General features: G+C 70.9%; 97 protein-coding genes, 3 pseudogenes and 1 riboswitch (2 of these 101 only partly in view). Of the genes and pseudogenes, 35 read left to right on the forward strand and 65 right to left on the reverse strand.

Going from position 1 to position 115343, the window contains the following annotated elements:
- Together OIE74_RS05415 and OIE74_RS05420 are read left to right on the forward strand one after the other, a co-directional pair.
- Positions 1-1160, forward strand: partial view of an STM4012 family radical SAM protein gene (locus tag OIE74_RS05415; protein ID WP_329378953.1) — the 3' portion only. The gene continues 211 nt to the left of window position 1, outside the view; the window shows 1160 of its 1371 coding nt (coding positions 212-1371); the start codon falls outside the window, past its left edge; its stop codon occupies positions 1158-1160.
- 7 nt (positions 1161-1167) lie between these two features.
- Complete coding sequence (locus OIE74_RS05420) at positions 1168-2022, forward strand: STM4011 family radical SAM protein (RefSeq protein WP_329378955.1); 855 nt, start codon at positions 1168-1170, stop codon at positions 2020-2022.
- A 20-nt stretch (positions 2023-2042) separates the two neighbouring features.
- Here OIE74_RS05420 and OIE74_RS05425 read toward each other — a convergent pair whose 3' ends face one another.
- Together OIE74_RS05425 and OIE74_RS05430 are read right to left on the reverse strand one after the other, a co-directional pair.
- The gene (locus tag OIE74_RS05425; RefSeq protein WP_329378957.1) at positions 2043-2843 is read right to left on the reverse strand and encodes an SGNH/GDSL hydrolase family protein; all 801 of its coding nucleotides are present in this window, start codon (positions 2841-2843) and stop codon (positions 2043-2045) included.
- Between the two features lie 169 nt (positions 2844-3012).
- Positions 3013-3942: a LysM peptidoglycan-binding domain-containing M23 family metallopeptidase gene (locus tag OIE74_RS05430; RefSeq protein ID WP_329378959.1), complete on the reverse strand. Its 930-nt coding sequence runs from the start codon at positions 3940-3942 to the stop codon at positions 3013-3015.
- Between the two features lie 4 nt (positions 3943-3946).
- Positions 3947-4111, reverse strand: a riboswitch (cyclic di-AMP (ydaO/yuaA leader).
- Positions 4112-4518: 407 nt separating this feature from the next.
- Between OIE74_RS05430 and OIE74_RS05435 the strand changes: the two genes are divergently transcribed.
- Positions 4519-5319, forward strand: a complete 801-nt coding sequence (locus OIE74_RS05435; RefSeq protein WP_329392175.1) for a tyrosine-protein phosphatase — start codon at positions 4519-4521, stop codon at positions 5317-5319.
- 22 nt (positions 5320-5341) lie between these two features.
- Here the strand turns inward: OIE74_RS05435 and OIE74_RS05440 are convergent, their stop codons facing one another.
- The 18 genes from OIE74_RS05440 to OIE74_RS05525 all read right to left on the reverse strand — a co-directional run bounded on the left by OIE74_RS05440 (position 5342) and on the right by OIE74_RS05525 (position 26003).
- Complete coding sequence (locus tag OIE74_RS05440; protein WP_329378961.1) at positions 5342-5560, reverse strand: DUF6126 family protein; 219 nt, start codon at positions 5558-5560, stop codon at positions 5342-5344.
- Between the two features lie 44 nt (positions 5561-5604).
- Entirely contained in the window at positions 5605-6246 is a 642-nt protein-coding gene (locus OIE74_RS05445) for a helix-turn-helix domain-containing protein (protein WP_329378963.1), read from the reverse strand.
- Between the two features lie 97 nt (positions 6247-6343).
- Positions 6344-7759: an aspartate aminotransferase family protein gene (locus tag OIE74_RS05450; protein WP_329378965.1), complete on the reverse strand. Its 1416-nt coding sequence runs from the start codon at positions 7757-7759 to the stop codon at positions 6344-6346.
- Positions 7756-9654 carry a 1-deoxy-D-xylulose-5-phosphate synthase gene (gene dxs, locus OIE74_RS05455; RefSeq protein ID WP_329378967.1) on the reverse strand — a complete coding sequence of 633 codons (1899 nt, stop codon included), beginning with the start codon at positions 9652-9654 and terminating at the stop codon, positions 7756-7758. Before dxs ends, OIE74_RS05450 begins: the two co-directional genes overlap by 4 nt.
- A 128-nt stretch (positions 9655-9782) precedes the next feature.
- A complete protein-coding gene (hpnH, locus tag OIE74_RS05460) occupies positions 9783-10802 on the reverse strand; it encodes an adenosyl-hopene transferase HpnH (RefSeq protein ID WP_329378969.1) in 1020 nt (339 codons plus the stop codon).
- Positions 10803-10807: 5 nt separating this feature from the next.
- Positions 10808-11518, reverse strand: a complete 711-nt coding sequence (locus OIE74_RS05465) for a phosphorylase family protein (protein ID WP_443076033.1) — start codon at positions 11516-11518, stop codon at positions 10808-10810.
- On the reverse strand, positions 11518-13590 hold the full coding sequence (shc, locus tag OIE74_RS05470) for a squalene--hopene cyclase (protein WP_329378972.1): 2073 nt from the start codon (positions 13588-13590) through the stop codon (positions 11518-11520). The genes OIE74_RS05465 and shc overlap by 1 nt, the downstream gene beginning before the upstream one ends.
- Positions 13591-13737: 147 nt before the next feature.
- Positions 13738-14805 carry a polyprenyl synthetase family protein gene (locus tag OIE74_RS05475; RefSeq protein WP_329378975.1) on the reverse strand — a complete coding sequence of 356 codons (1068 nt, stop codon included), beginning with the start codon at positions 14803-14805 and terminating at the stop codon, positions 13738-13740.
- Positions 14806-14939: 134 nt separating this feature from the next.
- Positions 14940-16328 carry a hydroxysqualene dehydroxylase HpnE gene (hpnE, locus tag OIE74_RS05480; RefSeq protein ID WP_329378977.1) on the reverse strand — a complete coding sequence of 463 codons (1389 nt, stop codon included), beginning with the start codon at positions 16326-16328 and terminating at the stop codon, positions 14940-14942.
- Positions 16329-16440: 112 nt separating this feature from the next.
- Positions 16441-17391, reverse strand: a complete 951-nt coding sequence (gene hpnD / locus OIE74_RS05485) for a presqualene diphosphate synthase HpnD (RefSeq protein WP_329378979.1) — start codon at positions 17389-17391, stop codon at positions 16441-16443.
- On the reverse strand, positions 17388-18308 hold the full coding sequence (hpnC, locus tag OIE74_RS05490) for a squalene synthase HpnC (protein WP_329378981.1): 921 nt from the start codon (positions 18306-18308) through the stop codon (positions 17388-17390). The genes hpnD and hpnC overlap by 4 nt, the downstream gene beginning before the upstream one ends.
- Positions 18309-18840: 532 nt before the next feature.
- Positions 18841-19626: an ABC transporter ATP-binding protein gene (locus tag OIE74_RS05495; protein ID WP_329378983.1), complete on the reverse strand. Its 786-nt coding sequence runs from the start codon at positions 19624-19626 to the stop codon at positions 18841-18843.
- Positions 19619-20557, reverse strand: coding sequence for an ABC transporter permease (locus OIE74_RS05500; RefSeq protein WP_329378985.1), 939 nt, complete (start codon positions 20555-20557; stop codon positions 19619-19621). The genes OIE74_RS05495 and OIE74_RS05500 overlap by 8 nt, the downstream gene beginning before the upstream one ends.
- Positions 20558-20656: 99 nt before the next feature.
- Positions 20657-21529: a glycosyltransferase family 2 protein gene (locus OIE74_RS05505; RefSeq protein WP_329378986.1), complete on the reverse strand. Its 873-nt coding sequence runs from the start codon at positions 21527-21529 to the stop codon at positions 20657-20659.
- A 5-nt stretch (positions 21530-21534) separates the two neighbouring features.
- On the reverse strand, positions 21535-22314 hold the full coding sequence (locus tag OIE74_RS05510; protein ID WP_329378988.1) for a CDP-alcohol phosphatidyltransferase family protein: 780 nt from the start codon (positions 22312-22314) through the stop codon (positions 21535-21537).
- Positions 22292-23353 carry an iron-containing alcohol dehydrogenase family protein gene (locus OIE74_RS05515; protein WP_329378990.1) on the reverse strand — a complete coding sequence of 354 codons (1062 nt, stop codon included), beginning with the start codon at positions 23351-23353 and terminating at the stop codon, positions 22292-22294. The genes OIE74_RS05510 and OIE74_RS05515 overlap by 23 nt, the downstream gene beginning before the upstream one ends.
- Positions 23341-24078: a phosphocholine cytidylyltransferase family protein gene (locus tag OIE74_RS05520; protein ID WP_329378993.1), complete on the reverse strand. Its 738-nt coding sequence runs from the start codon at positions 24076-24078 to the stop codon at positions 23341-23343. Before OIE74_RS05520 ends, OIE74_RS05515 begins: the two co-directional genes overlap by 13 nt.
- Positions 24075-26003: a DUF5941 domain-containing protein gene (locus OIE74_RS05525; RefSeq protein WP_329392177.1), complete on the reverse strand. Its 1929-nt coding sequence runs from the start codon at positions 26001-26003 to the stop codon at positions 24075-24077. The genes OIE74_RS05520 and OIE74_RS05525 overlap by 4 nt, the downstream gene beginning before the upstream one ends.
- 378 nt (positions 26004-26381) lie before the next feature.
- On the opposite strand from OIE74_RS05525, the gene galE reads away from it, so the two are divergent.
- The 3 genes from galE (at position 26382) to idi (ending at position 29203) form a co-directional block, all read left to right on the forward strand.
- Positions 26382-27365, forward strand: a complete 984-nt coding sequence (galE, locus tag OIE74_RS05530) for a UDP-glucose 4-epimerase GalE (RefSeq protein WP_329378995.1) — start codon at positions 26382-26384, stop codon at positions 27363-27365.
- A gap of 146 nt (positions 27366-27511) precedes the next feature.
- Positions 27512-28453, forward strand: coding sequence for a cation diffusion facilitator family transporter (locus tag OIE74_RS05535; RefSeq protein ID WP_329378996.1), 942 nt, complete (start codon positions 27512-27514; stop codon positions 28451-28453).
- A 153-nt stretch (positions 28454-28606) separates the two neighbouring features.
- A complete protein-coding gene (gene idi / locus OIE74_RS05540; protein WP_329378998.1) occupies positions 28607-29203 on the forward strand; it encodes an isopentenyl-diphosphate Delta-isomerase in 597 nt (198 codons plus the stop codon).
- Between the two features lie 171 nt (positions 29204-29374).
- Here the strand turns inward: idi and OIE74_RS05545 are convergent.
- Positions 29375-29818: pseudogene (locus OIE74_RS05545) on the reverse strand (ATP-binding protein); the annotation flags it as partial.
- Positions 29819-30128: 310 nt separating this feature from the next.
- On the opposite strand from OIE74_RS05545, the gene OIE74_RS05550 reads away from it, so the two are divergent.
- From OIE74_RS05550 to OIE74_RS05565, 4 genes are all read left to right on the forward strand, one after another.
- Positions 30129-30896 carry an enoyl-CoA hydratase/isomerase family protein gene (locus OIE74_RS05550; RefSeq protein ID WP_329379000.1) on the forward strand — a complete coding sequence of 256 codons (768 nt, stop codon included), beginning with the start codon at positions 30129-30131 and terminating at the stop codon, positions 30894-30896.
- A gap of 91 nt (positions 30897-30987) precedes the next feature.
- On the forward strand, positions 30988-31851 hold the full coding sequence (locus OIE74_RS05555) for an SCO6745 family protein (protein WP_329379002.1): 864 nt from the start codon (positions 30988-30990) through the stop codon (positions 31849-31851).
- An 81-nt stretch (positions 31852-31932) separates the two neighbouring features.
- Positions 31933-32073, forward strand: coding sequence for an LPFR motif small protein (locus tag OIE74_RS05560; protein WP_329379004.1), 141 nt, complete (start codon positions 31933-31935; stop codon positions 32071-32073).
- Between the two features lie 116 nt (positions 32074-32189).
- A complete protein-coding gene (locus tag OIE74_RS05565) occupies positions 32190-34565 on the forward strand; it encodes a Tex family protein (protein ID WP_329379006.1) in 2376 nt (791 codons plus the stop codon).
- 340 nt (positions 34566-34905) lie between these two features.
- Here OIE74_RS05565 and OIE74_RS05570 read toward each other — a convergent pair whose 3' ends face one another.
- The gene (locus tag OIE74_RS05570) at positions 34906-36549 is read right to left on the reverse strand and encodes an ABC-F family ATP-binding cassette domain-containing protein (protein ID WP_329379008.1); all 1644 of its coding nucleotides are present in this window, start codon (positions 36547-36549) and stop codon (positions 34906-34908) included.
- Positions 36550-36590: 41 nt separating this feature from the next.
- Positions 36591-37106 (reverse strand): TrmH family RNA methyltransferase, encoded by a 516-nt coding sequence (locus tag OIE74_RS05575; RefSeq protein ID WP_329379010.1) that lies wholly within the window; start codon positions 37104-37106, stop codon positions 36591-36593.
- Between the two features lie 152 nt (positions 37107-37258).
- On the opposite strand from OIE74_RS05575, the pseudogene OIE74_RS05580 reads away from it, so the two are divergent.
- Positions 37259-38201 (forward strand): annotated as a pseudogene (locus OIE74_RS05580) (FAD-dependent oxidoreductase).
- Positions 38202-38235: 34 nt separating this feature from the next.
- On the opposite strand, the gene OIE74_RS05585 reads toward OIE74_RS05580, so the two are convergent.
- Positions 38236-39924, reverse strand: coding sequence for a BCCT family transporter (locus OIE74_RS05585; RefSeq protein ID WP_329392178.1), 1689 nt, complete (start codon positions 39922-39924; stop codon positions 38236-38238).
- Between the two features lie 132 nt (positions 39925-40056).
- Positions 40057-41355: a M14 family metallopeptidase gene (locus tag OIE74_RS05590; RefSeq protein ID WP_329379012.1), complete on the reverse strand. Its 1299-nt coding sequence runs from the start codon at positions 41353-41355 to the stop codon at positions 40057-40059.
- 359 nt (positions 41356-41714) lie between these two features.
- Between OIE74_RS05590 and OIE74_RS05595 the strand changes: the two genes are divergently transcribed.
- Positions 41715-42755 carry a LacI family DNA-binding transcriptional regulator gene (locus OIE74_RS05595; protein WP_329379014.1) on the forward strand — a complete coding sequence of 347 codons (1041 nt, stop codon included), beginning with the start codon at positions 41715-41717 and terminating at the stop codon, positions 42753-42755.
- 76 nt (positions 42756-42831) lie between these two features.
- Here OIE74_RS05595 and OIE74_RS05600 read toward each other — a convergent pair whose 3' ends face one another.
- Positions 42832-45093 carry a glycosyl hydrolase gene (locus tag OIE74_RS05600; RefSeq protein ID WP_329379016.1) on the reverse strand — a complete coding sequence of 754 codons (2262 nt, stop codon included), beginning with the start codon at positions 45091-45093 and terminating at the stop codon, positions 42832-42834.
- A 186-nt stretch (positions 45094-45279) separates the two neighbouring features.
- Positions 45280-46137: a putative protein N(5)-glutamine methyltransferase gene (locus tag OIE74_RS05605; protein WP_329379018.1), complete on the reverse strand. Its 858-nt coding sequence runs from the start codon at positions 46135-46137 to the stop codon at positions 45280-45282.
- Positions 46138-46663: 526 nt separating this feature from the next.
- Here OIE74_RS05605 and OIE74_RS05610 point away from each other — a divergent pair.
- Together OIE74_RS05610 and OIE74_RS05615 are read left to right on the forward strand one after the other, a co-directional pair.
- Positions 46664-47209, forward strand: a complete 546-nt coding sequence (locus tag OIE74_RS05610; protein WP_329379020.1) for a DUF5919 domain-containing protein — start codon at positions 46664-46666, stop codon at positions 47207-47209.
- A gap of 65 nt (positions 47210-47274) precedes the next feature.
- The gene (locus OIE74_RS05615; protein WP_329379023.1) at positions 47275-48018 is read left to right on the forward strand and encodes a MerR family transcriptional regulator; all 744 of its coding nucleotides are present in this window, start codon (positions 47275-47277) and stop codon (positions 48016-48018) included.
- Positions 48019-48039: 21 nt separating this feature from the next.
- Here the strand turns inward: OIE74_RS05615 and OIE74_RS05620 are convergent, their stop codons facing one another.
- The 3 genes from OIE74_RS05620 to OIE74_RS05630 all read right to left on the reverse strand — a co-directional run bounded on the left by OIE74_RS05620 (position 48040) and on the right by OIE74_RS05630 (position 52740).
- A complete protein-coding gene (locus tag OIE74_RS05620; protein ID WP_329379025.1) occupies positions 48040-50214 on the reverse strand; it encodes a 3-hydroxyacyl-CoA dehydrogenase NAD-binding domain-containing protein in 2175 nt (724 codons plus the stop codon).
- Positions 50215-50430: 216 nt separating this feature from the next.
- Entirely contained in the window at positions 50431-51645 is a 1215-nt protein-coding gene (locus tag OIE74_RS05625; protein WP_329379027.1) for an acetyl-CoA C-acetyltransferase, read from the reverse strand.
- 15 nt (positions 51646-51660) lie between these two features.
- Complete coding sequence (locus tag OIE74_RS05630) at positions 51661-52740, reverse strand: CaiB/BaiF CoA transferase family protein (protein ID WP_443076340.1); 1080 nt, start codon at positions 52738-52740, stop codon at positions 51661-51663.
- Between the two features lie 386 nt (positions 52741-53126).
- On the opposite strand from OIE74_RS05630, the gene OIE74_RS05635 reads away from it, so the two are divergent.
- Positions 53127-54317 (forward strand): saccharopine dehydrogenase family protein, encoded by a 1191-nt coding sequence (locus OIE74_RS05635; protein ID WP_329379031.1) that lies wholly within the window; start codon positions 53127-53129, stop codon positions 54315-54317.
- A gap of 129 nt (positions 54318-54446) precedes the next feature.
- Here OIE74_RS05635 and OIE74_RS05640 read toward each other — a convergent pair whose 3' ends face one another.
- Complete coding sequence (locus OIE74_RS05640; protein ID WP_329379033.1) at positions 54447-55142, reverse strand: endonuclease V; 696 nt, start codon at positions 55140-55142, stop codon at positions 54447-54449.
- 198 nt (positions 55143-55340) lie between these two features.
- Here OIE74_RS05640 and OIE74_RS05645 point away from each other — a divergent pair, with 198 nt between their 5' ends.
- Both OIE74_RS05645 and OIE74_RS05650 read left to right on the forward strand, forming a co-directional pair.
- Complete coding sequence (locus OIE74_RS05645) at positions 55341-55757, forward strand: SsgA family sporulation/cell division regulator (RefSeq protein ID WP_329379035.1); 417 nt, start codon at positions 55341-55343, stop codon at positions 55755-55757.
- A gap of 276 nt (positions 55758-56033) precedes the next feature.
- Positions 56034-57677: an ABC-F family ATP-binding cassette domain-containing protein gene (locus OIE74_RS05650; protein WP_329379037.1), complete on the forward strand. Its 1644-nt coding sequence runs from the start codon at positions 56034-56036 to the stop codon at positions 57675-57677.
- A gap of 344 nt (positions 57678-58021) precedes the next feature.
- Here OIE74_RS05650 and OIE74_RS05655 read toward each other — a convergent pair whose 3' ends face one another.
- Genes OIE74_RS05655 through OIE74_RS05675 form a run of 5 tightly spaced genes read right to left on the reverse strand, consistent with a single transcriptional unit; the run spans position 58022 to position 61411 of the window.
- Complete coding sequence (locus tag OIE74_RS05655; RefSeq protein ID WP_329379039.1) at positions 58022-58459, reverse strand: NUDIX hydrolase; 438 nt, start codon at positions 58457-58459, stop codon at positions 58022-58024.
- Positions 58460-58478: 19 nt separating this feature from the next.
- A complete protein-coding gene (locus OIE74_RS05660; protein WP_329379041.1) occupies positions 58479-59273 on the reverse strand; it encodes an STM4013/SEN3800 family hydrolase in 795 nt (264 codons plus the stop codon).
- Positions 59270-59767, reverse strand: coding sequence for a hypothetical protein (locus OIE74_RS05665; RefSeq protein ID WP_329379043.1), 498 nt, complete (start codon positions 59765-59767; stop codon positions 59270-59272). The genes OIE74_RS05660 and OIE74_RS05665 overlap by 4 nt, the downstream gene beginning before the upstream one ends.
- Positions 59760-60338, reverse strand: a complete 579-nt coding sequence (locus tag OIE74_RS05670) for a dTMP kinase (protein ID WP_329379045.1) — start codon at positions 60336-60338, stop codon at positions 59760-59762. Before OIE74_RS05670 ends, OIE74_RS05665 begins: the two co-directional genes overlap by 8 nt.
- A gap of 56 nt (positions 60339-60394) precedes the next feature.
- Entirely contained in the window at positions 60395-61411 is a 1017-nt protein-coding gene (locus OIE74_RS05675; protein WP_329379047.1) for a radical SAM protein, read from the reverse strand.
- A 420-nt stretch (positions 61412-61831) separates the two neighbouring features.
- Here OIE74_RS05675 and OIE74_RS05680 point away from each other — a divergent pair, with 420 nt between their 5' ends.
- The 5 genes and pseudogenes from OIE74_RS05680 (at position 61832) to OIE74_RS05700 (ending at position 67443) form a co-directional block, all read left to right on the forward strand.
- A complete protein-coding gene (locus tag OIE74_RS05680; RefSeq protein ID WP_329379049.1) occupies positions 61832-63076 on the forward strand; it encodes a helix-turn-helix domain-containing protein in 1245 nt (414 codons plus the stop codon).
- 10 nt (positions 63077-63086) lie between these two features.
- On the forward strand, positions 63087-63560 hold the full coding sequence (locus tag OIE74_RS05685; protein WP_329379050.1) for a hypothetical protein: 474 nt from the start codon (positions 63087-63089) through the stop codon (positions 63558-63560).
- Positions 63561-63741: 181 nt separating this feature from the next.
- Positions 63742-63924 (forward strand): annotated as a pseudogene (locus OIE74_RS05690) (ABC transporter ATP-binding protein); the annotation flags it as partial.
- An 88-nt stretch (positions 63925-64012) separates the two neighbouring features.
- Positions 64013-66283 carry an excinuclease ABC subunit UvrA gene (locus OIE74_RS05695; RefSeq protein WP_329379052.1) on the forward strand — a complete coding sequence of 757 codons (2271 nt, stop codon included), beginning with the start codon at positions 64013-64015 and terminating at the stop codon, positions 66281-66283.
- Positions 66284-66468: 185 nt separating this feature from the next.
- On the forward strand, positions 66469-67443 hold the full coding sequence (locus OIE74_RS05700; protein ID WP_329379054.1) for an acyl-ACP desaturase: 975 nt from the start codon (positions 66469-66471) through the stop codon (positions 67441-67443).
- 213 nt (positions 67444-67656) lie between these two features.
- On the opposite strand, the gene OIE74_RS05705 is transcribed toward OIE74_RS05700, so the two are convergent.
- From OIE74_RS05705 to OIE74_RS05715, 3 genes are all read right to left on the reverse strand, one after another.
- Positions 67657-67968 carry a WhiB family transcriptional regulator gene (locus OIE74_RS05705; RefSeq protein ID WP_443076034.1) on the reverse strand — a complete coding sequence of 104 codons (312 nt, stop codon included), beginning with the start codon at positions 67966-67968 and terminating at the stop codon, positions 67657-67659.
- An 85-nt stretch (positions 67969-68053) separates the two neighbouring features.
- Positions 68054-68851 carry a VOC family protein gene (locus OIE74_RS05710; protein ID WP_329379056.1) on the reverse strand — a complete coding sequence of 266 codons (798 nt, stop codon included), beginning with the start codon at positions 68849-68851 and terminating at the stop codon, positions 68054-68056.
- Between the two features lie 137 nt (positions 68852-68988).
- The gene (locus OIE74_RS05715) at positions 68989-70029 is read right to left on the reverse strand and encodes a multicopper oxidase domain-containing protein (RefSeq protein ID WP_329392180.1); all 1041 of its coding nucleotides are present in this window, start codon (positions 70027-70029) and stop codon (positions 68989-68991) included.
- Between the two features lie 272 nt (positions 70030-70301).
- Between OIE74_RS05715 and OIE74_RS05720 the strand changes: the two genes are divergently transcribed.
- Both OIE74_RS05720 and OIE74_RS05725 read left to right on the forward strand, forming a co-directional pair.
- Positions 70302-72710 carry a ThuA domain-containing protein gene (locus OIE74_RS05720; RefSeq protein WP_443076035.1) on the forward strand — a complete coding sequence of 803 codons (2409 nt, stop codon included), beginning with the start codon at positions 70302-70304 and terminating at the stop codon, positions 72708-72710.
- Positions 72711-72754: 44 nt separating this feature from the next.
- The gene (locus tag OIE74_RS05725) at positions 72755-74908 is read left to right on the forward strand and encodes an OmpL47-type beta-barrel domain-containing protein (protein ID WP_329392181.1); all 2154 of its coding nucleotides are present in this window, start codon (positions 72755-72757) and stop codon (positions 74906-74908) included.
- Between the two features lie 97 nt (positions 74909-75005).
- Here OIE74_RS05725 and ligD read toward each other — a convergent pair whose 3' ends face one another.
- Positions 75006-76037: a non-homologous end-joining DNA ligase gene (gene ligD / locus OIE74_RS05730; protein WP_329379060.1), complete on the reverse strand. Its 1032-nt coding sequence runs from the start codon at positions 76035-76037 to the stop codon at positions 75006-75008.
- A gap of 75 nt (positions 76038-76112) precedes the next feature.
- Here ligD and OIE74_RS05735 point away from each other — a divergent pair, with 75 nt between their 5' ends.
- On the forward strand, positions 76113-77177 hold the full coding sequence (locus tag OIE74_RS05735; RefSeq protein WP_329379062.1) for an ATP-dependent DNA ligase: 1065 nt from the start codon (positions 76113-76115) through the stop codon (positions 77175-77177).
- 50 nt (positions 77178-77227) lie between these two features.
- Here OIE74_RS05735 and OIE74_RS05740 read toward each other — a convergent pair whose 3' ends face one another.
- Complete coding sequence (locus tag OIE74_RS05740) at positions 77228-78451, reverse strand: FAD-dependent monooxygenase (protein WP_329379064.1); 1224 nt, start codon at positions 78449-78451, stop codon at positions 77228-77230.
- A 169-nt stretch (positions 78452-78620) separates the two neighbouring features.
- Here OIE74_RS05740 and OIE74_RS05745 point away from each other — a divergent pair, with 169 nt between their 5' ends.
- Positions 78621-79121, forward strand: a complete 501-nt coding sequence (locus OIE74_RS05745; protein ID WP_329379066.1) for a MarR family winged helix-turn-helix transcriptional regulator — start codon at positions 78621-78623, stop codon at positions 79119-79121.
- 23 nt (positions 79122-79144) lie between these two features.
- On the opposite strand, the gene OIE74_RS05750 is transcribed toward OIE74_RS05745, so the two are convergent.
- The 4 genes from OIE74_RS05750 to OIE74_RS05765 form a co-directional block, all read right to left on the reverse strand.
- The gene (locus OIE74_RS05750; protein ID WP_329379068.1) at positions 79145-79567 is read right to left on the reverse strand and encodes a YchJ family protein; all 423 of its coding nucleotides are present in this window, start codon (positions 79565-79567) and stop codon (positions 79145-79147) included.
- Positions 79568-79777: 210 nt separating this feature from the next.
- Positions 79778-80578, reverse strand: a complete 801-nt coding sequence (locus OIE74_RS05755) for an SAM-dependent methyltransferase (RefSeq protein WP_329379069.1) — start codon at positions 80576-80578, stop codon at positions 79778-79780.
- 179 nt (positions 80579-80757) lie between these two features.
- A complete protein-coding gene (locus OIE74_RS05760; protein WP_329379071.1) occupies positions 80758-80994 on the reverse strand; it encodes a DUF397 domain-containing protein in 237 nt (78 codons plus the stop codon).
- A complete protein-coding gene (locus OIE74_RS05765) occupies positions 80995-81855 on the reverse strand; it encodes a helix-turn-helix domain-containing protein (RefSeq protein ID WP_329379073.1) in 861 nt (286 codons plus the stop codon). It abuts the gene before it with no gap.
- Positions 81856-82055: 200 nt separating this feature from the next.
- Here OIE74_RS05765 and OIE74_RS05770 point away from each other — a divergent pair, with 200 nt between their 5' ends.
- Together OIE74_RS05770 and OIE74_RS05775 are read left to right on the forward strand one after the other, a co-directional pair.
- Positions 82056-82517, forward strand: coding sequence for an ATP-binding protein (locus OIE74_RS05770; protein WP_329379075.1), 462 nt, complete (start codon positions 82056-82058; stop codon positions 82515-82517).
- Positions 82517-82939: a hypothetical protein gene (locus tag OIE74_RS05775; protein WP_329392182.1), complete on the forward strand. Its 423-nt coding sequence runs from the start codon at positions 82517-82519 to the stop codon at positions 82937-82939. The genes OIE74_RS05770 and OIE74_RS05775 overlap by 1 nt, the downstream gene beginning before the upstream one ends.
- Before the next feature lie 38 nt (positions 82940-82977).
- Here OIE74_RS05775 and OIE74_RS05780 read toward each other — a convergent pair whose 3' ends face one another.
- The 11 genes from OIE74_RS05780 to OIE74_RS05830 all read right to left on the reverse strand — a co-directional run bounded on the left by OIE74_RS05780 (position 82978) and on the right by OIE74_RS05830 (position 96335).
- On the reverse strand, positions 82978-83973 hold the full coding sequence (locus OIE74_RS05780; RefSeq protein ID WP_329379077.1) for a sugar kinase: 996 nt from the start codon (positions 83971-83973) through the stop codon (positions 82978-82980).
- Positions 83970-84620, reverse strand: a complete 651-nt coding sequence (locus tag OIE74_RS05785; protein ID WP_329379079.1) for a bifunctional 4-hydroxy-2-oxoglutarate aldolase/2-dehydro-3-deoxy-phosphogluconate aldolase — start codon at positions 84618-84620, stop codon at positions 83970-83972. Before OIE74_RS05785 ends, OIE74_RS05780 begins: the two co-directional genes overlap by 4 nt.
- Before the next feature lie 547 nt (positions 84621-85167).
- Complete coding sequence (locus tag OIE74_RS05790) at positions 85168-86058, reverse strand: hypothetical protein (RefSeq protein ID WP_329379081.1); 891 nt, start codon at positions 86056-86058, stop codon at positions 85168-85170.
- On the reverse strand, positions 86052-87197 hold the full coding sequence (gene dgoD / locus OIE74_RS05795) for a galactonate dehydratase (RefSeq protein WP_329379083.1): 1146 nt from the start codon (positions 87195-87197) through the stop codon (positions 86052-86054). The genes OIE74_RS05790 and dgoD overlap by 7 nt, the downstream gene beginning before the upstream one ends.
- A complete protein-coding gene (locus tag OIE74_RS05800; protein WP_329379085.1) occupies positions 87194-87985 on the reverse strand; it encodes a FadR/GntR family transcriptional regulator in 792 nt (263 codons plus the stop codon). The genes dgoD and OIE74_RS05800 overlap by 4 nt, the downstream gene beginning before the upstream one ends.
- Positions 87986-88041: 56 nt before the next feature.
- The gene (locus OIE74_RS05805) at positions 88042-88803 is read right to left on the reverse strand and encodes an SDR family NAD(P)-dependent oxidoreductase (protein WP_329379087.1); all 762 of its coding nucleotides are present in this window, start codon (positions 88801-88803) and stop codon (positions 88042-88044) included.
- A 70-nt stretch (positions 88804-88873) separates the two neighbouring features.
- Complete coding sequence (locus OIE74_RS05810) at positions 88874-90994, reverse strand: alpha-galactosidase (RefSeq protein WP_329392183.1); 2121 nt, start codon at positions 90992-90994, stop codon at positions 88874-88876.
- A 74-nt stretch (positions 90995-91068) separates the two neighbouring features.
- Positions 91069-91923: a carbohydrate ABC transporter permease gene (locus OIE74_RS05815; protein ID WP_329379089.1), complete on the reverse strand. Its 855-nt coding sequence runs from the start codon at positions 91921-91923 to the stop codon at positions 91069-91071.
- Entirely contained in the window at positions 91923-92876 is a 954-nt protein-coding gene (locus OIE74_RS05820; protein ID WP_329379090.1) for a carbohydrate ABC transporter permease, read from the reverse strand. The genes OIE74_RS05815 and OIE74_RS05820 overlap by 1 nt, the downstream gene beginning before the upstream one ends.
- A 1-nt stretch (position 92877) precedes the next feature.
- On the reverse strand, positions 92878-94164 hold the full coding sequence (locus OIE74_RS05825; protein ID WP_329379092.1) for an ABC transporter substrate-binding protein: 1287 nt from the start codon (positions 94162-94164) through the stop codon (positions 92878-92880).
- 113 nt (positions 94165-94277) lie between these two features.
- A complete protein-coding gene (locus tag OIE74_RS05830; protein ID WP_329392184.1) occupies positions 94278-96335 on the reverse strand; it encodes a glycoside hydrolase family 27 protein in 2058 nt (685 codons plus the stop codon).
- A 330-nt stretch (positions 96336-96665) separates the two neighbouring features.
- Here OIE74_RS05830 and OIE74_RS05835 point away from each other — a divergent pair, with 330 nt between their 5' ends.
- The gene (locus tag OIE74_RS05835; RefSeq protein WP_329379094.1) at positions 96666-97904 is read left to right on the forward strand and encodes an ROK family transcriptional regulator; all 1239 of its coding nucleotides are present in this window, start codon (positions 96666-96668) and stop codon (positions 97902-97904) included.
- 334 nt (positions 97905-98238) lie between these two features.
- On the opposite strand, the gene xylA is transcribed toward OIE74_RS05835, so the two are convergent.
- Positions 98239-99408, reverse strand: a complete 1170-nt coding sequence (gene xylA, locus OIE74_RS05840) for a xylose isomerase (protein ID WP_329379096.1) — start codon at positions 99406-99408, stop codon at positions 98239-98241.
- 252 nt (positions 99409-99660) lie between these two features.
- Here xylA and xylB point away from each other — a divergent pair, with 252 nt between their 5' ends.
- Both xylB and OIE74_RS05850 read left to right on the forward strand, forming a co-directional pair.
- The gene (gene xylB / locus OIE74_RS05845; RefSeq protein ID WP_329379098.1) at positions 99661-101136 is read left to right on the forward strand and encodes a xylulokinase; all 1476 of its coding nucleotides are present in this window, start codon (positions 99661-99663) and stop codon (positions 101134-101136) included.
- A gap of 175 nt (positions 101137-101311) precedes the next feature.
- Positions 101312-102433, forward strand: a complete 1122-nt coding sequence (locus OIE74_RS05850; RefSeq protein WP_329379100.1) for a hypothetical protein — start codon at positions 101312-101314, stop codon at positions 102431-102433.
- 18 nt (positions 102434-102451) lie between these two features.
- Here OIE74_RS05850 and OIE74_RS05855 read toward each other — a convergent pair whose 3' ends face one another.
- The 3 genes from OIE74_RS05855 to tdh all read right to left on the reverse strand — a co-directional run bounded on the left by OIE74_RS05855 (position 102452) and on the right by tdh (position 105710).
- Entirely contained in the window at positions 102452-103366 is a 915-nt protein-coding gene (locus tag OIE74_RS05855) for a LysR family transcriptional regulator (RefSeq protein WP_329379102.1), read from the reverse strand.
- 57 nt (positions 103367-103423) lie between these two features.
- Positions 103424-104605, reverse strand: coding sequence for a glycine C-acetyltransferase (locus OIE74_RS05860; protein ID WP_329379105.1), 1182 nt, complete (start codon positions 104603-104605; stop codon positions 103424-103426).
- Positions 104606-104684: 79 nt separating this feature from the next.
- Entirely contained in the window at positions 104685-105710 is a 1026-nt protein-coding gene (tdh, locus tag OIE74_RS05865; RefSeq protein WP_329379107.1) for an L-threonine 3-dehydrogenase, read from the reverse strand.
- A gap of 350 nt (positions 105711-106060) precedes the next feature.
- Here tdh and OIE74_RS05870 point away from each other — a divergent pair, with 350 nt between their 5' ends.
- A complete protein-coding gene (locus OIE74_RS05870) occupies positions 106061-107668 on the forward strand; it encodes a CAP domain-containing protein (protein WP_329379109.1) in 1608 nt (535 codons plus the stop codon).
- Between the two features lie 218 nt (positions 107669-107886).
- On the forward strand, positions 107887-108969 hold the full coding sequence (locus OIE74_RS05875) for a terpene synthase family protein (RefSeq protein ID WP_329379111.1): 1083 nt from the start codon (positions 107887-107889) through the stop codon (positions 108967-108969).
- Positions 108970-109000: 31 nt separating this feature from the next.
- On the opposite strand, the gene OIE74_RS05880 is transcribed toward OIE74_RS05875, so the two are convergent.
- The 5 genes from OIE74_RS05880 to OIE74_RS05900 all read right to left on the reverse strand — a co-directional run bounded on the left by OIE74_RS05880 (position 109001) and on the right by OIE74_RS05900 (position 113790).
- Positions 109001-110569: a cytochrome P450 gene (locus OIE74_RS05880; protein WP_329379113.1), complete on the reverse strand. Its 1569-nt coding sequence runs from the start codon at positions 110567-110569 to the stop codon at positions 109001-109003.
- Positions 110570-110656: 87 nt separating this feature from the next.
- The gene (locus OIE74_RS05885; protein ID WP_329379115.1) at positions 110657-111268 is read right to left on the reverse strand and encodes a GTP-binding protein; all 612 of its coding nucleotides are present in this window, start codon (positions 111266-111268) and stop codon (positions 110657-110659) included.
- A complete protein-coding gene (locus tag OIE74_RS05890; RefSeq protein WP_189109718.1) occupies positions 111249-111620 on the reverse strand; it encodes a DUF742 domain-containing protein in 372 nt (123 codons plus the stop codon). Before OIE74_RS05890 ends, OIE74_RS05885 begins: the two co-directional genes overlap by 20 nt.
- Entirely contained in the window at positions 111617-112024 is a 408-nt protein-coding gene (locus OIE74_RS05895; RefSeq protein ID WP_329379120.1) for a roadblock/LC7 domain-containing protein, read from the reverse strand. The genes OIE74_RS05890 and OIE74_RS05895 overlap by 4 nt, the downstream gene beginning before the upstream one ends.
- Positions 112021-113790 carry a sensor histidine kinase gene (locus OIE74_RS05900; protein WP_329379123.1) on the reverse strand — a complete coding sequence of 590 codons (1770 nt, stop codon included), beginning with the start codon at positions 113788-113790 and terminating at the stop codon, positions 112021-112023. Before OIE74_RS05900 ends, OIE74_RS05895 begins: the two co-directional genes overlap by 4 nt.
- Before the next feature lie 285 nt (positions 113791-114075).
- Between OIE74_RS05900 and OIE74_RS05905 the strand changes: the two genes are divergently transcribed.
- Both OIE74_RS05905 and OIE74_RS05910 read left to right on the forward strand, forming a co-directional pair.
- Positions 114076-114999 carry a hypothetical protein gene (locus OIE74_RS05905; protein ID WP_329379125.1) on the forward strand — a complete coding sequence of 308 codons (924 nt, stop codon included), beginning with the start codon at positions 114076-114078 and terminating at the stop codon, positions 114997-114999.
- Positions 115000-115125: 126 nt separating this feature from the next.
- Positions 115126-115343: the 5' portion of a D-alanyl-D-alanine carboxypeptidase family protein gene (locus OIE74_RS05910; protein WP_329379127.1), read on the forward strand. 1126 nt of this gene lie beyond the right edge of the window; only the first 218 of its 1344 coding nucleotides appear in the window; the start codon lies at positions 115126-115128; the stop codon falls past the right edge of the window.

The raw sequence follows: 115343 nt of genomic DNA on the forward strand, positions 1-115343 counted from the left end.
CCCGGATCGGCGCGCCCGGCGAACTGACGACGCGTTATCTGGACGCGCTGGACCGGCAGGCGACCGCTGTCGCCGACGCGCTCCACGCGGACGGCGCGACGGAGGCGGACGGAGTGCGCTTCGCCGCCGCCGCTTTCGGCGGCGGCACCCCCACCTTCCTCGACGCCGCCGAGCTTGAGCGGCTGTGCGACATCGCCGAGAAGCGGATGGGCGCCGATCTGCGGGCCGTCCCGCTCTCCGTGGAGACATCGCCGTCGACCGCCACCGCCGACCGGCTGTCGGTGCTGGCCGAGCGCGGGGCCACACGGCTGAGTATCGGCGTGCAGAGCTTCGTCGAGGAGGAGGCGAGGGCGGCCGTGCGCCCGCAGCGCCGCTCCGACGTCGAGGCCGCGCTCGGCCGGATCCGGGACGCGCGGATCCCGGTCCTCAACATCGACCTCATCTACGGCATCGACGGGCAGACCCCGCAGTCCTGGCGGTTCTCGCTCGACGCGGCGCTCGCCTGGCGGCCCGAGGAGCTGTATCTCTACCCGCTGTACGCACGGCCGTTGACCCCGCTGGGCAGGCGCGCGCATCCCAGTGAGGCCGACTGGGACACCCAGCGGCTGGACCTCTACCGGCGGGGCCGGGACCATCTGCTCGCCGAGGGGTACGAGCAGGTGTCGATGCGGATGTTCCGCCGCGTCGGCGCGCCGCGCGAGGGGGCCGAGGACTACGCGTGCCAGACCGACGGCATGATCGGCCTCGGCTGCGGCGCGCGTTCGTACACCTCGCGGCTGCACTACTCCTTCGACTACGCGGTCGGGATGCGCGAGATCCGGAACATCATCGACGACTACACGGCCACCGAGGACTTCTCCCGCGCCGAGGTGGGCCGCGCGGTCGACCCGGACGAGGCGCGCCGCCGCCACCTCCTGCAGTCGCTGCTCCAGGCGGAGGGCATGCAACTGGACGAGTACCGCGGGCGGTTCGGCAGCCTTCCGGGCGACGACTTCCCGGCCGAGCTGGAGCGTTTCGCCGGCCTCGGCTGGCTCGACACGGCCGCCGGGCCCGGCCTCCTTCGGCTCTCGCCGGAGGGGCTCGCCCACTCGGACGCGCTGGGCCCGGCCCTGTTCTCCCCCGCCGTCCGGGCCGCGATGGCCGCGTACGAACCGAAGTGAGGCATCCATGGACCTGACGATCCTCTACCGGGGCCCGCTCGCCTCCTGCGACTACGACTGTCCGTACTGCCCGTTCGCCAAGCGACGTGACAGCACCGACCAGTTGCGCGCGGACCGGGCCGCGCTGACACGCTTCACCGCGTGGGTGGCCGAGCAGACCGACGACCGTCTGTCGGTCCTCTTCACACCGTGGGGCGAAGGCCTCACGCGGTCCTGGTACCGGCGGGCGCTCACCGACCTCTCCCACCTGCCGCACGTCGCCCGGGTCGCCATCCAGACGAACCTCAGCTGCCGTACGGACTGGCTGAAGGCCGCCGACCCGGCCAAGCTGGCGCTCTGGTGCACGTATCACCCCGGCCAGACGCCGTACGACCGTTTCCTCACCAAGTGCCGTGAGCTGGGCGACGCGGGCATCCGCTTCAGCGTCGGCGTCGTCGGCTTCCCCGACCATCTCGACCAGGCGCGCCGGCTCCGGGCCGACCTCCCCGACCGGGTGTACCTCTGGGTCAACGCGGCGGAGGGCCGCACCTACTCGGACCCGGAGGCCGCCGACTGGACCTCGATCGACCCCCTGTTCCCGTTCAGCCGGCACCCCCACCGCTCGGCCGGCCTCCCGTGCCGTACGGGCGAATCGGTGATCTCGGTGGACGGCGAAGGCACGGTCCGCCGCTGCCACTTCGTCCCGGCGGAACTGGGCAATCTCTACGACGGCTCCTACCGCCGCGCCCTCGAACCCCGCGCCTGCCCGCTCACCACCTGCGACTGCCACATCGGCTATGTCCACCTGGAGACACTGCCGTTGTACGACGTCTTCGCGGGCGGCGTCCTGGAACGGATACCGCTGAGCGCGTCAACGCGCTGAACTCCGTGGCCCGCACCGGCTCAGTGACGCACCAGCGGCAGCAGGTCCGGGCGTTTGGCGACCGTGTGGTCGCCCGAGGATTCACCGCGCAGGCGGCGGCCGATCCAGGGGACCAGGTATTCGCGCGCCCACTGCATGTCGTCGCGGCGCACTTCCAGCGTGCCGCGCGGCGGCAGGGGCGGCCATGGCTGGTCGGGGTCGGCGGGGGTGTCGAGGCCGAGGACCTGCGCCGCGCGCAGCGCCACCCGGGTGTGGCCCTCGGGTGACAGATGCAGCCGGTCACCGTCCCAAGCGCGCCTGTCCTGCACCGACTTGAGGGACCACAGGTCCAGGACCGGGCAGTCGTAGCGGTCGGCGATGGAGCGGACGTGGGCGGTGAACGTGGCTATCTTGCCGCGCAGATGGCGCAGCACCGGCACGCCCCGGGTGTCGAACCCGGTGGGGACCATGACGGTGCCGACCGCGCTCGTCAGGTCGGCCAGCGCCCGTTCGAAACGTTCCGCGACGTCGTCGGGGTCGCTGCCGGGCCGGATGATGTCGTTGCCACCCGCGCAGAACGTCACGAGATCCGGGGCGAGTTCCTTGGCCCGCGGGATCTGCTCGGCCACGATCTGGTCGAGCAGCCGTCCCCGTACGGCGAGATTGGCGTACCGGAACGATTCGTCCGGTGCCCGGTCGGCGAGCAGTACCGCGAGGCGGTCCGCCCAGCCGACATAGATTCCGCCCGGTCCGGGATCTCCGACGCCCTCGGTGAAACTGTCACCGATGGCCGCGTAAGACCCGAAGGCACCTCTGGTTTCTGTTCTCGAATCGTCAGCCACAGCAGAACATCATTCACCCGGCCATGGGACCTACGCGACCGTAAGAAGTCGCCGTCCCCGGTGAGAAACACCACCGGTCAAAATTCGTTCAACCGGGAATAGGAGAAAGGCCGTCGGCCGGTACCCGGAGGTACCGGCCGACGGCCGATTACGCGTGGGACGGGACGGCTCAGATGGAAACGCCGTGCTCGCGCAGGTACGCCAGCGGGTCGACGTCGGAGCCGTAGCTCGGACCGGTGCGGATCTCGAAGTGCAGGTGCGGACCGGTGGAATTGCCGGTCGAACCGGAGAGACCGATCTGGTCGCCGCCGGCGACCCGCTGACCCGCCGAGACGGACAGCGAGGAGAGGTGGCCGTACTGCGAGTACTGGCCGTCGTCGTGCTTGATGACGACCTCGTTGCCGTACGAACCGGCCCAGCCGGCCGAGACGACGGTGCCGGGGCCGACCGACTTGACGGTGGTGCCCGACGCGGCCGCGAAGTCCACGCCGGTGTGGTAGCCGCTCGCCCAGCTGCCGCCGGCCGCGCGGTACGGGGTCGTGGTGGTCGCGCCGTCGACGGGCGCGGTGTAGCCGGAGTCGGCGCTCTGCGCGGCGGGCTCGTTCGCCGTGGCGTCGGCCTGCGGGGCGGGCTCGGCCGGCGCGGGCTTCGCGGGAGCGGCCTTCTTCTTGGGGGCGGCCTTCTTCGGGGCGGCCTCGGCCTTGCTCTCGGCGGACGCCTTGGCCTTCGCGCCGATGGTGAGCTTCAGGCCCGGGTGGATCAGCGACGGGTTGTCACCGACGGCCTCGCGGTTGTCGGCGTAGAGCTTCTGCCAGCCGCCGCTGACCTTCTGCGTCTCGGCGATCTTGGCGAGGTAGTCCCCCGCGGTGACCGAGTACGTCTTCACGGTCTTGGCGGTCGCGGCCTGCTTGGCCGTCTGCGTGGCGGCGGTGTGCGCGGCGGACACGCCGCGCTCGGGCGCCACCGACGGAGCGGCGGCGTGGGCGCCCGTGGCACCGATGAGCGGAATCGCGATGGCGGCGCCACCCGTTCCGGCCGCGATGAATCCGCGGGTGATCGGGCTGGTCCTCGGACGACGGTGCTTACCCTTTCCGGGCATGGCGAATTCCTCTCCGGCGCCTACGAGGTGAGCTGTCGGGTTCGGGCTGGAGATGCCCGGCCGCGCCGTGACGCGGCTTCACCCCGAGCCGTCCGGATCTCCGGACCGGCGTACTACCTGGGTCCCCCGCTCCTGCCACACGTTGATGAGTGCTGGGTGGATGCGGATTCCGAACGGCGGCAGGATTCGGCGATCCGCTCGGATTGCGGTGACGGTAAGCCGCGCATACCGACCCGTACAAGCCGCTGTTTCTCCCGCGGCAATCCGCTCTCGAATATCGACATACGCGAGCGGTCACCCTGCGTGGATTACGGATCTTCGAATTCCGTGCGGCGTCCCAATTCCCTTCCCGGGCGCGGCCACACACCGTCACGGATATGATCCTGCTCACCAGCCGAGGCCGATCCACCCCCATCTCGGCCGCGACCGGGGCAACTTATGGACAATCACCCAATACGGACAGAAGCCCTATTCCTGCGGCGCTTTCAGGGGGAACCGATGTCGTAAAGTCGGAGCGCGACAGCGTCGGCGACGAGCGCCGACCGCACACGCGGAGGAGCGCACGTGACGCACGAGGTGCCGCAGCAGGTCCCGCAGGGCGAGCCCGATCTCGCCGGCGTACGCAACTTCCGCGACGTGGGAGGCCTGCCGACCGTCGACGGGCGGCGCGTACGGTACGGACGGCTCTTCCGCAGCGGCCACCTCGCGCACGCCACCGCCGATGACGCGGCCTTCCTGTCGTCACTGGGGCTGCACACCATCTTCGACTTCCGCAACGCGGCCGACCAGAAGCTCGACGGTCTGGACGTCGAGCTCGTCGGCGTGCACAACGTCAACATCCCGCTCACCGATCCGGCCGACGGCACCGAGTTCTGGAGGATGGTCCGCGACGGCGACCTCGACCAGCTGCGCTCGATCCTCGCCGACGGCAAGGGCGCGGCCCGGATGTCCGCTTCGTACCGTTCGATCGTTCTGGACCGCACCGCAGAGCACCGGCGTGTGCTGCACGCCCTGGCGGAGGAGAGCCTGCCCGCACTGATGCACTGCGCGGCGGGCAAGGACAGGGCCGGTCTCTCGATCGCGGTGTCGCTGCTCGCGGTGGGCGTGGAGCGGGAGGCGATCGAGGCGGACTATCTGAAGTCGAACGATCCGCACCGGAGGTATCAGGTACGCCGCAGCGACCCGACGCCCGGCGGGACCGCTCCGGAGGTCCTGGAGCTGCTGGCCCCGCTCTTCGACGCGCGTGCGGTGTATCTCGAAACGGCGTTCACGACGATGGAGGAGACGTGGGGCAGCGTCGACCGCTACCTCACGGACGGCCTCGGTCTGACGGACGAGACCCGCGAGCGGCTGCGCTCGCGCCTCGTCGAGGACTAGGCTCTGTCGTTTGGATCAGGCCCTACCGCCCGCCGGCGCCCGCCTCGAAGAGCAGGTAGAGGAAGCCGGCCAGGACATGGCCGGCGACGAGGTAGGCGAAGAGCCGGATGGCGAGGCCGCGCGGGAAGTTGCGCTCCTCGTCCATGACGGACTTGGCGGGCTGAACAGGCTGGACGGGGTGGACAGGCTGGACTTCCTCGGGCGACGGCTCCTGAACGGCGTCCACCGGGTTGTCGGACATGGCGATGGCCTCTCTTGGTCGGATCGCGGGTCAGTTGCGCCGAGTCAGCGGGGGTGAGCCCCGCCGGGCAGGCACAGCTCGCCGACGGGGCTGGTCAGCAGAGTGTGGACGAACAGCAGCTCGGCGCCGGCGGGACCGGCCGCCGCGAGGCGGTGCGGGGTCATCGAGTCGAAATGGGCGCTGTCGCCCGGGTCGAGCACATGGACGGTGTCCCCGAGGCTCAGCCGCAGCCGCCCCCGAAGGACATGGAGCCACTCCTCCCCCGGGTGGACACGGACGAGGTCGCCCTGCGCTCCGTACGGCACGGTCACCCGCAGCGGCTGCATCGCCCGGCCGGTCGGGCTGCCTGCCTGGCGGTAGGTCCAGCCGTCCGCCTCCACGGGCTCCGCCCGCGCGGCGCGGATGACGGGATCGCGCTCGGGCGGCTCCTCGCCGAGCAGCTCGGAGACCGTCGTACCGTAGACACGCGCCAGACCGAGCAGCATCGGCAGCGAGGGCTGGCGCCGGGCGGTCTCCAGCCGGGAGAGGTGGGCCGGGGAGAGCCCGGCCCGTCCGGCGGCGGCCTCCAGGGTGAGGCCCCGGCCGCGTCGCAGCTCGCGCAGCCGGGGCGCGACGTCCGGCAGAGTCTCTGTCGTGGCGTCGGTCTCGTCGGCCGCCTGTTCACGAGCGGTGGCGGGGTCGGTCATGCCCCCATTGAGCCAGGAATTCTCCTCTGAGGCAAACTTCTTACCTCAGAGGTAAACAGCCGGAACAGGACCAACGGGACCCAACGGGACAAGGGCGTCACCGGTTGGCGATCGCCTGCTTCACCAGCGTCCTGCCGAAGTCCCACATCAGCCCGCCGCCCCCGTGCGCGTCGTCCATCACGGCCGTGAAGGCCGTCACGAAGCGGTCGACCTCCCGCTCCCCGATGGTCAGCGGCGGGATCAGCTTGATCACTTCCAGATGGTCCCCTGAGACCTGGGTGAGAATGCGGTGCTTCCGCAGGAGCGGCACCACGACCATCTGCGCGAAGAGCCCCTTCCGTGCCGCCTGGAGCATCGTCCAGCGGCTGCGCAGCCCGATCGACGTCGGCCGGCCGAACTCGATACCGATCATCAGCCCCCGGCCGCGCACCTCGCTCAGCAGCTCGTACCGGTCGACCAGCGCGGCCAGCCGCGAGCGCAGCAGATCGCCGGTCGTCCTGGCGTTGGCGACGATCCGCTCGTCCTCGATCACCGACAGAACGGCCAGGCCCGCCGCCATCGCCTGCGCGTTGGATCCGAAGCTGGCCGAGTGGACCAGCACCCTGTCCATCGAGGAGTAGACCTTCTGGAAGATCCAGTCCTTGCCGAGGGTCGCGCCGACCGGCACGTATCCGCCGGAGAGCGCCTTCGCGACACACACCAGGTCCGGCTCGACGCCTTCCTCGTGCTGGTACGCGTAGAAGTCGCCGGTCCTGCCGAGCCCCGTCTGCACCTCGTCCGCGATGAGCAGCGCCTTGTGCCGGCGCAACAGCTCCTGCGCGGCCCGCAGGAAGCCGGGCGGCGTCGACCGCACGCCCTTGCCCTGGATCGGTTCGACGACGAAGCCCGCGACGTCGCCGCGCTTCAACTCCCGCTCCAGCGCGTCGAGATCACCGATCTCGATCGCCGTGTCGGGGAGCAGCGGCGCGAACCCGGCGCGGAAACCGTCCTCGCCGTTGACCGAGAGCGAGCCGAGGGTCAGCCCGTGGAAGGCGTGGGAGCAGTAGAGGATCCTCGGCTTCCCGGTGGCGTACCTGGCGAACTTCAGCGCCGTCTCGACAGCTTCCGTACCGCTGTTGCCGAAGAAGACCCGGTCCAGGTGGGGGCTGTGCTTGAGCAGTTTCTCGGCGAGCAGGCCCGGCAGCGGCTGGCAGTCGAAGCGGGTGAGGTCGGCGAGCGAGGCGTCGAGGACGTCGTGGAGGGCCTTGCGTACGACGGGGTGGTGCCGGCCGAGCCCCATCACCCCGAAGCCGGCGAGCATGTCGAGGTAGTCGTTGCCATCGGCGTCCCAGAAGTAGGCGCCCTCGGCGCGCTCGTAGACCTTGTCGAAGCCGATGGTCCGCAACATGCGCGGGAGTTGGTGGTTCAGATGGGCGGTGTGCAACTCGTAGCGTTCGCCGCCGCGTTCGGCCAGCAGCTTCGCGAGATCGAAGGCCTTGCCCGGCTTCTCCGCCGGCCCTGTCGACTCGGTCATCGGGTGTTCTCCTCGCGCTTCTCCCGGCGCGCCAGTGCGGCGCTGATCTGTCCCGCGATCTCGACGGGTGTGAGTCCGATGTCGGCGAGCACCTCACCGCGCTTGGCGTGGGCGAGGAACTGTTCAGGGATGCCGAAGGTACGCAGCGGTACGTCCACGTCGGCGTCGCGCAGAGCCTGTCCCACGGCCCAGCCGACGCCGCCGCTGCGGCAGTTGTCCTCCACGACGGCCACGATCCGGTGCCGCGCGGCCAGCGGGGCCAGCTCCGCGTCGACGGGCTTGACCCACCGGGGGTCGACCACGGTGCAGCCGATGCCGCGCGCGGCCAGCAGCTCCGCCGTACCGAGGCAGACCCCGGCGAGCGCCCCTACGGACACCAGCAGCACATCGGTCTCACCGGCCTGCGGCACGTGCAGGACATCGAGCCTGCCCGTACGGCCGACGGCGGGGATCGACTCGCCCACCGCCTCTTTGGGAAAGCGCACGACGGTCGGCGCGTCGTCCACGGCCACGGCCTCCCGCAGCAGCGACCTCAGCTGGTCCGCGTCGCGGGGGGCCGCGATCCGCAGCCCCGGCACGCACTGGAGCAGCGACATGTCCCACATGCCGTTGTGGGAGGGCCCGTCCGTGCCGGTGACACCGGCCCGGTCGAGTACGAACGTGGCTCCGCACCCGTGCAGCGCGACGTCCATGAGCAGTTGGTCGAAGGCGCGGTTGAGGAAGGTGGCGTAGACGGCGACGACGGGGTGCAGTCCGCCGGTGGCGAGCCCGGCGGCGGAGACCGCCGCGTGCTGCTCGGCGATACCGACGTCCCAGACGCGGTCGGGGAAGCGCGCGGCGAATCCCGTCAGCCCGACCGGATGCAGCATCGCGGCCGTGACGGCGACGACGTCGGGGCGCTCCTCGCCGATGGCGGTGATCTCGTCGCCGAAGACCGACGTCCAGGAGGGCTTGCCGGCGGGCGCCAGCGGCTCGCAGGTCAGCGGGTCCATCACACCGACGGTGTGGAAGTGGTCGGCCTCGTCGTCCACGGCGGGCTGGTAGCCGCGGCCCTTCTCGGTCAGGCAGTGCACCAGTACGGGGCCGGTGAAGCGGCTCGCGCGGCGCAGCGCCGACTCGACGGCTCCGACGTCGTGTCCGTCGATGGGTCCCACGTACTTGAGCCCGAGGTCCTCGAACATGCCCTGCGGAGCGACAGCGTCCTTGAAGCCCTTCTTCGCGCCGTGCAGCGACCCGTACAGCGGCCGGCCCACCACGGGGGTCCCCCGCAGGACTTCCTTGCCCCACGCGAGCACCTGCTCGTAGCCGTCGGTGGTACGCAGGATGGCGAGGTGCCTGGCGAGGCCGCCGATGGTGGGGCCGTACGAGCGCTCGTTGTCGTTCACCACGATGATCAGGGGGCGGTCCTTCGCCGCCGCGATGTTGTTGAGCGCCTCCCAGGCCATGCCGCCGGTGAGCGCGCCGTCCCCGACGACCGCCACGACATGGTCACGGCCGCCGAGCACCTGGCGGGCCTTGGCGAGCCCGTCGGCCCAGCCGAGCACGGTGGAGGCGTGGGAGTTCTCGATGACGTCGTGGTCGGATTCCTCGCGGGAGGGGTAGCCGGAGAGACCGCCCTTGGTCCGCAGCTTGGAGAAGTCCTGCCGGCCGGTGAGCAGTTTGTGCACATAGCTCTGGTGTCCGGTGTCCCACAGGATGCGGTCGGCGGGTGAGTCGAAGACGCGGTGCAGGGCGACGGTCAGCTCCACCACTCCGAGGTTGGGCCCCAGATGGCCACCGGTCCTGGCCACCGCCTGGATCAGGAACTCCCTGATGTCCGCGGCCAGTTCGTCGAGTTCGGCCCGGTCGAGCGCCTTCAGGTCGCGCGGCCCCCGGATGTTCTCCAGTATCGACATGCTCGGCCCCCTCTGGATCCTCTCGCGGATCCGTCAGCTCTCTGTGACTGCCGGTCACGGCGCCGGAAGGACAGCGGCGGAGTGCGCCGCTGTCCTTCCGGTGGCCATGACGTCACGGGCCACCGGTCTCAGCTGCTCCCGGCGACCGTCTCCCGCACGGCTCGCAGCGACTCCTTGAGGGAGCCCATGGTGGCGAGCACGGCAGTCGGCTCGTAGCCGCAGTGCGCCATGCAGTTGGCGCAGCGCGGGTCCTTGCCCCGGCCGTACTTGTCCCAGTCGGTCTCCTCGATCAGTTCCCGGTACGTCGGGACGTATCCGTCGCTCATCAGATAGCAGGGGCGCTGCCAGCCGAAGAGCGAGTAGTTGGGGATCGCCCAGGCCGTGCAGGGGAAGTCGGCCTTGCCCTCCAGGAAGTCCAGGAAGAGCGGTGAGTGGTTCAGGCGCCAGCGCCCCCTGTTGCCGCCGGAGAACGCCTTTTTGAACAGCTCCCGCGTCTGCTCCACGCCCAGGAAGTGCTCCTGGTCGGGTGCCTTCTCGTAGGCATAGGCGGGCGAGATCATCATCTCGTCGACCTTCAGGTCGTCGTTGAGGTAGTTGAGGACCTCGATGATGGTCTGCGGGGTGTCGGTGTTGAAGAAGGTGGAGTTGGTGGTGACCCGGAAGCCGCGCTTCTTGGCTTCCTTCATCGCCTCCACGGCCTCGTCGAAGACCCCTTCCTTGGCGACGGACTCGTCGTGCCGCTCGCGCAGGCCGTCGATGTGCACGGCGAACGCGAAGTACGGCGACGGGGTGAACTTCTCCAGTTTCTTGCGCATCAGCATCGCGTTGGTGCAGAGGAAGACGTACTTCTTCTTCGCGACGAGCTGCCGGACGATCTCGTCGATCTGCGGGTGCATCAGCGGCTCGCCGCCGGCGATGGAGACCATCGGCGCCCCGGATTCGAGCACCGCGCCCACCGCTTGCGCCACGGGCATACGCTGCTTCAGGACCCCGGCCGGGTGCTGGATCTTGCCACAGCCCTCACATGCGAGATTGCAGGCGAAGAGGGGTTCCAGCTCGACGATGAGAGGAAACTTCTCACGCCTGCGTAGCTTCTGTTCGACGAGGTACGTCCCGACCCTGATGGTCTGACGGAGCGGCATGGCCATCTAGCTCACCTCCTGGGGAGCAGCAAAGAACGGTGCCATTCAAGAAAAGCCGGAATGACGGCACGAAGGACACGGAAAGCTGATATTCCACCGCTAACCGTGCCAATTCGGACTAGCTCATGCTCTGGAGCGTCCACGACCACCCGTACGGCCGCAACCGGGCGGGGCCCGGTGCTCAGAGCGGTGCGGAGTGTCGCGGCGGACTCCATGTCCACGGCGACGGCTCCCGTGGCACGCAGCCCGGCCCTCTCGGGGCCGCGCACCACATGGTCGGATCCGGCCAGCGGGCCGGTGTGGACCGTGCGTCCGGGCAGCGCCAGGGACAGCGCCTCCACGAGCAGACCTGTTCCCGTACAGCGCGTCAGGTCGTGGGAGTCCCGGGTCTCGTCGGCGACGATCAGGTCCCCCGGGTTCATCCCGGGGACCAGGCCGGCACAGAAGCCGGACGCGATGACGGCCGCGTCCCTGTTCCGGTCGGTTCCGAGCGCGCGCGCCGTCGCACGCTCGGCGTTCTTGGGGCCCATGCCCGTGCGGATGACGGTGACGGGTCCGCTCTCGCGTGTCCGGCCGCCCCGGCCGGCCAGACCGCTGCGCAGGGCCATCCGCTCGATGCCGAGGGCACAGGCGATCAGCAGCGGTGTGGCGGCGGGGGCGGCCCCGCCGCCGGTCGGTGGGGTTTCGTCGGCCTGGCCGGCTCTGTCGGGCGGCGAGTGCATCAGGCCCCCTTGCGGCTGTCCGCCCGGCTGTCGGTCCGTCGCTCCCCGACGTTCCTCGTCCGGCCCTCCGCCAGCAGCTCCGCGCGGGCGGGCCCGCGGTCCGCGAACGGTTCCCCGTTGACGTACCTGCCGAGGGCCGTGAGCGGGAACACCTGCCGGTAGAGGTGGTAGTTGATGGAGAAGTCCCACGGGAACCCGGTGCCGGTGAAGTACGGCTCGTCCCAGGAGCCGTCCTCCCGCTGGGCCGCCGCGAGCCACGCCACGGCGCGCTCGACGGCGGGCGTCTCACGCCGCCCCGCGGCCAGGAGCGCCAGCAGCGCCCACGCGGTCTGCGAGGCGGTCGACGCCCCGTGCCCGATCCACTTCTCCTCGCGGTAGGAGCGCAGGTCCTCGCCCCAGCCGCCGTCGTCGTTCTGTACGGATTCCACCCAGCCGACCGCGCGGCGGATCGCCGGGTGGCCGACGGGCAGCCCGGCGGCGACGAGGGCCGGTACGACGGACCCCGTCCCGTACACGTAGTTGACGCCCCAGCGGCCGAACCAGGAGCCGTCCGCCTCCTGTTCGGTGAGCAGCCACTCGATGCCGCGCCGGGTGTCGGGGTGCCGGGCCTTGCCCTCGTACGCCAGCATCTCCACGACGTGCGCGGTGACATCGGCCGACGGCGGGTCGATGACCTCGCCGAAGTCGCAGAACGGCAGCCGGTTGGGGAACGGGCTGACGTTGTCGGCGTCGAACGCGCCCCACGCGCCGTTCTTCGACTGCATGCCGAGCGTCCAGCGCGCGCCGCGCTCGACGGCCGTGTCCATGCGCGCGGTGTCCGGGTGGGAGACCCGGCGCAGGGCGAGGATGACCTCGGCGGTGTCGTCGATGTCCGGGTAGTTGTCGTTGTGGAACTCGAACGCCCAGCCGCCGGGGGCGAGTCCGGGCCTGCGGACGGACCAGTCGCCGGGGCGCACGATCTGCTCGTCCAGCATCCACTCGGCCGCCTTGACCAGCGCGGGGTGGTCCGGGCTCACCCCCGCGTCGGCCAGCGCGATCGTGGCGAGGCAGGTGTCCCACACCGGGGACTGACAGGCCTCGATCATGCGCGCGCCGTCCTCGCGCCAGACGGCGAACTTGTCGAGCGATTCGAGTCCCGCGCGCATGACCGGGTGCTTCAGGTCGTAGCCGAGCAGATGCAGGGCGATGATCGAGTAGACGGCCGGCGGCTGGATACCGCCCCAGCAGCCGTCGTTTTCCTGGCGTTCGACGATCCAGCGGGCCGCCGCGTTCATCGCCGTGCGGCGCACGGCGCGGGGTGCGACCTTGTGGTACAGACGCAGCGCCTTGTCGACGCGCTGGAAGATCCCGTCCCAACTGGCCGCCGACGCAAGGGGCTTGGCGGGATTCGGGCGCCGCACGTCCGCGTGCAGCTCGTCCAGCGCGAAGGGCGCGGGGCGGACGGGGCGCAGGGCCGAGACGATCGTGAGCGGCACGATGGTCTGCCGGGCCCAGCAGCCGAACGAGTAGATGTTCAGCGGGAACCACTTGGGCAGGAAGATCACCTCGGGCGGGACCTCGGGGAGGTCGTCCCACTTCCACCAGCCGAAGAGCGCGAGCCAGATCCGGGTGAAGACCCGGCTCTCGGCGACACCGCCCTGTTCGCGGATCCAGGCGGCGGCGCGCGCCATGTGCGGGTCGTCGGGCCGGTCCCCGGCGAGACGCAGCGCGACGTATCCCTCGATGGTGGTGGAGAGTTCGCCGGGCCCGCCGTAGAAGGTGGCCCAGGTTCCGTCGGCGCGCTGTTCGCCGCGGATGAAGCGGCCCGCCGCCTCCGTGGTACGCGCGTCCTGGACACCGAGGAACTGGCGGAGCAGCAAGTCCTCGGCGTCCATGGTCACATTGGTCTCCAGGTCGCCCTTCCACCAGCCCTGGGCGTCCTGTTGGCCGAGCAGATGCTCGACGGATCGTGCGGTGGCACGCCGTGCGACGTCTCCGATGTCGTTCGCGTCGGGAGTGGTGTCGGACGGTTCGCTCGCCGCGGCAGCGCGGGGTCCCACGGCCCCGGTGCTTCCGTCGGTCGTCGCTGTCATGGCTTCCCCTTACGTGCAGTTGGTCCTCTGCTGTGCTGGGGTCTCCGTCGTCCGGGGAATCGGATACGAACCGGCGGACGGCGCGACTACGGAGGCTTTCGGTGCGTCAGCCTCCGGTGAGCGTGGATATACACATGGCGATGGTGCTCATCTCTTTCGCACGACGACGAAGTCCGCGAGCGCGGTGAGCTGCGCGCGGACCCGTTCGGGCATGTCGATACCGCTCAGGGCCTCGATGGCGACGGTGTGCTGCCTGCGGGCCTCCTGGGAGGTCCACTCCCGGCCGCCCGCCTCCTCGATGAGTGCTGCCCTGGTCGCGAACTCCTCTTCCGAGAAGCTCGCGAAGTCCGTGCTCTTGGCGTCGGCGGCCAGCAGTTCACCGAGCCGCCGCGACGCGGGACCGCCGGCGGCGAGAGCGGCGACGACGGGCAGCGACTTCTTGCGCTGGCGCAGATCGCTCCACGTCTGCTTGCCGGTGGCCCCGGGGTCGCCCCAGATGCCGAGCAGGTCGTCGACGGCCTGGAAGGCGAGGCCGAGGTGATGGCCGTACGACTCCAGGAGGTCGGCCGTCCGGTCGTCGGCACCGCCGAGGACGGCGCCGATGGAGACGGCGCAGGCGAGCAGCGCGCCCGTCTTGTTGCCCTCCATCTCCAGGCACTCCTCGACGGTCACCCGCTCACGGTGCTCGAAGGAGATGTCCTGCGCCTGGCCGTCGATCAGCTTGCGGGTGGCGACGGTGAGACGGCGGGTGGCGCGGCCGGCCTCGGCGGTGCCGATCTCCAGCAGGATCTCGTTGGCGAGCGCGAACAGCGCGTCACCGACGAGGATCGCCTGGGCGGGGCCGTGCATCTTCCAGACGGTGTCGCGGTGGCGGCGCTGCTCGTCGCCGTCCATCAGGTCGTCGTGCAACAGCGAGAAGTTGTGCACCAGTTCCACGGCGACGGCGCCGGGGACACCGGTCTCGGCCGCCGCTCCCGCCGCCTCGGCCGACAGCAGCGCGAGCGCGGGGCGTACGGCCTTGCCGCCGTCACCGTCGGCGGGCCAGCCATCGGCGTCGATCCAGCCGAAGTGGTAAGCGGCGACGGTGTCCATCGGCGGGGCGAGCCGGCCGATGGCGGCCCGCAGCACGGGGGTGGAAAGGGCACGGCCGCGCTCAAGCAGCGCGAAGACGTCCGCGGTGTCGACAGCCGGATCAGCCGGGGGCACAGTCGGCACGGTTTCTCCTCTTTTTGCAGTCCTGATGGGGCCCGTACGCGTCGTCGCCGTACTTGTCCTTGCCGCGCCGTCACTCGTCGCGGTGTCGCTCACCGAGCTCCCGCCCGCCGCGCCTTTCACCGCGGCGTCCGGCCTCACGCGGCCTCCCGGAGGGGATGCCGATGGGTGCGGCCGAGTTCGGACAGGGCCGCGCCCGCCGCGCTGAATCCGCTGCGGACCGCGCCCTCCATAGTCGCTGGCCAGCCGGTCGCGGTCCACGCCCCCGCCAGAAAGAGGCCGGGTGCGCGCGTCCGCGCGCCGGGTCTCAGCCGCCCGACACCGGGCGTGGGTGCGAACGTCGCCGTGCGCTCACGCGTCACGAAGAAGTCCCGCACCTCGGCGCTCCGCGCGGCCGGCAGAAGACGTTTCAGCTCGGGCAGATAGCGCGCGCGAAGCTCCGCGACGGGCAGGTCGATCTCGTCCGCGACCGCCGACTGCGACAGCGCCACGTACTGCCCCTCCTTCAGCCCCGAGGCGTCCGTCCGGTCGAAGACCCACTGGACGGGGGTGCCGAGTGCGGCGAAGAAGGGGCGGCGCAGCACCTTGCGGTCGTAGACGACGTGGACGTTGAGGATCGGCGACGTGCCGATGTCGAGAAGGCGGCTCGGCTGGTCGAGCGCGCCGTCCGGCAGCAGCGCGTGGGTCTCGCTCTGCGGTACGGCGAGGATCACCGTGTCCGCCTCGATGCGCTCGCCCGGTACGTCGACGCTCCAGCGGCCGTCCCCGGTGCGGGTCACTGCCGAGACGCGGGTGCGTAGTTCGGTCCGTACGCCCGCCGCGTCGAGGGCCTTGCGGGCGAGTGTGTCGTGCAGTTCACCGAGCGGCACCCGGGCCCAGCCGATGTCGGCGGCGCCGCGCTCGGAGAGCAGTCCGGTCTTGAAGACCATCGCGGCCAGGCCCATGGAGGCCTGCTCGGCGCGGACGTTGAGGGTGGCGACGCAGACGAGGTTCCACAACGCCTCGACGGCGCGCGCCGACTGGCCGTGGCGGCCGAGCCAGGTCGCGAAGTCGACGCCGTCGAGGGCGGGGTCGGCCGGGTCGAGCGCCTTGAGCGCCAGCGCGGCGCGTCCTACGGAGGCCTTCTCGGCGAGCGAGAGGTGCGGGTAGGTGGCGAGTCCGCCGGCGAGATGCAGCGGTACGGGCAGGGCGTTGCGGCTCAGCCGTCCGACCCGGGGCCGGCCCGCGCGTCCCACGTCGAGTACGGGAACGTCGAGCCGGTCCTGTACGGGGGCGAGGTCGGCGCCGTCGACCCGGTCGAGGAACCACCGGTACGCCGTGCAGCAGCGCAGGTACACATGCTGGCCGTTGTCGACGGTCAACTCGCCGCGGGTGAAGGAGAAGGCGAGCCCTCCGAGGCGCGGGCGGCCCTCGACGAGCGTCACCCGCACCCCGGCGTCTGCGAGCTGAAGCGCGGCGGTCACACCGGCGATACCGCCGCCGACGACGACCGCGTGGCGCGATGCCGTGCTTCCGGATGTCGTCATGCGCCCTCCCCTGCGACTGTCGCAGTCAGGGACGCGCCAGGTCCCGGGGAGGTTGATCGCCAATCACCGCGGTCGCCCCGATCACCACGGTCGCCGGTGCCGGACAGCGCCGTCACGATCGCCTCCTGACGGCCTGCCGGGAGATGTTCCTGGCGTCAAAACCGGAGAGGCCGCGTACCGCGACGTACGCCTTCTCGCGTCCGGGCAGCGAGACCCGGCCGCGCAGGACGGCCTCGGGGTCGCGTTCGATGCGGTCGAGCAGCCTGCGGTAGATGCCCGCCATGGCGGCGACGCAGGCGCCGCTGCGCCGGTCGAGCATGGGCAGCAGCCGGTAGCCCTCGGCGAACAGCGCGCGGGCCCGTCTGGCCTCGAAGTGCACGAGCCCGGCGAAGTCGGAACCGGCGGGCGGCGTCGCGCTGTCGAACCCGGCCGAGCAGCCGAACTTGGCGAGATCGTCGGCGGGCAGATAGGTGCGCCCGTTGCCCGCGTCCTCGCGCACGTCACGCAGGATGTTGGTCAACTGGAGCGCCAGACCGAGGGTGTCGGCGTACTCGGACGCACGCTCCGCGCCGGGCCCGGTGGAGTCGGTGCCGAACACCCCGAGCGAGAGCCGTCCGATGGCTCCGGCGACGCACCGGCAGTAGATCTTGAGGTCGTCCCATGTCTCGTACGTCTCACCCTTGACGTCCATCAGGACGCCGTCGATCAGTTCGTCGAGCCCGCCGAGCGGGAGCGGGAAGCGGCGGGCCGCGTCGGTGAGCGCGACGGCGACGGGGTCGGTGTCGTCCTCCTCGACGCCGCCGTTCCTGATCCGGCCGAGGAGGTCACGGGTGTCCTCAAGTCTCGACTGCTTGGCCCCGGGCTCCAGCGTGCCGTCGCCGATGTCGTCGACGCGCCGCGAGAACGCGTACAGCGCCGACATGGCCTGCCGTTTGTCGGCGGGCAGCAGCCGGATGCCGTAGGCGAAATTACGGGCCTGCTGCCCGGTGACGGTCTCGCAGTAGCTGTACGCGGCCTGTACCGGCGCCGACACGGGGGACTGTCCCTCCACGATCCGGCTCACCCCTTTCTGTGCGTTTTCCGCAGGACTGCTCCCACTTCACGCAGCAGACGTGGTGTGGTCGCTCTGGGCGGTCCGGGCAGTACATCGTGTCCCACGGCGGCGACCGAGGAGAGAGCGGCACGCCCCCCGCCGACGAATCCGGCCAGCAGAAGTCTGAGCCTGCCCCGGACGCTGTGGACCAACGGCCCTCCCTCGTCGAGGAGTTGACCGGCGCGGTCGGCCTCGAAGGCGATCAGGCTCCGGACGGACGCGTTCGCCGTCGGCGCGGCGAGGTCCTCCTCGGTGACATGGAACCGCTTCATGTCGTCGGCGGGCAGATAGATCCGGTCGCTCGCCAGGTCCTCGGTGACGTCCTGGAGATGTTCGACGATCTGGAGCGCGGTGCAGACGGCGTCGGAGCGGCGGACGCGCTCGGGGGTCGCGGTGCCGGTGATCGCGAGGACGAGACGGCCGACGGGATTGGCCGAGAGTTCGCAGTAGGCGAGGAGGTCGTCGTAGGTGCCGTAGCGGCGTACGGACTGGTCCTGGCGGTTGGCCTCGATCAGGCGGAGGAACGGCTCGGGGGTGAGGTCGTGGCGCCGTACGGTCGGCGTGAGCAGTCCGAGCAGCGGGTGGCCGGGGGCCGGTCCCGCGGGGTCGAACACCCGGCGCAGGTCGGTCTCGAAGGCGTCCAGCATGGCGAGCCTGTCGTCCGTCGCCGCGGGGTCGAGGCCGAGGTGGCGGGCGTCGGCGCCGCCGGGGGCGAGGTCGCCGTCGCCGATGTCGTCGACGAGGCGGGCGAAGCCGTAGACGGCCATCAGATCCTCGCGCCAGGCGCGAGGCACGAAGAAGGGGGCGACGGGGAAGTTCTCACCCGACGCCTTGTCGAGCGTGGCCCGCGCGGAGGTCTCGGTCTGCCTCTGGGAGGCGCCCGTCACCGCGGACCGCCTGCTGCGGGGACGGCGCGACCCTCGCGGAGCTGGAGATCAACCGTCATTGCCGTCACGTCTCCCGTTCTACACTGCCGACCCAAACATCCCATTTCGGACACGCCGCGCGGCCTGGCGACTGGGATACCGCCGATATGGGCGGATCCGCGGCCGGTCAGCCGGGGCTCACGGACGTATCGCCGCTCTTGCCACGAATCAGCACCGGTACAGCTTACGTTGTACAACGCCCAGGCCCGCGCCGGGGCGTCTCGCGCACAACGACAACATCACGGCCCGCTTCAACCTTCCTCAGCGGCACCGGACTTGACGCAACTTTGACGATTGCCGGGGCCGGGCGGGAGCGGACGGGGCCGCCGCACGCTCCGTCGGGGCACTTCGGGGGCAGCGGCGGGCCGGCGGTCACACTCTCGATCGAACGTTCGATCGCCCCACGTACACCGAGGCGGTCCCCGCCGGAATCGATCCGGTGGAGGCCGCCTCGGTGTACGCGCCTGGTGTTCGAACCCCCTTGGGGATACGGCTACTTGCCGGTCTCCCTCTCGTACGCCTTGAGCACCTCGTCCGTCGGGCCGTCCATCAGGAGCTCGCCCCTCTCCAGCCACAGCACCCGGTCACAGGTGTCCCTGATCGACTTGTTGCTGTGACTGACCAGGAAGACCGTGCCCGCCTCCTTGCGCAGCTCGCGGATCCGCGCCTCGGAGCGGATCTGGAACTTGCGGTCGCCGGTGGCCAGCGCCTCGTCGATCATCAGGACGTCATGGTCCTTGGCCGCCGCGATGGAGAAGCGGAGCCGGGCGGCCATGCCGGATGAATATGTGCGCATCGGCAGGGTTATGAAGTCGCCCTTCTCGTTGATGCCGGAGAAGTCGACGATCGACTGGTAGCGCTCCCGCACCTGCTCGCGCGACATTCCCATGGCCAGACCGCCGAGGATGACGTTGCGCTCGCCGGTGAGGTCGTTCATCAGCGCGGCGTTCACACCGAGCAGCGAGGGCTGACCGTCGGTGAACACCTTGCCGTGCTCCGTGGGCAGCAGTCCGGCGATGGCGCGCAGCAGGGTCGACTTGCCGGAGCCGTTGGTGCCGATGAGGCCGATCGCCTCGCCGCGGTACGCGGTGAAGCTGACACCTCGCACGGCGTGGACCTTGCGGACTCCGCGCTCCTGGCTCTTGTCGCGCCTGAGTATGCGGCTCAGCGCCGCGGTCGCGTTGCCCTTGCCGCCACCGCCGCCGTTGACGCGGTACACGATGTGCACGTCGTCGGCGATGACGGTGGGGATACGTCCCTGCTCGATGGGGTCAGCCACGGCCGTACCGTTCCTCAGCCTTCCAGAAGTACACAAAGCCGGCGATGCCGACGAGCAGCGACCAGGCGAGACCCGACGCCCACACATGCTGGGGCAGGTTCTCGGAGCCGTAACCGTCGATCAGCGCGAAGCGGATGAGGTCCATGTAGATGGCGGCGGGGTTGTACTGGAGGACGTCGACGATCCAGCTCGGCCAGTCCGGCTTGTTCGCCAGCATCAGGGGGATCGAGAACATCACGCCGGACGCGTACATCCAGGTGCGCATGATGAACGGCATGAGCTGCGCGAGGTCCGGCGTCTTGCTTCCCAGCCGCGCCATGATCAGCGCCAGGCCGGTGTTGAAGAAGAACTGGAGCACCAGGACAGGCAGCACCAGCAGCCAGGACAGGCCCGGGAGGCTGCCGAAGGCAACCACCACGGCCAGCAGCACGATCATCGAGAACAGCAGCTGCTGGAGCTGCTGGAGCGCGAAGGAGATGGGCAGCGAGGCCCGGGGGAAGTGCAGGGCGCGCACCAGCCCGAGGTTGCCCGAGATCGACTTCACGCCCGCCATCACGGACGTCTGGGTGAAGGCGAACACGAACACGCCCGTCACCAGGAACGGGATGTAGACGCGGATCTCCATCCCCCGGCCGGCGTTCAGGATCAGGCCGAAGATCAAGAAGTAGACGAAGGCATTGAGCAGCGGGGTCGCCACCTGCCAGAGCTGTCCGAGCTTCGCCTGGCTGTACTGGGCCGTCAGCTTCGCCTGCGAGAAGGCGAAGATGAAATGGCGCCGGCCCCACAGCTTGCGGACGTACTCGGCCAGTCCCGGACGGGCACCGCTCACCGACAGGCCGTACTTGGCGGCCAGTTCGGCCGAGGACAGACCGTCGTCGGGAGACGGCGGGGCGCTCATCGCGATCGCGCCGTCATGGGTTGTCTCACTCACAAGTTGAAACTTTCGTGTTCAAGATGCGCAGCCGGTCGGGCACAGGCGTGAACGGCCGTGACCCGGTTGTTATCCCCGATGCTCTCAGAACCGAGCCTGTCAGATGACAGGCGGTCGGCCCAGTCGGGTCAGCCGCCACACCGTACGCCACTTCATGGGCCGGCGGGGACCGCACGGAGTCGTCCAGCCTTCCCGGAAACCGCCGAACCATGCCTTGAGCGCCGGGACGGTGGGGCGCCGGGCCAGGGTGAGCAGGATCCAGACGCCGAGATAGACGGGGACGACCGGCGCGGGCAGGTTGCGGCGGGCGAGCCAGACCCGGTTGCGGGCCACCATGCGGTGGTAGACCGCGTGCCGTGACGGCGGCATCGTGGGGTGGAAAAGGACCATGTCGGCGCGGTAGTCGATCATCCAGCCGGCGTCCAGCGCCCGCCAGGCCAGGTCGGTCTCCTCGTGGGCGTAGAAGAAGTCGCCCGGCAGGGAACCGACCTCGGCGATGACCCGCGTACGGACGGCGTTGGCGCCGCCCAGGAAGGTCGTCACCCGCGACGAGCGCATCGGGTCCGAGGCCCGCAGCCGGGGGACGTGGCGGCGCTGGGTGAGCCCGGTGTCGGGGTCGGCGATCCGGAAGCTGACGATGCCGAGGACCGGGTCGGCGGCGAACGCCTCACGGACCAGCTCGGCGGTGTCGGCGCCGGGCAGCAACCCGTCGTCGTCCAGGAAGAGCAGGACGTCCACGTCGCAGCCGCCCGGCCCGAAGGCCTCGATGCCGACGTTGCGGCCGCCGGGGATGCCGAGATTCTCGGGCAGCTCGACGGTGCGTACGCCGTCGGGCACATCGCCGGTCGGGGCGCCGTTGCCCACGACCACGACGTCGATCGGGTCGCCGTCCTGCTTGGCGACGGAGTCGATCAGGGCGCGGAGGTCGTCGGGGCGGTTGCCCATGGTGATGATCACCGCACCGAGACGCATGTCACTCACCTCAGCCTGCTGGAGGCGAGTACGGACACCAGGTGCAGCAGTGTCTGTACGAGGGCGATGCCGGCCAGCACGGCGACGCCGAGGCGGGAGAAGAACAGGTCGCCCCTGACCGAGTCCAGGATCGCCAGGACCAGGATCAGCAGGGACGCCTCGATGCCGAGGATGAGCCGGTGGAACTTCAGCGCCCCTGCGGCCCTGCGGGCCAGCGCCATGCCGGACGAGCGCGGCTCGGAGGCCGCCTCCTTCACGGGGGCCAGGCCCTGCTGATGGCGGGCGACGCCGACCAGGTCGGTCTCCGCCTTGATCAGGATGGCGCCGAGGGCGGCGAGCGTACCGAGGAAGGCCCACAGCCAGTCGATCCGCCCCGAGCCCCACAGGTCGGCGGCGCGCAGCCCGAAGCCGACCAGGACAGCGGCGTCGCACAGATAGGCGGCGACCCGGTCCAGATACACCCCGGTCATCGAGTACTGCTTCTTCCAGCGGGCGACCTCACCGTCGACGCAGTCCAGCAGCAGATAGAGCTGGACCATCAGCACGCCGAGTACCGCGCCCGCGATCCCCGGCACCAGGAGGGCGGGGGCGGCCAGGGCGCCGGCGACGGTCATCACATAGGTCAGCTGGTTGGGCGTGACCCGTGTGTTCACCAGGTACCGGTCGACGCGCAGGGAGATCTCGCGCATGTAGAGCCGGCCCCCCCAGTGCTCGCCGCTCCGCCGGTCCTTGACGCCCGGGGGGTGAACGACCGGACGGAGTTCAGCTACTGATGGTCTTGGCATAGTCGGCGTACGCGTCCCTGATCTGGTCGGTGGACAGGTCGAGGTGCTCGAGGATCGTGAAGCGGCCCGGTCTGGTCTGGGGCGCGTATTCGACGGCCCGCACGAACTCGTCGGCGGTGAAGCCGATCTGCTCGGGCAGCACCGGCATCTCATGTCTGCGCAGGACCTCGGCGATGAGCCCGGACTGCTCGCGGGCGCCGCGCAGATGCATCGCGAAGGCGGCGCCGATCCCGACCTGCTCGCCGTGGCTGGCCGCCCTCTTGGGGTGGAGCAGGTCGAAGGCGTGGCTGATCTCGTGGCAGGCGCCGGACGACGGGCGGGAGTCGCCGCTGATCGACATGGCGATACCGGTGAGGACGAGCGCCTCAGCCAGGACGGTGAGGAACGCGTCGTTGCCGACGGTGCCGGGGTGGCGCAGGACGGCCTCGCCGGCGGTCCGGCCCATGGCGGCGGCCAGGCCGTCCACGGGCTCGCCGGTGATCTCGTGGGACAGCTCCCAGTCGGCGATGGCGGAGAGGTTGGAGAGCGCGTCGCCGATGCCGGAGCGGATGAAGCGGGCCGGGGCGTCACGGATGACGTCGAGGTCCACGACGATGGCGATGGGCGTCGGGACGCCGTACGAGCCACGGCCGTTGTCGTTGTCCAGGGTGGCGATCGGCGAGCAGATGCCGTCGTGCGAGAGGTTGGTGGCGACGGCCACCATCGGCAGGCCCACGCGGGCCGCCGCGTACTTCGCGACGTCGATGATCTTGCCGCCGCCGAGCCCGACGACCGCGTCGTACCGCTTGCCCTTTATGTCGTCGGCAAGCTTGACCGCGCAGTCGATCGTGCCGTCCGCGACCAGGAACCAGTCGGCGTCGGGCAGCAGGGGCGCCAGCTTCTCGCGCAGCGCCTGGCCGGAGCCGCCGCTGACGGCGAGGGCGAGCCTGCCGGACGCGGAGATCCGCTGGTCGGCGAGGAGGCCGGCGAGGTCGTCCATGGCGCCGCTGGTGATGTCGACGACGACCGGGGACGGGATGAGTCGGGTCAGTACTGGCACGCGATGACACGGCCCTTCGCGAGGTCGTCGTGGTTGTCGATCTCCACCCAGGGGACGTCGCCGATGGGGGCGACGTCGATGGTGAAGCCTCTGTCCACGAGTTCCTGGTAGCCGTCCTCGTAGTAGAGGTCGGGGTCGCGCTCGAAGGTGGCCTTGAGGGCGTCGGCGAGTTCGTCGGCGGCCTCGGGCTCGATGAGCGTGACTCCGATGTACTCGCCGGTGGCGGTGGTGGGGTCCATCAGCTTCGTGATGCGGCGTACGCCGTTGTCCGCCTCGGTGATGACCTTCATCTCCTCGTCGGCGAGCTGCTTCACCGCGTCGAGGGCGAGGATGATCTTCCGGCCGTCGCCGCGGGCCGCGAGCAGCGTGCGCTCGACGGAGACGGGGTGGACGGTGTCGCCGTTGGCGAGGATCACGCCGCGCTTGATGATGTCGCGGGCGCACCACAGGGAGTAGGCGTTGTTCCACTCCTCGGCCTTGTCGTTGTCGACCAGGGTGAGGGTGAGGCCGTACTTCGCCTCCAGGGCCGCCTTGCGCTCGTACACGGCCTTCTTGCGGTAGCCGACGACGATCGCGGCCTCGGTGAGCCCGATCTCCGCGAAGTTGCCGAGCGTCAGGTCGAGGACGGTCGTGTCGCCGTCCACGGGCACGAGGGCCTTGGGGAGCGTGTCGGTGTAGGGGCGCAGACGCCTTCCGGCACCGGCTGCCAGGACAAGGCCGATCATGCGGTTTCTCCTTCGTCGTGTACGGCGGGGGCTCCCGAGGACACCCAGAACCGGATGGACTCCGTGAGCGCGATCACGGCGACGGCGACGGCGAGCAGCGTCAGTCCCGGCGACAGGTCGGATTCGGCCGTGGAGAAGGCGGCGAGCGCGGCCACGAGGAGCGTGCGGCCCTCGTGTCCGCCGAGTGCCCGGACCAGCCCGCGGGGCGGGGCTCCGGCGCCGCCACGGATGCGGTACACGGTGTCGTAGTGGTGGTAGGCGACGGCCGCGACCAGCCCGAAAGCGGCGGGCAGGGCGCCGGGGACGTCGGTGCGGGCGGCGATGACCAGGACGGCGCAGTACTCGGTCGCCCGGAAGACCGGCGGGACGAGCCAGTCGAGCGGGCCGCCCATCCGCTGGGCCACGGCGATCCCCGACGTGATGACGTACACGAGCGCGCCGAGGACGAGTACGGGGCTGCCGAGCGGGCCGAAGGCCGCGGTCGCGACGGCGGCGGCGCCGCCCGCGACGGCGATCAGGAGCGGGAGTATGCCGGGCAGTGCGCGGGCCGGGCGCCGCACCGCGCGGGCGACCAGTTCGGCGAGCGGTCCGGTGTCGGCGAGGTCGTCGAGCGCCTGGGCGGCGCGGTCGGTCCGGACGGCCTCGCGGGTCACCGAGCGCAGGACGCGGCCGGCGGTGGTGTAACAGGCGGCGAACGCGCAGCCGGCGAGGAGCGCGTAGAAGACGATCCGGGGCGTGGTCACGGCGGTGAGGACCGCGATCATCGCCCAGCGCTCGCCGATCGGCAGGACGATCATCCGGCGCACCCAGACTGTCCAGCCGACGCTGTCGAGCCTGCTGGAGAGGGCGGTGGTGGGGGTGCCGACGACGGCCTTGCCGTTGACGGTGGCGGCCGTGCTGTCGGCGTTGGCCTCGTTGAAGGCGAAGTCGACGTAGTGGCGGACGGACTGGAGGACCATCGCGGCGAGCGCGAGGGCCCAGATGTCGTCACCACCGCAGGCCGCGCCGAGTGCGAGACCCGCGTAGTACGCGTACTCCTTGGCCCGGTCGAAGGTCGCGTCCAGCCAGGCGCCCAGCGTGGAGTACTGGAGCGAGTAGCGGGCGAGCTGTCCGTCGGTGCAGTCGAGTACGAAGGAGAGGAGCAGCAGCAGTCCGGCGGCGACGAAGCCGCCCCGGGTGCCGGTGGCCGCGCAGCCCGCCGCGATCAGGGCGGTGAGCAGGGACGCGGTGGTGACCTGGTTGGGGGTCAGACCGCGCCGGGCGCACCAGCGGGCGAGGTAGCGGGAGTAGGGGCTGATGCAGAAGGTGGTGAAGAAGCCGTCGCGGGCCTTCACGGCGGAGCGCAGCCGTACCGCCTCGTCGTCCACGGCCGCGACGGCGGCGAGCGCCTGTTCGCGGGCGGCCGGTGCGTCGGGGACGGCGGCGACGAGCGAGCCGAGTTCGGGGTGCCGTACGTCGGTGCCGTCGGCTTCGAGCGCGGCGGTGACCCGGTCGGCGAGGGGGAGCTCGGTGGTGGCGGGCGCGGTGTGGGTGACGGGCCGGCCGGCCTCGGTGACCAGGCCGGTGCCACCGGTGCGTACGGCGGGGGCGTCGGTCGTCGCGCTCGTACGGCCCGCGGCCGTGCCGTTCGTCACGGTGGTCAGCGCTGCGGAGAGCGCCGCACGTGCCTCGGGGCGCGCGGTCAGCGCGCCGGTGACGGCCGCCGCCGGGAACCGGGGATCGGTCAACGCCAGCCGCAGCGTGTGGAGATGACCGACGAAGCGCTGGTCGACCAGGGCGACGCGGTCAGCGGTGGGGACCGCGGCGAGCAGGCTCAGGGCCGCGGCGGCGTCGGGCGCGGTGCGCACGTCGAATCCCAGCGACCGCAGATCGCCTTCGAGCGGCGATCCGGGTACCGGTGTGCCGGTGAGGATGGCGGTCGACAGACGAATTCACTCCTTGACACTGACAGGGCGGACGTGCGGCGGCTCTGCCCCGGAGTCCGGGCCGGCGGCATGTCGGCAGAGGCTATCGGATGAACGGAAGACCGCGTTCATCGCCTGTTCATGCCCCGGACGCCATGAGCCGGGCCAATTCCGGCCCGCCGGGAGATCATCATTGTCGATCGGTGCCCCGCCTCACAAACCGTGGCCGTCGGATACCCGCACGGGCTCCGTTAGACATATCCGACTCCGCACGGTCTGCACCGTCGAAGCCACGACCGCCGGGTGAACGTCCGGTAACCGTACGACTACCGGGCCGCCCGGGGCGACCGCTCGGGGCGACCCTCCGACCACCCGAACGGCACCGCCTAGGCTGACGGCATGACTTGGCTGATCACAGGTGGAGCGGGGTACATCGGGGCGCATGTGGCGCGGTCCATGACGGAGGCGGGTGAGCGCGTCGTCGTCCTCGACGATGTCTCGTCCGGCGTCGCGGACCGGCTGCCCGCCGAAATCCCCCTGGTGCGGGGCTCGTTGCTCGACCGGGAGGCCGTCGACCGGGCGCTGGCCGAGCACGCGGTGACCGGTGTGGTGCATCTCGCCGCGAAGAAGCAGGTCGGCGAATCGGTCGAGCGGCCGCTCACCTACTACCGGGAGAACGTGCACGGACTCACCGTGCTGCTGGAAGCCGTGGTCGCCGCCGGGGTCGAGCGGTTCCTGTTCTCGTCGTCGGCCGCCGTGTACGGCGTGCCCGACGTGGAGCTGATCACCGAGAAGACCCCGGCCGTGCCGATCAATCCGTACGGCGAGACGAAGCTCACGGGCGAGTGGCTGGTACGCGCCACGGGCCGGGCCCACTCGCTGTCCACCGCGTGTCTGCGCTACTTCAACGTGGCGGGGGCGGCGCGCCCCGAGCTGGCGGACACCGGGGTGTTCAACATCATCCCGATGTTCTTCGACCGGATCACCCGCGGCGAGCCGGTGCGGATCTTCGGCGCGGACTATCCGACGCCCGACGGCACCTGCGTACGGGACTACATCCATGTCGCCGACCTCGCCGACGCCCATCTCGCGGTGGCCCGGCGGCTGGCCGCGCAGGACGTGCCCGGCGACGTGACGTACAACATCGGGCGCGGCGAGGGCGTCTCGGTGCGCGAGCTCGCGGATCTGGTGGGCGAGGTCACCGGCCACCGGGCTCCCCCGGTCGTCGAACCGCGCCGGCCGGGCGACGCGGCGAAGGCCGTCGCTTCGGTCGATTCGATCACCGCGGACCTGGGCTGGACGGCGCGGCGCGGGGTACGCGAAATGGTCGAATCGGCGTGGGAAGGCTGGCGGCTGCGGCACCCCGAGCTGTCGGCGGACTGAGCTGTAAACGATCTTGCCGCTCCTCTGACCTGCGGACATCACCGCAGGTCAGGGGTAATGACAACGGTGTTCAGCCCCGTGTTGCCCGATACCCCCCACCCGTAGTTCACTGGCCGCATCGGCTCGAACACACCGGGAGGAAACCCATGGGGGCTGGGCACGATCACGGGCACACGCACGGCGGCGCGCCACCGCCGGGGACCACGACCGCCGCGTACGCGGGGCGGCTGCGGATCGCGCTGGGGATCACCCTCTCGGTCATGGTCATGGAGATCATCGGCGGCATCGCCTCCGACTCCCTGGCGCTGGTCGCCGACGCCGCCCATATGGCCACGGACGCCGTCGGGCTCGCGCTGGCGCTGCTCGCGATCCACTTCGCCAACCGCCCGACGACGGGCAACCGTACGTTCGGGCTGGCCCGCGCCGAGATCCTGGCCGCGCTCGCCAACTGTCTGCTCCTGCTGGGCGTCGGCGGCTTCCTGCTCTTCGAGGCGATCGAGCGCTTCATCACCCCCGCCGAGACCAAGGGCGGGCTCGCGATCATCTTCGCGGCCGTCGGTATGGTCGCGAACCTCATCTCGCTCTCCCTGCTGATGCGCGGGCAGAAGGAGAGTCTCAATGTGCGCGGGGCGTATCTGGAGGTGCTGGCCGACACCCTTGGTTCGGTCACGGTCCTGGTCTCCGCGACGATCATCCTCACCACCGGCTGGCAGGCGGCCGACCCGATCGCCTCCCTGGTGATCGGCCTGATGATCGTCCCGAGGACGGTGAAGCTCCTGCGCGAGACGCTGAACGTACTGCTGGAGGCGGCGCCCAAGGGCGTGGACATGGCCGAGGTCAGGGAGCACATAGTGGCGCTTCCCGGCGTGGAGGACGTGCACGATCTGCACGCCTGGACGATCACCTCGGGCATGCCGGTGCTCTCGGCGCATGTGGTGGTGAGCCAGTCGGTGCTGGACAGCGTCGGGCACGAGAAGATGCTGCACGATCTCCAGGGGTGCCTCGGCTCCCACTTCGACGTCGAGCACTGCACCTTCCAGCTGGAGCCCGTGGGGCACGCCGAGCACGAGGCGAACCTCTGCCACTGAGCGGGTCCGCCGCCCGCGAAAGCCTGGCCGTAACAGCCATGTCCGCCCCCGCGGAGCACATTCCGGGGCCGGACATGCCCGTTTCGCGGAAGTGCGGACAGGAGACTCTTGTACGGCAGACTTGGGGGCCGAGGACCGATGCGAAGGATGGCTATGCCGACCACACCTGTCACTGCGACGAGCAGCTCGCCGAACGGCGGCGCACAAGAAGCGATCATGCTGGAGCTGGTCGACGAGGGCGGCAACACCATCGGCACCGCGGAGAAGCTCGCGGCCCATCAGCCACCGGGTCAGCTGCACCGGGCGTTCTCCGTCTTCCTCTTCGACGAGCAGGGCAGGCTGCTGATCCAGCGCCGCGCGCTCGGCAAGTACCACTCCCCCGGTGTCTGGTCGAACAGCTGCTGCGGGCACCCGTATCCCGGTGAGGCGCCCTTCGCCGCCGCCGCCCGGCGTACGTACGAAGAACTCGGCATCTCGCCCAAGCTCCTCGCCGAGGCGGGCACGGTCCGCTACAACCACCCGGACCCGGGGTCCGGGCTGGTCGAGCACGAGTACAACCACCTCTTCGTGGGGCTCCCGCAGGCGACGCTGCGGCCGAACCCCGCGGAGATCGGCGACACGGCGTACGTCACGCCGGTGGAGCTGGCGGAGCGGCACCGGACGGCGCCGTTCTCGGCGTGGTTCATGACCGTGCTCGACGCGGCGCGCCCGGCGATCCGGGAACTCACGGGGCCCGCCGGGGGCTGGTAGCGCTCGCTCGGCCCCCTGTGATCAGGGGGCCGCCGGGGGTACGGGATGCCCCTGGGCCTCATGGACGGCCTCTTGGACCGGCAGGGTCTCCCGCGTCGGCAGGCCCTCCTGGACGGGCACGGCCTGTTGGGCGGGCACGACCTCCTGGGCCGGCGCCGCCACGGTGTCGGGCGACAGCGGGAGCAGCGCCCAGACGATCTTCCCGCCGCTCGCCGTGTGCTCGACGTCGCAGGTGCCGCCTGCCTCCCGGGTAATCTCCCGGACGAGCAGCAGACCGCGCCCGCCGGTCTGCGCGTAGTCCCGTTCCAGCGCCTTCGGCCGGTACGGATGGTCGTCCTCCACGGACACCCGGACCCAGTCGGCGGCGATGGCGACCTCCACCGCCAGTTCGGGCGAGAGCAGGGCCGCGTGCCGTACGGCGTTGGTCACCAGCTCCGAGACGATCAGCAGCAGCCCCTGGACCGTCTCGTCGGACGCCGGAGCGCCCTGCCGGACCAGCAGGTCACGTACGGCGTGCCGGGCATGCGGCACGGAGAGCTCGACCGCGGGGGCCGTGAACCGCCAGACCCCCTCGTACGGCATCGGTCTGGCCGGAACACTCCCGAGGCTCTCCATCACCGCGGCACACCCACCCTCGGTTTACCAGCGCTCCGAGCGCGCTGTGCATCGGACTCCGAGTCTTGGGAACGAGGCCGCGCGGACCAGGGAACTGAACAGAAGTCAGCACCTATCGACGGATTGCGGCCGGGTGCGTTCCATCAAGTCGGACGACTGACCGGCCGTGTCGTTTTCCTGTCCGTCTGTGAAAGGCGCGCGCCCGTGCGGGCCATCTGTCCGATCTGCCCGGTCCGTACGCTTCTCCCCCGCCGGACGGTGCCACCCGTCGGTAACAGCGGGTTCGGCGGGCCCGGATAGCATCCGGGCCATGGAGCCCACCGAGCCCGCACCGCCACGGCTGACCACCGCCGTCGCCGACGGGATCGCCACCGTCACGATCACCCATCCCGCCAAACGCAACGCGCTGACCCCGGACATGTGGCGGGCGCTGCCCGAACTGCTGGCCGGGATGGCGACGGACCCCGCCGTACACGCGCTGGTACTCACCGGCGCCGGTGATTCCTTCAGCGCGGGCGCCGACATCGCGGCGCTGCGCGAGCCGGGCGACGCGATACGGGACCTCAGCGTACGGGCGGAGGAGGTGCTGGCCGCGTTCCCGAAGCCGACGCTCGCGGCCGTACGGGGCTACTGCGTGGGCGGCGGCGCCCAGTTGGCGGTCGCGTGCGATCTGCGGTTCGCGGAGGAGGGCGCGCGGTTCGGGATCACGCCCGCGAAGCTCGCTGTCGTCTACCGGTCGTCGTCGACCCGCCGGCTGGTCTCGCTGGTCGGTCCCTCGACCGCCAAGTACCTGCTGTTCTCGGGGGAGTTGATCGAGACCGAGCGCGCACTGCGGGTCGGCCTGGTGGACGAGGTGCTCGCTCCCGGCGAACTGGGCAAGCGGGTGGCCGAGTTCACCCGGGTACTGACCTCGCGCTCCCGGCTGACGCAGGCGGCGGCGAAGGAGTTCGCGGCGGGCCGCGAGGACCGGGACGCGTACTGGGACGAGCAGGCGCGCGTCAGCGGCGACCGGGCGGAGGGCGTGACGGCGTTCCTGGAACGGCGTGAGCCGCGGTTCGGGTGGACGGTACGGGAGTAGAGCCCGGGGCCGGGTTCTGTCCGGCCGGGGGCGCGTGTGGGTCGCGTCCCCGGGGTTCCCGGGCGTACCGACCAGTCGGTAACGTACGGGCATGACCACTCTCGCCCCGCGCGCCGGACGCCGCTGTCACAACGCCGTCAATCCCCTCCACTCGACGGTCTACTTCTCCCCGGACCTCGGCAAAGAGCTCGCCGGTGCCGGTGTCGGCCACCCGCGCGCCGTGTACTTCGCCGGGCGCGGTGCCGCGATGGGCGCGGTCGGGCCCGGTGTGATCGCCGCCGCCTTCTACAACTTCAGCTACGAGCTGGTCGCCCAGCACGTCCCCGCCGTCTGGCGCGTCGTCTCGCCCGAGACCGTCCTCGACGCCAGGCTGCGCGCCGTCGACTCCACCCTGCGGCGCGTCCTTGGTGAGGAGGCCGTCGCGTCCGACGAGATGGCGGAGGCGGCCCGGCTCGCCCTGCGCGCCACCGAGGCGTGCACCCGCACCGCCCGGCCGCTCTACGCCGCACACGCCGACCTGCCGGTCCCCGAGCAGCCGCATCTCGCCTACTGGCACGCGGCGACGCTGCTGCGCGAACACCGCGGTGACGGTCATCTCACCGCGCTGCTGTCCGCCGGGCTCGACCCGGTCGAGGCGCTGGTCAGCCATACCGCTACCGGCAAGGGCATGACCCCGCGCTGGGTGCTCGGCACCCGGGGCTGGCACCGTACGGACTGGGACGCCGCCGCCGGCCGGCTGAGGGAGCGCGGGCTGCTGGACGAGGCGGGCGAGCTGACCGAGGCGGGCACCGCGCTCCGCGCCGGGCTGGAGGACCACACGGACCGGCTCGACAGCGCGCCGTACGAGCACCTGGGCGCCGAGGGGGTGGAGCGTCTGACGGAGCTGGCGCGCGGATTCCTCGTCGCGGCGACCGGCAACGGGGCGTTCCCGGCGGACCTCATCGGCAAAAGCTGACGTTTGCGGGTCGGCTGAGCGGCAACGCGCGGACTGCGGGCCCGTAAGAGAGGCCCGTACGTCTACCAGGAGGCTTATCTCATGCGTGCCATCGCAGATGCACTCCGCGCCGTCGGTGGCGCCCTCGCCACCGTGGTCTCCCTGCCGTTCCGGCTCGTCGCCAAGCTCTTCGGCGGCGCCTCGCGCGGCGCCCGTGGCGGCGGTCGCCCGCGCCGCGTCTGACCCGGCCGCCTCCCGCCACGACTGTCTTACGAGAGAGGGCGCGCGACACGGCCCCCGGCCACCCGGCACAATGCAGGCACAAGCACAGCCAGCACGAGAGCCGGGTCGGGGAGAACGTGACGACGTCCATCGAAGGCAGGATCGCCGAGGAACTCGGCGTACGTGAGCGGCAGGTGAAGGCGGCCGTCGAGCTGCTGGACGGCGGGTCTACCGTCCCGTTCATCGCCCGCTACCGCAAGGAAGCGACCGAGATGCTCGACGACACGCAGTTGCGCACGCTCGAAGAGCGGTTGCGCTACCTGCGCGAACTGGAGGAGCGCCGGACGGCGATCCTGGAGTCCGTACGCGAACAGGGCAAGCTGGACGAGGCCCTGGAGGCGCGGATCCGGGCCGCCGACACCAAGTCGCGCCTTGAGGACATCTATCTGCCGTTCAAGCCCAAGCGGCGCACGAAGGCGCAGATCGCCCGTGAGGCCGGGCTCGAACCGCTCGCCGACGGGTTGCTCGCCAATCCGTCGGTGGACCCCCTGGCCGCCGCGGCGGCGTTCGTCGACGCCGACAAGGGTGTCGCGGACGCCGCCGCCGCGCTGGAAGGCGCCCGCGCCGTCCTCACCGAGCGTTTCTCCGAGGACGCCGACCTCATCGGTGAGCTGCGCGAGCGCATGTGGACGCGCGGGCGGCTCACGGCGAAGGTACGTGAGGGCAAGGGCAACGCCACGGAGGGTCCGGCCGCGAAGTTCGCCGACTACTTCGACTTCGCCGAGGCCTTCACCGCGCTTCCCTCGCACCGGATGCTCGCGCTCCTCCGGGGCGAGAAGGAGGAGATCCTCGACCTCAGCCTGGAGCCCGAGGCGGACGACGACGCCGCCGCGCAGCCGGGGCCCAGCGCGTACGAGTCCATGGTCGCCCGCCGCTTCGGCATCGCGGACCGCGGCCGGCCGGGCGACAAGTGGCTTGCCGACACGGTCCGTTGGGCCTGGCGCACCCGGATCCTCGTGCACCTCGGCATCGACCTGCGGCTTCGGCTGCGTACGGCCGCCGAGGACGAGGCGGTACGCGTCTTCGCGTCGAACCTGCGCGATCTGCTGCTGGCCGCGCCCGCGGGGACCCGTGCGACGCTCGGGCTCGACCCGGGCTTCCGTACGGGGGTCAAGGTCGCCGTCGTCGACGCGACGGGCAAGGTCGTCGGTATCGACACGATCTATCCGCATGTCCCGGCGAACAAGTGGGACGAGTCCCTGGCGAAGCTCGCCCGGCTCTGCGCCGAGCACTCCGTCGACCTGATCGCCATCGGCAACGGGACGGCGTCCCGTGAGACGGACAAGCTGGCGGGCGAACTGATCGCGAAGCACCCGGAGTTGAAGCTCACGAAGGTGATGGTCTCGGAGGCGGGCGCCTCCGTGTACTCCGCCTCCGCGTTCGCCTCCCAGGAGCTGCCCGACCTCGATGTCTCGATCCGGGGCGCCGTGTCGATCGCGCGGCGGCTCCAGGACCCGCTCGCCGAGCTGGTCAAGATCGACCCCAAGTCGATCGGCGTGGGCCAGTACCAGCACGACCTGTCCGAGGTGAAGCTCTCCCGCTCGCTCGACGCGGTCGTGGAGGACTGTGTGAACGGTGTCGGCGTCGACGTCAACACCGCGTCCGCGCCGCTGCTTTCGCGGGTCTCCGGCATCGGCACGGGTCTCGCCGCGGGCATCGTCGCCCACCGGGACTCCAACGGGCCGTTCCGCTCGCGGCGCGCGCTGAAGGATGTGGCGCGGCTGGGGCCGAAGGCGTACGAGCAGTGCGCGGGCTTCCTGCGGATCCGGGACGGGGACGATCCGCTGGACGCGTCGTCCGTCCACCCGGAGGCGTATCCGGTGGTCCGCGCGATGGTGAAGACGACGGGCAGCGAGGTCGCGACGCTGATGGGCAACGCGGGGGCGCTGCGCTCGCTGCGGCCCGCCGACTTCGTGAGCGACGCGTTCGGGCTGCCGACGGTCACGGACATCCTGCGCGAGCTGGAGAAGCCGGGGCGGGACCCGCGACCGGCGTTCAAGACGGCGACGTTCATGGACGGTGTCGAGAAGATCGGCGACCTGACCGCCGGGATGGTGCTGGAGGGCGTGGTCACGAACGTGGCGGCGTTCGGGGCGTTCGTGGACGTCGGGGTGCATCAGGACGGGCTGGTGCATGTGTCGGCGATGTCGAGGACGTTCGTGAAGGACCCGCGCGACGTGGTGAAGCCGGGTGATGTGGTGCGGGTGAAGGTCCGCGAGGTCGACATCCCGCGCAAGCGGATCTCGCTGACGCTGCGCCTGGACGACGAGCCGGAACCGGGCGGCGGGGAGCGGGCGCCGCAGCAGCGTGGCGGCAAGCGCGCCTCCGGCGGGGGCGAGCGGGGCGGTGACCGGGGTGGTGACCGCGGCAGGAAGCGACAACCGTCGGCGAAGCCGGCCCCGACGAACAGCGCGATGGCGGACGCGCTGCGGAGGGCGGGGCTTGGCGGTTGAAGGGGCGCGCCCCGGGGGCCGAGGTCCATCTCGGCCGGCCGGCACTGTGCGCAACTGTGGCGTCGGGGACGCGCCGCAGGGTGGGCCCGGGGGACGGCCCTCCCTGTGGTCCCGCCCGGGGCGTAACCACAACGCCCGGCGCGGTGCGCCAGGCCCCGACGAACAGCACGATGGCAGAGTTCCGCGCGGCCCCGGATCGCATCAGGCCGACCGGTCGTCGGTGCCCTGCGGCGGCGCAGGCATCTGGCGCGGCGCCGCCGTATCGCCGGCGCGCACGCTCCCGGGGTTGTCGTTGGCCGAGTACGGGCGGGCCGCCCCGCCTTGCGATCGCGGGCGCGGTCTAGGCCTCCGTCACCTTGCCCGCTGCGACCTCGATTCGGCGGTCCGTCCTTACCGAACCCAGCATCCGGCGGTCGTGGGTCACCAGGAGCAGGGTTCCCTCGTACGAGTCGAGTGCCGACTCCAGTTGTTCGATCGCCGCGAGGTCCAGGTGGTTCGTCGGTTCGTCCAGGACCAGGAGGTTCACTCCGCGGCCCTGGAGCAACGCCAGGGCCGCGCGGGTGCGTTCGCCCGGGGAGAGCGTCGTCGCCGGGCGCAGTACGTGGGCCGCCTTGAGGCCGAACTTGGCCAGCAGCGTGCGGACTTCGGCCGGTTCCGTGTCCGGGACCGCCGCGCAGAACGCGTCGAGCAGCGTCTCCGGGCCGTGGAACAGCGCGCGGGCCTGGTCGACCTCGCCGACCACGACGCCCGAGCCGAGCGAGGCCGCGCCCTCGTCGGGTGAGAGCCGTCCGAGGAGGAGCGCCAGCAGGGTGGACTTGCCCGCGCCGTTCGCGCCGGTGATGGCGATCCGGTCCGCCCAGTCGATCTGGAGCGAGGCGGGTCCGAAGTGGAAGTCGCCGCGCCGGACTTCGGCGCCGTTCAGGGTCGCGACCACGGAACCGGAGCGCGGCGCCGAGGCGATCTCCATCCGGAGTTCCCACTCCTTGCGGGGCTCATCGACGGCCTCGGCGTCCAGGCGTTCGATCTGGCGCTGGGTCTGGCGGGCCTTCGCCGCCTGCTTCTCCGTGGACTCGGAGCGGAACTTGCGGCCGATCTTGTCGTTGTCCGTGGCCTTGCGGCGCGCGTTCTTGACGCCCTTGTCCATCCAGGAGCGCTGCATCTGGGCCCGGCCCTGGAGCGCCGAGCGCTTGTCTGCGTACTCGTCGTACTCCTCGCGGGCGTGCAGCCTGGCCCGCTCGCGCTCTTCGAGATACGCCGCGTAGCCGCCGCCGAAGAGGTTCACCTGCTGCTGGGCCAGGTCGAGTTCGAGGACCTTGGTGACGGTGCGGGTCAGGAACTCGCGGTCGTGGCTGACGACGACCGTTCCCGCGCGGAGGCCGGTGACGAAGGATTCGAGGCGTTCGAGTCCGTCGAGGTCGAGGTCGTTGGTCGGCTCGTCCAGGAGGAAGACGTCGTAGCGGGACAGCAGCAGGGACGCCAGGCCGGCACGGGCGGCCTCGCCGCCGGAGAGGGCGGTCATCGGCTGGTCGAGGCCGACGGTCAGGCCGAGGGACGCGACCACTTCCTCCGCGCGCTCGTCGAGGTCGGCGCCGCCGAGTCCGAGCCAGCGCTCCAGGCCGGCGGCGTACGCGTCGTCCGAGCCGGGCGCGCCGTCGACCAGGGCCTCGGTGGCCGCGTCGAGGGCGACCTGGGCGTCGGCGACGCCCGTACGCCGCGCGAGGAAGCCCCGCACGGATTCGCCGGGGTGCCGCTCGGGCTCCTGCGGGAGGTGGCCGACGGTGGCGGTGGGCGGGGACAGGCTCAGCGCCCCGTCCTCGGGGGTGTCGAGCCCGGCGAGCAGCCGGAGCAGGGTCGACTTCCCGGCTCCGTTGACCCCGACGAGACCGATCACGTCACCGGGCGCGACGACGAGGTCGAGTCCCGCGAAGAGTGAGCGGTCGCCGTGGCCTGCGGCGAGATTCTTGGCGACGAGAGTGGCAGTCATCAGACCGTCGATTCTAGGCTGCGGAGGAAGTGGGTCCGTGGTCAGAGGAGGCCCGCCAGTTTGTAGAGGGCCAGGCTGCCGGCGACGGCGACGTTGAGGCTGGCGCCCGTGCCGAGCATGGGGATTTCCACGCAGGTGTCCAGCAGGTCAAGGGCTTCGGGCGGGATGCCGTGCTGTTCGTGGCCGAGGACCATCACGGTGGGCTGCCGGGCGGCGGGCAGGTCCGCCAGGCGTACCGCCTCGTCGGCCAGCTCGACCCCCACGACGCGCGCCCCGCGCTCCCGCTGCCTGCCCAGCCAGCCGAGCGGGTCGCCCGTCCAGTGGACGCACAGGGGTCTGCGCAGGGTGTTGCCGCGCGCGAGCGCCTCCGGGACCCATGGGAAGCGCGGCAGGGCGAGGCAGGCGCCGACCGCGTCGCAGGTGCGGGCGAGGGTGCCGAGGTTGGCGCCGTGCAGCGGCCACAGCGGAGCCGCGTAGAGGTGGTCCCAGCAGGAGTGGGCCCGCGGCCGGCGGCTGCGGCGCAGTTCGCCCGGGGTGCGCGGGCGGATCGCGGTCATCGGCGCGAGGCCGTCGGCCTCCGGGGCTCTGTGTTCTTGTCCGTCATGTCGTACGGCGATTCGCGGCTCGCCGGGGCCATCGTCGGCTGGACCGAGCATCGCCGCCCGCCGGCGGTCTGTCCACCCGATTTCGTCGCGGCTACCTTTCCGGCATGGATGACACGGTGATCGTGGTCGGTGGCGGGGTTGTCGGGCTGGCGAGCGCCGTCGTGCTCGCCGAGCGGGGGCGGCGTGTTCGTGTGTGGTCGCGGGACCCCGCCGAGCGCACCACGTCGGCGGTGGCGGGCGCGCTGTTCTGGCCGTACCGGATAGAGCCCGCCGCGCGGGTCGACCCGTGGTCCCTGCGGTCGTTGCGCGAGTACGTGGCGCCGGCGCGCGATCCCTCGGCGACGGGCGTACGCGTGCGGCGGGGCTGATGACCGGCACCGCGCTGAGCGGGCTGGGGAGTTGGGCGGGCGAACTTCCCGAGCTGCGGGAGGCCCTAGTTTGCCGGACGGGTGCGCCCAGGCGTTGCGCGGCCGGCTGCCGCTGATCGACATGCCCGCGCATCTGCGGTACTTGGAGGAGCGGCTGCGCGCCGCCGGCGGGAGCGTGGAGCGGCGTACGGCCGGCTCTCTGGAGGAGCCGGCCGCACAGGCCCCCGTCGTGGTCAACTGCTCGGGGCTCGGCGCCCGTGAACTGGTGCCGGACGCGTGGGTGTTCCCCGTGCGCGGACAGCTCGTGGTGGTCGAGAACCCGGGGATCGAGGAGTGGCTGGTGTCGGCCTCCGGGGACGCGGCCGGTACGTCGTACCTCTTCCCGCAGCCGTTCGGGCTGATTCTCGGCGGCACCGCCGAGGACCACGCGTGGGACACGCGGCCCGACCCGGCGACCGCCGCCGCCATCGTGGAGCGCTGCGCCGCGTTCCGGCCTGAGGTGGCGGGCGCGCGAGTGCTCGCGCACCGGGTGGGGCTGCGCCCCGCGCGGGCGCGGGTACGGGTCGAGGCGGTCCAACTGCCGGACGGTACAAGGCTGGTGCACAACTACGGTCATGGCGGCGCGGGCGTCACCGTGGCGTGGGGCTGTGCGGAGGAGGCCGCCCGGCTGGCGGGGTGAACCCGCCGGACGGCCCCCGTACGCACCGGTCGGATCAGCGTGGCGCCGACGTCTCCGGCGTGCTTCCGCTCGGCTCGTCGTCCGGCGTCGGGCCGATCTGGATCTCGAAGTCGCCGTCGTACTGCTCGTGACCGGCGATGACGGCCGACTCCACGACCTCGACTCCCCGCTCGCCGCGGACGATCTGCGCGTCGCGGCGCAGGTCGCGCATCAGTGCCACACACATCCCGATCATGACGAGCGCGAACGGCGCGGCCACCAGGATGGTCAGATTCTGGAGCCCTTGCAGCGCGTCGCCCTGGCCATTGCCGACGAGCAGCATCACCGCGGCGACGGCGCCGGTCAGCACACCCCAGAAGACGATCACGTACTTGCTGGCTTCGAAGTGGCCCTTCTGGGAGAGGGTGCCCATCACGATGGACGCGGCGTCGGCGCCGGAGACGAAGAAGATGCCGACGAGGATCATCACCAGCAGGCTGGTGACGGTGGCGATCGGGAAGTCCTGGAGCAGCGCGAAGAGCTGGCCCTCGGGCGTCGCCTCCTTCGTGAGCCGGCCCTTGTCCTCCTGGAGCCTGATGGCCGATCCGCCGAAGATGGCGAACCAGATCAGGCTGACGGTGCTCGGTACGAGGATGACGCCGCCCACGAACTGACGGATCGTCCGGCCACGGCTGATGCGCGCGATGAACATGCCGACGAAGGGCGTCCAGGAGATCCACCAGGCCCAGTAGAAGACCGTCCAGCTGCCGAGCCACTCGGCGACTCCCCGGCCGCTGCTGGCCTCGGTGCGGCCCGCCAGCTGGGCGAGGTCGCCGAAGTAGGACGCGATCGACGTCGGCAGCAGGTCGAGCACGAAGACGGTCGGACCGAGGATGAACACGAACAGGGCCAGGATCAGCGCCAGCACCATGTTGGTGTTGGAGAGCCACTGGATGCCCTTCTCGACGCCGGAGACCGCCGAGGCGACGAACGCCAGGGTCAGGACGGCGATGATGGTGACGAGGAGTCCTGTGCTGACGGAGTCGAGCCAGTTCAGCTCGGTGAAGCCGCTGCCGATCTGGAGCGCGCCGAGGCCCAGCGAGGCGGCCGAGCCGAAGAGCGTCGCGAAGATGGCGAGGATGTCGATGACGCGCCCCGTGGTGCCGTACGCGTGCTTCTCTCCGATGAGCGGCACGAAGACCGCGCTGATCGTCTGGCGGCGTTTGCGCCGGAAGGTGCTGTACGCGATGGCGAGACCGACCACGGCGTAGATGGCCCAGGGGTGCAGGGTCCAGTGGAACAGCGTGGTGGCCATGGCCGTTTCGGTGGCCGCCGCCGCGTCCGGGGGGTTGGTGCCGGGGGGCGGGTCGGTGAAGAAGGTGAGCGGTTCGTTCACGCCGAAGAACATCAGGCCGATGCCCATGCCGGCGCTGAACATCATCGCGACCCAGGAGACGGTCCTGAACTCGGGCTTCTCCCCCTCGTCACCGAGGGTGATCTTGCCGTACCGGCTGATCGCCAGCCAGAGGGCGAAGACGACGAAGCCCGAGGCCACCAGGACAAAGGCCCAACCACCGTTGTGGATGAGGCCGGAGAGCATGGAGCTGGACGCGTCCTCCAAGGAGTCGGTGCCGACGGAGCCCCAGATGACGAAGGCGAGCGTGAGGACGGCGGTGACACCGAACACGACCCTGTCGGTCTGGGGGTGTTGGGATTCCTGGGGGTGGCCCGGCTCGCCGGTCATGACCGGCGGCGGACCTCCTTCGGCTCCCGACTTCTCTGCGTCCTTCGGCACGGGCAACACCTTTCGGGGTTTCGCGGAGCATGCGCCGGGGCTCCGTTCCGCCTCAGCGCATGTGACCTGGGTCTCTTTCTATCAACAAGTCGTCACGGGTTGTCCGACGGTGAGGTGGTAGGTGGCACGGCCGTCGAGGAGAAGCGGGATGAGTTTGCGCTGGGACTGACGCAGCGGCACGAAGGCGCCGTCACCGCGCGAGGGCAGGGCCTTGACGCCGTGCAACGCCAGTTCGTCCTTCACATCCGCGTACTGGGTGGCGTCGAGCCGGTACCCGCAGGGCGGGTTCTTCAGGGTGTCCTCGGGGGTCGCGGGCTCGTTGTCGCCGCCGCCGAGGTAGACGGTGCCGTGGTCGAGCAGTCCGGCGGCGCGGGAGAGCGCGGTGGCGGCGGCGATCTGTACGCGGCGCTCGTCGGCATAGCCGAACAGACCCTTGAGGGAGTCGAGTTGGCTGTCGACGCGGCGCCGGTGGTTCAGCGACGGGTCGTTCTCCTCGGCCTCGGACCGGGGGTCGACGCGGCTCTCGATGAGCAGGCCGACGGAGTGCTTGACGCCGGAGGCGTTGCGCAGGATGCGCTCCTGGCCGTCGCCCGCCGTCTGTCTGATCGGGTCGCCGGTGACGGGGTCGGTCCAGATGCCGTAGGTGCCGATGGAGTGGTCGCCGTCGCGGGCGGCCGGGCGTACGTACGCCTCCGACAGGGTCTGGGCCTCCTTGTGCACCCGCGACGAGGTGTTGAGGTTGCGCGGCCAGAGGTCGAAGAGGTCCTTGTCGTAGTACGGCGGCGTGGCCCCGTACTCGTGCAGGTCGTAGATGACGTCGGGCTCGCGGTCGCGCGTGAGGGCGGCCATGGTGCGGCCCTCGGCCGTCTTGAGCGCGATGTGGTCGCGGTTGATGTCGACGCCGTCGGAGTTGCCGCGGGTGTCGGCGGCGCGGCCGTCGGGGTTGGCGGTGGGAACGACGAGGACGCTCGTACGGTCCAGGAAGCGCTTCGTCGCGCGGTCCTTGGGATAGGCCAGGTCGCGGACGGTGGTGAGGCACGCCTCCCGGCCCGACGGCTCGTCACCGTGCTGGCTGCAGATGAGCAGCAGGCTGGTCACCGAGCGCTTGTTGCCCAGCTCGACGAGGTTGAGCGGGCGGCCCTGCTTGGTGGTGCCTATGGTGCTGACGGTGACTCCGTCGCCGCCTCGGTCGACGGCGGCGAGGAACTCCTGCTCCTGCGCCAGGGTCGTCCAGTCGGCGCCGCCGTTCTCTTCGAAGCCCGTACGGGGCGGTGTGTCGGCCGGCACTGCGGTGACGGCCGACGAGGGAAGTGCGGTGAGGGGGACGACGAGGGCGGCTGCCGCCACCGACAGGACGAGCGTGCGAATCCGGGACGTCATCAGGTGCGGTCTCCGAGGCTCGGCGGGGCGGCCCGAAGAACGAATGCCCCGTGAACGGAATTCCCTTGGTGCGGAAACGTACTCCGGTGAACAACGGTGCGACAGAGGGCTGTCCGCGATCAGCCGGATGTCGGGGAATGCGCGCCGTCCCTGCTGAGGCGGGTATACGGGCTCCAGGGAGCGCTCTCTGCGTGGCGGGGGCAGCGGATACCCTGTACCGGTCCCGGCTGCCCGTACGGTCATCCGTCCCCCGCCGCCGGGTCCGTCCAGAGCGTGGACGCCGCCCGTTCGACCGGAATGTCCACCGGCCGGAACAGGGCCGTGCCCAGCCGCGCGGCCACCGAGGAGGAGTACCCGCCTTGCCCGAGCAGTCACCTGGGTCCCGGCCCACACTGGAAGCCGTCGCGGCACGTGCCGGCGTCTCCCGGGCCACCGCGTCCCGGGTCGTCAACGGCGGTGCCGGGGTGCGGCAGCCGCTCGTCGACAAGGTGCTGCGGGCCGTGGAGGAACTGGGGTACGTGCCGAACCACGCGGCCCGCACACTGGTCACCCGGCGGACCGGCGCGGTCGCGGTGATCATCGCCGAGCCGGAGATCCGGATCTTCTCCGACCCGTTCTTCTCGCAGCAGATACGCGGCATCAGCAAGGAACTGACCGCCCACGACACCCAGTTGGTGCTGCTCCTGCTCGAAGGCCCCCGCGACTTCGAACGGATCGCCCGCTATCTGGCGGGCGGCCATGTCGACGGCGCCCTCGCCTTCTCGCTGCACATCGACGACCCGCTGCCGGCGATCATCCGCCGGTCGGGGACGCCGACGGTGTACGGCGGCCGGCCGAGCTGGACGTCGGCCCCCAGCGATCAGGGCGTGCCGTACGTGGACGCCGACAATCGCGGCGGCGCGCGGGCGGCCGTGCAGTATCTGCGCGATCTCGGGCGCGAGCGCATCGCGCACATCGCGGGACCGCGCGACCAGACCTCGTCCACCGACCGGCTCGACGGCTACCGCGACGTACTCCTGGACGCCGACCCCGCCCTGATCACCGAGGGCGAGTTCACGGTGGAGAGCGGCGCGCGGGCGATGAAGGACCTGCTGGACCGGCGCCCGGACCTGGACGCGGTGTTCGCGGCCAACGACCTGATGGCGTCCGGCGCGCTGCGGGTGCTGCGCGAGCGCGGAATCGCGGTGCCCGATGAGGTGGCGCTGGTCGGTTTCGACGACATGGTGTCCATCGCCGAGGACACGGATCCGCCGCTGACCACGATCCGGCAGGACGTGGAGGGGCAGGGCCGGCTGATGGCCAGGCTGCTGCTGCGCGGGCTCGACAAGGACAGCGAGGAGACGCGGGCGCCCGCGTCCGTGATCACGCCGACGACGCTGGTGCGGCGGGCCTCGGCCTGAGAGTCGTCTCGGGCCGGGACCCGCCGCTGGTGGGGGGGGTGGGCGAGGTCGCCGGTCGTGGTGACCTCGGGTGCGCTCAGCCGGTGGTGCTCGCCGCGGAGCGGGCGGGCACCGTGAGCGTCGTGCCGTCGGAGAAGGTGACCGTCTGCTCCGTCGACGCGAAGTTGTGCGCGGCGTACGTGCTCACCCCGCCCTTGGTGAAGACGGCCGAGGTCGGGATCGACCCGGTCACGGTCGGGTCGGGGGCGCCGACCGCGTCGAGGGTGCCGATCCAGTGGTGGACATGGGCCTTGGACTCGCCGGCCTCCGGGGACAGGGCAGCCTGGCCCGCGTCCCACTTGGCCTTGGCCCCCGCCGGGTCGGAGATCGCCTCGAACTCCCAGAGGATGTCGCGCCATTCGACGGCGGGCCCGCCGTTCTGCTCCTCCATCTCGGCGATGTTGCGGCCGATGGCCTCCTTCTCACGGCCAAGGTGGAGTGAACCCCCGGTCACGGGAAGGACGTTGATGCCGTGGATCTCCTCGGGGTTCGCGGTCCACCAGGTGGAGTACGCGCCGCCGCTCCCCCACACCATGCCGACCGTGCCGCGCGCGAACTCGGCCGGGAAGACCTCCTGGTCGGCGTCGAACCAGTACTGGCCGATCGCCTCGGACTCGGTGGCCAGCAGATACGAACCCAGGTCACGGAGCTCGTCGTTGCCCGTCGCCGAGCCCCAGAGGACCAGTCCCGCACTGAGGTTGATGGACTCCGACGACGACTCCTGGTTGTTGCCAGCGGCGAAGCCCTGGTGTCCGGAGGCCCAGCTGTGGCCCGCGTACACGTCGAACCCGCGCAGGAACGGGAAGTCACTGTCCGTACGGCTCGGGTTGGCCGCGTCGCGTACCAGCGTCTCGACCATGCCGCCCCAGGCGGACTCGGCGGCCCACGCCTGGTCGTACTGGGCGACGATCGCCGCGGCGTAGACGTAGTAGCTGTAGTGGAAGTGGTGGTCGTTGAGTTCGGTGTCGCTGCCGTACGAGGCGGGGTAACCGGTCAGCGTCTTCCAGTCGTTGTCGTAGCTGAACTCACTGGCGCCGCCCGCCGTGAACCATTCCTCCAAGCGGCCCTTGAGCAGATCCACGATCTTGTCGCGCGTCGCGGTCTCGCCGATCTGGTCGGCGATCGGGGCCAGTTGGGCGAGCCGGCCGAGCGCCTTGCCCGTCCAGTAGGTGTCCGTGGCGCCCGAGAACGGGTCGCCGGCGTTCACCACCTCGTCCAACTGCGCCTTGAGCGCGGCCGTGTCGACACCGCTGGACTCCGGCAGCGCGGGCAGCACACCGGACGCCTGCTGGCGGGTGGTGAAGGTGGTGGACTCGCGCACCTTCATCGTGCCGCGCGGTGACACATAGGTGTACGGGGTGAGTTCGTCGGTCGTGTTGAGCCACTGGTGCCGGTAGAGGGCCTGGAGCGTGCCTTTCTCGGTGCCCTCCTGGGGCTCGGTGGTGAGGGTGTACGTCGCCTGGACGTCGCCGCCCTCGCTGTTCCAACTCGTCGTGGAGCCGGTGACGAAGCTGAAGGCGTACTTGGCGTAGGTCGCGAGCGCGTCCTCGGAGGGCAGGAGCGCGAGCGAGAAGTAGTCCTTGTCGCCGAGTCCGGCCGTGACGGTGGAGCCCGAGACCGACCAGTCGCTGCCGGTCGGCGCGAAGAGCGCGTAGTGGTGTCCGGCGACGGTGATGCCGAGGACGTTGCCGTCGTCGGAGAAGACGGTGGGGGCCGACGCGGTGGTGATGCTCGCGTCGCCGCCCGAGCCCTTGGCGTACACGTAGGGCATGCCGTGGCCGATGGTGGTCCGCAGGGTGCGGGTGCCGTCGGACCAGTAGGGCGTGACGGTCCAGTCGGACCAGTCGTCGGCCTTGGTGTCGGCGGAGTTGAGGCCGGTGAGGCCCAGGGTGAGATCGGCCTTGTGCGCGTACTCGTACTGCCGTCCGTCACCCACGATGGCGGGGGTCGTCGGGTAGCCGACCTCCAGCCCGCCCGCGGTCGCCTGGTAGGTGAGGGGGTGGCCGTACATCGGGGTGGAGTACGGGTTGTCGCCGTACCGCTGATAGGCGAGCGACGTCCACCAGTCGTTGGTGGGCACCGGCCTGTCCTTGGCCTGCTCGGTCAGCTTGGGCGTGACGGGGGCGCCCACGTTGTTGGTGGGGCCCGACGTGCCGGCGGGGCGGGTGTCGGAGTAACTGCCGGAGCCGACGGGGATGTTCGCGGCGGACGCGGGACCGGCGGCGGGCCCCAGTCCTACGGCGGCCACGGCGGTGACCAGAACCAGCACCGAGGCGGGTCTGGAGCGGGAGGTGGGCATGGACGGCACCTCGAAGTCATGGGGGGAAGGAAGTCCGAGAGCGCTCTCAGACGTAAAGGAACGTAAAACTCCTGAAACCTGAGTGTCAATAGTGTTGACGCAGAAGGCAGTTGTGGGTCGGTGGACGCTGTTGTGCGTTCGAGTCTTGATGGAAAGACGGAATGACGGAACGACGAGATCTCAGGATCACGGAGTGACGGGCGCGGGACCCCGGGGGTCCGGGCTGAGCGACACCGGTCCGAGCCGGGAGCCCCGGAGTTGGGCGACGACGACGGTGGCGTCCCACTCCTCGGAGGTCACGACACGCGGGGCGAGGCCGTCGGCCCTGACCGTGGCGACCGCGCCCGGGGCCTGGCGCTCGCTCGTCTCGAAGAGCAGATGGCCGCCGGGCGCCAGCCAGTCCGGCGCCCGCGCGGTCACGCGCCGCAGGACGTCCAGCCCGTCGGCGCCGCCGTCGAGGGCCACCAGCGGCTCGTACTCGCGCGCCTCGGACGGCAGCAGGGGGACCTCTTCCGTCGGTACGTAGGGCACGTTGGCGAGGAGGATGTCGATACGGCTCCGAAGGTCGTCCGGCAGGGCGTCGAAGAGGTCCCCTTCGAGAACCGTGCCGCCGTACGCGAGATTGCGGCGGGCGCAGGCGACGGCCGACGGGTCGATGTCGGAGGCGTACAGCTCGACGGGCTGGTGCGCGGTCGCGAGCAGCGCGGCGCCGAGCGCGCCGGAGCCGCAGCAGAGGTCGACGACGACGGCGGGCCGCCCGGCGGGGGCCTGATGGATCAGGGCGGTCGCCTGTCGCACGAGGAATTCCGTACGGCGCCGGGGGACGAAGACCCCACTGTCGACGGCGATCCGCAGACCGTGGAACTCGGCCCAGCCGACGACATGTTCCAGGGGCTGCCCGGCCGCGCGGCGGCTCACCATGTCGGCGAGCCCGGCGGGGCTGTCGGCGGCGGAGACCAGGAGCCGCGCCTCGTCCTCGGCGAAGACGCAGCCGGCGGCGCGGAGGGTGGTGACGACGGAAGAGAGGGAGGGTGTTGCCGACATGGAAACCTTTCGGGGCGCTTCACGGGCGCTCCCGCGGTCTCAGCCTCTCGGACGGACCACGCGGCCGTGAGTGGGGAGCACCCGGCCTGACACTGCGGTAATGGGTCCCACCTCCTCGGTCGAGCTCTGCGTAGGTCGCGTCACAGTACCCCACCGGTGCCGGCGGGGCGCGGGGACGGTGGTCATGGCGATGTTCGGTCCCCCCGCAACAGTTCCGTGTGCGGATGCCGGCGGATCTCCACGGAGTGGTCGACCGCCTGTGAGAGGTCGAACGACGAGCAGACGGGATCCGTCGCGTCGCGCCACCGCTCGTGGTACGCGGCGCAGCTTTCACATCCGGGCACCGGGGACAAGGTCCGGTGCGACGCGTAGCGCCCTCGCCCGTAGAGTCGGAGTGACCAGGAAGACGGTTGAACGATGGCTCTCCGACCCATCCAGGGTGCCGCACCAGCAGACCCGGGACGACGTGGCGGAGTTGTTGGGAGTGAGTGCCGACGTGCTGTGGCCCAGGGCGATTCGGAGTGCCGTGAAAACCGGGCCCGACCGGGAGATCGTCGCGGCCTACCCGTACCGCAATGCCTGCCCGACATCGGTGTGGGCGCGTCTTATTGACGGTGCGTCGGCGAACATCACCTTCGCCGGATACACCAACTACTTTGTGTGGCAGGAGCATCGGCGGCTGCCCGAACGGCTGGCTGCGAAAGCCGCTTCCGGGTGCGGCGTACGTTTCCTCGTGGGCGATCCGGATTCCGAGATCACCCGGCGCCGGGAAGCGGTCGAAGGAGTCCCCCTCACCGTCGGAACACGCATCCGCATCACCCTGGACGCCCTGAGCAAGATCGAGGGCCACGGCGGAATCGACGCCCGGTTCTCCGACGACCACGTCGCGTTGAGCGTCTTCATCTTCGATGACGAGATGCTGGTGACGCCACACCTTTCGAGCCTCCTCGGACACGAGTCACCGATGCTGCATCTCCGGCGTCTCGGGGACGACGGTCTGTACGACCGGTTCGCCGGGCACGTGGCGGCGCTCTGGGAGGCCGGACGGCCCATCCCGGCCCCGACAGGCTGAGTGGGCGGGTACTCGCGGCCCTCGTCCGCCTTTCGCACCAGTGGTGAGACAGCAATACTGTCGGTATGGACACAGAGGCCGGAGCGGACAGCGACGCGTCCCAGGAGCCGACTCTCACCGTCGACCAGCTGGCCGCCCGCGCCGGGGTCACCGTGCGTACCGTCCGGTTCTACAGCACCCGTGGTCTGCTGCCGCCCCCGGTGATCGGCCCCCGCCGTGTCGGCCGCTACGGCCGGGAGCATCTCTCGCGGCTCGCGCTCATCGAGGAGCTTCAGCACCAGGGCATGACCCTCGCGGCCATCGAGCGGTATCTGGAGCAGCTGCCGGCGGATCTGAGCGCGCACGACCTGGCGATCCACCGGGCACTGGTGGCGACCTGGGCGCCGGACTCGGCCGAGGACGCGACGCGGGCCGAGCTGGAGCGGCGCGCCGGGCGGGTCCTCTCCGGCGAGGACGTGGACCGGCTCGCGGCGATGGGCGTGCTGGCGCATGCCGACTCCCCCGGGCACTACCGGCTCGATCCGGGCCTGCTGCGCCTCGGCGTCGAGCTGCTCGACGTGCCCATCGCGCACGAGACGATCCTCGCCGCCCGTACGGTCCTGCTGGAGCACACCCGCTCGGCCGCGCACGAGCTGTCGCGCCTCTTCCGGGACGAGAATCCGTACAAGGAGAGCGAGCCCGATCCGCAGCGGGTGGCGGCCATGAAGTCGCTGTCCGCCCATATGCAGCCGATGGTCGTGCAGGCGCTGGTCACCGCGTTCCAGCGGTCGCTGAAGGAGGAGCTGCGGGCCGCGTTCACCGACGGGTGAGGCGGCCCGCGGCACTGGCCTCTACGCGTCGTGGTACGTCTCGCCCCGCTCCGCCTTCGCCACCAGCGACGCGGGCGGCGTGAACCGCTCCCCGTACGTCCCCGCCAGCTCGCGCGCCCGCGCGACGAAGCCGGGCAGGCCGCCCTCGTACCCGTTGATGTACTGGAGGACGCCGCCGGTCCAGGCCGGGAAGCCGATGCCCATGATGGAGCCGATGTTCGCGTCGGCGACCGTCGTCAGGACGTTCTCCTCCAGGCACCGCACGGAGTCCAGCGCCTCCGAGAAGAGCATCCGCTCCTTCAGATCGGTGAACGGCACCTCCACCTCCGGCTTGGTGAAGTGCTCGCGCAGACCCGGCCAGAGGCCGACGCGGCTGCCGTCATCGGCGTAGTCGTAGAAGCCGGCGCCGCCGCCTCGTCCCGGACGGCCGAAGTCGTCCACCATGCGGTCGATGATCACGTCCGCCGGGTGCGGGGTCCAGGTGCCGCCCGCCTCCTCGGTCGCGCGCCGCGTCTCGTTACGGATCTTGCGCGGCAGGGTGAGCGTCAGCTCGTCCATCAGGGAGAGGACCTTGGCCGGGTAGCCCGCCTGGGCCGCCGCCTGCTCGACGGACGCGGGCTCGATGCCCTCGGCGACCATCGCGACGCCCTCGTTGATGAACCGCCCGATGACGCGTGAGGTGAAGAAGCCACGGGAGTCGTTGACGACGATCGGCGTCTTCTTGATCTGCCGCACCAGGTCGAAGGCGCGCGCGAGCGCTTCGTCGCCGGTCTTCTCGCCCTTGATGATCTCCACGAGCGGCATCTTGTCGACGGGTGAGAAGAAGTGCAGGCCGATGAAGTCCAGCGGCCGGGTGACGCCGTCGGCGAGGGCAGTGATGGGCAGCGTCGAGGTGTTGGAGCACAGCAGCGCGTCGGGCTCGACCACGTCCTGGATCTCCTGGAAGACCTGGTGCTTGAGCGCCGTGTCCTCGAAGACCGCCTCGATGACTGCGTCGCAGCCCGCGAGATCGGCCACGTCGCCGGTGGGCGTGATCCGCGCGAGCAGCGCGTCGCGGCCGGCCTCGGTCGTACGGCCCCGGGAGACCGCCTTGGCCAGCTGCTTCTCCGAGTACGCCTTGCCCTTGGCCGCCGCTTCGGCCGTGACGTCCTTGAGGACGACGTCGATCCCGGCGCGGGCGCAGGAGTAGGCGATGCCCGCGCCCATCATCCCGGCGCCGAGGACGGCGACCTTGCGCACCGGGCGCTTGTCGATGCCCTGGGGGCGGCTGGCGCCCGAGTTGACCGCCTGGAGGTCGAAGAAGAACGCCTGGATCATGTTCTTGGCGGTCTGCCCGGTGACCAGCTCGGTGAAGTACCTGGCCTCGATGGTCTGCGCGGTCTCGAAGTCGACCTGTGAGCCCTCGACGGCGGCCGCCAGGATGTTACGGGGGGCGGGGTAGGGCGCGCCGCCGGTCTGCTTCCTGAGATTGGCCGGGAAGGCGGGGAGGTTCGCGGCGAAGCGGGGGCTGGAGGGCGTACCGCCGGGGATCTTGTAGCCCTTGACGTCCCAGGGCTGCGCCGACTCGGGGTGGGCATCGATGAAGGCGCGCGCCCGGTCGAGCATCTCCTCGGTGGTGGCGGCGACTTCATGGACGAGGCCGTTCTCCAGCGCGCGGCGCGGCGAGTACTGGGTGCCCTGGAGCAGCACCTTGAGCAGCGCGTCGGAGATGCCGAGGAGCCGTACGGTACGGGTGACGCCGCCGCCCGCGGGCAGCAGGCCGAGCGTGACCTCGGGCAGGCCGATCTTCGAGCCGGGCGCGTCGAGCGCGATCCGGTGGTGGCAGGCGAGGGCGATCTCGTAACCGCCGCCCAGGGCCGCGCCGTTGATGGCCGCGACGACGGGCTTCCCGAGCGTCTCGATGGTGCGCAGGGCGCGCTTGACCGCGAGACTCACGTCGAACGCCTGCTGGGCGTCGCCAGGACCGATCTTGATCATGTCCTTGAGGTCTCCGCCGGCGAAGAAGGTCTTCTTGGCGGAGGTGACGATGATGCCGCGGATGCTGTCCTTCTCTGCCTCCGCGCGTTCCGCGACGGCGGCGACGGAGGTCCGGAAGGCCTGGTTCATGGTGTTGGCCGACTGGGCGGGGTCGTCGAGGACGAGGGTGACGACGCCTGTCCCGTCCTGCTCCCAGCGGATGGTGGTGGACTCGCTCATGCGGCTGCTCCGTAGAGATGCGTGGGGTGTTGGCCCGTGCGGAGGGGGACGTTAGGTCCTGTCCGACGGATCTTCGCGGGCCCGGAACGCCCGGCACGGCACCTCGCCGCGTTGTCGGACTCGTCCACGTACACCCAGTACGAGGACGATCCTCCGCCTTGCGATGCACCGCACCGGACGCCCCGGGCTGATCCACGAAGACCCGCCGGACAGGACCTAGACGCGTTCGACGACGGTGGCGACTCCCATGCCGCCGCCGACGCAGAGCGTGGCGAGGCCGTACCGCTTCTCCTGGCGCTCCAGTTCGTCCACGAGGGTGCCGAGGATCATCGCGCCGGTGGCGCCGAGCGGGTGACCGAGCGCGATGGCGCCGCCGTTGACGTTGACCTTGTCCAGGGAGAGCCCCATCTCCGCGACGTAGCGCAGGACGACGGCGGCGAACGCCTCGTTGATCTCCACGAGATCGATGTCGCCGATGGTCAGTCCGGCCTTGGAGAGTGCCTTGCGGCTCGCGGGCGCGGGGCCGGTGAGCATGATCGTGGGCTCGGAGCCGGACACGGCGGCCGAGACGATCCGGGCGCGGGGCCGCATGCCGTACCGCTCGCCGGTCTCCTTCGAGCCGATCGCGACGAGGGACGCGCCGTCCACGATGCCGGAGGAGTTGCCCGCGTGGTGGACGTGGTCGATCTTCTCGACCCAGTGGTACTTCTGGAGCGCCACCGCGTCGAATCCGCCGAGCTCGCCGATCTGCGCGAAGGAGGGCTTGAGGGCGGCCAGCGAGTCGGCCGTGGTGCCGGGGCGCAGGTGTTCGTCGTGGTCGAGGACAGTGAGTCCGTTGACGTCGAGTACGGGTACGACGGAGCGGGCGAACCGGCCGTCCTTCCAGGCCGCCGCCGCGCGCTCCTGCGACAGCGCGGCGAACTCGTCCACGTCGCGCCGGGTGAAGCCGCCGATGGTGGCGATCAGGTCGGCGCCGATGCCCTGGGGGGCGAAGCCCGTACGGATGTTGGTCATCGGGTCCATCGCCCAGGCGCCGCCGTCGGAGCCCATCGGGACGCGTGACATCGACTCGACGCCGCCGGCCAGGACCAGGTCCTCCCAGCCCGAACGGACCTTGGCGGCGGCCAGGTTGACGGCTTCGAGACCGGAGGCGCAGAAGCGGTTCTCCTGGACGCCGGCGACGGTGTCGGGCAGTCCGGCGGCGACGGCGGCGGTCCGCGCGATGTCGGAGCCCTGGTCGCCGAGGGGGCTGACGACGCCGAGGACGACGTCGTCGACCGCCGCCGGGTCGAGACCGGGGAACCGGTCGCGGATCTCGTGGATCAGACCGACGACGAGATCGATCGGCTTGGTGCCGTGGAGCGCACCGTTGGCCTTGCCGCGACCGCGCGGGGTGCGGATCGCGTCGTACAGATACGCCTCGGTGCTCACGTCAGCGGCCTTTCGTCAGTCGTTGGAGGTGCTGGTCCCGGCGGTGCCCTGGATGGCGCTTCGGATGCTCGGTACGTCCCAGTCGTCGGCGATCGACTCGGTGTCCGCCCCCGGCAGCGCGGGCGCGCTCCGTACGGAGGTGGGCGTGGCCGAGAAGCGCGGCGCGGGGGCCGGCTGGGTGATGCCCGCGTGGTCGGTGAAGGTGCCGCGGGCCACGAGATGCGGGTGGGCGGGGGCCTCGTGCAGCGACAGTACGGGCGCCACACAGGCGTCGGACTCATCGAAGACGGCCGTCCACTCGGCGCGGGTCTTCTCCTTGAAGCGGGCGGTGATCGCCGCCTTCAGTCCGTCCCAGCGGGCGAAGTCCTTGCGGGCGGGGACATCGTCCTTGATGCCGAGCAGCTCGATGAACTCGTTGTAGAACCGCTGCTCCAGCGCGCCGACGGCCATGTATTCGCCGTCCGCCGTCTCGTAGTTGCCGTAGAAGGGAGCGCCGCCGTCCAGCAGGTTCGCGCCGCGCCGGTCCTGCCAGCCGCCGGCCGCCGTCATCGCGTGGATCATCGTGGTCAGATGCGCGGCGCCGTCGACGATCGCCGCGTCCACGACCTGGCCGGCGCCGCCGGGGGTGCGCGCGTGCTGGAGGGCGGCGAGGACACCGATGACGAGGTAGAGCGAGCCGCCCGCGTAGTCGCCGACGAGGTTGGCGGGGACGGTGGGCGGCCGGCCGGCCTCGCCGAACATCGACAGCGTGCCCGTGACGGCGATGTAGTCGATGTCGTGTCCGGCGCGCTGAGCGAGCGGGCCTTCCTGGCCCCAGCCGGTCATCCGGCCGTACACCAGCCGGGGGTTCCGGGCGAGGCAGTCGTCGGGGCCGATGCCGAGGCGTTCGGCGACTCCCGGCCGGTAGCCCTCGATGAGGACGTCGGCGCGTTCGACGAGGTCGAGGAGCTGGGCGGGTCCGCCGTCGGCCTTGAGGTCGAGGAGTACGGAGCGTTTGTTGCGGTTCATGAGGTCGTACCGCGGGTCGATCCCGAGCCCCGCGCCGCCCGGCCGGTCGACCCGTACGACGTCGGCGCCGAGGTCGGCCAGGTGCATGGCGGCGAACGGGCCGGGCCCGATACCGGCCAGCTCGACCACCCGTACGCCCGCCAGCGGGCCGTTCGCGGCCGGTCCTTCGGAGCGGCGGCCGTTCGCTGTCGCTGTCATGGTGAGCCCCCAGCAGTGTGACACCAACGATGTAACAGCAATGATGTTAGAAACGCCCACCGCTCCGCACAAGCCCCGCCGGGGCCGCTCGGCAAGCAAGCGCTTGTTCTCCTTCGATGGTCGCAGACTTCCACGAAATGACGTCCCGCGCGGACACCCGTGGCGGACACCCGCACCCGTGTGGCGCCCCGCGCGGGTCACCCCCTCCCCCGGCCGGTGGTGCCAGGCGCTAGCCTTCGGCCCCGACAGCGGCCCGGCTCGACTGCGAGGACTGGATGAACAGGCAGAACGGCGCAGAACGCCCGTACCACATAGTGCTCTTCGGGGCGACAGGCTTCGTCGGAACGCTCACGGCCGAATATCTCGCCCTGACCGCGCCTGCGAGCTGCCGATGGGCGATAGCGGGCCGCGACCGGGCCAGGCTGGAGAAGCTGCGGGCCCGGCTGGCCGGCATCGCCCCGCGCTGCGCGGACCTCTCCCTGCTGGTGGCCGACTCCACCGATCCGGCGTCCCTGCGGTCGCTCGCCGAGTCCACGCAGGTGCTCGCCACGACCGTCGGCCCGTACGTCTGGCACGGGGAGGGCCTTGTCGCCGCCTGCGCGGAGGCCGGGACGGACTACGCGGACATCTCCGGGGAGACGGAGTTCGTCGACCGGATGTATGTGGCGTACGAGGACCGGGCCCGGCAGACCGGGGCGCGGCTGGTGCATGCCTGCGGGTTCGACTGCGTACCGCACGATCTGGGCGCGTACTTCACGGTCAACCAGCTGCCCGCGGATGTGCCGCTGCGGATCGACGGGTTCGTCCGCACCAACGCGTTCTTCTCCGGCGGGACCCTGGCCACGGCCCTGAACGCGCTCAGCCGCGGCCGGCAGAGCATGGAGGCGGCGAAGCTGCGGCGGCTGCACGAGCCCCGGCTGGTCGGGCGGCGGGCCGTCGGGCCGCTGGGCACGCCGCACTTCAGCAAGGAGACGGGCCTCTGGGCGCTGCCGCTGCCCACGCTGGACGCGCGGGTGGTGGCACGCTCGGCTGCGGCGCTGCCCCGGTACGGCCCCGACTTCCGCTACCGGCACTTCGTCGGCGTCAAGACGCTGCCGGTCGCGCTGGGCGGCACGGTGGCGGCGGGTACCGGCGCGGCGCTGGCGCGGATACCGGCGGTGCGGCGGGCCCTGATGAACCGCTTCGAGCCGGGCACCGGGCCTGACGAGGCACGCAGGAGCGGCAGTTGGTTCACGGCGCGGTTCGTGGGCGAGGGCGGCGGACGCAGGGTGTTCACCGAGGTCTCGGGCGGCGACCCGGGCTACGACGAGACGGCGAAGATGCTGGCGGAGGTGGCGTTGAGCCTGGCCTTCGACGACCTTCCCAAGACGTCGGGGCAGGTCACGACGGCCGCCGCGATGGGTGACGCGCTGCTGGAACGGCTGCGGTCGGCCGGGATGGTCTTCCGGGTCGCGCACTCACGCTAGAAGACGGCGAGGGTCGGACGGCGAGGGTCATGGGAACGCGGCGGCCCGCCCCCAGCACGGGCCGCCGCGCTCGTATCCCTTCGAGGGACAGACCGGGGCCCCGCCCGAAACTCATCGCTCCGCGCCGGATCAATCTCCGCGCGTCGCCTCCACCGCCTCGCGCAGCGCCCGGCGGCACAGCGCGTCCGCCCGGCGGGTCGTCTCCGGGACGCGGAAGTCCGGGGCCAGCCGCAGGGTGTGCGCGCAGGCGGTGTCGAGGCCGGTGCGGTGGCCGACGGAGACGAAGACGGGCTTCACACCGTCCTGGGTACGCAGCGCCCGGCCCACCTCCTCGCCGTCGTCGGCCACCAGCGGTGCGAACTCGCCGCGCCGGGGGCCGGGTTGCTCGTACGAGAAGGTGAAGGGGTTCTTGGCGACACCGATCACCGGCAGCCCGGTCAGCACCCCGAGATGGGCGGCGAGTCCGAACCGGCGGGGGTGGGCGCGGCCGTAACCGTCGCAGACGACCAGTCCCGGGTCCGACGTCAGGCCCTCGAGGGCGGCGAGGACCGTCGGGATCTCGCGGAAGGCGAGCAGGCCCGGCACATAGGGGAAGGTGACACGGCCGACGGCGGTCGCCTCGTCCACGACGGCGAGAGTGGCCGCGTCGAGAACGACGGCAGCCGCGGCGACGATGTCGCGGTCGTCGTCGTACGCGACGTCGACCCCGGTCACCGACCCGGTCCCGGGCTCCGGCCCCTTTTCGTCGAGCACGACCAGTTCGCGCAACTCGTCCTGGATCGCCCTGGCTTCGGCCTCGTCGGCGGGTGTCCTGATCGTCGTCATGGTGCGTCAAGGGTAGTGCCGCGCAGGGGCCGCGACCGTTTCGTCCGGAGTCGGGCGGTGCCATGGGCACCGACCCGTGAGTAGGAAAAACGGTGACGTAGCTCACGCCGTTCACCGAGCACTCTTCAGCGCGTTGCGTCGTCTTTCCCTGTAGCGGAAGACACTCATCCGCCCGAGCCGCGCAAAGGGGAGCTGGCCTTGTCCACCGTCATCGAGCAGGACCTGCAAGCCCGGCTGGTCGCCTCGGCGCCACAGCTGGAGACCGTTCCCGCGATCCTGCGCTACGACGGCGGGGATCCCTTCGCCGTACAGATGGCGTTCCCGCCCACGGCGACGCTGGAGGGTACCGAAGTGTCCTGGGCGTTCTCCCGGGAGCTGCTGACGGTCGGCATGGACGAGCCGGCCGGGCTCGGTGACGTACGGGTGCGGCCGTTCGGCTACGACCGTACGGTGCTGGAGTTCCACGCCCCCGAAGGCGTCGCGATGGTCCATGTCCGCACCTCGGAGGTACGGCGCTTCCTCGACCGCTCCCTGGGTGTCGTCCCCGTCGGCCGCGAGCATCTGTATCTCGATCTGGACCACGACGTCGCCGAGCTGCTGCGCGACGCCTGCTGAACCCCGCCGCCGAGGCGTGAAGCCGCGTAAGGCCGCCCGGCCGTAAAAACGCGTTGCTTCCCGCGGCCGTCCCCTCGTACGGTGCACAGCAGTCCTGTTGTCGCCGAACGGAGTAGGACGTTGCTCTTCTGAGGTCCCCTGAGACACCGTGCCGCGCGGCTCCCTGACCGCGCGCACCGCGTGCGACCTCGGCTGTCGAGCCGTCCCTCCCCGGTGCCCCACGCCGGTGTCTCCCACCGTTGCCTCGCATCCCTTCGCAACAGCCAGGAGACCCGTATGCCAACTTCCCCCGCCTCCCCGCAGATCACGTGCTCCGCGCTCTCCTTCGCCTGGCCGGACGGGTCCGTCGTGTTCGACGATCTCCATCTGGCGGTCGGCCCCGGCCGGACCGGTCTGGTCGGCGTCAACGGGTCAGGGAAATCAACCCTGTTGAAGCTGATCGCGGGTGAACTCACGCCCACCGAAGGCAGGACCGGCGCGGTGGGCGAGATCGGCCATCTCCCGCAGAACGCCGTACTGGACACCGCTCTCCGCGTCGACCAGGCGCTCGGCATCGCCGACACCCGCGCCGCGCTGCTCGCCGTCGAGGCGGGCGACGCGAGCGCGGAGAACTTCGCCCTGATCGGCGACGACTGGGACGTCGAGGAACGGGCGCGCGCCACCCTCGACCAGCTCGGACTCGGCCATGTCGGCCTCGACCGGACCATCGGCGAGGTGTCGGGCGGCGAGTGCGTCCTGCTGCGGCTGGCGGCGCTGCTGCTGGCCCGTCCCGCGGTGCTGCTGCTGGACGAGCCGACGAACAATCTCGACCTGTACGCGCGCAGGCGGCTCCACGAGGCCGTCGCCGGCTGGTCCGGCTTGCTGGTCATGGTCAGCCACGACCGTGAACTCCTCGATCTGGCCGACCGGATCGGCGATCTCCGGGACGGCGAGGTGACCTGGTACGGCGGGAACTTCTCCGCGTACGAGGAGGCCCTGGCCGTCGAACAGGAGGCGGCGGAACGGATGGTGCGCGTCGCAGAGGGTGATGTGCAGCGGCAGAAGCGTGAACTGGCCGACGCCCAGGTCAAGTTGGCCCGGCGCAAGCGCTACGGGCAGAAGATGTGGGACACCAAGCGCGAGCCGAAGACCATCATGCAGGAGCGCAAACGCCAGGCGCAGGTCTCGGCGGGCAAGCACCGGATCATGCACACCTCGAAGCTCGCGGAGGCCAGGGAACGGCTCGACGAGGCGGTGGAGGCGGTGCGTGACGACGACGAGATCCGGATCGAACTGCCGGCCACCGAGGTCCACCCCGGCGTGGGCGTGCTGCGCCTGCGCGAGCTGGAGCTGCGGTACGGGGCGCGGGCCAAGGGCGAATTCGCGATCCACGGCCCGGAGCGGATCGCGCTGGTGGGCCGGAACGGGGCGGGCAAGACGACGCTGCTGCGGACGGTCGCCGGGGAGCTGGCGCCGGTCGCGGGCGAGGCCGATTCGCTGGTGCCGACGCGCTTCCTGCCGCAACGGCTCGACGTCCTGGACGACGCGCTGAGCGTGGCGGAGAACGTCGCACGGTTCGCGCCCGCCGCCACGGACAACATGATCCGGGCGCGGCTCGCCCGCTTCCTGTTCCGGGGCGCGCGGGCGAACCAGCCGGCCGGGACGCTGTCGGGCGGTGAGCGGTTCCGCGCCTCGCTCGCCGCTCTGCTGCTCGCCGAGCCGGCGCCGCGCCTGCTGATGCTGGACGAGCCGACGAACAATCTCGACCTGGCGAGCGTGCGCGCCCTCACGGCGGCGCTGGGGGCGTACAGGGGCGCCCTGGTCGTGGCGAGCCACGACCTGCCGTTCCTGGAGTCGATCGGCATCACGCGGTGGCTGGTTCTCGACGGCGAGCTGCGTGACACGACGGTGGAGGAGGTACGGGCGGGGACGGCCTCGTAGGGGCCTCCCAGATCGACGACCTGTCCGTGACGATCGTCATCGACCAGAAACCGGTGGGCGGCAACGTCCGCTCAGCATTGCGAGCCCCCGCAACCGCGGCGGTTTGGGGCGCGTCATTACGCCGCGGCCTCGCCGAACCAGGCCACAGGGCCGCAGTGAAGCAGCCACCGGCTTGCTTGCGCAGCAAACCGCACTCGACCAGGCGGGCTGTATCGTCACGGGTGCACTGGACTCGGCCTATGTCTGCCCCTCAAGACGGCGCACCTCCTGCTCGACCAAGGCTGGTTTGTCCCCCTCGGCGTGAGCTTCCTCCACTGCTCCGTCAGACTCTCGACCAGTAGGGCTCAGAGGACGGACTGGGCCAGCAGTAGCGCCAGCGGGCCGCCCTGAAGCAGGAAGCGTCCGTCGGCGACGGCCTGGATCGCGTCGGCCATGGGCCACCACATCAGCTTGAAGTCCGCTTCGCTGGGCGTGAGCCGCTGAGGGCCGCAGGTGAGTTCTTCGGCGAGGAAGAGATGGATGCGGGCGGTGGAGTCGAGGGTGATGGCGTACGAGCCGAGGGGGCGCCAGGTTTCTGCGGTGACGCCGGCTTCCTCGCACAGCTCGCGCCGTGCGCACTCTTCCGGTGTCTCGCCGGGCTCCCGGCGCCCCCCGGGCAGGAATACGAATTCGCCGCCGTGCTGGGGGAATTCGGAGGTCAGCACGGCAATCTCACCGTCCGCGTCATGGGCCACGATGACGGAGGCGTCGCACCGCGCCCCCCGGTGGGTTGCTGTAGTCATGGCCCGTGATCGTAGCCGCCTACTCCGACAACAGGGCTGCGTACGGCACGTTGAGCACGCTCGGGTGAGCGATGCCGCGGCCGTGGTAGCCGTCCTCGCCGAAGGCGTCGCCGTGGTCGGCGCACATGATGATCAGCCATCTCTTCGTTCGGGTCAGCCCGTCGACCAGATGGCCGAGGTGTTCGTCCGCGTACGCGAGCGCGGCGGCCTGTGACTGCCAGGAGTCCTTGCTGTCACCGGTGTAGTGCCCGTGGGGCACGTGGGTGGCGGAGACGTTGACGAACAGGAACAGCGGCCGGCTGGGGTACTGCTCGGCGATGACGAGGGCCTGAGCGACCTGATGCCGTGTGGAGTCCGGCTCCGGGGAGCAGAACTCGGGCCGCCAGTGGTCCTCGTGGAACATGCCGGGCAATACCGACCCGAGCGGGGTCTCCCGCGAGAAGTACGTCACGCCGCCGATGCACACGGTGCGGTATCCGTGCTGCGCGAGCCCGGTGAGGAGGTTCGGCGCGTCGAAGACGAAGGTGCCCTGGTCGACGGTCTTGAACGCGGGCGGGCGGCACTCCCACAGCCGGGGCGGCTGTACGGGTTGTGGGAGCTTGGGCAGGAAGCCGGAGAAGAAGGCCATGTGCGCGGGGAGGGTGAAGGTGCCGGGAGTGCGGCGTTCTTCCCATGCCCCGCCCGGCAGGAGCTTGGCCAGGCGCGGTGTCTGACCGGCGCGCATGACCGCGCGGGCGACGTCGTAGCGCAGGGAATCGAGGGTGACGAACAGGATGCTGGTCTCGTTTCGGATGACTTCGGCCGCGTCGATCACGGCGACTCCACCAGATCGCGACGCTCGATGATGCGGCCCTTGGCCTGATCATTCACCGGCCTCGGAGCACGGTCCGAGGCGATCATCTCCCGCACCTTGGCCAGGCCTTTTTCCTCGTCGACCGGCTGCCCGTCCGCGTCGTAGAGGCGGATGGTGACGATCTTCCGTCCGCCCTCCACGCCGGTGGACAGCCTGGCGCCGGGGATCGCCCCGAGGCTCGTCATCGCGCGCAGAAGCTGGGATTCGCCGGCCGTGCCGAGGTCTGCCACCTGGCATCCCCAGTGCTCTGCGTTGATGGCCCCGCGGCAGAACCTGCGGTGGAACTCTGCCGTCGTGGGGTGCCCGTCGTGGGCTACGGCCAGCTGCCCGGTGCGGCTCACCACGACGAAGCACGAGGCGACCCACCAGGCCACCCCTTCATGGATCTCACCTGGGAACACGCCGGCGACACGGCCGTCACGGATGACGGCATCGGTATCGATCGGGTTAAGCACGCCGCTCCTCCAGGTGCTTGACGATGATGTCGGACAGGTCGTCCGGACTCCGGCCGTCCGTGGGGAGCAGGACCGCGCTCGGGTCTTCTTCGGCGACAGCCGCGAAGTTCGCCCGCAGGGCATGGAGGCGGCCGGGAACGCCGAACAGGTCGGTGTCGTCCTGCTTCACGTCCTTCTTGGCGCCCATCCGCTCCTTCAGCGCACGATCGGAGCTGACCAGGTAGAACGTGGCCTCGGGCAGGACCAGATACGGCCGGAACGGCGCGATCAGGTCTTTCACCTGGTCCAAGCCGACGCCGTTGACGGCCGCGTGGCAGGCCGCGACAGAGGAGGCGTACCGGTCTGCGACCACAGGCCCTGTGCTGAGGAACTGCCGTACGGCGTCGGAGACGTGCAGGAGACCGGACAGGTAGAAGGCGAACTGCGGCAGCGGCCGAAGTCCCCGGTTGATCACGTCGGACCAGCCGGTGTGCGGGTCGGTGAGGGTGTGGATCGCCGCGGCCTCCAGCCGCCTGGCCAGGAGGCGGGTGAGCGTCGACTTGCCTACGCCTGAGACGCCCTCCAGGACCACGAACGGCCCTCGGCGTCCACCGTCTGCCCCAGGGATGTACGGGGCGCGCAAGGGGCTCACAGGGTGCCTTCGGTGAAGGCGGAGACGTGATGGGCGACAGCCGCCGGGATCGCCTCCGGTTCGGCCAGCAAGGGACGCACGTCCATGCGGAGGTCGTCCCGCAGCAGGCAAGGCTGAACACCGCCGGCGTGGTCAACGCGCAGCGACCAGAAGCCTTCCACGCACGTCGGCTTGACGGGGCAGGTACCGCACTGGCCGACGTGGTGACGGCCGAGTTCACGATGGATGACGTCGACCTCGATGCCGTCGATCCGGAAGACCCGCCGCCCTTGCCCGACTCCGGAGACTTCGATCTCCTCGTCGCTGGTAAGGGTGCGCAGGTGGTCGATGATGCCCTGGGCGCCGATCGCGGAGCCCTTCCGGTCCGCGTTGAAGTTGGTGTCTACCAGTTCGATGAACTGCACGGACATGCGCCGGTCGAGCGCGAAGGCCAGGATGTCGTGCAGCTCGTGTGCGTTCTCCCGCTGTACCAGCGTGTTCAGCTCTACCCGCTGAAATATCTCGCGGGCGGCCTCGATTCCGTCGAGGATGGTCGCGATGCCGATGCGGGTGTTCGCGATGGCCTTCAGCGACTCGTCCGAGAAGTAGTGAAGGGAGACCTTCACCTTGTCCAGGGCGGTCGTGGAAAGCCACTCCTGATGCGTGCGGACCAAGGTTCCGTTCGTGATCAGGGTGTAGTTCGCGTCCGGTCCGTGTCCGGGAAGCTGGGTCAGAACCGGCCGTGCCAGAGGCGACATGAGGGGTTCTCCGCCGGTGAAGTACACCCGCTTGAGCCCGGCACTCATCAGCCCGCGCAGGATGTTCAGGAAGTCCTCGGCGGTCATCTCGCGCTCGCGAGGACGCGCCTGGCGGTTCAGATGCGTGAAGGGCGGTGGTACGTCTCCCTCGTTGTGGCAGAACCAGCACTTTTCATTGCACTTCGGGGTCAGGGAGACCCTGAGCTGCCCACGCAGGGCTGCGAAGTTTCGCAGCGCGGTCCAGTCCACGGCGGCCGTGGGGGCCGGAAGGATCATGACCTGTTCCTTTCGTCACGTTCGCGTATGCCTAGGAATCGGCGAAGTGGTGCGCTCCGGGCGAGGCCGAGGGCTGCGCCTGGGGGCAGGCCGGCCAGGCCTACGGCGCAGCCGGCATGGCCTGTACTGCGGGGACGCGTCCGGGGTGTGGTGGATGCCGCGGGGCGTCTTGCGGTCATGGTCATCATCGCGGCCTCACGCTCGCGTTGGCTGGACTCGACGCCGTCCCTCCCGGAGGGAAGGACGGGCACCTGGTCCAGAACTTGCCGGTGGTGTTGGGCTGTTGCTGTCCTGACAGCCAGTCAACAATCACGGAGAGCTGTGGGACCATCACGCATGCGGCAGCCGCATACAGATATGCACCAAGCGGGTACGGGCAGGCGCTCGGTCCCGTATGGGCTCGTAGCGTGGGGGTGTGCCGTGAACTGGCAGGCGGCGACGGTCCGGGGTGCGTCCCGGACCGGGGACTACGGCAAGGTCATCGAACTTGTCCGGCAGGACCGGCGCATGACTCAGACCCAGTTGGGCGAGGTGATCGGTCTTTCGCAATCGGCCGTCTCCCGGCTGGAGAAGCGCGGCACTCTTACATACAGCACGGACATCCTGGCAGCAGCTTCCGCGCATCTGGGCATTCCGCCGGCGCTGGTGGGACTCGCGGATGGCCGCCCACAGGGTCAGTCGAACGGTGACGACGACTTGGACCGACGAAAGTTCCTCGGCGGCTTCGCTGCGACAGCGGCGAAGCCGGTACTGACTGCACTACCGGACAAGGCCGACGCGGGAGGCGGTCAGGCTGCCGCGCTGCGGCTGTCTACGTCGGCGTACAGACGGCTCGACGGCTCCACGCCGTCCCGCGATCTCGCCGAGGCCGTACGGTCGCACATGCGGCTGATCCAGAACATCACCGGCGCCGCCTCGGGTGACGGCGACCGCAGTCGCCTCGCCGCTGTCGGTAGCGAGGCGGCGAGCCTCGCCGGATGGCTGGCATGGGACATGGGTGACAACGGGTCAGCGCGCACCTGGTACGGCTCGGCGGTCAAGGCTGCCCGGTCGGCCGCTGACCCGCTCCTGACCGCTTACCAGACCGGAAGTCTGGCTCAGTTCGAGGCCCACGCGGGCAATGCGGCCGAGGCCCTGAACCTGACCCGCAGGGCGCGGCGGGTGCTCGGAGACCGTCGTCCGCCAGTCGCGGATGCGTGGCTGACGTCTGTGGAGGCACTCGCCCACGCGGCAGCCGGTAACCGGCGCGCGGCGGACAAGGCATTGACTGCGAGCCGCGCGGCGGCCGAGGCCCTGCCCGAGGAGCCGCCACCGTGGCCGTGGGTGTTCACCTTCGACCCAGCGAAGGTAGCCGCGTGCCGGGTCACCTGTGGAGCGCGACTCGGGCTTCCGGAATGGGTCCTCTCGGACGATGTCGACGCACTGCCCATTGGGCACGCGAAGCAACACGCGCTCCTCGTGCTCGATATCGCCGCCGGGCATCTAGCCGGTGGACGGGTCGAGGCCGCGTTCGCGCTCGCCGGTCGTGCTCTGGACACCGGCCTTCAGTACCGGTCCGGGCGGATCGTGGAGCGGGCCCGCGCAGTGCGCCGTAACCTCACGACCACCGCGCCGCCCAAAGTGGTGCGGGAATTCGATGAGCGCCTACACGGCGTCTACCTGTAGGAGGACAGGCATGCGGGTGGGGATCACTGGTCACCGCGGGCTCAGCGAGGACGTGGAGCAGCGCGTGCGGGTCATGCTGGACGAGGCTGTGAGCGGCTTCGGCGCCGCCGAGTTGGTCGGCGTCTCCTGCATCGCGGACGGCCCGGATGCCTGGTTCGCCGAGGCCGTGTTGAAGCACGGAGGGTGCCTTGAGGTCGTCGTTCCCGCCGCCGCGTACCGCGATGGGCTGCCAGAGTGGCACCGCGCCACGTACGACGAGCTGATCGGCAGCGCCGCGGATGTTCACGAGACCGGCATGGACGACTCGACCTCTGAGGCCCACCAGGCGGGATCAGAGATCCTCGTCGGCCTGTCTGACGAACTCCTCGCGGTGTGGGACGGAAAACCGGCATGGGGGTACGGGGGGACGGCGGACGTGGTCGCCTATGCCGAGCGGATCGGCACCCCGGTCCGGGTTCTGTGGCCGGAGGGCGCCAGCCGCTGACTCCCACTCATGGAGACAACTGTCCGAGCGTGTGTGACCAGGCATCGCGGGCGCGGGCTGCGTGCCTGCGGAGGCACCGGCCAGCGTGTCCTTACGCCCGTGCTGGAGGGGGAGCCCGACCGACGATCGCCAACTGGCCGTCTCGGCAGGACCGGTCTGGTCGGCGTCAACGGGTCAGGGAAATCTCGACCTGGCGAGCGTGCGCGCCCTCACGGCGGCGCTGGGGGCGTACAGGGGCGCCCTGGTCGTGGCGAGCCACGACCTGCCGTTCCTGGAGTCGATCGGCATCACGCGGTGGCTGGTTCTCGACGGCGAGCTGCGTGACACGACGGTGGAGGAGGTACGGGCGGGGACGGCCTCGTAACGGCCGTCCCCGGGGGTCGAAACACGAACCAGAGGCCGGGCGGAAATCCGGACAGTAGTTGTCTGGATTCCCGGTTAGCTTCGGGCCCATGCCTCGAAACATCACCATCGTGGGCGCCCGTGAGAACAACCTCAGGGACGTCTCGCTGACCATTCCCAAGGACCGGATCACCGTCTTCACCGGGGTCTCCGGGTCCGGCAAGTCCTCGATCGTCTTCGACACCATCGCCGTGGAGTCGCAGCGCCAGCTCAACGAGACCTTCACGACGTTCATCAGGAACCGGCTGCCCAAGTACGAGCGGCCGCACGTCGAGGCGATCGACGACCTGTCCGTGGCGATCGTCATCGACCAGAAGCCGGTGGGCGGCAACGTCCGTTCCACCGTCGGCACGATGACCGACATCTACTCGGTGATCAGGGTGCTGTTCTCGCGGTACGGCACGCCGAGCGCGGGGGCGGCCACCGCGTACTCCTTCAACGACCCGTCCGGCATGTGCCCGGAGTGCGACGGCGTGGGGCGGGTCGTACGGCTCGACCTCGATCGCGCGGTCGACTGGTCGAAGTCCCTCAACGGCGGCGCGCTGCTGCTGCCGGGGCTCTCGGTGGGCACCTGGGAGTGGAGCCTGTACGCCGGTTCGGGGCACTTCGACCCGGACAAGCCGATCGACCAGTACACCGCCGAGGAGCGCCGACTGCTGCTGTACGGCGGCGACTTCACCGTCAGGCTGGAGCTGCGGACGGGCGCGGCGGACGTACGGTTCGAGGGTGTCGTGGGCCGCTTCACCCGGCTCTTCCTCAAGCGGGACACGGCGAGCCTGTCCGAGAAGCGCAGGGAGGCCGCGAGCCGGTTCACCGCGCAGCGGGTGTGCGACGCGTGCGGCGGGGCGCGGCTCAACGAGGCGGCGCTCGCGACCCGTATCGACGGCCTGAACATCGCCGACTACACCCGGATGGAGGTCGGGGACCTGGTGGGCGTACTGGCGGCGATCGACGACCCGGTGGCGACGCCGATCGCGGCCGCCGCGCGTGAGCGGCTCGACCGGCTGGTGGGGATCGGGCTCGGCTATCTGAGCCTGGACCGGGAGACGACCACGCTCTCCGGCGGTGAGGGGCAGCGGCTCAAGATGGTGCGCCATCTGGGGAGTTCGCTGACGGGGCTGACCTTCATCTTCGACGAGCCGAGCGTGGGTCTGCACCCGCGCGACGTGGGACGGCTGAACGATCTGCTGCGGCGGCTGCGCGACCGGGGCAACACGGTGCTGGTGGTGGAGCACGACCCGGATGTGGTGGCCATCGCGGACCATGTCGTCGACATGGGGCCACGGGCGGGCGCGGACGGCGGACAGGTGGTGTTCGAGGGCACGGTGGAACGGCTGCGGGACTCGGACACCCTCACCGGCCGGCATCTCGTGAGCCGTACCCCCGTCAAGGACACCTTCCGCGCCCCCACCGGCCAACTGCCGGTGCGGGGAGCCGCGTTGCACAATCTGAAGGGCATCGACGTACGGTTCCCCGCCGGGGTGCTGACGGCCGTGACCGGTGTCGCGGGGTCGGGCAAGTCGACGCTGGTCTCGCGGGTCTTCACCGCCGCCCACCCGGACGCGATCGTCATCGACCAGGGCGCGATCACGGCCTCGTCGCGCTCCACGCCGGTGTCGTACCTCGGCGCCATGGACACCGTCCGCAAGGTGTACGCGAAGGAGAACGGCGTCGGGCCGGGCCTCTTCAGCTTCAACTCCTCCGGCGCCTGCGCCGCGTGCGCGGGGCGCGGGATCATCTACACCGACCTCGCGTTCATGGACCCGGTGACGACGGTCTGCCAAGTGTGCGAGGGGCGGCGGTTCAACGACCGCGTACTGGCGCTCCGGGTGGGCGGCAGGTCCATCGTGGACGTGCTGGACATGACGGCGGCTCAGGCGATCCCGTTCTTCGAGGAGTTCGGCGGCGACCGGGGACTGCTGCGCAAGCTGCGGACCCTGAACGACGTGGGGCTCACATATCTGACGCTCGGTCAGCCACTGAGCTCCCTGTCGGGCGGGGAGCGCCAGCGCATCAAACTGGCGACCCAACTGCACCGTACGGGCAGCGTGTACGTCCTGGACGAGCCGACCACCGGGCTGCACATGGCGGACGTGGGCACGCTGCTGGCGCTGCTCGACCGGCTGGTGGACGCGGGGAACACGGTGATCTGCGTCGAGCACAACATGGATGTGGTCAAACGCGCGGACTGGGTGATCGACCTCGGCCCGGACGGCGGAAAACACGGCGGCGAGATCGTCTTCGAGGGAACACCGGCCGAACTGCTGCGCCACCCCAAGTCGTTCACCGCGGAGTACCTCCGGCGGGATCTGGGGGCGTGACCTGTCTCTCGGTACGGCTCCCTACAGCCCCGCGAACCGCTCACATAACCACACGTAAAAGGGCATCCAACCGCGGATAAGTGAGTATCGCGACTCCGGTCTTGGCTCGTGGCTTACCGCGCCCTTAACCTACGGTCACGTAACCTACGAACCCGTAGGTACCACTCCCGTCCCCAGGAGCATCCGTGACACTCACCTCTCCCCATCTCGGCAGTTCGGAGGCGTGGACAGACGCCCGACTGCTGTACGCACTGGAAGAGGTGGTGGAGAAAGAACTCAACCGCCATCTCAAGGTCGCCAAGGACTGGATGCCGCACGAGTACGTGCCCTGGTCCGACGCGCGCAACTTCCCCGGTTTCTTCGAGGACGGCACGGCCTGGGAGGCGGAGCAGTCCAAGGTGACCGACCTCGGCAAGGTCGCCCTCGTGGTGAACCTGCTGACCGAGGACAACCTCCCCAGCTACCACCACGAGATCGCCAGCCTCTTCGGCCGCGACGGCGCGTGGGGCACCTGGGTGCACCGCTGGACCGCCGAGGAGGGCCGGCACGGCATCGTGTTGCGCGACTATCTGCTCGCGTCGCGCGCCGTCGACCCGGACAGGCTGGAGCAGTTCCGGATGGCGCACATGTCGGACGGCTTCACGTCGGACAACCGGCACTCGATGCTGCACTCCGTCGCGTACGTAGCCTTCCAGGAGCTGGCGACCCGTGTCTCGCACCGCAACACCGGCCACCACTCGGGTGACCCGGTCTGCGACCGGATGCTGGCCCGTATCGCCACCGACGAGAACCTGCACATGGTCTTCTACCGCAATCTGCTCGGCGCGGCCTTCCAGATCGCCCCGGACCTCACCATGCGGTCGGTGCGCGACGTGGTCGTGGACTTCCGGATGCCGGGGCACGGTATGCCGGGCTTCGAGCGCGCCGCCGCGCAGATGGCGATCGGCGAGATCTACAACATGCGCATCCACCACGACGACGTGCTCCAGCCGGTGCTGCGCTATCTGAAGGTGCTCGACATCGACGGGCTGGGCCCCGAGGGGCTCAAGGCGCAGGAAGAGCTCGGCATGTACATGGGCGGGCTCGACACCGAAGCGAGCAAGTTCGACGAGAAGCTCGCCGCCCGCAAGGCCCGGATGGCCGCGCGCGCCGCCGGCTGACCCCGCCGGGCCGGTCCGGCGACGGGCGGCACGGATTCATCACGTGCCCCACGAGGCAGAGCTCCCCGCGGGTGACAGGCCGCGGGCCGTACACCCCGCACGGCGTACGGCCCGAAGTCCGGCACCCGTCTCTTCCTCACCGGCGCACCCTCATCGTCGTCGTCTCCGTCCCGTTCGGCGGAGGCGACGACGACGCGTTTCCAGCCGCCCGGCTCAGGCGGTCTCGGACGTGGCCGAAGCCGCTCCGGTACGGGCCGGACCGGAGCGGCGCAGCCGCTCGCGCTCCTTCTCCGACATCCCGCCCCACACGCCGAAGCGCTCGTCGTTGTCCAGGGCGTATTCCAGACACTCGCGCCGCCCCTCACAGGCACCGCAGAGCTGCTTGGCCTCGCGGGTGGACGAGCCGGGGGCCGGGAAGAAGAACTCGGGCCCCGTCTGGGCGCACAGGGCGTTCTCCTGCCAGGCCAGTTCCTGTCCCGTGCGCCCGGTGATGCCGGTGAGGGTTTTCATTGCATCGATCTGCATGGCGCACACGGTGCCTGGTGGCCATAAACATTCGATCAACGACCTGATGAGGGCCGTCCGAGGGGCGATTTCCGGCCCGACTCGCTCACGCGTCCTGCGCGAAGCCCTGCATGAACGCGAGGCGTGCGCCGTACGGGTCGTGCACCACGGCGAAACGGCCGACGCCCTCGATGTCCGTGGGCTCCTGGACGGTCGTACCGCCCAGCCGGTCCGAACTCGCCACCGCAGCATCGCAGTCGGCCGTACCGAAGTACAGGAGCCAGTTCGGCCCCGTCGTGTCGGAGGTCGGATCGGCCTCGCTCGGGACGATCCCGGCGAACATGCCTTCCGGGCCCTTGCCCGCCGGATGGACCATCGTGTACTCGCCGCCGCCTCCCGGCATCGGCATGGTGCTCGACTCCCAGCCGAAGACGGAGCCGTAGAAGCCGGTGGCCGCATCCTTGTCCGGGGTGGTGAGCTCGGCCCAGCAGAGGCTGCCGGGACCGTCGACGGCCTCCAGGCCGCTGTTCGTCCCCGGCTGCCAGGTGGCGAAGTCGGCTCCGGCCGGGTCGGAGCACATCGTCATCCGCCCCAGGTCCCGGACGTCCATCGGCTCGTTGACGACCCGGCCGCCGTTGTCCTGCACGGCCGTGGCGGTGGCGTCGGCATCGGCTGTCTGGAGGTAGAGGGTCCAGGACGGGGGCGCCTGCTCGACGGGGAGCTGCATGGCCCCCGCGACCGTCTTCCCGTTCAGCTGGAACATGCCGTAGCCGCCGAATTCGGGGCCGGCCGACACATGGTCCCAGCCGAGAACACCTCCGTAGAAGGACTTCGCACCCTCGATGTCGGGTGTGGCGAGATCTGCCCAGTTCGGTGAACCCTGCACATAACGGGTGGTGAGCATCACGGCTCCTCAGAGAGACCCCCCGTACGATTCCTCTCCGAGTCTGCTACCGATCCGGGACCCTCGCATGTGTACGACGCGAGAGCGCCGGACGGGTGTGTACCGGCCCGTCCGGCGCCCGATGAAGCCCCCGCGCGTCAGTGACCCGCGTGTGCGCCCTGCGCGGCGGCACCCTGCGCGCTCGCGCCCTTCGCGCTCTTCTTCGCCGCCGGGTGATGCGGCTCGTACCCGGGAATCGTGCCGTCGGGCTTGGCGATCAGGAACAGCCCCGCCATGCCCTGGTCCGAGTGGCTCTGTACGTGGCAGTGGTACATCCACGCGCCCGCGCCGACGCCCTCGCCCGCGATGATCTGGAGCCCGAAGGAGTCAGCCGGTCCAGTGATCTTGTTGTCGACGATCCGGCTGGTGTCACCGGCCCCGCTGAGCAGGCCGGTCCTGTTGTCGGCCCAGCGGTGACCGTGGATATGGAACGTGTGGTAGAATTCGCCGTGCGTGATCATGATGACTTCGAGTCGCTCACCCACCGTGGCCTCGAAGTTGGGGCTCTGAGCACCCGGCAGATTGTTGATCTGCATGTCATTGAAGACGATCGTGAACTGCTTGTCGGGGAGGATGTCACCCTCTCGGCGGACCACCAGACCACCGTAAAGGCCCTGCCTGATGCCGCCCGTGCCGTGGTCGGTGCCGACGACGTGGTCGTGGTAGTGCCAGTAGCCGGCGCTGCCCTCGCGGTACGTGCCGTCGGCCCGCTTGCCAGGCTTGTGCGTACGCCAGGTGTAGGTGCGCTTCCCGCCCGGCGGAACGTGACTCTTGTTCAGACGGGTGCCGTCGTTGGCGATGTCGTAGTCGACACCGTGCACATGCAGGCTCGCGTCGACGTCCGTGAGATTGGTGAACTCGATGTGGACCGTGTCGCCCTCGACGATGTCGATCACCGGGCCCGGGACGGTCGCCTTGCCCTTCTCGAAGCCGTAGCCGATCTTCCCCGTGCCCAACCGCTCGGCCACCATGGTGAGGTGGTGCACCTTGCCGCCGGCCGGCGCTCGTTCCGGGCCCGCCGTGACGGCGTTCGGCGCAGGCGCCGCCGAAGAGGCAGAGGCAACGGACAACGATGTCACCCCAGTTGCCGCGACCGCGCCGCCGGCCATGAGGCGCCGGTTGAAACTCCGTCTGTCCATCGCCATGCCGAACTCCCCACATGCGGTGCTGAGATTTTCGGGACACAGTGAAGCCCCGGGACGGCCACACGGTAGCTCGGAGATCTTCGTTTATCCACACTCAGGACAAAGTTAGTTCCATTGTGGTGATACCTCTTGGCTCACCGCCCAAAGAGGTCTAGCTTCACGCCTGTTGCTGTGACCAAAGATGGGTGGGTGAACACATGCAGCGCGTACCACATCGCCGGTCAAGATCCCGGCGCGCAATGGCCGCGGCCGTGGTGGCCGGCACCATGGCCGCTACTCTGCTAGGCGGAAACGCCATGGCGGGTCCGTACCCCGAGCCGCCGTCGACAACGTTGTCCCTTCCTTCGCCGCCCGGCGGCAAGAACGTGAAGGTACTCGTCTTCTACGGTTCGACGTCGGAAGAGTCCCCGATCGTCAACGCCGGAATCGAGGCCATCGAGAAGATCGGCCTGACCGGCCCGGCCGCCCAGCGCTTCAAGACCGAGACCAACGGTGACGGTTCGGTCTTCACCAACGCCACCAAGCTGGGCAAGTACAACGCGGTTGTCTTCCTGACGGGCGGCGGCGATGTGCTGGATCCCGAGCAGGAGGCCGGACTCGAAGCCTTCGTCGAAGCCGGCGGAGGCTTCCTCGGCATCCGGGACGCGGCGCGCACCGAGCCGTACTCGGAGTGGTTCACCGGACTGATCGGCGCCCGTCCCGACGACGCGAGCCCGGACACGGTCCAGCGCGCGACCGTCGAGGTCGGCGACCGCCAGCACCCCGCGACCAAGAACCTGCCGAAGGAGTGGAAGCGCTCCGACAAATGGTTCAACTGGGACCAGAACCCGACCGGCGACGTGCACACCGTCGCCCGCCTCCGGGAGAGCACCTACAAGCCGGGTGAGGGCGCCAACGGCGCGGACCACCCGATCTCCTGGTGCCGTGACTACGACGGCGGCCGTTCCTTCTACACAGGCATGGGCGCCACCGTCGACTCGTACGCCGAGACCGACTTCCGCGACCACCTGCGCGGCGCCCTCGCGTGGACCACGCGCACCTCGCGGGCCGACTGCAAGGCGAGCATCACCTCCAACTACACGGCGGAGCGTGTCACCCAGCCCAACAAGCCCGGCGAGTCGGACCAGATCGGCGAGCCGCACGGCACCGTCGTCGCGCCCGACGGCCGCGTCTTCTACATCGGCCGCGGCGGCGGCGACAACACCCAGCCCGTCGTCACCGACTGGGCCAACCCGGACATCGGCAAGGGCGAGGGCCAGATCCACGTCTACGACCCGAAGACCAAGAAGGTCACCAAGGCCGGCGGCCTGACCATCTTCGGCAACAAGGGCGGCGGCGACGAGCTGGTCAAGAACGAGGAGGGCCTGCTCGGTATCGAGCTGGACCCCGACTTCATGACCAACGGCTGGGTGTATCTGCACTACACACCCCACTCGGAGATCAACCGTGACACCCGGATGGCCGAGCGCCGTGTCTCCCGGTTCACGCTGGACCTCGCGACCAACAAGCTCGACCTCGCCAGCGAGAAGAAGCTGCTGGGCTGGCCGGTGCAGATCAACAGCTGCTGCCACGCGGGCGGCGGCATGGCGTGGGACTCCAAGGGCAACCTCTACATCGCGACCGGGGACAACAACTCCTCCGGGTTCAGCGACGGTTACTCGGGCAACAACCCGCAGCCGAACTACAAGGGCGTCTCCTTCGCCGACGCGCGCCGTACTGCCGGTAACACCAACAACCTCAACGGGAAGATCCTGCGGATCCACCCCGAGGACAACGGCACGTACACCCTGCCCGACGGCAACCTCTTCACCGGTGAGGAGACCGCCGAGGGCGGCGGCAAGACCCGCGGCGAGATCTATGTGATGGGTGTGCGCAACCCGGCGCGTATCTCCGTCGACAAGAAGACCGACACCCTGTACGCGGGCTGGGTCGGCCCCGACGCGGGCGCCCCGAGCACCACCTGGGGCCCGGCCAAGTACGACACCTTCGCCGCCATCACCAAGGCGGGCAACCAGGGCTGGCCGTACTGCATGGGCAACAAGCAGCCCTACCGCGACCGCAACCTGCCCGACCCGTCGAAGCCGCTGGGCTGGTACAACTGCGACGCGCCGAAGAACGAGTCCCCGAACAACGACGGTCTCGTCAGCATCCCGCCGATCACCGGGAACACCATCTGGTACTCGCCCCAGGGCGGCGCGCCGGACTACCCGCGGGACGCGAACGGCATCCCGAGCTACAAGGCGGCGGAAGCCACCTACCTCCTCCCGTGGCTCAAGGGCGGTGGCCAGGCGACCATGAACGGTCCGCTCTACCGGTTCGACGCCGAGAACGCGACGGCTGAGAGCTGGCCCTCGTACTGGGACGGCAAGTGGTTCGTGGGCGACTTCTACGACCAGACCCAGCCGCGGCACGCGGTGGAACTCGACCCCAAGACCGCGGGCAAGGGCGGACTGCCCGTGCACGCGGAGTCGTTGAAGGAGATCATCCCGGTCGGTGAGAGCGGCATCCGCAACCTCATGGACTGGAAGTTCGCCCCCGACGGCTCGCTCTACGTGCTCGACTACGGACGTGGTTTCTTCACCTCCGACGCGAAGTCCGCGCTGTGGCGCGTGACGTACAAGGGCGGCGAGGCCACCCCCGCCGCCGCGGATCTGGCCAGAAAGGCGGCGCAGTGAGACAGCGACCTCTACGCCTGTGGACGGCCCTGCTGGGCTCGTTGATGCTGGTGCTGGGGCTGACCTCGACACAGGCATACGGACGCGACGACGACCGGCAGGCGGCGGCCCAGGTACTCAACTGGACCGCGGGCAACTCCACCACGGAGTACCTGACGTTCCCGACGACGGCCGTCGCGGGTCCCGCGACGATCGTGTTCGAGAACAGCAAGGCCACCGGCAACACCACGTCGATGCCGCACACGGTCACCTTCGACACGTCGAACCCCGACTACAACAACGACGTGACGCTCAACCTGATGGCCAGTCCGGACGACGCGCAGGGCGGTAAGCAGACGGCCGAGGTCAATCTGACCCCGGGCACCTACCGCTTCTTCTGCACGATCCCCGGTCACGGCATGATGACCGGCATCCTCACCGTCACCGACGGTGGCGGCGGTGACGACACCACGGCGCCCGAGGCGGCCGCCAAGATAGACGGCGACCAGAACGCCGACGGCGCCTACATCGGCCAGGCCACGGTGACGCTCTCCGCCACCGACGCCGGATCGGGTGTCGACAAGATCGAGTACGCGGTCGGGCCCGACGGCGAATGGCAGCCGTACACCACCGCGGTGGTGGTCAACACGGTTGGCGACCACGCCATCAGATACCGGGCCACGGACAAGTCCGGGAACGTCGCCGCCGAGAAGACGGCGGAGTTCAAGGTCGTGGCGCCGGACTCGGACGACACGACCGCGCCGGAGACCTCGGCGACGGTGTCGGGTGAACAGGACCCGGACGGCGCGTACTTGAGCATGGCGACGGTCACCGTGACCGCCTCCGACGCCGGTTCGGGCGTCAACAAGATCGAGTACGCGATCGGTGCCGACGGGGCCTGGCAGGCCTACGAGGCGCCGGTGATGGTCCACGAGGTCGGTACGCACAAGGTGCGTTACCGCGCCACCGACAAGGCGGGCAACGCCGCCGCCGAGAAGGCCGTCGACTTCAAGGTCGTGGAGCCTCCGGCGAAGGACACAACGGCGCCGGTGTCGACGGTGGCCGTGAGCGGTGACAAGAACTCTGACGGCGCGTACATAACCAGCGCCACGGCCACGCTCAAGGCGACGGACGACCTCTCGGGTGTCGAGAAGATCGAGTACTCGCTCGACGGCGGTCCGTACCTCGCCTACACCAAGCCCGTGATCGTCGACGCGGTGGGCTACCACAAGCTCGCGCACCGGGCGACGGACAAGGCGGGCAACACCTCGGTGGCCAAGGAGGTGACGTTCACCATCGCCAAGGGCGGTGGCGTTCCGGCCCCCAACTGCCCTGAGTACGACGTACGGCTGACGGTCATCGTCGGTGCGGTGGACACGGGTGTGCCGAACCGGCTCACCACGAGTCGCTGCACGATCAACGAGCTGATCGAGGACGAGAAGGACTGGTCCTCGCAGGCGCTGTTCCTCAAGCACGTCGCCACGGTGCTCGACAAGCTCAAGTCGGACGGCGTGATCGACAAGCGCGAGCACACGAAGATCACGAAGGCCGCCAAGCAGTCGAAGATCGGCAAGCCGGGCCAGACGACCGGCTACCGCACGCTCTTCGACGGCACCGAGAACACCTTCGCCGACTGGGCCCAGGTCGGCGGCGGCAAGTTCGCGCTCTCCGACGACGGTGCGATGACGAGCAGCACCACCGTCGAGGGCATGGGCATGCTGTGGTTCCCGGAGCGCAAGTACGACGACTTCTCGCTGAAGCTCCAGTTCCGTGACGACGCGCCGGGCACGGGCAACGCCAACGGCGGTGTCTTCGTGCGCTTCCCGAACGTCAACGGTCACCCGCTGGAGACCCGGCCCGAGTGGGTCGCCATCAACTACGGGCACGAGGTCCAGATCCTGGACCGCCCGGACGGCGACATGTACAAGACGGGATCGATCTACGGCTTCGACCGTGTCGGCCTGGCCGGCGCGGGCGTCACGCCGAAGGGCAGCTGGAACGACTACGAGGTCAAGGTCGTCGACCAGCACTACACGATCCTGCGCAACGGTGTCGTGATCAACGAGTTCGACAACACCGGCGGCCAGGAGTTCACTCCGCCGCGCGCCGGTGACCTCGGTACCGACGGCCGGCGCTACTCCTCCGGCTATGTCGGTCTCCAGGTGCACGGCACGACGGACGTCATCTCGTACCGCGACATCCGGATCAAGGAGCTGTGACCGGACGCGTCATGGGAAGGACACCTCCGTAGGAGGCTGACCCGCCAGAAGTGCCCCTTCCCGCACGGGAGGGGGCACTTCGCCGTTCCCGGGGCGGCTACGGCACGTCCGGCTGGTCCTCGCGGGCGCGGCTCGGCTGGACGCGTTTCGGTTCGCCCGGCATCTTCGGGTAGTCCGGCGGGTACGGCAGGTCGCCGTGGCCATGGTCGCGTTCGTCGCGGGCGGCCAGTTCCAGCAGGCCCTCAAGGCTGTGCGCCTCGGAGTCCATGTCCGCGTGCAGGTCGCCCAGTTCGGCGAAGCGGGCCGGCATCGTCGCCACGTCGAAGTCGCGCGGCGAGACGTCGTCCAGTTCCTCCCAGCGCAGCGGCGCGGAGACCGTGGCGTACGGATTGGGGCGTACGGAGTAGGCCGACGCGATGGTGCGGTCGCGCGCCGTCTGGTTGTAGTCCACGAAGATCTTCTCGCCGCGCTCCTCCTTCCACCACGCCGTGGTGATCCGGCCCGGCATGCGCCGTTCCAGCTCCCTGCCGACGGCGATGGCGCAGCGCCGCACCTGGGTGAACGTCCAGCGTGGTTCGATCGCCACGAACACGTGCAGCCCGCGTCCGCCGGAGGTCTTGGGTCTGCCGTTGAGTCCCTGCTCGCCGAGGAGGGCGTGCAGTTCGTGGGCGGCCCTGACGGCGTCCTGGAAGTCGGTGCCCGGCTGCGGGTCCAGGTCGATGCGCAGTTCGTCCGGGTGCTCGGTGTTCCCCCGCCGTACGGGCCAGGGGTGGAAGGTCAGCGTGCCGAGATTGGCGGCCCAGAGCACCGCGGCGGGTTCGGTGGGGCAGATCTCGTCGGCGGTGCGTCCGCTGGGGAAGGCGATACGGGCGGTGGGGATCCAGTCGGGCAGGTTCTTGGGCGCCCGCTTCTGGTAGAAGGACTCGCCGGTGATGCCCTCGATGTACCGCTGGAGGGTGGTCGGCCGGTTCCGCAGGGCGCGGGTGATCCCCTCCCCCACCGCGATGTAGTACTGGGCCACGTCCAGCTTGGTGAAGCCCCGGTCGGGAAAGTAGATCTTGTCCGGGCTGGACAGCCGTACGGCCCGACCGCCGACCTCCAGCTCCACCGCCGCGCCCTTGCTCGCCATACGCGCCACCGTAGGCCCGGCTCCCCCGCCGCGCATATTGGGCGGACCCGCCTTGTTCCGCGCACAATCGGGGGCATGGATCTGCCGGTGATGCCTCCGATGAAACCCATGCTGGCCAAGTCCGTGGCCAGGATCCCGCCCGGCATGCAGTACGAGGCCAAGTGGGACGGCTTCCGTGCGCTGATCCACCGGGACGGCGACGAGGTGGTGATCGGCAGCCGCAACGGCAAGCCGCTGACCCGCTACTTCCCCGAGCTGGTCACCGCCTTCCTGCGCGAGCTGCCCGAGCGCTGCGTGATCGACGGCGAGATCGTCGTCGCCTACGAGGGCAGGCTGGACTTCGACCGGCTCAGCGAGCGCATCCACCCGGCGGACTCCCGGGTGCGCACGCTCGCCGAACGGACCCCGGCGAGCTTCGTCGCCTTCGATCTGCTGGCGCTGGACAGCCGTTCGCTGCTGGACACCGCGCAGTCCGAGCGCCGCACCGCTCTGGTCGGCGCACTCGGCGGTGTCTCGGCCCCGGTCCATGTCGCGCCGGCCACCACGGACCTGGAGCTGGCCCAGGAGTGGTTCCGCCGCTACGAGGGCGCCGGGCTCGACGGGGTGGTCGCCAAACCGCTGGATCTGCCGTACCGGTCGGACGTACGCGTCATGTACAAGATCAAGCACGAGCGCACGGCGGACGTGGTCGTGGCCGGATACCGCCTCCACAAGAGCGGTCCGGTCGTCGGGTCCCTGTTGCTCGGGCTGTACGACACGGGCGGGACGCTCCAGCACGTGGGGGTGTGCGCCGCGTTCTCGATGAAGCGCAGGGCCGAGTTGGTGGACGAGCTGGCGCCGCTGCTGATGGAGTCGGCCGAGGGCCATCCGTGGGCGGCCTGGGCGCGGGAGTCGGCCCACGAGAGCGCCAGGCTGCCGGGCGCGCCGAGCCGCTGGACGGGCAAGAAGGACCTGTCGTGGGTCGCGGTACGGCCGGAGCTGGTCTGCGAGGTGGCGTACGACCACATGGAGGGCGACCGCTTCCGGCACACGGCGCAGTTCCGGCGCTGGCGTCCGGACCGTACTCCCGGGTCGTGCACGTACGCGCAGTTGGAGGAGCCGGTCCGGTACGACCTGGCGGAGGTGCTCGCGTCCGGCTGAGGCCGGCCGCGGGCGGCCGCGGCCCGCCCGCGGCCGGCCGGCGCGCCGTCTCAGATCGCCGCCGCGTAGTCGGTCAGCGCCAGCCCCGAGTGCGCCGCGCGCCCTTCGGCCGCGCCCGCCGTCGCCATCGCTTCCGTCGCCGCCCGCGGGTCGCGCAGCATCGCGTTGCGGGCGTCGAGTTCCTCCCGTGTCGTCGGTGTCACCACCGTGCCGCCGCCGGTGGCGAGCGCCTGGTTGCGCTCCGCGAAGGGCCGCATCGTGCGCTCGTACGCCGCGAAGGCGTCCCCGTGGTCCGCGTGCGTGGCGAGTTCACCGGCCAGGACGTACGCGCCGACCAGGGAGACGCTCGATCCCTGCCCGGAGAGGAACGAGGTCGCGTGCGCGGCGTCGCCCGCCAGCGCGACACGGCCGCGGGACCACGTGGGCATGTGGATCTGGCTCACGATGTCGAAGAAGAGGTCGTCCGCCTCCCGCATCGCCTCCACCAGGCGCGGCAGGTGCCACACCTCCTCCGGGAAGCGCGCCGTGACCAGCTCGCGCTGGGCCTTCGGGTCGCGGAACGCCGCGAAGGGCGGGGTCTCTTGGATGAAGGTGAGGAAGCCGTGCATGCGCTCGGACGGTTCGTGGGCGTAGAGGACCGCGCTGCGTCCCGGCTCGTTCCAGACGACACCTTCGTGCGCGAGCCCGGACTCGTTCGGCATGGTGAAGCCCGCGAAGACGTGCCCGAGGTAGCGGTGGAAGGGCTCCTCGGGGCCGAAGACCAGCCGTCGCGTGTGGGAGTGCAGTCCGTCCGCGCCGACCACCAGGTCGAAGGTGCGGCGCGTGCCGCTGTCGAAGACGACGTGTACGGCGTCCCCGTCGTCGTCCAGCGTCGCGATCGAGTCGTCGAAGAGGAACTCGACCCGGTCCCGCAACGGCGTGTAGAGCGCGTCGGCCAGATCGCCGCGCCGGACTTCGAGGTCGAGACCGGCCTCGCCCCCGGTCATCTGCTCGGGCTCCAGCGAGCCGACGCGCTCACCCGCCGCGTCCACGAAGGTGATCCGCTGGGTGTCGACGTGCGCCTCCCGCAGGCGCGGGAGCAGGCCCATCCGGCCGACGACCTCGCGGGCCGTGCCCCGTATGTCGACCGCGTATCCGCCGCCGCGTACGGCGGAGGCCTTCTCGACGACGGTCACCTCGAAGCCGTAGCGGTCGAGCCAGTGCGCGAGAGCGGGGCCCGCGATGCTCGCTCCGGAGATCAGTACACGGCGGGCGGGGCGGGACGCGTGGTTCATGCTTCTCACCTTTCGGCCGGGGGTGCCCCGGCATGAGGGCGGTACGCGCCGCATGAGCTGCAAAGATGCGTACCTTAGGTATCCTTATGGTGGCCATACGGCACCCTTTGTCGGCACCGGCCGGTCCCACGATATAGATACCTAACTCAGGTATGCAAATGGAGGTGCCATGACCCCCGAGTCACCCGGCTCGCCCGTACCGGCGAATCCGCCCGCCGACCTGCTCGCCGTGCTGCCCCGGATCACGCAGCTCAGCGGCGCCTTCAACAGGGGCCGGCTCGTCGAACGCGCCACCGAGGCGGCCGGTCTCACCCTCGACCGCCCCGCCATGGGTGTGCTGCTGACGGTCCGCACGGCCGACGGACCGCTGCGGATCGGCGAGATCGCCGACCGTATGCAGGTCGTGGGCCCGCATGTGACCCGTCAGGTCCAGGCCCTGGAGAAACGCGGTCTCGTGCGACGTGTCGGCGACCCGCACGACCGCCGCGCGAGCCTCATCGAACCGACCGAGGCGGGTACGGACGCGGCCAACCGGTACGTGACCTCTCTGCTGGGCTGGTTCGCCGAAGCACTCACCGACTGGCCGGCGCAGGACCGCGCCGACCTCGCCCGTCTCCTCACCCGTCTCGCCGACGACGTGACCGCCCGGCTGGCGCAGTTCGAGGAGTAGGGCGACCCCGTACGCCCGTACGGTCAGTCCACGAAGGTGCCCTCGACGTAGACCCAGGCGCCCTCGTACCGCTCGAAGCGGCTCCGCTCGTGCAGCGCCCCCTCCTCGCCCCGGCGGGTGTAGCGGGCGCGGAAGGTGACGGTGCCCGTGGTGTGGAAAGCGCTGCCTTCGGTGGTGGCCAGGATCTCCAGACCCGCCCAGCGCATCGCCGGGTCGAGGCCGACCCGCGATGGGCGGGTGGCGGGGTGCCAACTGCTCAGCAGATACGGCTCGTTACCCACGGCGAAAGCGCTGTAGCGGGAGCGCATCAGACGCTCGGCGGTGGGGGCGGCGGCACCGGAGTGGAAGCGGCCGCAGCACTCTCCGTAGGAGGCGGGCAGCCCGCAGAGACACGGGGAGTCGTCTCGGGAGGCGGTGCGAGTGGTGCGCGTGGAGCGTCGGGACATCCGCATATTGTGCCTGGCCGCCGACGGACCGAGGGCCGGAGAGGGTCGAGAAGGGGTTCACAGGGCCGCTGGACGGCCGCCGGGCTCTCGTCGCTCTCCGTGGGGCCTTGCCCCTTCCAGGCGCCACCAGGCGGCGCGCAAGCGCTTTCTACGCGGCGGGCGGGGACGCGGCGCCGGGGGCGAAAACGCCTCGGCGCCGCCGCGCCGCTGTCAGGGCTTGCGGGCCACGCCCACGTACCCGGCGATGAGCCCGTCGTCCGGGACGCGGACGACCTCGCCCAGCTCCGGCCGCCACTCGGTCACCAGGGAGACACCGGGCTCGACCATCTCAAGACCCTCGAAGAACTGGCCGACCTCGTCACGGGAGCGCAGCGCGAGCGGCACGCCCTTGGCCTTGTAGAGCTCCTGTGCCTTCTTCGAGTTCTCCGGGTCGAAGTCGCCCGTGGTGTGGGAGATCACGAGATAGCTGCCGGAGGCCAGCGGTTCGAGCAGCTTGTGAACCAGCTCGTGCGCGCCGTCCTCGTCCGGGACGAAATGGAGCAGCGCGATGAGTGACAGGGCGACCGGCTTCTTGAAGTCCAGGATCCGCCCGGCCTGTTCGACGATCTCGTCAGGTTCACGCGCGTCGGCCTGGATGTACTCGGTCAGGCCCTCGGGGCTGCTGCGCAGCAGCGCCTCGGCGTGACGCAGAACGATGGGGTCGTTGTCGGTGTAGACGACGCGGGAGTCGGCGGCGACCTCCTGCGCGATCTGGTGCAGGTTGGGCTCGGTCGGGATGCCCGTACCGATGTCCAGGTACTGGCGTACGCCCGCTTCGGCACCGAGCCAGCGGGTGGCCCGGTGCATGAACGCGCGGTTGCACTTGGCCATCTCCCGGCCGAGCGGGTTCAGTTCGAGGAGCTGGCGGGCCATCTCCTCGTCGACGGGATAGTTGTCCTTGCCGCCGAGGAACCAGTCGTACATCCGGGCAGGGTGCGGCCTGCTGGTGTCAATGGCGTCAAGCCCGGTCATGTGCACTCCATGGAGTCTCGGCGTCGGCGGCGGATGCCGGCCCAACTTGCGGCAAGGAACAGATGAGTTCAGATCCGATCAGGCCTGATCGGCTCGTACCAGGCGGGATCCGGCCGATCAGGACGTACGGTTCCCGTCACATCACGTCGAATCACGGCACGTCGGCCACGTCGGTCATGTCAGGTCAGCAGGAAGTCGGCCTGGCCGGACTTGGCGCCTTCGATGAACGCGGCGATCTCGCCGTTGGTGTAGATCAGCGCGGGGCCGTCAGGGTCGTTGGACTGGCGCATGGCGACTCTGCCGTCGGCCAGCTTCATGGCCTCGACGCAGTTGCCGCCGTTGCCGCCGCTCCATGGCTTGCGCCAGCCTTCGGCGCCGAGCTCGGTGGCGGGCATGCCGTTGTATATCGGATCCATTCACAGCTCCTTGCGGACATCCTTGAGGATCTCCTTCGTGCGTTGTGCAGTTGCAGCCTGAGCCGCCATGCGGTCCATGACCTCAAGGTGGGTCGCCACCTCTGGACGCGCGTCGAGATAGACGGCGCCGGTCAGGTACTCGCTGTAGATCATGTCGGGCAGTTCGGGCATGGCGAAACGGAAGAGCACGAACGGCCCGTACGTCCCGGGGTGGTGTCCGGAGGAGAACTCCGCGATCTGAAGGGTCACATTGGCCATCTCGGACGCGTCGATCAGCCGGTCGATCTGCTCGCGCATGATCTCGGGCGTACCGACGGGACGGCGAAGCACCGTCTCATCCATGATCACCCACAATCTGGGTGCGTCCGACCTCGTGAGCAGTGACTGACGCTGCATACGCAGTGCCACATGGCGGTCGATGGCCTCCGGCTGGACCTGCCCCACAGCGCCGGCGTGCATGACCGACAGGGCGTAGCCCTCCGTCTGGAGCAGCCCGGGGACGAAGTGCGGCTCGTACGCCCTGATCAGGGAGGCGGCGCCTTCCAGGCTGACGTACATGCTGAACCAGTCCGGCAGGATGTCGTGGTACCGCTGCCACCAGCCGGGCTTGTTCGCGTCCTCGGTCAGCTCGACGAAGACCGCGGCTTCGTCGTCGCCGACTCCGTAGGCACGCAGGAGTACCTGCACATAGGGGACTTTGAGCGTGACCTCGGCGGTCTCCATCCTGCGGACAGTGGCCGCCGCCACCCGGAGAAGCTTCGCGGCTTCCTCGCGTTTCAGGCCGGCTCTCTCGCGCAGATCCAGCAGACGCCTGCCGAGTACGACCTGTCCCACGGTCGGGGCAGACCGCGGTTCACTCACTTTGGAACCTCCCCATGCACGGTTGCCAGCAGTGTGCCATGCCCTCGCCAGTAAGAACACGGCACTCTGAAAAATTCACAGTGCTACTTGCCAAGTGTCGCGCACGGGTGGAGAGTAGTTCGGTGAACCAGCTCCTGCAGCTGTCGTGCTCCGCCCGGAGGTTTCGCACGGTGCTGCTTCCCCACCGTTAGGAATCGGTCGTGGCACCTGGTAACGCGCTCACCCCCCCGCTGATGACCTTGTGCCCTGGCAACGTTGTCCGACGCTACGGATTCGCACTACCGGCCCACGCTGAGTCGGTCTGCCGAGCCAGACAGCTCACCCGCGAGCGGCTCGGCCGCTGGGGCACCACGGACGACACGCTGGACACGGCGATCCTGATCATTTCGGAGCTCGTCACGAACGCCGTCGTCCACGCCCCCGGGGACCACGTCATATGTGAACTGCGCGAAGGGAACGGCCGGCTGCGCATAGCGGTCGAGGACCAGGGGTTCGGCCCCGTGGGTCCGCAGTTGCACCGCGCGTCCGACGACGAGGGCGGCCGGGGGCTCCTTCTTGTGGACGCGATGAGCAGTTGCTGGGGAACACACGACACGTCCGCCTACGGCGCCGGGCGTGTTGTCTGGGCCGAGCTGCCACATGAGGCGGGGCAGCCATGTTGATGGACGCGGTACGCCGGCTGGCCCGTGGGCTGCGTGACGAGGGGAGCGCCTTCACGCAGCTGCCGCTGCCGCCGACCCTGCCCGCCTCGCTCGGATGTGACGCGGTGGGCGTCCCCGCGAGGCACGGATTCCGGCTGATGGGCAGGCTGCCGAGCACCGGCTGCGTCTTCGCCGACACCGACTGGTGGTGGTGGATCGTCCCCGCCGGCTCGGACCTCGAACTCGACTGGCCCCGGCCCGCCCTCTACGTCTCCGGGACCCGGGTCCCGGCCGCGCGGCCCCGGCTGATCCACTGGCCGGACGCCCCCACGCCGTACACGCCGCCGATCCCCTTCTATCTGATGGTCTGCCAGCTCGCCGGGGCGACGCCTACGTGGGAGGCACGGCCACAGGCGGAGATCCCGGTGCGGCAGCACGGCTGAGAACCGCCCTTCTTACTGAAGGGCGGTCCGGGGCGGATTCATACGCGGCCTTGTACGGAGAGCGCGTTCCAGGTCGCCTCGTCGGCCGCCAGGAGCTCGCGCGTCCGGTCGGGTGGCGGCAGCGGGCCGTGGTCGGCCAGGACGCGCAGGGCGGAGGCCGCCGTCAGATGGCCGAGCCGCAGGGCCTGTACGGGATCGTCGTACCGCAGCAGGCCCGCGAGGAATCCGCCGGCGAACGCGTCGCCCGCGCCCACCGGTTCGACCACCCGCACCTTCGGTGCGCGCACGGTGTACGTGTCGGGGCCGATGTAGGCGGTGGCCGCCCGCGCCCCGTCCTTGACCACCAGGACGCGCGGCTGCGGCAGGAGGGCGCGGACCGCGCCTGGGCCCGCGCCGTCGCCCAGCGTCTTGCCCCAGAGCGCCTGTGCCTCGTCGAGTCCGACCAGGACGAGGTCCGCGCGGGCCGCGAGCGCCAGCAGGATGCCGGCGGCCGGCTCGTCGCCCCAGAGCGCGGGGCGGTGGTTCACGTCGAAGCTGACGGCGTACGGCCGCCCTGGACGCAGTGCCCGCTCGACGAGCGCCCGGCAGGACGGCGAGAGCGCCGGGGTGATGCCCGTGAGATGGACGAGCGCGGCGTCGCGCAGGGCCGGTTCGTCCAGGACGGACGGTCCGAGGGCGGAGGCCGCGGATCCGGTGCGGTAGTAGTGGACACTCGTCGCCTCCGTGCCCGGGTTCTTGACCAGCAGTCCGGTGGGGCGCGCCGGATCGGTCCGTACGCCGGAGACGTCGACGCCCGACGCGGCGATGCGCTCCCTGACACGCCGTCCGAAGGGGTCGTCGCCGAGCGCGGACACCCAGCGGGCCGGGACCCCGTGGTCCGCCAGATACATCGCCACGTTCGACTCGGCGCCCGCGACGTCGAGCCGCAGCAGCTCGGCGGTGTCGAGCGGGGCGGCCGGGTCGGGCGCCAGCGCGGCCATCGTCTCGCCGACGCAGACGACCGGTCCGGGGCGTAGCAGCGGGGCCGTACTCACGCGGGGTCCTGGCCCTCGGCACGTACGACGCCGAGGAAGGCGCGGGCGCGGGTGCGCAGTTCTTCGTGGCCGGATCCGGCCGGTGAGTCGGCGGCGGTGCCCACGAGCGGCGATCCGACGCCGACCGCGAGCGCTCCTGCGGCCAGATACTCCGCGGCGGCCGTGGCGTCGATGCCCCCGACGGGCACGAACGGGACGTCGGGGAAGGGGCCTTGGAGCGCGCGCAGATACGCGGGGCCGCCGGCCTGGGCGGCGGGAAATATCTTCAGCGCGCAGGCTCCGGCGCGCAGCGCCGCCACGATCTCGGTGGGTGTCATCACACCGGCGAGCACCGGCAGTTGGAGCTCCCGCGCGGTGTGGACGCCTTCGCAGACGGCGGGAGTGACGACGAAGTCCGCACCGGCGCGGCGCACGGCGTGCGCGTCGTCGGCGGTCAGGACGGTGCCCGCGCCGAGGGGCGCGTCGGGTCCGAGCGCAGCGCGGGCCTGCGCGATGACATCGAGCGCGTCCCGCCCGCTGAGCGACACCTCGACGAGCGCGACGCCCTCCTCGATCAGCGTGAGTACGGTCCCGAGCGCCGCGTCGGGGTCGTCGCCGCGCACGATGGCGACGAGTCGGTGGGCGCGCAGGGCGGCCGTCAGATCCACGGGTGGGTTCCTTCTCGTGAGTGGGGTGGGTGGTCGAACGCCGAGGCTATGTGCGCCGCCGGGGCGGGGTGGGGCTCGCGCCCTGCCGGGGAGCGGCTGACGACTCGTTGGTGCGTGCGGTCGCACGGTGGAGGGCCGCCCCGGGGGGGCTTCCCGATCTTGACGGGCCGTCGTAGCGGTAACGGGCCGTCTGGCCCGCCGGGTCCGTCACGCCGACCGGACGCGACGCCGCGTCGTAGGCGTACACGGCGCTCTTCGTGGTGGGTTCGGCTGTAGCCGGGGCCACGGAGCCCGCGGGAGCCGCCGGAGGCACCGGCGGAGGAGCCTGAGACGTTACGGGTGGCGACACCGACTGCGGTGGCACGGCCTCGCCCGACACCAGGCTCGCGGAGAAGATCGCGCCCGACCGTTTCCGTGGTCAGGCGCTCCCTGATCCGGTCTGATCGGGAAGACACCCCTGGTACGGGACGTACTCGGTCGGCTGAAGACAACTCCGTGGCAGGGGACGGGCCCCGCCGTCGCGGCGGGCCGCAGGCGCGTGGCTCGTTCATGGGGCCGGCTCGGCGGTGGTCGTCGTGACCGTGAGGCGCCAGCGGACCTCGCCCGACGCGGGGACCCGCGCGGCGTCGCCTTCGCCCGCCGCCGACAGGTCGAAGACCCGGCCCAGCATGGGTTCGACCCCGATGGATCGGTACGGGGCGCCGGCCGGGAAGCCGCCGAGGTTGCGCCAGAGCGCTACGGAGACGGGCTGTCCCGCCGCCTCGACCGCCAGGTGCAGCGTGTTCCGCCCGTCGTGCACCGACACCTCCGATGTGGCGACGACGGCGCCCACGGCCGTGCCGTCGTCGGGGCCGAGCCGGTCGAGTGACAGACCGCCGGCCTGCGGCCAGGCGCCCGCGTGCCAGTCGGCGCCGTCGTCCGGGTAGAGCCGGACGGGCGTGCCGTGCCGGATGGCCGGGGTGGCGCGGGGCGACACGTCCAGGAGCGCGTGGGCGGCCCAGAGGAAGCGGTAGCCGGATGCGGCAGTCAGCCGGTAGTCGGCGACGAGGGCGTGTTGTGGATGTCGCGTCGTCCGACCACCGGGAGCGCACGGCGTCTGGTTCAGAACACGCCCTGGGGTGTCGCCCTCCGTACGGATGTCCGTACGGATGCGGCGCGTGAGCCGGAAGTCCGGGCAGTCGACATACTCCTCGTCGCCGTCGCGGCGCCAGGGCCGGGACCACGCGTCGCCGTGGTCGGGGGTGCCGCGCACCGTGGGGACGCACTCCTCCAGTCCCCCCGCGTCGGCGAAGGCGTCGCCCGGCGCGACGAGGGGGCGCCTCGGCTCGTCGCGCCGCCACAGCCACTCCCGGCCGCCCGCGCACAGCGACGTCCAGCGTCCGCCGTGCGCCGGGTCGGTGGTGACGGACAACGGTTCGCTCACCGGTCCGCTCACCATTCGGCGAACGATCCGTCGTCGTGGCGCCAGATTGGGTTGCGCCAGGCGTGCCCGGTGCGGTCGGCGGCCCGTACGGCGTTCTCGTCGACCGTGACGCCGAGCCCGGGAAGATCGGTCCGGCGCGCGTGGCCGTCCACGAAGCGGAACGGCTCCGTGTCCACGACGTACGACAGCAGATCGGCGTCCTTGTTGTAGTGCAGGCCCCTGCTCTGCTCCTGGATGAGGAAGTTCGGGGTGCAGAAGGCGACTTGGAGGCTGGCGGCCAGGGCGATCGGACCGAGCGGGCAGTGCGGTGCGAGTTGCGCGCCGTAGGTGTCGGCGAGCGAGGCGATGCGGTGCACCTCCGATATGCCGCCGGCGTGCGAGAGGTCGGGCTGCGCGACCGCGATGCCCGCGGCGAGCGCGGGCAGGAACTCGGCCCGCCCGTACAGCCGTTCACCGGTCGCGATGGGCACGGGGCTGGATTCGACCAGTCCGGCCAGCAGATGTCCGTGCTCCGGCAGCAGCGGTTCCTCCACGAACAGCGGGTGCAGCGGGGCGAGTTCGGACAGGACGCGGCGGGCGCCGGCCGGGCTGAAGCGGCCGTGGAAGTCGACGGCGACGTCCCGGTGCGGGCCGAGGACCGCGCGCGCCGCCGCCACGCGGTCGACCACGGAGGCGGTCTCGGCGGGGCTGGTGATCGGGGACGTACGCCCGGCGGCGTTCATCTTCACCGCGGTGAAGCCCGCCTCGACCTGTGCGGTGACCTCGTCGGTGAGCCGGGCGGGTTCGTCGCCGCCGACCCACGCGTACACCCGCACCCTGTCACGGACAGGTCCGCCGAGCAGGGCGTGCACGGGGGCCCCGTACGTCTTGCCGGCGATGTCCCACAGTGCCTGGTCGATCCCGGCGACGGCGCTGGAGAGGACCGGGCCGCCCCGGTAGAAGCCGCCCTTGGTCATGACCTGCCAGTGGTCCTGGATCCGCAGCGGGTCCTGGCCGACGAGATACTCGGCGAGTACGTCGACGGCCGCCCGTACGACCTCCGCCCGGCCCTCGACCACGGGTTCGCCCCAGCCGACGGTGCCGTCGTCCGTCTCGATACGGCAGAACAGCCAGCGGGGCGGGACGAGGAACGTCTCCACGCGAACTATCTTCACTTCGCCTCGGAGCCTTTCGTCTCGGGAGCGGCGGCCGGTCCGGCCGGGTCGGCCGTCCCGGTGGTGCCGGAAGTGCCGGAAGTGCCGTGGACCTTGTCCAGGTCGCGGACGGCCTGGTCGAGCAGGGCGCGCATGGCCTGCTGGGCGGCGTCCGGGTCCTGGGCGCGTACGGCGTCCAGGACGGCGCGGTGGCTCGGCACGGGATCCTCGCCGTGCGGCGACGAGTGCACGATCCGGTCGCGGTGGGCGAGGCCGGACTCGATGACCATCTCCATGCGTTCGAGCAGTTCGTTGTGGGTCGCGGCGAGCAGCGCGCGGTGGAAGGCGAGGTCGGCGTCGACCGCGTGCGCGGCTCCGCCGTCCCCCTCCCCCATCTCCGTCAACGCGGCTTCCAGCGCGGCGAGATCGGCGTCGGTGCGCCGCTCGGCCGCGAGCCGGACGGCGGCCGGTTCGATGATGCCGCGCACCTCGCCGAGGTTGCGCAGCAGTGCCAGGTCCGCGCCGGCGCTGGTCCCTTCGGCGAACTGCCAGCGCAGGACGTCGGCGTCGAGGAGGTTCCAGTCCGCGCGGGCCCTGACGAACGTCCCCCGGCGCTGTCGCGCGTCGACCATTCCCTTCGCCGCGAGCACCTTCAGCGACTCGCGCAGGGCGGTCAGGCTGACGTCCAACTCGCGCTGGAGTGCCACGAGATCGAGGGTGGCCCCCTCGGGGATCTCGCCGCTGAGCACCCGGCGCGCGAGAGTCTCCACGGTCTGGCCGTGCACTCCGCGGCGCGCGTATGGCGTCATGTGTCGTTCTGCCTTTCTGCTGGTCGTTCGTGAGCGGCGGTGGTCGTGCGGAGTGGCTAGGCCGAGGCCTTCACGACACTCCATCCGCCGTCCACGAGCAGACTCGTTCCGGTGATGTAGGACGCCTCGTCGGCCGCCAGGAAGGCGATCGCCGCGGCGACCTCCTCGGGGGTGCCGAAGCGGCGTGCCGCCGTGCCCTCGACGCTGAGCGCACGGTCCTCCTCCGGCACCCGGTCCCACGCGGCGGTGAGGATCGGGCCCGGCAGTACGGCGTTGACCCGCACGTCCGGCCCGTACTCGACGGCGAGCTGTCCGCAGAGCGAGAGCAGCGCGCCCTTACTCGCCGCGTAGGCGGGGTGGCCGGGGATGCCCATGTGCGCGTGGACGGACGATGTCAGCACCACGGCGCCGTGGTGGGCGCGCAGATCGGGCAGGACGGCACGGAATCCGAGGAAGCCGCCGGTGAGGTTGACGGCGAGCTGGCGCTCCCAGGAGGCGACGGTCATCTCGTGCGCGGGGGCGACATCCACGGTGTAGGCGTTGCTGACGAGGACGCCCACGGGTCCGTGACGGTGGGCGGCGGCCACGACGCGGTCCCAGTCGGCCTGCTCGGCGACGTCCGCCCGTACGAAGTCGGCGCGGCCCCCCTTGTCGCGGATGCCGGCGGCGACGGCCTCGCCGTGCGCCGTGTCGATGTCGGCGAGGATCACGGCGGCGCCCTCGGCGGCGAGCCGGGAGGCCCCGGCGGCCCCGATGCCCGACGCGGCTCCGGTGACCACGGCGACGCGGTCGTGGAAGCGGGCTGGTGCGTGGTTCATGGGGCGGTTCGACTCCTCAGGGTGCGGGGCCGCCTTCCGGCGTCCTGGGCGACTGTAGTGAGCGTGCGGATCATGAGGCCGGGGCCGGCGGTCCGCCGGGGTCCACCCGGGTGAGCACGACCAGTTCGGCGTCGTGCCCGGCCGTCCAGTGGAACGGCAGCCCGGAATGCAGGAGATACCCGCCGCCGTACACCGTGCCGGAGGCCCCGTCCCGGTAGCGGGCCGCCGGGTCGAGTCCCCGCAGCCGCAGCCGGGCCGGGCGTCCCGGTACGAGTGGCGCGCCGTCGAGGGGACCGGTGTTCCAGGCCGTGACGACGGTGCGCGCGCCGGCGCCTCGGGCGTCCTCGTCGTACTGAACTCCGCAGGTCGGCTCGGCGGGTGAGTTCAGCAGCCGGATCTCGCCGTGGTGGACGACGTCGCGGATCTCCTTGTAGCGGGCGACCCAGCGCGCGGCCTCGGCACGCTGTTTCTCCGTCCACTTGACGATGTCGGCCCCGATGCCGAGGACGCCGGACATGGAGCTGACGAAGCGGAAGGCGAGCGAGCGGGGCCGGGGGTCGAAGACGCCGGGCGCGTCCGTCACCCACGCGCTCATGGTGTGCGGGGCGTGCGCGTGCAGATAGCCGTACTGGATCGTGAGGCGGTCGAGCGGGGCGGTGTTGTCGCTGGGCCAGAGCACGTCGGTGCGCGCGAGCGTGGCGTGGTCGATCCTGGCGCCGCCGCCCGCGCAGCCCTCGACGGTGACGTGCGGGTGCGTGCTTCGCAGATGGTCGAGTACGCGGAGGTAGCCGGCGACGTGCGCGGCGTCGAGGTCCTGGCTCTCGACGGGGCCGCCGCCGGGTCTGCCGCGTTCGGTGGGCGGGCGGTTCATGTCCCACTTGAGATAGCTGATCGCGTACGTGCCGAGCAGCCGGTCGAGGGTGGCGATGACGAAGTCCTGGACGTCGGTGCGGCCGAGGTCGAGCAGGAGCTGGTTGCGTACGAGGGTGACCGGGCGGCCGTCGACGCGGTAGACCCACTCGGGGTGTTCGGCGTGCAGGGCGGACCCGGGGCTGACCGCCTCGGGCTCCACCCAGAGCCCGAAGTCCAGCCCCAGTTCGCGTACTTGGGAGATGAACCGGTCGAATCCGCCGGGGAACTTGGCCGGGTCGGGATACCAGTCGCCGAGGCCGCCGGTGTCGTCGTTCCGGCCGGTGAACCAGCCGTCGTCGACGACGAACAGTTCGGCCCCGATGCCGGCGGCGGCGCGCGCCAGCGCCAGTTGGCCGGCGGCCTCGACGTCGAAGCCGGTGGCCTCCCAGGAGTTGTAGAGCACCGGGCGGGGCCGGTGCAGCCGCTCACCGGAGAGACGGCGTTCGTAGCGGTGCCAGACGCGGGCGAGCCCTTCGAGTCCGTCCGGGCTGAACGCACAGGCCAGTCGCGGTGTGGTGAGCGTGGCGCCGGGCGCGAGACGTACCGCGCTCTCGTGGGGCAGCCGCCCGGCCCGTACGCGCAGGGCGCCGCCGGGCTCGGCGTCGGCGCTGATGCGCCAACCGCCGGACCATTCAAGGGCGATGCCGTAGGTGGGGGTGGCGCCCTCGGCCGGTTCGGCGGCGTCCTGGACGGCGAGCCAGGGCGCGTACGCGTGGCCGGGAACGGCCTGGGTGCTGGCCAACTCGAAGCGGCCCCGGGTGAGTTCGAGCTGGGTGCGCTGGAACTCGTGGGACCACTGGCCGGCCAGGTAGGTGAGCCGCGCGGTGTCGGTGACGGGGATGTTCACGGCAGCCGAGTCGAAGCGTTCCAGGCGCAGTTCGGCATCTCCCGTGCAGGTCAGCTCGGTCCACCGGAGGATCACGTCGGTGCCGGGCACGGTCTCGTAGCAGAGGGCCGTGGTCAGTCCCAGGGTCTCGTCGCTGAAGACGAGGCGCAGCGCGCGCTCGCCGTCGGCGGTCGCGCCGGTGAAGCGCCAGAACACGCCGCGCTCCTCGCCGGGGCGCTGGGCGACCAGGTCGGCGCCGGTGAACGGCCGTACCCCGTAAGGGATGTACTCGGCGGGGGATGCGTCGGCGGGGGTGATGAAGTGCGTACGGCGCGACCAGTCGAGCGGGGAGGGCCCCTGCTCGGCGCCGTGCGGGCCCCAGGCGGCGAGTTCGGCCCACCCCTCGTCGGGGGCGAGAGTGACGGCGTAGACGGTGTTCGCGGTGCGCAGCATCCACGGCGGGCGGGGCGCCCCGGCGGCGGCGCGCGGCGCGGCGTCCGGGGTGTCGTGCGGGGCGTCGTGCGGGGTCATTTGACCGCTCCCAGGTTGAGCCCGGCCACGAAGTGGCGCTGGAACCGCAGGAATACGGCGACGGTCGGGGCCGCCGCGATGACGGAGCCCGCCGCGATCACATTCCACATGGACACATACTGACCCTGGAGCCCGATCAGTGACGCGGTGATCGGCATCTGGCTGTCGGTCCTCAGCACCGTGATGGCCCACAGCAGATCGTTGAAGATCCAGGTGAAGGACAGGGCGCTCAGCGCCGCGAGCGCGGGTTTCGTCAGCGGCAGGACGATGCGCCAGTAGATCTGCCAGGGGCTCGCCCCGTCGATCACCGCCGCCTGCTGGATCTCCACGGGGATGGACCGCATGAATCCGTAGAGGACGAAGACGTAGAAGCCGACGCCGAAGCCGATCTGTACGCCGATGAGCGCGTACAGCGTGTCGTACAGGCCGAGCGTCTCGCTGATACGGGAGACGGGGATGAGCAGGATCTGCGGCGGCAGCAGATTCCCGCCGAGCATGACCAGCAACAGCGTGCGGCGCAGGGGCAGTTCGTACCGGCTCAGGGCGAAGGCGGCCATCGAGGCGAGCGCCAGGGTGGCGAGCACGGTCGGCACGGTGACCAGCATGCTGTTGATCAGGGCCCGCTGCTGGCCGCCGTCGACCCAGGCCTGGCGGAAGCCGTCGAGGGTGAAGGAGTGCGGCAGCCCGCCGAGCCCGTTGGCGGCGATGTCGTCGAACGAGCGGACGCTGGTGACGAGTACGAGCGCGATGGGCAGCAGCCACAGCACGGACAGGGCGCCGGCGCCGAGATGGAAGCCGGCGGTCGCCAGCTTGCGGCGGGTGGCCGTGGCGGAGCCGGAGGTGGCGGACATCAGTCGGCCTCCCGGAAGGCGCGGACGAGGTACGAGGCGATGACACCGAAGGCCAGCACGAAGATCACGACCGCGAGGGCGGAGCCGTATCCCAGTCGCAGCGACTGGAAGGCGGTGGAGTACATGTACGTGGAGAGCAGCTCGGACGAGTGGTACGGGCCGCCGCGGGTGAGGGCCCATACGACGTCGAACGAGCGCAGCGAGTCGATGACGATGACCGACAGGACGACGGCGTTGACGCTGCGCAGCTGCGGCAGGGTGATGTGCCGGAACCGCTGCCAGCGGCTCGCGCCGTCGACCTTCGACGCCTCGTAGAGCACCGGGTCGATACCCTTGAGGCCGGCGATGTAGAGGATCATCACGTAGCCGATCTGGCGCCAGAGCGCGGGCACGATCACGGCGTACAGGGCGGTGTCCTGGTCGGCGAGCCAGGCGTGGGTGAGACTGCCGAGCCCGACGCTCTCCAGGGCCTGGTTGATGAGCCCGTCGGGCTGGTACATCGCCTGCCACACCAGTGCGGTGGCGACGAGGGAGAACACGACGGGCAGGAACAGCGCGGCCCGGTAGAAGCCGACGCCGCGCCGCTCCTGCTGAAGGAGCAGGGCGGCGCCGAGGCCGAGGAGCGCGGAGAGTCCGCCGAAGAGCAGCAGCCACAGGACGGTGTCGAGCACGGCGGTACGGAAGATGTCGTCGTGGAGCATCTCGCGGAAGTTGCCGAGGCCGATGAAACGCGGCGCGGAGACACCGTCCCATTCGGTCAGGGAGAGGTAGAAGCCCTGCACCGCCGGCCAGAACACCCAGAACGCCTCGGCGAGCAGGGGGACGAGGACGAAGGCGAGCACCACGGGCGGGACGCGGGTCGACCTCTTGCGCCGGGGCCCGTTGTCCTCCTTCGCCGTCCGCCGTTCCCGCTCCTCCCCCGCCACTGGGTTGCCGGTGACGACCGCCGCCATCTCAGCGGCCCCAGATTTTCTGCGACTCGCGCTGCCAGGTGGTGAGGATGGAGCCGATCTCCTTGGGCTTGGCGAGGAAGCGGGTGAGCGCGGCGTCGGCGGGCGGCTGGAGGGCGTCGCTGGAATCGCGGTTGAAGTACTGGGTGAGTTCGGCGGCGCCCTCGATCAGCGCACGGCCCTTCTTCACCAGGGCGGTTCCGCTGTCCTTGGCGTCGGGGTGGGTCGGCAGCGCGGTGCCGGACGAGTGCTTGAGGTAGATCTCCTGCGACTCGGCGGTGGCCAGATAGCGCATCAGCTCCTTGACCTCGGTCTCGCGGCTGGTGCGGGCGCTGGCGAAGTAGCCGTCGGTGGGGGCCTCTTCGGCGACGGGGACCTTCGGGTCGATGACGGGGAAGCGGAAGAAGTCGAGGTCCTCCACCTGCTCCTTGGGGACGGAGTCGGCGAAGAAGGTGCCTATCAGCATCATTCCGGTACGGCCCTGGAGCAGGGCAGTGGTGGCGTCCTGGAAGGGCAGCGCGGTGCTGTTCGGGTCGAAGTAGGGCAGTGCCTCGCCCCAGCGGTCGAAGACCTTGCGGACCTCGGGATCGTCGAACCGGTGCTTGCCCGCGAGGAGTTCACGGTGGTAGGCGGCGCCGTTGATCCGGATGTTCAGGTAGTCGAACCAGGAGGACGCCACCCAGGGGGTGTTGCCGCCGGCACCGAGACCGATCGGCGCGACGCCCTTGCCCTTGAGGGTGTCGCAGAGGTCCAGGAACTCGTCCCAGGTCTTGGGCTCATCGACGCCCCACTTGGCGAAGTTCGACTTCCGGTAGAAGACGCCCCACCAGTAGTAGGTGGTGGGGACGAAGACCTTCTTGCCCGCCGCGGAGGTGCAGAGCTTGCTCAACGCGTCGGAGTAGCCGGTGAGTTCGGGCTTGGTCCAGAGGTCGCTGACATCGAGGAGCAGGTCTTTCGACGCGTACGACTCGGCGACCGAGCCGGGGTACCAGGTGTAGAGGTCCGGCGGGTTGGCGGAGGTGAGGTAGGTCGGCAGCTGGGTGCGGAAGGTCTCGGCGGCGACGGTGTTGAGCTTCGCCTTCGCACCGCCCTGCTTGCCGAAGTCCTCGACGACCTTTTGCATGGCGGTCTTCGCCTGCGGCGCCGAGAGGTTGGACTGGAGGGTGACGTCACCGCCCGACTCGCTCTTGCCGGTGGATCCCGAGGTAACACAGCCGCTCAGCAGCGCGGCGGCGCCGACGGCTCCGGTGCCCGCGAGGAACTGACGGCGGCCGGGTGGTGGGGTGGTCATGGGTGAACTCCCTGTCGGACGGTGCGGGTTGAGTGGTGCCACGAGTGGGGGGTGGGGTGGTACGGGGGCCGGCCGGAGTCGTGTCGCGGCCGGCCCCCGTCATGGGCCCGGGGTTACGAGCCGGCCGGGACGCCCGTCTGGTGGACGCGGCCGTCGACTCCCCGGAAGGCGGTCAGCACGGTGTCGCCGGGCCCGGCGGTCGCGCCGAGCGCGCCGTCGAAGACGCCGCTCACGAACTCCGTGCGCGCCGACCAGTCGCCCCAACCACCGCCGTCGGAACCGGATCCGGTGCCGTAGGCCCGCTGCCAGAGCGTGTAGTCGCCGGCCCGTGCGTACAGCCGCACCCCGCCGTCCACCGCGACCAGGGTCGGGCTGCCGCTGACGGTCCCGCCCAGCGACGTCCACGGCGACCAGGTGCCCGCCGTGTCCCGCACCCGCCACCACACCGCGTCCTCGGCGGTGCGTACGGCGACATGGGTCCGGCCCGCGTCGTCCACGACGGCCGACGGCCGTCCGTACACGGTCCGGTTCTCGGGCGCGTCCAGCGAGGTCCACCCGGAACGCGGCCCGCGTGCCCGGATCTGCCCGTCCTCGTCATGGGCGAAGAGCGTCCAGCGGTCGGCGCTCTCGTACGCGACCGTGGGCGCGTCGGCGAGACTCCCGCCGAGCTTGACCCAGCGTCCCCACCGTCCGCCGTCGAAGGCGCGGTGGTAGGCGGCGCCGTCGGTGCCGCGTACGAAGACGTCGATCCGGCCGGGCTCGCCGTCGGAGGCGTAGGCCGCGGGCTGACCGAGGATCCGGCCGTTCGTCGGGCCGCCGAGGTCGGTCGTCCGGGACGACCAGTGGCCGTCACGTCCGCTCTGCTGCCGCAGCGAACCGTCCGCGCCCCTGGTGAAAGCCGTCAGCCGGTCGCCGTCGCGTACGAGGGCGGGGCTCGCGGTGGAACGCGTACCGAGCGAGGCGCCGGGCGCGTCGTCCTGGCCGCGGAGCGTGAGGAACGCGGTGCCGTGCGCGGGGACGGTGACGGTGTACGAGCCGTTGTGCGTGCCCCGGTCGGCGCGGGCGCGCACGTCCCGTACGGCCACGTCGCCCGTCAGCCCGGCGTCCTCGAAGGTCACGGTCCGCTCCGCCGCCTTGTCCGAGCGGTTGAGGAGGACGACCGCGCGCTTGCCGGCGCCCTTGAGGGTCTTGCTGTAGACGTCGCCGGTGGAGTCGGTGGCGACGCGTACGCCCTGGATGGCGAGGGGGTCCTGGTCGACGGCGATGATCTCCGGGTTGCGCAGGGTGTCGATCATCGACTGCGGCAGGGTGCGCGGGTCGGAGCCCATGACCAGCGGCGAGCCCATCACGGCCCACATGACGAGCTGGGTGGTGGACTCCTCCTCGGTCAGCTCGTACGAGCCGTCCGCGAGCTTCCGCATCGGGATGAGGTAGTCGGGGTCGTTGTAGCGCCCCGGTCCCTGGGCCTCGGGGTGCCAGGCGTTGGCGTCCATGTTCCGCAGGACGTTGGCCCACTGGCCGGCGGAGGGGGTGCCGAAGGCGACGTCGGTGCCGGTACGCCAGGAGTCGCCGGTCCTCGGGCCGTAGACGTACGTGTTGTGCGCGTCCTGCTCGGGGGTGTGCGGCACGCCCCAGTCGTCGGTCAGCGGGTTGCAGAGGTTGAGCAGCATCGGGCGGCCGGACTTGGCGACCGCGTCGCTGAACTCCTTGAAGGCGGGGCCCGGGTCGAGCTTCGCGGAGATCCCGCAGAGGAAGTCGACCTTGATGGCGTCGATCTTCCAGCCGGCGAACTGCCGTGCGTCCTCGGTGTAGTGGCCCCGGCTGCCGAGCCCGCAGCTCTTGCCGCCGTCGTAGGTGCCGGCGTCGGTGTAGATGCCGGCCTTGAGTCCCCGCTTGTGCAGATACGTCACGAGGGCGGGGATGCCGGAGGGGAAGCGGCCGGGGTGCGCGGCGAGGCGGCCCTCGCTGTCGCGGGGGTCGTCGGCCTGCCAGCCGCCGTCCAGCCAGACGATGTCGTAGCCGGAGTCCCGGAGCCCGCTGCTGACGAGGTGGTCGGCGACCGACCTGACGGCCTCCTCGGTGGGGGCGCCGAGTCCGTAGTAGGTGTTCCAGCCCATGTACGGGGTGGGGGCGAGCCCGCTGTCGTAGTACTCGGGCGCGCCCTGGTCCACGGTCCCGCTATCGGTCCCGTTACCGGTCCCTGTCCTTGCGTCCTGCTGGTCGGCGGCCCGGACGGCGTCCCGGCCGTCGGCCGCCTGCGCGGAGGGCACGGCCACCGCGACAAGCGCGGCGACGACGGCGGCCACCGTGGCCCGGTGCGAAGTCACTGATGTCTCCCGAAGGTTGGGGTCACGACGAAGACTGTCGCCGCGCGGTCCGACCCTGTCAACGATTATTACTAATTTATTTTAAAAAGTGGTCGGGCAAGTGACTGGTAGGGCCAACGATCTCGTGCGACCGGCCGTCCGTCCGGATACCGATCACATAGGCTCGACGGCACTATGCAGAGCAACCACACATCGCTCGGTCCCAAGGCCGACAAAGAGACGGTGCGCCGGCACAATCTGAGCCTCGTACTGCGCGCCGTACGGGACGAGGGCGAAGCGACCAGGGCCGGTGTGGCGGCGCGGGTCGGACTGACCCGGGCCGCGGTGTCGTCGCTGGTCGAGCAGTTGCTGGACAGCGGATTCCTCTCCGAGTCCGGCAAGACGTTCAGCGGACAGGCCGGGCGGCCGGGCACCGTGCTGAAGGTGACGCGGGCCGGTCCGGCCGGCATCGGCGTCGAGATCAACATCGATTACGTGTCGGTGTGCGTGGTCGACCTGTCGGGCACCGACCGCGTACGTCTCACCGAACACCTCGACAATCGCGGCACCGCACCCGCCGAAGTCCTCGCCCGTGGCGCCCGGATCGCCGCGCGCACCCTCGACTCGGCCGCCGAGCAAGGTCTTTCACCGGTCGGGGTACAGCTCGCGCTGCCCGGTCTCGTCGCCGGGGGTGCGGTCCGCCAGGCGCCCAACCTGGGCTGGAACCAGGTGCCCGCCGAGGAGTTGTTCGCGGGGGCGCTGGCCGAGGCGCAGCCCGCCGTGCCGCCGCTGCCGGTGCGTTCGGAGAACGAGGCCAATCTGGCGGCGCTCGCCGAGCTCTGGTTCGGGGGCCTGGGCGGGATCCGCAGCTTCCTCTATCTGTCGGGGGAGATCGGTGTCGGCGGCGCGCTGGTGCTCGACGGTGAACTGCTGCGCGGCGCCAACGGGTTCGCCGGTGAGATCGGCCATGTGGTCGTCGACGCCGGCGGGCCGCTGTGCCGGTGCGGCGCGCGTGGCTGCCTTGAGCAGTACGCGGGCCAGTCGGCGCTCCTGCGCGGCGCCGGGCTCGACGAGAACGCCGGGGTGCCGGGCGTCGCGGAGCTGGAGGCCCTGGCCAGGAGCGGCGACAAACGGGCGATAGCCGCCATCGGCGAGGCCGGCCGGATGCTCGGGCGGGTCCTGTCGGGCGCGGTGAACCTCTTCGACCCCGACGCGGTGGTGCTCGGCGGGATCTACCGGAGCCTGATGCCATGGCTTTCGCCGCCCGCCGACGGGGAGTTGACCGACCGGGTGGTCTCCGGACTGTGGCCGCACGACAGCGGCAGGCTACGCGCGTCATCCTCGGCGGGCGACGCGGCCCGGGGCGCGGCGGCACTGGTGGTCCGCGCGGTGCTGGCGGACCCGGTGGCATACGCGCACCGCACGAGCGCGTAGCGCGAGGGTCGCGGGGCGCGGGGGTCGGGCATCGACGGAGCGCCGTCCCGGCGCGCGGGGGTCTCGTCGGCGGCCGTCGGCCCCGCTCAGGGACCGCGGACGCCGAAGCGTCGAGGAGTTCCGGCCGGAGATCGACGAACGCCGAATCCGCGCGGTCGCCCAGGGCCGCCGGGGCGGGTCCGATTTCGCCGGGCGGCGGGAGGCGTCGAGGGAACGCCCGGCCCGGGGGCGGGGTGTTCGCGGCAGGCATGACGGCGCGAAGCCCGCGGGGCGGGCCGGTGGTTGGCTCGCTCCGCGGGCTTCGTCATGTCAGGACACGGTCGTCGGTGCCGGGTCAGCGGGCTCCCAGCAGGTGGTCCATCGCCAGCTGGTCGAGGTGCTCGAAGGCCATGCCGCGGCTGGCCGCGGCCGCCACGTCGAAGTCCTCGTACGCGCTGCGGTCGGCCAGCAGACCGGCCACGCCGTCGGCGGCGGTCGGCTGCGCGAGCTCGTCCAGGCGTGCGGCGCGCAGGGCCTCCTGGACCTCGGGGTCCGCACGGAAGGTGGCGGCGCGCTCCTTGAGGATCAGGTAGTTGCGCATGCAGCCCGCGGCGGACGCCCACACACCGTCGAAGTCCTCGGTGCGCGGCGGCTTGAAGTCGAAGTGCCGCGATCCTTCCCAGCCCGCCGACTCCAGCAGGTCCACCAGCCAGAACGCGGCGCGCAGGTCGCCGGCGCCGAAGCGCAGGTCCTGGTCGTACCGGGTGCCGTGCTGGCCGTTGAGGTCGATGTGGAAGAGCTTGCCCGCCCACAGGGCCTGCGCGATGGCGTGCGGGAAGTTGAGCCCGGCCATCTGCTCGTGGCCGGTCTCGGGGTTGACGCCGTACAGCTCGGGGCGCTCCAGGCGCTCGATGAAGGCGAGCGCGTGACCGACGGTCGGCAGGAGGATGTCGCCGCGCGGCTCGTTCGGCTTGGGCTCGATGGCGAACTTGATGTCGTACCCCTGCGAGACGACGTACTCGCCGAGCAGGTCGAAGCCTTCCTTCATCCGGTCGAGCGCGAGGCGCACGTCCTTCGCCCCGCCGGACTCCGCGCCCTCACGGCCGCCCCAGGCGACGAACCTCTTCGCGCCCAGCTCGGCGGCCAGGTCGAGGTTGCGCAGGGTCTTGCGCAGCGCGAAGCGGCGGACGTCGCGGTCGTTCGCCGTGAAGCCGCCGTCCTTGAAGACGGGGTGGGTGAAGAGGTTGGTGGTCACCATCGGCACGACGAGCCCGGTGGTGTCCAGCGCCTGCCGGAAGCGCTTGATGTGCCCCTCGCGCTCGGCGTCCGTCGAACCGAACGGGATCAGGTCGTCGTCGTGGAAGGTCACTCCGTACGCGCCCAGTTCGGCGAGGTGCTGTACGGACTCGGTGGGATCGAGCGCCGGACGCGTCGCGTCTCCGAACGGGTCCCTGCCTTGCCAGCCGACCGTCCACAGACCGAAGCTGAACTTGTCCGCGGGGGTGGGAGTGAAACGATCCGTCATTTCTCTGGCCGCCTTCGATACCTCAGGTCCGGCAGGTGCAGACCTTTTTGTTTCCTGACATGACTAATAATGCACGTCCGGGTGGGTACGGAAAAGACCCCGTGTCCGCCCAACCCCGCCCCGAGCGACGAATGCCCCCTCGGGCAAGGAAGTAACGCCCATCCCTGCCGGATGAACGACAACATCACGTAATTTGTTGGCCTGCGGCCAAAATACCGTCGCAAGGCCCGGAAATCAGGAAGAGGTACGAGCGTGCCGCACAGCCAGGTGGTCATCGGCGTCGACAGCTCCACCCAGTCGACCAAGGCGGCGTTCACCGACGCGGCGACCGGACGGCTGCTCGCCGTCGGGCGCGCCCCGCACCGGGTGACGGGCGAGGCCGGGGCGCGGGAGACCGACCCCGAGGTGTGGTGGCAGGCGCTGCGCGAGGCCGTCGCCATGGGCCTCAAGGAGTCCGGCGTACCGGCCTCCGCCGTCACGGGCCTGGCGGTCGCCGGGCAGCAGCACGGCCTGGTGGTGCTCGACGCCGCAGGGCAGCCCCTGCGGCCCGCCCTGCTGTGGAACGACACCCGCTCCGCCCCGCAGGCCGCCGCGCTCACCGAGGCGCTGGGCGGGCCCGACGCGTGGATCGCCACGACCGGATCGGTGCCCGTCGCCTCGATGACGGCGGCGAAGTGGCAGTGGCTGCGGGAGAACGACCCCGCCTCCGCCCAGGCGGCGACGGCCGTCCGGCTGCCCCACGACTTCCTCACCGAACGCCTCTCGGGCACGGCGGCCACCGACCCCGGCGACGCGTCGGGCACCTGCTGGTACTCCACCGGGACCGGGGCGTACGACCCCCAGCTCCTCGCCCTCGTGGGCCTCGACGAGTCGATGCTGCCGGCCGTCGCACCTACCGGGGGCACCCGGGTCGGCTCGCTCACCGCGTCGGCCGCCGAGCAGCTGGGGCTGCCGGCCGGGATCGCGGTGGCCGCCGGGACGGGCGACAACATGAGCGCGGCGGTCGGCCTCGGGCTCGGCGGCGCTGGGCTGCTGGACCACCCCGTGCTGAGCCTCGGCACGTCGGGCACGGTCTTCGCCGCCACGCGGACCAGGCCGGCGTCGGCGGCACTGTCCGGGTTCGCGGCGGCCGACGGTACGTTCCTGCCGCTCGGCTGCACCCTGAACTGCACGCTCGCCGTCGACAAGGTCGCCGAGCTGCTGCGCCTCGACCGCGAGGACGTGGCGCCGGGCGGGGAGGCGGTGCTGCTGCCGTACCTCGACGGCGAACGCACCCCCGACCTGCCGACCGCCTCGGGCCTGCTGACGGGCCTGCGGCACGACACCACACCACAGCAGTTGCTGGGGGCGGCGTACGAGGGCGCGGCGGTGACGGTGCTGCGCGCGCTCGACGAGGTCCTGCGCGCCTGCGGCCTCGACCCGGCGGACCCGGCGGTGGCGGGCAGGCCGCTGCGTCTGGTGGGCGGCGGCGCCCAGGGCCGTACGTGGGTGGAGACCGTACGGCGCCTCTCCGGGCGCCCGGTGATCGTCCCGGAGAGCGGCGAGCTGGTCGCCCTGGGCGCTGCGGCGCTGGCGGCGTCGGCCGCGACGGACGAGGACCCGGTGGCGATCGCCGCCTCGTGGAAGACCGGCGACGGCCCCGAACTCCCGCCCGTGGCAAGGGACATGGAGACATGGGAGCGCGTCGGCTCGGTGCTGGACCGGGCGGCTCCGAGCCTTCTCTCGTAGGGCTGCTGGGGTCCCAGGGGCAGGTGGGGCAGCGGCGTGCGCGAGCGCGTCGGCGCGCTCTCCCCGCCCTGCCGGCGCACGCCTCCGGGGCCCTCTTGATGGCGGGTCGGGAACAGCCCTACCCTGCCGGTCTGCGCGGCGTCGCCGCGCGCCGGAGGAGGGACGAGACCCGCCCATGTCCGACGCAACGAAAGACGACGCGCTCTCCGACGATCTGCCCGACGCGGACATACTCAAGGCGCTCGCGCCCTACCTGGCCAAGGACGGCGGCGCGGGTGCCGGCCCCCTCCGGATCCGGGACGTCGAGCGACGGCAGCTGGTGCGCTGCGATGTCGTCCGCTTCACGGAGCGACGCACCGAGACCCAGCGGACCGCCTTCGGTACGGAGGACCTGTCGGCACTGCCTCTTTACGAGGGCGCCATCAAGGACCACCCCCTGCCTGCCCCCGAAGGGCCCGCCAGACTCACCCTGATCCGCTCCGGCTCCTACCGGCTGGTGCCCTGTCCGTGCGACAACGGGACGCAGCGGTGCGCCAGTTGCTCCGGCGGCGGCCGGCATCCGTGTTCCTGCCGCAACGAGCCGCCCACGTGCGACGTGTGCCTGGACGTCGCCCCCTGCACCCAGTGCGAGACGACGGGCCGGCGCCGTACCCGTACGACGAAGGCCCGGCCCGCCGCGACCGGTGCGCGCGCCACGGCGCCGGGCGCCCAGCGGATCACCTGCGCGGTGTGCGGCACCGCCGATGCCGCCTGCCCGCGCTGCTCTGGCCGGGGCAGGATCCGGTGCCCGCTGTGCGACGGCCGGGGGCACGAGACGTGCGCGCGCTGCTCGGGGCGGGGTGTCGGCACGCACGAGGTGTGCGGCGGCCGGGGCAGCATCTCCCACTGGGTGGAGGGAACGGTCGATTACGCGAACGAGAAGGCGTCCCTGTGGCTCCCCAGGCCGGACTGGCCCGACAAGGTCCGGGACCGGCTGGCCGGCGCCGCGCGATGGCGGCAGCGCGACCTCCCGCCGGGCGGCGGGGTGCCCGCCGGCGTCGACGACGAACACCGCGCGGCCGTGTCGGCGCACCTCGCGCGCGGGACGGTGGAGCTGTCCCGGCGGGTGACCCTCGAAACCTGCCCGCTGGCCCGGGTGGAGCTGATGGACGATCCGAACCGGGTCTTCTACGTCTTCCCCGGCACCCGGCGGCTCGAAGTCGTCCCGACCCTGTCGAACCAGTTGAAGCGGCGGCTGATCGCGGCCGGGGCGGTCATCGTGATCATCGTGGTCCTGATCCTGTGGGTGGCCGCCTGAGCCGAGCCGCTCAGGCCGTCAGCCCGTCGTCAGGCCCGACGCCGATTCCGTCAGCGCGTCCAGGACCGGGCGGATCAGCGGGTGGTGCTCCGCGCCCCTGCGGACCGCTGCGAAGACCCGGCGCGTGGCGGGCGGGCCGGACACCGGGCGTACCACCGTGCCCTTCAGCTCCATCCCGCGCAGCGCCGAGCGCGGGACGAGCGCCACCCCCGCGCCGGCGCCCGCGAGGGCGACCACCGCGCGGAAGTCGTCCGACGAGTGCACCAGGCGCGGTTCGAAGCCCGCCAACTCGCAGGCCAGGCGCATCACTTCGTGGCACGGGTTGCCCGGGTACGGGCTGATCCAGTCGCTGTCCGACAGTTCAGCGAGCGGGACCTCGATCTCGCGGCAGAGCGGGTGCCCCTCGGGCAGGACGGCGTCGAACGGTTCGGCGTAGAGCGGTACGCGCGACAGGCGTGGGTCGTCCTCCGTGGGCGCGCCCCGGTATTCGACGGCCAGCGCCACGTCCGCCTGCCCGTCGAGCAGCAGGGGCAGGCTCTCGTCGCCCTCGGAGTCCCGTACCCGTACGCGGATGCCCGGGTGTGAGCCGGCGAGCTGTGCGATCGCGGGGGCCAGCACCTCGGCGATCCCGGTGGCGAACGCTGCGACCGTGATCTCCCCGGCCGCCCCGCCCGCGTACGCCGCCAGCTCGGCCTCGGCCCGCTCCAGCTGTGAGAGGACCGCGTGGGCGTGTGTGAGCAGGATCTCCCCGGCCGCCGTCAGCCGTACGCCCCTGCCGCTGCGGGTCAGCAGCGCGTGGCCGGTCTCCTGCTCCAGCGCGGCGAGCTGCTGGGAGACGGCCGACGGGGTCAGATACAGCGCGGCGGCCGCGGCGGTCACCGTACGGTGGTCCGCCACGGCTCGCAGGATGCGCAGTCGCCGGGGGTCGATCACTCAGCCATGGTGCCAGGCCACGGCGACTTCGGGCCGGGCCCCATCGGGCCGTGCCCGTCAGGCGCCGAGCGCCGCGCGCGCGTCGGCGAACGCCGCCACCGCCCGCTTCACGTCCGCCGTCGAGTGCGCCGCCGACAGCTGCACCCGGATCCGCGCCTGTCCCATCGGGACGACGGGGTACGAGAACCCGATCACGTACACCCCCCGCTCCAGCAGCAGCTCCGCCATCCGCCCCGCCTCGGCGGCGTCGCCGATCATGACGGGGGCGATGGGGTGGTCGCCGGGCAGGATCTCGAACCCGGCCGCCGTCATCTCCGTACGGAAGAGCGCCGTGTTCGCCTTCAGCCGCTCGCGCAGCTCGCCCGCGCTCTCCAGCAGGTCGAGGACCTTGATCGAGGCGGCGGCGATGACCGGGGCGAGGGAGTTGGAGAAGAGGTACGGGCGCGAGCGCTGGCGCAGCAGCTCGACGATCTCGGCGCGGGCGGCGACGTAGCCGCCGGACGCGCCGCCGAGCGCCTTGCCGAGTGTGCCGGTGATGATGTCGACGCGGTCCATCACGCCGTGCAGCTCGGGGGTGCCCCGGCCGCCGGGGCCGACGAAGCCGACGGCGTGCGAGTCGTCGACCATCACCATGGCGTCGTAGCGGTCGGCGAGGTCGCAGATCTCGGCCAGCGGCGCGACGTAGCCGTCCATGGAGAAGACACCGTCCGTCACGACGAGGCGGCGGCGCGCGTCCTGGGACTCCTTGAGCCTGGCTTCGAGTTCGGCGAGGTCGCGGTTGGCGTACCGCAGCCGCCGGGCCTTGGAGAGCCGGATGCCGTCGATGATGCTGGCGTGGTTGAGCGCGTCGGAGATGACCGCGTCCTCGGGGCCGAGCAGGGTTTCGAACACGCCGCCGTTGGCGTCGAAGCAGGAGGAGTAGAGGATCGTGTCCTCCTGGCCGAGGAACGAGGAGAGGCGCCGCTCCAGCTCCTTGTGGATCTCCTGGGTGCCGCAGATGAAGCGTACGGAGGCCATGCCGTAGCCCCAGCGGTCCAGCGCGTCCTTGGCCGCGGCGACGACGTCCGGGTGGTCGGCGAGACCGAGGTAGTTGTTGGCGCAGAAGTTGAGTACGTCACCGGCGCCGACGGAGACGGAAGCGCTCTGCGGGGTGGAGATGACGCGCTCGGGCTTGAAGAGTCCGGCGTCCCGGATCTCGTCGAGGGTGGCGCGGAGGTCGTCGCGGACGGACGCGTACATAACAGGACTCCCGGGAGAGGGGCGGGCGAGGTGCGGGCGGGCGAGGTGAGGTTGGTGTGCGGGAGGAGCGGGCCGGCTGTCAGGCCCAGTTGAGGATGATCTTGCCGCCGGTGGCTCTCGCCGCCTCGTCGAAGGCCGCGTCGAAGTCCTCGTAGCCGTAAGTGCCGGTGATGACGGGCCCGAGGTCGAGTCCGCCTTCGAGCAGCACGGTCATCGCGTACCACGTCTCGAACATCTCACGGCCGTAGATGCCCTTCACCGTGATCATCGAGGTCACGATCTTCGCCCAGTCGACGGCGAACTCCTTCGCTGGCAGCCCCAGCATGGCGATCCGGCCGCCGTGCGTCATGTTGTCGACCATGTCGCGCATCGCCTCCGGGCGGCCGGACATCTCCAGTCCGACGTCGAACCCCTCTTTGAGGCCGAGCCGCCGCTGCGCCTCGGCGATGCCGGTGTGCGACACGTCGAGCGCGAGCGTGGCGCCGACCTTGCGGGCGATCTCCAGACGCTCGGGGCTGACGTCGGTGATGACGATGTTGCGGGCGCCCGCGTGCCGGGCGACGGCCGCCGCCATGATGCCGATCGGGCCCGCGCCGGTGATCAGCACGTCCTCACCGACGAGGGGGAAGGTGAGCGCGGTGTGCACGGCGTTGCCGAACGGGTCGAAGATCGCCGCGATGTCGAGGTCGACGGGGGCGCGGTGGACCCAGACGTTCGACGCGGGCAGCGCGACGTACTCGGCGAACGCTCCGTCGCGGCCGACCCCGAGTCCGACGGTGCTGCGGCACAGATGTCTGCGGCCGGCCAGACAGTTACGGCATTTGCCGCAGACCAGATGTCCTTCGCCGCTCACGAGGTCACCGACGGCGATGTCGTGGACGTCGGAGCCGACGGAAGCGACCTCGCCGACGAATTCGTGACCAAGAACACGTGGCACGTCGACCGCCTGCCGGGCCCAGCCGTCCCAGGCACGGATGTGCAGATCGGTACCGCAGATGCCCGTACGGAGCACCTTGATGAGTACGTCGCCGGGCCCGGTCTCCGGCTCGGGCACATCGGTGAGCCGGAGCCCCGGCTCGGCCGTCAGCTTCACAAGTGCCTTCATCGGTGCGGCTCCAGGCGGTGCGGTCCAGGTGCGGACGGAGTGCGGAGGGGGTGCGGACAGACGCGGACCGGGGCGCGGGCGCGGGTGCGCCGCGCGTGCGGACGCGATCAATGCTGGTCGATCCCGGCACCAATCTCCCGTCGGCAGGACCATTCAGTCCATCGAGGATTTCTTAAGCGGGCCGACAGACAAGCTTCACGCGACTCGGAAGCCGGGCGGTGGACCGAACCGGAAACCAGGTAAGAAATCGACCACTTGTGCGTACCCAAGTACGGCAACCGCGAGATGGCGCGCCGCCACTCCCCTTACGATCGGTGGCCACCGCGAGTCATGAGTGGGAGTGAGACAGCGTGAGCAGTCCGTTCAAGGCCTCAGAGGTCAAGGCGGCGCGGGCCGGGGACCGGGCGGCCAGGGACCGGCTCGGCCAGGAGTCGCTGCCGCTCGTCCACCAGCTCGTCGGCCACGCCCTGCACGGGCACCCCGAGGTGGGGGCCGTGGCGCGGGAGACGGTGCGCCATGCCATCGACGGCCTCGACGGGCTGCGCCGCCCGGCCGACTTCCGTCCGTATCTGGTCACGACCACGGTCGCCAGGATCCGTGAGCACGCGGACTATCTGTACGACCCGGCCCTCCACCGCCCCGACTTCGACTTCGTGGATCTGATGATCAGCCGTCTCGGTCTGACCGGTCAGCACCGGGAGGTCGCCGAGGCCACGCGGTGGGTCGACCGGGAGCACCACACGCTGGTGGCGCTGTGGTGGCTGGAGTGCGCCGGTGAACTCACCCGGCCCGAGGTCGCCGCCGCCCTCACCGCCGACACCCAGCACGTGGCGGCCCGGGTCGAGCGGATGGAACACGAGCTGGAGACCGCCCGCGTGGTGGTCCGCGCGCTGTCGGCCGAGCCGCCGTGCGTGCTGCTGGAGCAGTTGACCGGCGGCTGGGGCGGCATACCGTCCCCGCTCTGGCGTGAGCGAATAGCCGGGCACATCTACGAGTGCACCGTCTGCTCCGGGTACGCGGCCGGTCTGGTGCCCGCCGACATCCTCGTGGCCGACCTCCCGCCGGTGCCGCTCGACTCCCGTCCGGGCCCGTCCGGGTCCCCGTCGTCCGCGCACGGCCACGTCGGTGCGGGCCACGGCAGCGTCTCCGCCGGCGGCGACGACGCCGGGGCCCGGGGCCGTACGCGGGCCAGGGACGCCCAGCGCCGCGACCGGCGGGCGAAACGGCGCCGCGTCGTCACCGTGACCGCCGCCGTCGCCGCGCTGGTCGCCGCCGCGGGCGCGGCCCAGTTCGTCTCGGGCGAGCGGAACAACGACGAGTCGCGCGCCTCCACCGCCGTCGAGCCGGAAACACTGGAGCCCAAGTCGGCGGTGAGCCCGACGAAGTCGGCCGGCCCCTCGCCCTCCCCCTCGCGCACCAGCGCGAGCCCTTCGCCCTCGCCGACCCGCTCGCCCTCCAAGAAGGCGGCGAAGCCGAGCAAGCCCGCGCCGGACCCGCGCCCCACCACCGCCGAACCGGGCCCGAAGCCCGATCCGAAGCCCACGACGAACGAACCCGAGCCGGGCGGCGGCGGTGGCGGCTTCGCCGAGCAGGTCACCACGCTCGTCAACTCCGAGCGTTCCAAGGCCGGTTGTGGTCCGGTGACCGCCAACTCCCAGTTGGAGACGGCCGCGCTGCGCCACTCCCAGGACATGGCGGCCAAGGACTACTTCGACCACACCAGCCCGGACGGCAGGGACCCGGGCGACCGCATCACGGCGGCGGGCTACCGGTGGACCACCTACGGCGAGAACATCGCGAGGGGCCAGCAGACGCCCGCCTCGGTGATGGAAGGCTGGATGAACAGTCCCGGCCACCGGGCCAACATCCTCAACTGCGCCTTCAAGGAGATCGGTGTCGGCGTCCACGACGCGTCCGGCGGACCGTGGTGGACCCAGGCGTTCGGCGCGCGCGGCTGAGGCCGCACCGGGAACCCGGCGGATCGATTACGGCCTGTGATCCCGGACACGCCACATACGGTCATTTCCGGCCAGGCATAGGTCAGCCGCACAGTTATTGACGAACCGTCATGGGCATATACGCTCCACTCGAACAGTCCCCGCCCCACAACACCCCGCCCCGCGCTCGCAGTTCACTGAACCAGCCCTGCGCTCACACATCTCCCAGGAGGCCGGTCATGACGTGCGTCGAGGAACAGGCCCTGGCCCGGCAGCTGCCTGCCGTGCCGTTCTACTGCCCGGTGGAACCGGCCGCGCATCCCGGCGCCGACGTCCTCAACGACCTCACGGTTGAGTGGATGCTGCGCCAGAATCTCGATACCGACGAGCAGCAGCGCAAGCGCCTCTCCGTCTGCGACTTCGGCGGGCTCACGGCATCGACGATGCCGTACGGGAAGCTCGAACCGCTCACGCTGATGGCCAAGCTGCACGCCGTGCTCTTCTCCCTCGACGACGGTGTCTGCGACGAGACCGACGCCACCGCCGATCTGATGGCACAGGAGTCCTCCCGCATCATGCGCGCGGTCGAGGCCCCGGCCACCGGCTCCCGCGCGGACTCACCGCACACCGCCGCGCTGCGCGCGCTGCGGACGGAGCTGGAGCGGTACGCGTCCCCGCCGCAACTGCGCCGCTGGACCGATGCCATGCGGGTGTACACCTCGGGTCTGGTGTGGGAGGCGTCCTGGCGCAGAAGCGCCGATCTGCCGTCGCTCAACGACTACATCACCCTGTGGATGCGGGCCATAGGCATGGCACCGTCCACCGCGATGATCGAGATAGTGGGCGGATTCGCCTTACGGGACGAGGAGTTGGCGGACCCGCGTGTCCAGGCGCTCACCGAGATCGTCTGGACGCTGGTCAGCTGGGACAACGACCTCTACTCCCGGAACAAGGAACTGCTGCGCGCGGGCGACGACCTCAATCTGATCGACGTGCTCTGCCAGGAGCTCGGCTGCGAGCCGCGTGAAGCGCTGATTCACGCCGTGGCCATGCGGGACCGGGTGATGGTGCTGCACGCCCGGCTGAGCGAGCAGGTCCTTCTCGACGCGAGCAACGAACTGCGCGGCTACGTCGAGGGGTTGGGGCAGTTCGTCCGGGGCCATCTGGACTGGGCGTCGGTCTGCCCCCGCTACTCGGTGCCGTCGGGACCGGCGGCGGAGCCGGGGGGCTGGTGGAAGCGGTACCCCTCCGACTCGGGCACCGAGCCGCTGCCGTTCCCCACCATCTCGTGGTGGTGGGAGCAGCTGGACACCGAGCGCTGAGCGTCCGGCCCGCCCCCACCCATCACCGCTGTCAGTACCCCCGCCACCACCGCGCCACTGCCTGCAACGCGCGGGCCGGCGCGCCGGGGCGGCGTTGTGCCGGAATCCCCGCGGCCGGCGCCGGCGGTACGGGCGCCGGTGCTACGGCGGGCGCTACGGGCGCCGGCGACGCGGACGGCGGTACGGCGGGCCCGCCCGGTGCGGCCTGCGCGGCCCCCGGGCGGGGCGACTCCACCCGCCACTCGCCGCGCGGCGCGCGCTCGGGCGTCGCCGACGGCGGCCCGACGACATCCTGCGGCGGGCGCGCCACGAAGGTCACCGGCAGCTCTTGGAGGTGCCGCGACATGAGCGTCGACGACCAGCGCAAGTCCTCCTCGGGCACGGCCAGTTGGATGTCGGGCAGGCGCAGCAGCAGCGCGTCGATGCCGGTGTCGGCGATCGCGCGCCCGATGTCCTGGCCGGGGCACTCGTGCGGGCCGCCGCTGAAGGCGAGATGGGCGCGGTTGCCCTGCATGGACGCGTTGACGTCGGGCCGTACCGTCGGGTCGACGTTGGCCGCGGCGATCCCGACGACGAGCGCGTCGCCCGCCTTGATCCGCTGCCCGCCGAGTTCGGTGTCGCCGACGGCCCAGCGGCCGAAGATGGTGGTGAACGGCGGCTCGTCCCAGAGGGTCTGCTCGACCGCCTCGGGCAGCGTCATATGGCCGCCGCTGAGCTGGGCCCGGAAGCGCGGATCGGTGAGGACCATCCGGAGCACGTTGGCGATGAGGTTGGCCGTGGTCTCGTACGCGGCGATGAGCACCAGCCGCAGATGCTGGGCGACCTCCGTGTCGGTGAGTCCGGCCGGGTGCTCGATCAGCCAGCTCGCGAAGTCCTCCTCGGGCGCCGCGCGCCGGCGGGCGACCAGCCGGTCCAGGACGCCCATCACGTAGGCGTTGCTCTCGACGGCCGTCTCCGTGCCCTTGATCATGTCGCGGGCGGACTCGACCAGCCGTTCGTTGTACTCCTCGGGCATACCGAGGATCTGTGCCATCACCATCATCGGCAGATGCTCGGCGAAGCGGCTGACGAGATCGGCCTTGCCCGCCTGGCAGAACTCGTTGACGAGCCGGTTGCTGTAGCGGTTGATGAAGCGCCGTACGCCCCGGTGGTCGATCCGGCCGATCGAGTCGGTGACGGCGCCGCGCAGCCGCTCGTGGTCGGCGCCGTCCGCGAAGACGCAGATGGGCTGCCAGCTGAAGATGGGCGCGAGGGGGTGGTCGGGGGCCACGCTGCCGTCGTTGACGGCGCGCCAGCGGCGCGAGTCCCGCGAGAACTGCGAGGGGGTACGCGTCATGTGCAGGTTCTCGCTGTGGCCGAGAACCAGCCAGGCGGGTACGTCGCCGTGCAGCAGGACCGGCGCCACCGAACCGTGCTCGGCGCGCAGCTTCTCGTACAGGCCCGCGGCGTCGTTCTCGGCCTCGGGGCCGTAGAGCCGCCGCAGCCCGGTGGGCGCCAGGTCGCCGACGAGGGCGTCGCCGACGAGCCCGTGGGCCGGGCAGCCCGGCGGCGGGCCGGCGGGTCCGTCCGTTCCCGGCCGGTGCGAAGAGGGCGTTGTCACGGTCGCTCCAGAGATGGGAGGAGTCCAGGGATGGGCAAGTGGGGGGGGGAAGAGCCCGGGGACGGGCAGGGTGGGGAAAAGAGGGGATCAGGCCGGCAGCGCCAGCGAGTGCAGATAGCGCATGAGGGTCATCAGGACGTCGCGGCTCGACTCCTTCAGCCGCGCGTCGCAGTTGACCATCGGCACCGCGTCGGGCAGGTCGAGCGCCGCACGCAGCGCCTCGACGGGGTGGCTCGGCGCGTCGGGGAAGGTGTTGACGGCGACGACGAACGGCACGCCGCGCTCCTCCAGGCGCCCGATGACGTCGAAGCTGACTTCGAGACGCCGGGTGTCGACGAGGACGACGGCGCCGAGGGCGCCCTCGAAGAGGCCGTTCCAGAGGAACCAGAACCGTTCCTGGCCGGGGGTGCCGAAGAGATAGAGCACCAGTTGCTCACTGATGCTGATCCGGCCGAAGTCCATGGCGACGGTGGTGGCGGTCTTGGTCTCCACCCCGGAGTTGTCGTCCACGCCGACTCCGGCCTGGGTCATGGTCTCTTCGGTGGTGAGCGGTCGGATCTCGCTCACCGACCCGACCATGGTCGTCTTGCCGACCCCGAATCCGCCCACTATCACGACCTTCACCGCGGATGTGGCCGTGGTGGGAAGTACGTCCTCGCTCCTGGGGCCTGTGATCGTGTCAGAGCTTCTGGAGTCCATGCATCACCGCTTCGAGAAGGGACCTGTCGGGGAGTGAGGCGCGGGCGACGGGCGCGCGGGACTCGACCAGATCCAGTGTGAGGAGGTCGGTCAGCAGGGCCGTCACCACGCTGAACGGCAGGCTGAGGTAGGCCGAGAGCTCGGCCACGGACAGTGGCGCACCGCACAGCCGCAGGATGGCGGCCTGTTCGGGCGGCACCGTCGGGGAGGGGGCCTCGCGCGCCACGATCATGGTGACGAGGTCGAGCGAGGCCCGCTTGGCGCCGTCCGGGCCGCCGGTGATCACGTACAGCCGTTCCGGGTCTCCTACATCGGCCCCCGGTAACCTGCGTTCTCGTCGGGGAGGAGTCATCCGGCCTGCCCGTCGTGTCGCGGCGGGCTCGTCAGGTGGGCGCCGATCCGCACGACCATGTCTCTCATCCGGGCGCCGACGAGTCCGGCGTCCACCGTCTCGTCGGCGAGTACGGCGAGATAGGCGCCGGTGCCCGCTTCCATCAAGTAGAAGAATCCGCCGGTCACTTCGATGACGACGAGCCTCATCCGGCCGTCGCTCTGCGGGATTTCGGCGGCGACGGCGGCGGCGAGACTCTGAAGTCCCGCGCAGGCGGCGGCGAGCCGGTCGGCGACGTCGGGGTCACCGCCGTGCCTGGCTATCCGCAGACCGTCGGCGGAGAGGACCACGATCTGCTGGACCTGCGGAACGCCGTCCGCCAGCTCCTTGAGCATCCAGTCCAGGTTTGCGCGCTGCTGGATCACTTCAGGTCCCCTTTGCCCCACACATCGTCTGATTCGCCACGCTCGCCGGGCCGGTCCGGCGGCGCTTCCCCTGTGTCTGTCGCGGCGCCCGTGCCCGTACCGCTCGTGCCGGTGCCCGCGCCCGTGTCTGTCCCGGTGGAACCGGTCGGCGGTGCCTGCGCTTCGCCGTTGACCGCCTTGGTGAAGGCTTCGAGCCAGACGCCGGGACCGGGTTTCCGGGCTTCCCCGGAGCCGTTCGCGGTGCCGTTGGCGGTGCCCGCCGTACCGGCGGATGTGCCGTTCGCACTGCCCGGCGCCGGTGTCCGCGCGATGTTGTGCGAGCCCAGCGGGGCCCTGCCCCGGCTGCGGCGCTGCGGGAGGCCGTTCGCCGTCCACTCGGTGACGACGGGTACGTCGTCCTCCATGCCCGCCTTGGCGGGCGCCGGCCGTACCGGACCGGTGGCCGGGCGGGGCGCGGGAACGGCGGCCGGTGCGGGCGCCGGGTCGGCCGGGCGGTCCCCGGCCGGGGCGGTCTGATCCGGTGCGGCGCTCGCGGCGGCCTTGCGCGACGGGCGCATCTCGGGCAGTTCGGTGCCGCCGACGCCCAGCGCGGTCGCGCCGATGCCGTGGGCGATGCCGGGCGCGGGGCCGGTGGTGACCACGTCGCGCGGTACGACGAGGACGGCGCGGACGCCGCCGTACGCGGACTGCCGCAGCGAGACCTGGAGGTTGTACATCTGGCAGAGGCGGCCGACGACCGCCATGCCGAGGCGCGGGCTCTCGCCGAGGTCGTTGAGGTCGATACCGGCCTGCGCCTGCGCGAGCATCCGCTCGGCCCGGGTGCGTGCCTCCTCGCTGAGGCTGACGCCGCCGTCCTCGATCTCGATGGCGATGCCGGTCTGCACCTCGACGGCGGTCACATGGACGCGCGTCTGCGGGGGCGAGTAACGGGTGGCGTTGTCGAGGAGTTCGGCGCACGCGTGGATCAGCGGTTCGACGGCCGTACCGACGATGGCGACCTTGGCGATCGAGTGCAGATCGACGCGCTGGTACTCCAGGATCCGGGACATGGCACCGCGCAGCACGCTGAACAGCGGTACGGGCCTGGGCCATTGGCGTCCGGGACGGGCCTTGCCGAGTACGGCGACACTGTCGGCGAGCCGGCCGATGAGGGCGGTGCCGTGGTCGATGCGCAGCAGGTCGTCGAAGACGTCGGGGTTCCGGCCGTGGTGCTCCTCCATCTCGCGTAGCTCACTGGCCTGTTGGTGCACGAGGGACTGGACACGGCGGGCGATGTTGACGAAGGAGCGCTGCGCGGATTCGCGCATGGCCTCCTCGTCGTCGACGATGTCGAGAATCGCGCGGAGCAACACGCGCTGCGATTCGGGGAGTTCGCGGTACCGCTCGTCACCGTCCACGATGACGTTCATGACTTCCCGGGGTGAGTTCCCCCGGCGGAGCTGGTAGATCGCGAGCGGCATCAGTTCCTTGCCGAGGCGCACGCTCTGGCTGTCGTGCTCGGCGATCCGCCGCTCCAGGAACGCGACATGCTCCGCGTACCGCGTGTGCAGGGTGCGCGTCGCCTCTCCGCGCCGGCGGATCTCCACCGCGCCCCAGCTGACGAGAACGGTGGCGACGGCTCCGTAGGCCGCGACGGGTAAGCGGGCGGCATCCGCGACGACGTACACGACGACGGCTGTCACTGACGCCATCAGGGCCGCGGTGAGCAGAAGCGGGCGAACCGCGGATGATGCTGGATCTTTCATGGGTGCTTCAACACGAACCATCTAAGCCCTCTGGCGGTCGATTCAGGGGTCGGGTATTCGAAACTATTGCGGCACATGGGAACAAACGCCTGATTTCATCTCAACTCGGCGCGCTCCGCGAGAGCTTAGTGCCACCCAAACACCGGAACGGCATATTCACCAACCGCGTGCGCGGGCAGCCCCGGCGGGCATAGAATCTCGGATTCCCCACGGAGCGCCTCGAAACCTGCGCGTATAGTGACGACATTGGTCCGGGTGTCCGTTTCGTTCAGCACCCGTGGTGGCCCGACCGCGCAGACTCGCCCCATGCACTTCACCCACGCCCCCGACCTCACGGGCGCCACCGCCTTCATGACCACCCACGCGCGGCTGCTGGACAGGCGCCGCTTCGAACTTCTGCGCGGGACCGGCACTCCCGCGGCCGTCGTCGCCGCGCTGGACGCCTACCGCAACGGCGACGGCGGCTACGGCTATGCGCTGGAGCCCGACCTTCGGTCCGCCCTCAGCCAGCCGGTCGGCGCGCTGTTCGCCTTCGAGGTGTTCGAGGAGTGCGGCCCCGCCGTCTTCTCCCGGACGACCCAGCTGTGCGATTGGCTTGATTCGATCAGCCGCCCCGACGGCGGCCTGCCGTTCGCCCTGCCGATGAGCGGCGCGGACGCGGCCGGCTCGGCCCCGTTCTGGGCCGGGGCCGATCCGGACGTCTCCTCGCTCCACATGACGTCGGAACTCGCCGCCGCCGCGCACCGCGTGGGCCTCCACGACCCCGCCGTACGTGACCATCCCTGGCTCGCGCGGGCCACCGGCTTCTGCCAGGAGCGGATCGCCGGCCTCGACCGCCCGCCACCCGCCATCGAGTTCCGCTTCGTCCTGGACCTCCTCGACACCCTCCTCCCCGGGCAGCCATGGGTCCCCGCCGAGCTGGAGAGACTCGCCGGCTTCCTGCCGAGGGACGGCAGCCCCCTGCCGGTCGAGGGTGGCGGCGAAGGCGAAACGTTGCGGCTGCTCGACTTCTCGCCCCGCCCCGGCCGCCCGCTGCGGGCGCTCCTCGACCCGGCGGCGGTCGCCGACGAGCTCGACCAGCTCGCCGCCGACCAGCGCGAGGACGGCGGCTGGAGCGTCGACTGGACGGCCCACTCCCCCGCCGCCGCCCTGGAATGGCGGGGGTACGCCACGGTCCGCGCCCTCACGATCCTGCGCGCCCACGGCGTCCCGCTGGCACACGAACGCTGAGAACGCACGAGGTGAACGCTTCCCCCTACGGGGAAGGGACGGACGAGGCGCGGCGGCCGGACGGGCATACCTCCGGTCGGCTCACGCAGCCGTGCGGACCACGTGGTCCGTTTCTACGGTGGCTGAATGATCATCAGATCGATCCTGCGCCCCGCGTTCGCCGGCACAGTGGCTCTGACCACCGGACTGACCGGACTGCTGCCCCTCCTCCCGGCGTCGGCGTCGCCCCCGACGGCGTCCGCCGCCACCCCGGCGGGCTCACGGGCCGACCCCGGCGACGGGGTCTCGCGGCCGGCGGACCCCTCGCTGCTGTACCGCCCCGGCACCCATGTGCGCGCGGCCTC

It is taken from the genome of Streptomyces sp. NBC_01716 (assembly GCF_036248275.1).
In the GTDB taxonomy this organism is placed as follows: domain Bacteria; phylum Actinomycetota; class Actinomycetes; order Streptomycetales; family Streptomycetaceae; genus Streptomyces.

Excerpts from the sequence above, each read along its gene's own strand:
- OIE74_RS05715 (WP_329392180.1), bottom strand. The coding sequence starts at position 70,029 with ATGGACAGACGGAGTTTCAACCGGCGCCTCATGGCCGGCGGCGCGGTC.
- OIE74_RS05445 (WP_329378963.1), bottom strand. The coding sequence starts at position 6,246 with ATGACCGACCCCGCCACCGCTCGTGAACAGGCGGCCGACGAGACCGAC.
- OIE74_RS05905 (WP_329379125.1), top strand. The coding sequence starts at position 114,076 with ATGCACTTCACCCACGCCCCCGACCTCACGGGCGCCACCGCCTTCATG.
- OIE74_RS05825 (WP_329379092.1), bottom strand. The coding sequence starts at position 94,164 with ATGACCACCCCACCACCCGGCCGCCGTCAGTTCCTCGCGGGCACCGGA.
- OIE74_RS05735 (WP_329379062.1), top strand. The coding sequence starts at position 76,113 with ATGGATCTGCCGGTGATGCCTCCGATGAAACCCATGCTGGCCAAGTCC.
- OIE74_RS05860 (WP_329379105.1), bottom strand. The coding sequence starts at position 104,605 with ATGTACGCGTCCGTCCGCGACGACCTCCGCGCCACCCTCGACGAGATC.
- OIE74_RS05705 (WP_443076034.1), bottom strand. The coding sequence starts at position 67,968 with ATGCAGATCGATGCAATGAAAACCCTCACCGGCATCACCGGGCGCACG.
- OIE74_RS05775 (WP_329392182.1), top strand. The coding sequence starts at position 82,517 with ATGGACGCGGTACGCCGGCTGGCCCGTGGGCTGCGTGACGAGGGGAGC.
- galE (WP_329378995.1), top strand. The coding sequence starts at position 26,382 with ATGACTTGGCTGATCACAGGTGGAGCGGGGTACATCGGGGCGCATGTG.
- OIE74_RS05535 (WP_329378996.1), top strand. The coding sequence starts at position 27,512 with ATGGGGGCTGGGCACGATCACGGGCACACGCACGGCGGCGCGCCACCG.
- idi (WP_329378998.1), top strand. The coding sequence starts at position 28,607 with ATGCCGACCACACCTGTCACTGCGACGAGCAGCTCGCCGAACGGCGGC.
- hpnE (WP_329378977.1), bottom strand. The coding sequence starts at position 16,328 with ATGACGACATCCGGAAGCACGGCATCGCGCCACGCGGTCGTCGTCGGC.
- OIE74_RS05805 (WP_329379087.1), bottom strand. The coding sequence starts at position 88,803 with ATGAACCACGCACCAGCCCGCTTCCACGACCGCGTCGCCGTGGTCACC.
- OIE74_RS05800 (WP_329379085.1), bottom strand. The coding sequence starts at position 87,985 with ATGACGCCATACGCGCGCCGCGGAGTGCACGGCCAGACCGTGGAGACT.
- OIE74_RS05550 (WP_329379000.1), top strand. The coding sequence starts at position 30,129 with ATGGAGCCCACCGAGCCCGCACCGCCACGGCTGACCACCGCCGTCGCC.
- OIE74_RS05885 (WP_329379115.1), bottom strand. The coding sequence starts at position 111,268 with ATGGACTCCAGAAGCTCTGACACGATCACAGGCCCCAGGAGCGAGGAC.
- OIE74_RS05655 (WP_329379039.1), bottom strand. The coding sequence starts at position 58,459 with ATGACTACAGCAACCCACCGGGGGGCGCGGTGCGACGCCTCCGTCATC.
- OIE74_RS05510 (WP_329378988.1), bottom strand. The coding sequence starts at position 22,314 with ATGCCAAGACCATCAGTAGCTGAACTCCGTCCGGTCGTTCACCCCCCG.
- OIE74_RS05430 (WP_329378959.1), bottom strand. The coding sequence starts at position 3,942 with ATGCCCGGAAAGGGTAAGCACCGTCGTCCGAGGACCAGCCCGATCACC.
- OIE74_RS05875 (WP_329379111.1), top strand. The coding sequence starts at position 107,887 with ATGACGTGCGTCGAGGAACAGGCCCTGGCCCGGCAGCTGCCTGCCGTG.
- OIE74_RS05815 (WP_329379089.1), bottom strand. The coding sequence starts at position 91,923 with ATGTCCGCCACCTCCGGCTCCGCCACGGCCACCCGCCGCAAGCTGGCG.
- OIE74_RS05575 (WP_329379010.1), bottom strand. The coding sequence starts at position 37,106 with ATGACCGCGATCCGCCCGCGCACCCCGGGCGAACTGCGCCGCAGCCGC.
- OIE74_RS05570 (WP_329379008.1), bottom strand. The coding sequence starts at position 36,549 with ATGACTGCCACTCTCGTCGCCAAGAATCTCGCCGCAGGCCACGGCGAC.
- xylA (WP_329379096.1), bottom strand. The coding sequence starts at position 99,408 with ATGACGGATCGTTTCACTCCCACCCCCGCGGACAAGTTCAGCTTCGGT.
- OIE74_RS05725 (WP_329392181.1), top strand. The coding sequence starts at position 72,755 with ATGCTGGTGCTGGGGCTGACCTCGACACAGGCATACGGACGCGACGAC.
- OIE74_RS05420 (WP_329378955.1), top strand. The coding sequence starts at position 1,168 with ATGGACCTGACGATCCTCTACCGGGGCCCGCTCGCCTCCTGCGACTAC.
- OIE74_RS05640 (WP_329379033.1), bottom strand. The coding sequence starts at position 55,142 with ATGACGACGATCAGGACACCCGCCGACGAGGCCGAAGCCAGGGCGATC.
- OIE74_RS05620 (WP_329379025.1), bottom strand. The coding sequence starts at position 50,214 with ATGAGCGAGTCCACCACCATCCGCTGGGAGCAGGACGGGACAGGCGTC.
- OIE74_RS05740 (WP_329379064.1), bottom strand. The coding sequence starts at position 78,451 with ATGAACCACGCGTCCCGCCCCGCCCGCCGTGTACTGATCTCCGGAGCG.
- OIE74_RS05585 (WP_329392178.1), bottom strand. The coding sequence starts at position 39,924 with ATGACCGGCGAGCCGGGCCACCCCCAGGAATCCCAACACCCCCAGACC.
- dxs (WP_329378967.1), bottom strand. The coding sequence starts at position 9,654 with ATGTCGATACTGGAGAACATCCGGGGGCCGCGCGACCTGAAGGCGCTC.
- OIE74_RS05630 (WP_443076340.1), bottom strand. The coding sequence starts at position 52,740 with ATGCACCTGGCCGACCTCGGCGCCGACGTCGTACGGGTCGACCGGCCG.
- ligD (WP_329379060.1), bottom strand. The coding sequence starts at position 76,037 with ATGGCGAGCAAGGGCGCGGCGGTGGAGCTGGAGGTCGGCGGTCGGGCC.
- OIE74_RS05810 (WP_329392183.1), bottom strand. The coding sequence starts at position 90,994 with ATGCTGCGCACCGCGAACACCGTCTACGCCGTCACTCTCGCCCCCGAC.
- OIE74_RS05820 (WP_329379090.1), bottom strand. The coding sequence starts at position 92,876 with ATGGCGGCGGTCGTCACCGGCAACCCAGTGGCGGGGGAGGAGCGGGAA.
- OIE74_RS05635 (WP_329379031.1), top strand. The coding sequence starts at position 53,127 with ATGAACAGGCAGAACGGCGCAGAACGCCCGTACCACATAGTGCTCTTC.
- tdh (WP_329379107.1), bottom strand. The coding sequence starts at position 105,710 with ATGAAGGCACTTGTGAAGCTGACGGCCGAGCCGGGGCTCCGGCTCACC.
- OIE74_RS05720 (WP_443076035.1), top strand. The coding sequence starts at position 70,302 with ATGGCCGCTACTCTGCTAGGCGGAAACGCCATGGCGGGTCCGTACCCC.
- OIE74_RS05755 (WP_329379069.1), bottom strand. The coding sequence starts at position 80,578 with ATGACCGGGCTTGACGCCATTGACACCAGCAGGCCGCACCCTGCCCGG.
- OIE74_RS05520 (WP_329378993.1), bottom strand. The coding sequence starts at position 24,078 with ATGATCGGCCTTGTCCTGGCAGCCGGTGCCGGAAGGCGTCTGCGCCCC.
- shc (WP_329378972.1), bottom strand. The coding sequence starts at position 13,590 with ATGACAGCGACGACCGACGGAAGCACCGGGGCCGTGGGACCCCGCGCT.
- OIE74_RS05750 (WP_329379068.1), bottom strand. The coding sequence starts at position 79,567 with ATGTCCCGACGCTCCACGCGCACCACTCGCACCGCCTCCCGAGACGAC.
- OIE74_RS05900 (WP_329379123.1), bottom strand. The coding sequence starts at position 113,790 with ATGGTTCGTGTTGAAGCACCCATGAAAGATCCAGCATCATCCGCGGTT.
- OIE74_RS05600 (WP_329379016.1), bottom strand. The coding sequence starts at position 45,093 with ATGCCCACCTCCCGCTCCAGACCCGCCTCGGTGCTGGTTCTGGTCACC.
- OIE74_RS05745 (WP_329379066.1), top strand. The coding sequence starts at position 78,621 with ATGACCCCCGAGTCACCCGGCTCGCCCGTACCGGCGAATCCGCCCGCC.
- OIE74_RS05695 (WP_329379052.1), top strand. The coding sequence starts at position 64,013 with ATGCCTCGAAACATCACCATCGTGGGCGCCCGTGAGAACAACCTCAGG.
- OIE74_RS05850 (WP_329379100.1), top strand. The coding sequence starts at position 101,312 with ATGTCCGACGCAACGAAAGACGACGCGCTCTCCGACGATCTGCCCGAC.
- OIE74_RS05685 (WP_329379050.1), top strand. The coding sequence starts at position 63,087 with ATGCGGGTGGGGATCACTGGTCACCGCGGGCTCAGCGAGGACGTGGAG.
- OIE74_RS05675 (WP_329379047.1), bottom strand. The coding sequence starts at position 61,411 with ATGATCCTTCCGGCCCCCACGGCCGCCGTGGACTGGACCGCGCTGCGA.
- OIE74_RS05590 (WP_329379012.1), bottom strand. The coding sequence starts at position 41,355 with ATGACGTCCCGGATTCGCACGCTCGTCCTGTCGGTGGCGGCAGCCGCC.
- OIE74_RS05555 (WP_329379002.1), top strand. The coding sequence starts at position 30,988 with ATGACCACTCTCGCCCCGCGCGCCGGACGCCGCTGTCACAACGCCGTC.
- OIE74_RS05710 (WP_329379056.1), bottom strand. The coding sequence starts at position 68,851 with ATGCTCACCACCCGTTATGTGCAGGGTTCACCGAACTGGGCAGATCTC.
- OIE74_RS05615 (WP_329379023.1), top strand. The coding sequence starts at position 47,275 with ATGGACACAGAGGCCGGAGCGGACAGCGACGCGTCCCAGGAGCCGACT.
- hpnH (WP_329378969.1), bottom strand. The coding sequence starts at position 10,802 with ATGGCCATGCCGCTCCGTCAGACCATCAGGGTCGGGACGTACCTCGTC.
- OIE74_RS05890 (WP_189109718.1), bottom strand. The coding sequence starts at position 111,620 with ATGACTCCTCCCCGACGAGAACGCAGGTTACCGGGGGCCGATGTAGGA.
- OIE74_RS05560 (WP_329379004.1), top strand. The coding sequence starts at position 31,933 with ATGCGTGCCATCGCAGATGCACTCCGCGCCGTCGGTGGCGCCCTCGCC.
- OIE74_RS05605 (WP_329379018.1), bottom strand. The coding sequence starts at position 46,137 with ATGTCGGCAACACCCTCCCTCTCTTCCGTCGTCACCACCCTCCGCGCC.
- OIE74_RS05835 (WP_329379094.1), top strand. The coding sequence starts at position 96,666 with ATGCAGAGCAACCACACATCGCTCGGTCCCAAGGCCGACAAAGAGACG.
- OIE74_RS05440 (WP_329378961.1), bottom strand. The coding sequence starts at position 5,560 with ATGTCCGACAACCCGGTGGACGCCGTTCAGGAGCCGTCGCCCGAGGAA.
- OIE74_RS05450 (WP_329378965.1), bottom strand. The coding sequence starts at position 7,759 with ATGACCGAGTCGACAGGGCCGGCGGAGAAGCCGGGCAAGGCCTTCGAT.
- OIE74_RS05650 (WP_329379037.1), top strand. The coding sequence starts at position 56,034 with ATGCCAACTTCCCCCGCCTCCCCGCAGATCACGTGCTCCGCGCTCTCC.
- OIE74_RS05465 (WP_443076033.1), bottom strand. The coding sequence starts at position 11,518 with ATGCACTCGCCGCCCGACAGAGCCGGCCAGGCCGACGAAACCCCACCG.
- OIE74_RS05760 (WP_329379071.1), bottom strand. The coding sequence starts at position 80,994 with ATGGATCCGATATACAACGGCATGCCCGCCACCGAGCTCGGCGCCGAA.
- OIE74_RS05505 (WP_329378986.1), bottom strand. The coding sequence starts at position 21,529 with ATGCGTCTCGGTGCGGTGATCATCACCATGGGCAACCGCCCCGACGAC.
- OIE74_RS05790 (WP_329379081.1), bottom strand. The coding sequence starts at position 86,058 with ATGGTGAGCGGACCGGTGAGCGAACCGTTGTCCGTCACCACCGACCCG.